Annotated in this window: 103 protein-coding genes and 3 tRNA genes (1 of these 106 running past the window's edge); 34 read left to right on the forward strand and 72 right to left on the reverse strand. The window is 59.0% G+C overall.

Features of this window, described 5'->3' with window-relative positions; all coding sequences use genetic code 11:
* Positions 1 to 630 precede the first annotated feature (630 nt).
* The 4 genes from KP703_RS03635 to spt are packed head-to-tail and all read left to right on the forward strand — an operon-like array spanning position 631 to position 5026.
* Positions 631 to 1761, forward strand: a complete 1131-nt coding sequence (locus tag KP703_RS03635; RefSeq protein ID WP_215753843.1) for a sensor domain-containing protein — start codon at positions 631 to 633, stop codon at positions 1759 to 1761.
* Positions 1761 to 3536, forward strand: a complete 1776-nt coding sequence (locus tag KP703_RS03640; RefSeq protein ID WP_062274485.1) for a fatty acyl-AMP ligase — start codon at positions 1761 to 1763, stop codon at positions 3534 to 3536. The genes KP703_RS03635 and KP703_RS03640 overlap by 1 nt, the downstream gene beginning before the upstream one ends.
* Positions 3537 to 3559: 23 nt before the next feature.
* Positions 3560 to 3811 carry an acyl carrier protein gene (locus KP703_RS03645; protein ID WP_025826965.1) on the forward strand — a complete coding sequence of 84 codons (252 nt, stop codon included), beginning with the start codon at positions 3560 to 3562 and terminating at the stop codon, positions 3809 to 3811.
* Positions 3812 to 3817: 6 nt separating this feature from the next.
* Positions 3818 to 5026: a serine palmitoyltransferase gene (spt, locus tag KP703_RS03650; protein ID WP_062141852.1), complete on the forward strand. Its 1209-nt coding sequence runs from the start codon at positions 3818 to 3820 to the stop codon at positions 5024 to 5026.
* Here spt and KP703_RS03655 read toward each other — a convergent pair.
* On the reverse strand, positions 5023 to 6009 hold the full coding sequence (locus KP703_RS03655) for a hypothetical protein (protein ID WP_252353818.1): 987 nt from the start codon (positions 6007 to 6009) through the stop codon (positions 5023 to 5025). The two genes, spt and KP703_RS03655, sit on opposite strands and share 4 nt — an antisense overlap.
* 1 nt (position 6010) lies before the next feature.
* Positions 6011 to 6988 (reverse strand): diacylglycerol kinase family protein, encoded by a 978-nt coding sequence (locus KP703_RS03660; protein ID WP_215753844.1) that lies wholly within the window; start codon positions 6986 to 6988, stop codon positions 6011 to 6013.
* Positions 6989 to 7117: 129 nt separating this feature from the next.
* Here KP703_RS03660 and KP703_RS03665 point away from each other — a divergent pair, with 129 nt between their 5' ends.
* From KP703_RS03665 to KP703_RS03690, 6 genes are read left to right on the forward strand one after another with little or no spacing between them, the layout of a single operon-like run.
* The gene (locus KP703_RS03665) at positions 7118 to 8017 is read left to right on the forward strand and encodes a metallophosphoesterase (protein ID WP_252353819.1); all 900 of its coding nucleotides are present in this window, start codon (positions 7118 to 7120) and stop codon (positions 8015 to 8017) included.
* On the forward strand, positions 8014 to 9231 hold the full coding sequence (locus KP703_RS03670; RefSeq protein WP_062141854.1) for an LptF/LptG family permease: 1218 nt from the start codon (positions 8014 to 8016) through the stop codon (positions 9229 to 9231). Before KP703_RS03665 ends, KP703_RS03670 begins: the two co-directional genes overlap by 4 nt.
* Positions 9228 to 10322: an LptF/LptG family permease gene (locus KP703_RS03675; protein WP_062141855.1), complete on the forward strand. Its 1095-nt coding sequence runs from the start codon at positions 9228 to 9230 to the stop codon at positions 10320 to 10322. Before KP703_RS03670 ends, KP703_RS03675 begins: the two co-directional genes overlap by 4 nt.
* Entirely contained in the window at positions 10319 to 11122 is an 804-nt protein-coding gene (locus KP703_RS03680) for a sterol desaturase family protein (protein WP_062141856.1), read from the forward strand. The genes KP703_RS03675 and KP703_RS03680 overlap by 4 nt, the downstream gene beginning before the upstream one ends.
* Positions 11119 to 11907, forward strand: a complete 789-nt coding sequence (locus tag KP703_RS03685) for a nucleotidyltransferase family protein (protein WP_215753845.1) — start codon at positions 11119 to 11121, stop codon at positions 11905 to 11907. Before KP703_RS03680 ends, KP703_RS03685 begins: the two co-directional genes overlap by 4 nt.
* Positions 11908 to 11914: 7 nt before the next feature.
* Positions 11915 to 13000: a glycosyltransferase gene (locus KP703_RS03690; RefSeq protein WP_215753928.1), complete on the forward strand. Its 1086-nt coding sequence runs from the start codon at positions 11915 to 11917 to the stop codon at positions 12998 to 13000.
* Positions 13001 to 13029: 29 nt separating this feature from the next.
* Here KP703_RS03690 and KP703_RS03695 read toward each other — a convergent pair whose 3' ends face one another.
* Positions 13030 to 13701, reverse strand: a complete 672-nt coding sequence (locus KP703_RS03695) for an HAD family hydrolase (protein ID WP_062141859.1) — start codon at positions 13699 to 13701, stop codon at positions 13030 to 13032.
* A gap of 110 nt (positions 13702 to 13811) precedes the next feature.
* Between KP703_RS03695 and glmU the strand changes: the two genes are divergently transcribed.
* Together glmU and glmS are read left to right on the forward strand one after the other, a co-directional pair.
* The gene (gene glmU / locus KP703_RS03700) at positions 13812 to 15158 is read left to right on the forward strand and encodes a bifunctional UDP-N-acetylglucosamine diphosphorylase/glucosamine-1-phosphate N-acetyltransferase GlmU (protein ID WP_215753846.1); all 1347 of its coding nucleotides are present in this window, start codon (positions 13812 to 13814) and stop codon (positions 15156 to 15158) included.
* On the forward strand, positions 15158 to 16981 hold the full coding sequence (gene glmS / locus KP703_RS03705; protein ID WP_062274472.1) for a glutamine--fructose-6-phosphate transaminase (isomerizing): 1824 nt from the start codon (positions 15158 to 15160) through the stop codon (positions 16979 to 16981). The genes glmU and glmS overlap by 1 nt, the downstream gene beginning before the upstream one ends.
* Positions 16982 to 17079: 98 nt before the next feature.
* On the opposite strand, the gene KP703_RS03710 is transcribed toward glmS, so the two are convergent.
* Together KP703_RS03710 and KP703_RS03715 are read right to left on the reverse strand one after the other, a co-directional pair.
* On the reverse strand, positions 17080 to 17916 hold the full coding sequence (locus tag KP703_RS03710) for a DUF3108 domain-containing protein (protein ID WP_215753847.1): 837 nt from the start codon (positions 17914 to 17916) through the stop codon (positions 17080 to 17082).
* A gap of 21 nt (positions 17917 to 17937) precedes the next feature.
* Positions 17938 to 18735 carry an IclR family transcriptional regulator gene (locus KP703_RS03715; protein WP_062141861.1) on the reverse strand — a complete coding sequence of 266 codons (798 nt, stop codon included), beginning with the start codon at positions 18733 to 18735 and terminating at the stop codon, positions 17938 to 17940.
* 278 nt (positions 18736 to 19013) lie between these two features.
* On the opposite strand from KP703_RS03715, the gene KP703_RS03720 reads away from it, so the two are divergent.
* Positions 19014 to 19499: a glutathione peroxidase gene (locus KP703_RS03720; protein WP_215753848.1), complete on the forward strand. Its 486-nt coding sequence runs from the start codon at positions 19014 to 19016 to the stop codon at positions 19497 to 19499.
* Between the two features lie 14 nt (positions 19500 to 19513).
* Here the strand turns inward: KP703_RS03720 and KP703_RS03725 are convergent, their stop codons facing one another.
* From KP703_RS03725 to KP703_RS03855, 27 genes are all read right to left on the reverse strand, one after another.
* Positions 19514 to 20197 carry an ABC transporter ATP-binding protein gene (locus KP703_RS03725; RefSeq protein WP_215753849.1) on the reverse strand — a complete coding sequence of 228 codons (684 nt, stop codon included), beginning with the start codon at positions 20195 to 20197 and terminating at the stop codon, positions 19514 to 19516.
* Positions 20190 to 21437: a lipoprotein-releasing ABC transporter permease subunit gene (locus KP703_RS03730; RefSeq protein WP_215753929.1), complete on the reverse strand. Its 1248-nt coding sequence runs from the start codon at positions 21435 to 21437 to the stop codon at positions 20190 to 20192. Before KP703_RS03730 ends, KP703_RS03725 begins: the two co-directional genes overlap by 8 nt.
* A gap of 2 nt (positions 21438 to 21439) precedes the next feature.
* A complete protein-coding gene (gene proS, locus KP703_RS03735) occupies positions 21440 to 22756 on the reverse strand; it encodes a proline--tRNA ligase (protein WP_062250743.1) in 1317 nt (438 codons plus the stop codon).
* 167 nt (positions 22757 to 22923) lie between these two features.
* Positions 22924 to 24570, reverse strand: a complete 1647-nt coding sequence (locus KP703_RS03740) for a ribonuclease J (RefSeq protein WP_215753850.1) — start codon at positions 24568 to 24570, stop codon at positions 22924 to 22926.
* A gap of 8 nt (positions 24571 to 24578) precedes the next feature.
* Positions 24579 to 25391, reverse strand: a complete 813-nt coding sequence (locus KP703_RS03745; RefSeq protein ID WP_062141866.1) for a type III pantothenate kinase — start codon at positions 25389 to 25391, stop codon at positions 24579 to 24581.
* A complete protein-coding gene (locus KP703_RS03750) occupies positions 25375 to 26139 on the reverse strand; it encodes a biotin--[acetyl-CoA-carboxylase] ligase (RefSeq protein ID WP_062250747.1) in 765 nt (254 codons plus the stop codon). The genes KP703_RS03745 and KP703_RS03750 overlap by 17 nt, the downstream gene beginning before the upstream one ends.
* On the reverse strand, positions 26136 to 27578 hold the full coding sequence (nuoN, locus tag KP703_RS03755; RefSeq protein WP_215753851.1) for an NADH-quinone oxidoreductase subunit NuoN: 1443 nt from the start codon (positions 27576 to 27578) through the stop codon (positions 26136 to 26138). Before nuoN ends, KP703_RS03750 begins: the two co-directional genes overlap by 4 nt.
* A 63-nt stretch (positions 27579 to 27641) precedes the next feature.
* A complete protein-coding gene (gene nuoL, locus KP703_RS03760) occupies positions 27642 to 29582 on the reverse strand; it encodes an NADH-quinone oxidoreductase subunit L (protein ID WP_215753852.1) in 1941 nt (646 codons plus the stop codon).
* 8 nt (positions 29583 to 29590) lie between these two features.
* Positions 29591 to 29914 (reverse strand): NADH-quinone oxidoreductase subunit NuoK, encoded by a 324-nt coding sequence (gene nuoK, locus KP703_RS03765; protein WP_043550666.1) that lies wholly within the window; start codon positions 29912 to 29914, stop codon positions 29591 to 29593.
* Positions 29911 to 30627, reverse strand: a complete 717-nt coding sequence (locus tag KP703_RS03770; protein ID WP_215753853.1) for an NADH-quinone oxidoreductase subunit J — start codon at positions 30625 to 30627, stop codon at positions 29911 to 29913. The genes nuoK and KP703_RS03770 overlap by 4 nt, the downstream gene beginning before the upstream one ends.
* A 36-nt stretch (positions 30628 to 30663) precedes the next feature.
* The gene (gene nuoI / locus KP703_RS03775) at positions 30664 to 31152 is read right to left on the reverse strand and encodes an NADH-quinone oxidoreductase subunit NuoI (RefSeq protein ID WP_043550664.1); all 489 of its coding nucleotides are present in this window, start codon (positions 31150 to 31152) and stop codon (positions 30664 to 30666) included.
* On the reverse strand, positions 31152 to 32180 hold the full coding sequence (gene nuoH / locus KP703_RS03780; protein ID WP_062141871.1) for an NADH-quinone oxidoreductase subunit NuoH: 1029 nt from the start codon (positions 32178 to 32180) through the stop codon (positions 31152 to 31154). Before nuoH ends, nuoI begins: the two co-directional genes overlap by 1 nt.
* 6 nt (positions 32181 to 32186) lie before the next feature.
* Positions 32187 to 34286 (reverse strand): NADH-quinone oxidoreductase subunit NuoG, encoded by a 2100-nt coding sequence (gene nuoG, locus KP703_RS03785; RefSeq protein WP_215753854.1) that lies wholly within the window; start codon positions 34284 to 34286, stop codon positions 32187 to 32189.
* 5 nt (positions 34287 to 34291) lie between these two features.
* Positions 34292 to 35620 carry an NADH-quinone oxidoreductase subunit NuoF gene (nuoF, locus tag KP703_RS03790; protein WP_215753855.1) on the reverse strand — a complete coding sequence of 443 codons (1329 nt, stop codon included), beginning with the start codon at positions 35618 to 35620 and terminating at the stop codon, positions 34292 to 34294.
* Between the two features lie 11 nt (positions 35621 to 35631).
* Positions 35632 to 36273: an NAD(P)H-dependent oxidoreductase subunit E gene (locus KP703_RS03795; RefSeq protein WP_062250757.1), complete on the reverse strand. Its 642-nt coding sequence runs from the start codon at positions 36271 to 36273 to the stop codon at positions 35632 to 35634.
* The gene (locus tag KP703_RS03800) at positions 36270 to 37553 is read right to left on the reverse strand and encodes an NADH-quinone oxidoreductase subunit D (protein ID WP_062141875.1); all 1284 of its coding nucleotides are present in this window, start codon (positions 37551 to 37553) and stop codon (positions 36270 to 36272) included. The genes KP703_RS03795 and KP703_RS03800 overlap by 4 nt, the downstream gene beginning before the upstream one ends.
* A complete protein-coding gene (locus KP703_RS03805; protein ID WP_373687433.1) occupies positions 37550 to 38215 on the reverse strand; it encodes an NADH-quinone oxidoreductase subunit C in 666 nt (221 codons plus the stop codon). Before KP703_RS03805 ends, KP703_RS03800 begins: the two co-directional genes overlap by 4 nt.
* Entirely contained in the window at positions 38208 to 38771 is a 564-nt protein-coding gene (locus tag KP703_RS03810; RefSeq protein ID WP_043550655.1) for an NADH-quinone oxidoreductase subunit B family protein, read from the reverse strand. Before KP703_RS03810 ends, KP703_RS03805 begins: the two co-directional genes overlap by 8 nt.
* Before the next feature lie 11 nt (positions 38772 to 38782).
* A complete protein-coding gene (locus KP703_RS03815; RefSeq protein ID WP_025827009.1) occupies positions 38783 to 39148 on the reverse strand; it encodes an NADH-quinone oxidoreductase subunit A in 366 nt (121 codons plus the stop codon).
* Positions 39149 to 39397: 249 nt separating this feature from the next.
* A tRNA-Val gene (locus KP703_RS03820) sits at positions 39398 to 39472 on the reverse strand.
* Positions 39473 to 39568: 96 nt separating this feature from the next.
* Positions 39569 to 39937, reverse strand: coding sequence for an HU family DNA-binding protein (locus KP703_RS03825; protein ID WP_256441373.1), 369 nt, complete (start codon positions 39935 to 39937; stop codon positions 39569 to 39571).
* 60 nt (positions 39938 to 39997) lie between these two features.
* On the reverse strand, positions 39998 to 42529 hold the full coding sequence (gene lon, locus KP703_RS03830) for an endopeptidase La (protein ID WP_215753856.1): 2532 nt from the start codon (positions 42527 to 42529) through the stop codon (positions 39998 to 40000).
* Between the two features lie 187 nt (positions 42530 to 42716).
* Entirely contained in the window at positions 42717 to 43985 is a 1269-nt protein-coding gene (clpX, locus tag KP703_RS03835; protein WP_062250763.1) for an ATP-dependent Clp protease ATP-binding subunit ClpX, read from the reverse strand.
* Between the two features lie 120 nt (positions 43986 to 44105).
* Positions 44106 to 44768, reverse strand: coding sequence for an ATP-dependent Clp protease proteolytic subunit (locus KP703_RS03840; protein ID WP_197463990.1), 663 nt, complete (start codon positions 44766 to 44768; stop codon positions 44106 to 44108).
* Between the two features lie 169 nt (positions 44769 to 44937).
* Positions 44938 to 46272 carry a trigger factor gene (gene tig / locus KP703_RS03845; protein ID WP_062141880.1) on the reverse strand — a complete coding sequence of 445 codons (1335 nt, stop codon included), beginning with the start codon at positions 46270 to 46272 and terminating at the stop codon, positions 44938 to 44940.
* Positions 46273 to 46363: 91 nt separating this feature from the next.
* A tRNA-Leu gene (locus KP703_RS03850) sits at positions 46364 to 46448 on the reverse strand.
* A gap of 31 nt (positions 46449 to 46479) precedes the next feature.
* A complete protein-coding gene (locus tag KP703_RS03855; RefSeq protein ID WP_215753857.1) occupies positions 46480 to 47961 on the reverse strand; it encodes an NAD(P)H-hydrate dehydratase in 1482 nt (493 codons plus the stop codon).
* A 163-nt stretch (positions 47962 to 48124) separates the two neighbouring features.
* On the opposite strand from KP703_RS03855, the gene KP703_RS03860 reads away from it, so the two are divergent.
* The 3 genes from KP703_RS03860 to KP703_RS03870 all read left to right on the forward strand — a co-directional run bounded on the left by KP703_RS03860 (position 48125) and on the right by KP703_RS03870 (position 52081).
* Positions 48125 to 48580, forward strand: a complete 456-nt coding sequence (locus KP703_RS03860; protein WP_062273370.1) for a hypothetical protein — start codon at positions 48125 to 48127, stop codon at positions 48578 to 48580.
* Between the two features lie 166 nt (positions 48581 to 48746).
* Complete coding sequence (locus tag KP703_RS03865) at positions 48747 to 50756, forward strand: DEAD/DEAH box helicase (RefSeq protein WP_215753858.1); 2010 nt, start codon at positions 48747 to 48749, stop codon at positions 50754 to 50756.
* The gene (locus tag KP703_RS03870) at positions 50753 to 52081 is read left to right on the forward strand and encodes a class I SAM-dependent RNA methyltransferase (protein WP_373687434.1); all 1329 of its coding nucleotides are present in this window, start codon (positions 50753 to 50755) and stop codon (positions 52079 to 52081) included. The genes KP703_RS03865 and KP703_RS03870 overlap by 4 nt, the downstream gene beginning before the upstream one ends.
* Here KP703_RS03870 and KP703_RS03875 read toward each other — a convergent pair.
* The 9 genes from KP703_RS03875 to KP703_RS03915 all read right to left on the reverse strand — a co-directional run bounded on the left by KP703_RS03875 (position 52029) and on the right by KP703_RS03915 (position 60119).
* The gene (locus KP703_RS03875) at positions 52029 to 52397 is read right to left on the reverse strand and encodes an iron-sulfur cluster assembly accessory protein (RefSeq protein ID WP_062273367.1); all 369 of its coding nucleotides are present in this window, start codon (positions 52395 to 52397) and stop codon (positions 52029 to 52031) included. The two genes, KP703_RS03870 and KP703_RS03875, sit on opposite strands and share 53 nt — an antisense overlap.
* 16 nt (positions 52398 to 52413) lie before the next feature.
* Entirely contained in the window at positions 52414 to 53001 is a 588-nt protein-coding gene (locus KP703_RS03880) for an SUF system Fe-S cluster assembly protein (protein WP_373687435.1), read from the reverse strand.
* Entirely contained in the window at positions 52988 to 53446 is a 459-nt protein-coding gene (sufU, locus tag KP703_RS03885; RefSeq protein WP_215753859.1) for a Fe-S cluster assembly sulfur transfer protein SufU, read from the reverse strand. Before sufU ends, KP703_RS03880 begins: the two co-directional genes overlap by 14 nt.
* Complete coding sequence (locus KP703_RS03890) at positions 53443 to 54690, reverse strand: aminotransferase class V-fold PLP-dependent enzyme (protein ID WP_156482838.1); 1248 nt, start codon at positions 54688 to 54690, stop codon at positions 53443 to 53445. The genes sufU and KP703_RS03890 overlap by 4 nt, the downstream gene beginning before the upstream one ends.
* A gap of 2 nt (positions 54691 to 54692) precedes the next feature.
* On the reverse strand, positions 54693 to 55970 hold the full coding sequence (sufD, locus tag KP703_RS03895) for a Fe-S cluster assembly protein SufD (RefSeq protein WP_215753860.1): 1278 nt from the start codon (positions 55968 to 55970) through the stop codon (positions 54693 to 54695).
* Entirely contained in the window at positions 55967 to 56743 is a 777-nt protein-coding gene (gene sufC / locus KP703_RS03900) for a Fe-S cluster assembly ATPase SufC (RefSeq protein ID WP_061502878.1), read from the reverse strand. Before sufC ends, sufD begins: the two co-directional genes overlap by 4 nt.
* A gap of 13 nt (positions 56744 to 56756) precedes the next feature.
* Positions 56757 to 58247 carry a Fe-S cluster assembly protein SufB gene (gene sufB, locus KP703_RS03905; protein WP_062141889.1) on the reverse strand — a complete coding sequence of 497 codons (1491 nt, stop codon included), beginning with the start codon at positions 58245 to 58247 and terminating at the stop codon, positions 56757 to 56759.
* A 3-nt stretch (positions 58248 to 58250) separates the two neighbouring features.
* A complete protein-coding gene (locus KP703_RS03910) occupies positions 58251 to 58715 on the reverse strand; it encodes an SUF system Fe-S cluster assembly regulator (protein WP_043550641.1) in 465 nt (154 codons plus the stop codon).
* A gap of 105 nt (positions 58716 to 58820) precedes the next feature.
* On the reverse strand, positions 58821 to 60119 hold the full coding sequence (locus tag KP703_RS03915) for a DUF445 domain-containing protein (RefSeq protein ID WP_215753861.1): 1299 nt from the start codon (positions 60117 to 60119) through the stop codon (positions 58821 to 58823).
* A 131-nt stretch (positions 60120 to 60250) separates the two neighbouring features.
* Here KP703_RS03915 and KP703_RS03920 point away from each other — a divergent pair, with 131 nt between their 5' ends.
* Positions 60251 to 63040, forward strand: a complete 2790-nt coding sequence (locus KP703_RS03920) for a phosphoenolpyruvate carboxylase (RefSeq protein ID WP_215753862.1) — start codon at positions 60251 to 60253, stop codon at positions 63038 to 63040.
* A 141-nt stretch (positions 63041 to 63181) separates the two neighbouring features.
* On the forward strand, positions 63182 to 65341 hold the full coding sequence (locus KP703_RS03925) for an AsmA family protein (protein WP_215753863.1): 2160 nt from the start codon (positions 63182 to 63184) through the stop codon (positions 65339 to 65341).
* 443 nt (positions 65342 to 65784) lie between these two features.
* Here the strand turns inward: KP703_RS03925 and fusA are convergent, their stop codons facing one another.
* The 4 genes from fusA to KP703_RS03945 form a co-directional block, all read right to left on the reverse strand.
* Positions 65785 to 67872, reverse strand: a complete 2088-nt coding sequence (fusA, locus tag KP703_RS03930; protein WP_062144650.1) for an elongation factor G — start codon at positions 67870 to 67872, stop codon at positions 65785 to 65787.
* Positions 67873 to 68087: 215 nt separating this feature from the next.
* Complete coding sequence (rpmB, locus tag KP703_RS03935; RefSeq protein WP_043550631.1) at positions 68088 to 68393, reverse strand: 50S ribosomal protein L28; 306 nt, start codon at positions 68391 to 68393, stop codon at positions 68088 to 68090.
* A gap of 114 nt (positions 68394 to 68507) precedes the next feature.
* Entirely contained in the window at positions 68508 to 68810 is a 303-nt protein-coding gene (locus KP703_RS03940) for a hypothetical protein (RefSeq protein ID WP_062144656.1), read from the reverse strand.
* Positions 68811 to 68902: 92 nt separating this feature from the next.
* Entirely contained in the window at positions 68903 to 70729 is a 1827-nt protein-coding gene (locus KP703_RS03945) for an ABC transporter ATP-binding protein/permease (protein WP_215753864.1), read from the reverse strand.
* A gap of 128 nt (positions 70730 to 70857) precedes the next feature.
* Between KP703_RS03945 and KP703_RS03950 the strand changes: the two genes are divergently transcribed.
* A complete protein-coding gene (locus KP703_RS03950) occupies positions 70858 to 71742 on the forward strand; it encodes an NUDIX hydrolase family protein (RefSeq protein WP_215753865.1) in 885 nt (294 codons plus the stop codon).
* Between the two features lie 27 nt (positions 71743 to 71769).
* On the opposite strand, the gene KP703_RS03955 is transcribed toward KP703_RS03950, so the two are convergent.
* From KP703_RS03955 to KP703_RS03965, 3 genes are read right to left on the reverse strand one after another with little or no spacing between them, the layout of a single operon-like run.
* Positions 71770 to 74730, reverse strand: coding sequence for a [protein-PII] uridylyltransferase (locus tag KP703_RS03955; RefSeq protein ID WP_215753866.1), 2961 nt, complete (start codon positions 74728 to 74730; stop codon positions 71770 to 71772).
* A 47-nt stretch (positions 74731 to 74777) separates the two neighbouring features.
* Entirely contained in the window at positions 74778 to 77426 is a 2649-nt protein-coding gene (mutS, locus tag KP703_RS03960) for a DNA mismatch repair protein MutS (protein WP_215753867.1), read from the reverse strand.
* 46 nt (positions 77427 to 77472) lie between these two features.
* Complete coding sequence (locus tag KP703_RS03965) at positions 77473 to 79416, reverse strand: tetratricopeptide repeat protein (RefSeq protein WP_215753868.1); 1944 nt, start codon at positions 79414 to 79416, stop codon at positions 77473 to 77475.
* 109 nt (positions 79417 to 79525) lie between these two features.
* Here KP703_RS03965 and KP703_RS03970 point away from each other — a divergent pair, with 109 nt between their 5' ends.
* From KP703_RS03970 to KP703_RS04000, 7 genes are all read left to right on the forward strand, one after another.
* Positions 79526 to 81031, forward strand: a complete 1506-nt coding sequence (locus KP703_RS03970; RefSeq protein ID WP_215753869.1) for a carboxypeptidase M32 — start codon at positions 79526 to 79528, stop codon at positions 81029 to 81031.
* Between the two features lie 134 nt (positions 81032 to 81165).
* A complete protein-coding gene (locus KP703_RS03975) occupies positions 81166 to 82320 on the forward strand; it encodes a major royal jelly family protein (RefSeq protein WP_252353820.1) in 1155 nt (384 codons plus the stop codon).
* A gap of 58 nt (positions 82321 to 82378) precedes the next feature.
* Positions 82379 to 83776 (forward strand): threonine synthase, encoded by a 1398-nt coding sequence (gene thrC / locus KP703_RS03980; RefSeq protein ID WP_215753870.1) that lies wholly within the window; start codon positions 82379 to 82381, stop codon positions 83774 to 83776.
* A gap of 59 nt (positions 83777 to 83835) precedes the next feature.
* Positions 83836 to 85101, forward strand: coding sequence for a pitrilysin family protein (locus KP703_RS03985; RefSeq protein ID WP_215753871.1), 1266 nt, complete (start codon positions 83836 to 83838; stop codon positions 85099 to 85101).
* Complete coding sequence (locus KP703_RS03990) at positions 85098 to 86438, forward strand: TldD/PmbA family protein (protein ID WP_215753872.1); 1341 nt, start codon at positions 85098 to 85100, stop codon at positions 86436 to 86438. Before KP703_RS03985 ends, KP703_RS03990 begins: the two co-directional genes overlap by 4 nt.
* A gap of 24 nt (positions 86439 to 86462) precedes the next feature.
* Positions 86463 to 87443: a TIM44-like domain-containing protein gene (locus KP703_RS03995; RefSeq protein WP_215753873.1), complete on the forward strand. Its 981-nt coding sequence runs from the start codon at positions 86463 to 86465 to the stop codon at positions 87441 to 87443.
* Positions 87444 to 87527: 84 nt separating this feature from the next.
* Complete coding sequence (locus KP703_RS04000) at positions 87528 to 87722, forward strand: hypothetical protein (RefSeq protein WP_215753874.1); 195 nt, start codon at positions 87528 to 87530, stop codon at positions 87720 to 87722.
* 35 nt (positions 87723 to 87757) lie between these two features.
* Here KP703_RS04000 and KP703_RS04005 read toward each other — a convergent pair whose 3' ends face one another.
* The 4 genes from KP703_RS04005 to KP703_RS04020 all read right to left on the reverse strand — a co-directional run bounded on the left by KP703_RS04005 (position 87758) and on the right by KP703_RS04020 (position 91011).
* Positions 87758 to 87895: a hypothetical protein gene (locus KP703_RS04005; protein WP_197464433.1), complete on the reverse strand. Its 138-nt coding sequence runs from the start codon at positions 87893 to 87895 to the stop codon at positions 87758 to 87760.
* Positions 87895 to 88854, reverse strand: coding sequence for a heme o synthase (locus KP703_RS04010; protein WP_215753875.1), 960 nt, complete (start codon positions 88852 to 88854; stop codon positions 87895 to 87897). The genes KP703_RS04005 and KP703_RS04010 overlap by 1 nt, the downstream gene beginning before the upstream one ends.
* Complete coding sequence (locus KP703_RS04015; RefSeq protein ID WP_215753876.1) at positions 88851 to 90110, reverse strand: cbb3-type cytochrome c oxidase subunit I; 1260 nt, start codon at positions 90108 to 90110, stop codon at positions 88851 to 88853. The genes KP703_RS04010 and KP703_RS04015 overlap by 4 nt, the downstream gene beginning before the upstream one ends.
* Positions 90111 to 90321: 211 nt before the next feature.
* Positions 90322 to 91011, reverse strand: coding sequence for a class I SAM-dependent methyltransferase (locus KP703_RS04020; protein ID WP_062274104.1), 690 nt, complete (start codon positions 91009 to 91011; stop codon positions 90322 to 90324).
* 153 nt (positions 91012 to 91164) lie between these two features.
* On the opposite strand from KP703_RS04020, the gene KP703_RS04025 reads away from it, so the two are divergent.
* The gene (locus KP703_RS04025; RefSeq protein ID WP_215753877.1) at positions 91165 to 91359 is read left to right on the forward strand and encodes a hypothetical protein; all 195 of its coding nucleotides are present in this window, start codon (positions 91165 to 91167) and stop codon (positions 91357 to 91359) included.
* Positions 91360 to 91361: 2 nt separating this feature from the next.
* On the opposite strand, the gene gshB is transcribed toward KP703_RS04025, so the two are convergent.
* From gshB to KP703_RS04045, 4 genes are all read right to left on the reverse strand, one after another.
* On the reverse strand, positions 91362 to 92363 hold the full coding sequence (gene gshB, locus KP703_RS04030) for a glutathione synthase (RefSeq protein WP_215753878.1): 1002 nt from the start codon (positions 92361 to 92363) through the stop codon (positions 91362 to 91364).
* 114 nt (positions 92364 to 92477) lie between these two features.
* Positions 92478 to 93881: a glycosyltransferase family 39 protein gene (locus KP703_RS04035; RefSeq protein WP_215753933.1), complete on the reverse strand. Its 1404-nt coding sequence runs from the start codon at positions 93879 to 93881 to the stop codon at positions 92478 to 92480.
* 74 nt (positions 93882 to 93955) lie between these two features.
* Entirely contained in the window at positions 93956 to 95074 is a 1119-nt protein-coding gene (locus KP703_RS04040) for a glycosyltransferase family 2 protein (protein ID WP_062274097.1), read from the reverse strand.
* Positions 95071 to 95556, reverse strand: coding sequence for an Lrp/AsnC family transcriptional regulator (locus tag KP703_RS04045; protein WP_197464004.1), 486 nt, complete (start codon positions 95554 to 95556; stop codon positions 95071 to 95073). Before KP703_RS04045 ends, KP703_RS04040 begins: the two co-directional genes overlap by 4 nt.
* Before the next feature lie 184 nt (positions 95557 to 95740).
* On the opposite strand from KP703_RS04045, the gene trxB reads away from it, so the two are divergent.
* Positions 95741 to 96694: a thioredoxin-disulfide reductase gene (trxB, locus tag KP703_RS04050; protein WP_062274108.1), complete on the forward strand. Its 954-nt coding sequence runs from the start codon at positions 95741 to 95743 to the stop codon at positions 96692 to 96694.
* Positions 96695 to 96795: 101 nt separating this feature from the next.
* Positions 96796 to 97677: a LysR family transcriptional regulator gene (locus KP703_RS04055; RefSeq protein ID WP_062274098.1), complete on the forward strand. Its 882-nt coding sequence runs from the start codon at positions 96796 to 96798 to the stop codon at positions 97675 to 97677.
* A gap of 117 nt (positions 97678 to 97794) precedes the next feature.
* Here the strand turns inward: KP703_RS04055 and KP703_RS04060 are convergent, their stop codons facing one another.
* Positions 97795 to 99207 carry a mannose-1-phosphate guanylyltransferase/mannose-6-phosphate isomerase gene (locus tag KP703_RS04060; RefSeq protein WP_215753879.1) on the reverse strand — a complete coding sequence of 471 codons (1413 nt, stop codon included), beginning with the start codon at positions 99205 to 99207 and terminating at the stop codon, positions 97795 to 97797.
* 399 nt (positions 99208 to 99606) lie between these two features.
* Here KP703_RS04060 and KP703_RS04065 point away from each other — a divergent pair, with 399 nt between their 5' ends.
* Together KP703_RS04065 and KP703_RS04070 are read left to right on the forward strand one after the other, a co-directional pair.
* The gene (locus tag KP703_RS04065) at positions 99607 to 100068 is read left to right on the forward strand and encodes a MucR family transcriptional regulator (protein ID WP_062141941.1); all 462 of its coding nucleotides are present in this window, start codon (positions 99607 to 99609) and stop codon (positions 100066 to 100068) included.
* A gap of 208 nt (positions 100069 to 100276) precedes the next feature.
* Entirely contained in the window at positions 100277 to 100567 is a 291-nt protein-coding gene (locus KP703_RS04070) for an integration host factor subunit beta (RefSeq protein WP_043550604.1), read from the forward strand.
* Positions 100568 to 100611: 44 nt separating this feature from the next.
* Here the strand turns inward: KP703_RS04070 and KP703_RS04075 are convergent, their stop codons facing one another.
* Both KP703_RS04075 and murJ read right to left on the reverse strand, forming a co-directional pair.
* On the reverse strand, positions 100612 to 101880 hold the full coding sequence (locus KP703_RS04075) for a UdgX family uracil-DNA binding protein (protein ID WP_215753880.1): 1269 nt from the start codon (positions 101878 to 101880) through the stop codon (positions 100612 to 100614).
* 81 nt (positions 101881 to 101961) lie between these two features.
* Complete coding sequence (murJ, locus tag KP703_RS04080; protein ID WP_215753881.1) at positions 101962 to 103512, reverse strand: murein biosynthesis integral membrane protein MurJ; 1551 nt, start codon at positions 103510 to 103512, stop codon at positions 101962 to 101964.
* A 183-nt stretch (positions 103513 to 103695) separates the two neighbouring features.
* On the opposite strand from murJ, the gene KP703_RS04085 reads away from it, so the two are divergent.
* Positions 103696 to 104817 carry an AI-2E family transporter gene (locus tag KP703_RS04085; RefSeq protein ID WP_062141938.1) on the forward strand — a complete coding sequence of 374 codons (1122 nt, stop codon included), beginning with the start codon at positions 103696 to 103698 and terminating at the stop codon, positions 104815 to 104817.
* Positions 104818 to 104894: 77 nt separating this feature from the next.
* On the opposite strand, the gene KP703_RS04090 is transcribed toward KP703_RS04085, so the two are convergent.
* From KP703_RS04090 to KP703_RS04120, 7 genes are all read right to left on the reverse strand, one after another.
* A tRNA-Pro gene (locus KP703_RS04090) sits at positions 104895 to 104968 on the reverse strand.
* 64 nt (positions 104969 to 105032) lie between these two features.
* The gene (locus tag KP703_RS15580; protein WP_252353822.1) at positions 105033 to 105791 is read right to left on the reverse strand and encodes a MerR family transcriptional regulator; all 759 of its coding nucleotides are present in this window, start codon (positions 105789 to 105791) and stop codon (positions 105033 to 105035) included.
* Positions 105778 to 106104: an integration host factor subunit alpha gene (locus KP703_RS04100; protein ID WP_264820944.1), complete on the reverse strand. Its 327-nt coding sequence runs from the start codon at positions 106102 to 106104 to the stop codon at positions 105778 to 105780. Before KP703_RS04100 ends, KP703_RS15580 begins: the two co-directional genes overlap by 14 nt.
* Positions 106105 to 106184: 80 nt before the next feature.
* Complete coding sequence (locus tag KP703_RS04105) at positions 106185 to 107150, reverse strand: beta-ketoacyl-ACP synthase III (RefSeq protein ID WP_043550742.1); 966 nt, start codon at positions 107148 to 107150, stop codon at positions 106185 to 106187.
* Between the two features lie 70 nt (positions 107151 to 107220).
* On the reverse strand, positions 107221 to 108327 hold the full coding sequence (plsX, locus tag KP703_RS04110; RefSeq protein ID WP_062141937.1) for a phosphate acyltransferase PlsX: 1107 nt from the start codon (positions 108325 to 108327) through the stop codon (positions 107221 to 107223).
* Between the two features lie 78 nt (positions 108328 to 108405).
* The gene (rpmF, locus tag KP703_RS04115; protein ID WP_025825885.1) at positions 108406 to 108609 is read right to left on the reverse strand and encodes a 50S ribosomal protein L32; all 204 of its coding nucleotides are present in this window, start codon (positions 108607 to 108609) and stop codon (positions 108406 to 108408) included.
* Positions 108610 to 108767: 158 nt separating this feature from the next.
* Positions 108768 to 109322 carry a DUF177 domain-containing protein gene (locus KP703_RS04120; RefSeq protein ID WP_061492047.1) on the reverse strand — a complete coding sequence of 185 codons (555 nt, stop codon included), beginning with the start codon at positions 109320 to 109322 and terminating at the stop codon, positions 108768 to 108770.
* 283 nt (positions 109323 to 109605) lie between these two features.
* Between KP703_RS04120 and KP703_RS04125 the strand changes: the two genes are divergently transcribed.
* Positions 109606 to 110142 carry an outer membrane protein assembly factor BamE gene (locus tag KP703_RS04125; protein ID WP_062141952.1) on the forward strand — a complete coding sequence of 179 codons (537 nt, stop codon included), beginning with the start codon at positions 109606 to 109608 and terminating at the stop codon, positions 110140 to 110142.
* A gap of 14 nt (positions 110143 to 110156) precedes the next feature.
* Here the strand turns inward: KP703_RS04125 and KP703_RS04130 are convergent, their stop codons facing one another.
* From KP703_RS04130 to def, 5 genes are read right to left on the reverse strand one after another with little or no spacing between them, the layout of a single operon-like run.
* A complete protein-coding gene (locus KP703_RS04130) occupies positions 110157 to 111536 on the reverse strand; it encodes an ATP-binding protein (protein WP_062141935.1) in 1380 nt (459 codons plus the stop codon).
* 24 nt (positions 111537 to 111560) lie between these two features.
* Positions 111561 to 112292 carry a response regulator gene (locus KP703_RS04135; protein ID WP_215753882.1) on the reverse strand — a complete coding sequence of 244 codons (732 nt, stop codon included), beginning with the start codon at positions 112290 to 112292 and terminating at the stop codon, positions 111561 to 111563.
* Positions 112282 to 112812 carry a MarR family winged helix-turn-helix transcriptional regulator gene (locus tag KP703_RS04140; protein ID WP_062141934.1) on the reverse strand — a complete coding sequence of 177 codons (531 nt, stop codon included), beginning with the start codon at positions 112810 to 112812 and terminating at the stop codon, positions 112282 to 112284. The genes KP703_RS04135 and KP703_RS04140 overlap by 11 nt, the downstream gene beginning before the upstream one ends.
* Positions 112813 to 112845: 33 nt before the next feature.
* Positions 112846 to 113511 (reverse strand): rpsU-divergently transcribed protein, encoded by a 666-nt coding sequence (locus tag KP703_RS04145; RefSeq protein WP_215753883.1) that lies wholly within the window; start codon positions 113509 to 113511, stop codon positions 112846 to 112848.
* Positions 113508 to 114038 carry a peptide deformylase gene (gene def / locus KP703_RS04150; protein ID WP_215753884.1) on the reverse strand — a complete coding sequence of 177 codons (531 nt, stop codon included), beginning with the start codon at positions 114036 to 114038 and terminating at the stop codon, positions 113508 to 113510. Before def ends, KP703_RS04145 begins: the two co-directional genes overlap by 4 nt.
* Positions 114039 to 114240: 202 nt before the next feature.
* Between def and rpsU the strand changes: the two genes are divergently transcribed.
* Positions 114241 to 114444, forward strand: coding sequence for a 30S ribosomal protein S21 (gene rpsU / locus KP703_RS04155; protein ID WP_006557524.1), 204 nt, complete (start codon positions 114241 to 114243; stop codon positions 114442 to 114444).
* A 168-nt stretch (positions 114445 to 114612) separates the two neighbouring features.
* Here rpsU and KP703_RS04160 read toward each other — a convergent pair whose 3' ends face one another.
* Positions 114613 to 115343: the final stretch of a prolyl oligopeptidase family protein gene (locus tag KP703_RS04160; protein ID WP_252353823.1), read on the reverse strand. It continues 1414 nt past the right edge of the window; only the last 731 of its 2145 coding nucleotides appear in the window; its start codon lies beyond the right edge, outside the window; its stop codon occupies positions 114613 to 114615.

Raw genomic sequence — 115343 nt, forward strand, 5'->3', positions numbered from 1 at the left:
AATTCAGTCAGATCCCCTTAACCTAACAACCAAAAAGGCCGTCAGATCAAAAAGATACGCCGTCAGCATATCCCTCTCTTCGTATTCTCTTGTCAAAGACCTAACCGAACCGAGCCAAGCAATCTAGCAGATCCAGAGGAAGCTGCCAACCGTGATCTCGTCCGGTGAAGCGGTTTCTAAGCGATCGACCCCTACCCGTCAACACCATCCAACATAAAAACTTCAAAAAAGTGCGTCTTAATTTTTAGACCACACCAAAACCCCAGTTTGCCGCCAGTTTTCAACGGGATAGCAGCAACATTAACGGCTTGGGGGCTCCCCAATCAGCTGAAACCCCACTTTTGGGCCCCAAGAAGGCTTAGGAATCATGGAAGCCAACAGGGCTCCGCTCTTCCTCTTATATAAGAGAGACCGTTCTATGCCGCGCCCCTCTCCGTGCTCACGACTGTTCACGAAAAACGCGCCGCCTCGTCCCTGCCCCGCTTGAGGCGACCTTGACTATATGGAGCGTGCCACGATTTGTGCATGTGTGCAGGTTACACTGCTGCACAGAAACAGGTTGATGAGGCACCCGATGACGCAAGCAGAAATGACGGATCATGCCTCAATACAAGAGGTGTTATTTCACTGATGCGCGTTCTTTTCCCTTATATCGCACAGCCGCACCAAACCTTGCATTCTCTGCCGATTGCAATGGAAATCGCTAGCAGACACCCTGAAACAGAAGTCCATATTGCCTGCGCCACGCAAGCCCATCTGGATTATGCGCAATCCCTTGCGTCCTATTATCCGGAATCGAGAGCGAGCTTCGAACTTTTGCACCTCCCGAACCTGATCCGCGAGCGTGTTGAACGCCATGGGCACACCGTTTTTTCCCGGTTTGCGAGCCTTTTCTTCAACAAGAAATATTTCTCTACGTTTCAGGGCATCGTCGTGCCCGAACGCACATCGCTCTATTTAAGGAAGCTTGGTGTGCGCCAGCCCCGCCTGATCTGGACCCGTCATGGGGCGGGTGATCGGGCCATTGGCTTTGCCCGAGACGTCAAGAACTTCGACTATGTTCTTATGGCTGGCAAAAAGGTCGAACAGCGGCTTCTTGCTCAGGGGGCCATCCGCCCCGGCCACTATCATACTGGCGTTTATGCCAAGTTTGACATGGTGCGCCGGATGCGTAGCACGAGCTCCCGCCTGTTTAACAACAACCGTCCGACCATTCTTTATAATCCGCACTTCAATGCGCGCCTGTCCTCCTGGCCCAAAATGGGACTGAACATTCTCAGCCATTTTGCCAATCAGGATCGTTACAACCTCATTTTTGCCCCGCATTATCGGCTGTTCGACAATCGCCGGGCAGAGGCAGCGCAGCTCAAGCGGGCTTTTGGCGGCCACTCTCATATGATTGTGGATACGGGCAGCACCCGCAGCATTGATATGACCTATACCTCTGCGGCTGACCTGTATCTGGGGGATGCCAGTTCCCAGATTGCCGAATTCCTTATCCATCCCCGCCCCTGCGTTTTCCTGAATGCGCACGACGTTGCCTGGCAGGGTGATGAGAACTACCGCTTCTGGACTCTTGGGCCCGTCCTGAACCAGCTGGAAACCTTCTCTGAGGACATTGAAGGCGCATTTTCTTCACATGATGCTTTCGTAAATCTCCAAAAAGACTATATACGCGACACGTTCGATCTCACGGGAGACGAACCAACCGCGCCGGTAGGGGCCGACGCTATTGTTGATTTTCTTCGAATGGCCAGCTGATGAACGTTATAAATCCTGCATCTTCACCTTCTAACGAAGAGGCCCTGCAGCCGGTTCCCACCGGTTCTGGTCAGCAGCGCCGTTATGGAGATTTTGCAACATTCCCCGAAGCGCTTGATTACGCTGCGCAGGGTGAAGCTGGCTTTAATATCTATTCCGGCCGAGGCGTTCTGCTGGAAGCTCTGCCGTATCGCAAACTGCGTGAGCAGGCGATTGAAACCGGCCTGCGCCTTTTGGGAATGGGCCTCCAGCCGGGTGACCGGGTTGCGATTGTCGCCGAAAGCGATGGCGATTTCGCCCGCATTTTCTTTGGCTGCCAGTATGCTGGTCTGGTGGCGGCTCCCCTCCCCCTGCCCGTCGCGTTTGCCGGGAAAGAAACCTATCTGACCACGCTGCGCGGTATGATTACCAGCGCCGGGGCCAGTGCGGTAATTATCCCGCAGATTATTGAAGGCTGGACCGACGATATCGTCAGCGGCATGGGACTGGCCTTTGCAGGCTCCCCCGCTGAACTGATGGAACGGCCTGTGCCGGACATGGCGCTGCCGAACATTCACCCGGAAGCCTTGTCTTATCTTCAGTTCTCCTCAGGCAGCACTCGCTCCCCCATGGGTGTGTGTGTCAGCCAGCGTTCCGGCATGGCCAATGTGGCCGCCATTGCGCATGATGGCCTGTGCGTAAGAGAAACAGGCGACCGCTGTGTGTCCTGGCTGCCGCTTTATCATGACATGGGATTGGTCGGCTTCTTCCTGACCCCCATGACATGCCAGCTGACGGTTGATCTGCTTCCGACGCGCGAATTTGCACGACGTCCGCATGTCTGGCTGGACCTGATTAGCCGCAACCGTGGGACCATCGCCTACAGCCCGTCTTTCGGTTACGAGCTCTGCGCGCGCCGTCCCGCCTCTGCTGAGCTGGATCTGTCCTGCTGGCGCGTTGCCGGGATTGGCGGCGATATGATCCGTCCGCACATTCTGAAAGAATTTGCCGAGCGGTTTGAAGCGGTTGGCTTCAACGCGAAAGCCTTTGTCGCCAGTTACGGTATGGCAGAAGCCACGCTTGCCATCAGCTTTGTGCCGCTGAATACCGGGATTGAGACCGATACGATTGATCTCCCGGCACTGGAAAATGACGGTATTGCCCGTGCGGCAACGGATCCTTCCACCCCGACCAGAACCTTTGTGGTCTGCGGCAAGGTTCTGCCCGGCCACGAGCTGGAAGTGCGGGACCCGGAAGGGCATGTGCTGGGTGACCGTCAGACCGGCACCATTTTTGTGCGTGGCCCGAGCCTGATGAACGGTTACTTCCGCAAGCCTGCCGACACAGCCCAAGTGCTGGATGAGGACGGCTGGCTGAATACGGGGGACCTTGGTTACATGCTGAACGGCCAGATTGTCGTGACCGGCCGCGCCAAGGATCTGATTATCATTAATGGCCGGAATATCTGGCCGCAGGATCTGGAATGGTCTGCTGAAAGCCATATCCCTGCCCTGCGCAGCCGCGATGTGGCCGTGTTCTCCATGGAAAAAGGAGAGCATGAGGAAATTGTGGCCCTCATCCAGTGCCGCGTGACCTCCCCGGAAGCGCGTGAAGCCCTGCGCGCAGAGGCTGCCAGCCTCTTCCGCCGCCTGCATGGCGTGGATGTGTCTGTGGTTCTGGTGCCGCCACATGCTCTGCCGCAGACGTCCTCCGGCAAACTGACACGCGCCAAAGCCCGCAAGATGTTCCAGACCGGCATGTTTGAACCGCAGCCTGAAGCAGCCTCTGCCTGCTGAGGCGGGAAAATAAGGATTTTAAAATGAGCGAAACCGTTGAAAGCGTGTCTGCGCTGATCATCCAGAAGCTTCTCGCCAATCCGAAAGTGCCGCGTGATATCGACGGCAACTGTAAGATCATGGACGATCTGGCCTTTGATTCTCTGGCAGTCATGAATTTTGTCATGGAAGTGGAAGACAGCATGGATGTCTCCGTTCCCCTCGACAAACTGGCTGATATCCGGACCATCAATGACCTTGCTGCCTGCGTTGTTGATCTGAAAAACAAAGGCTGAACACGCATGACGTCTATTTTTTCCAAATTTGACGGCATTGCAGGAGCTCTCGGCTCCCTGGTGGAAGCTGGCGGACGTAACCCGTTCTCTGTGGTGATCGAAAAGCCTGTTTCTTCCACGGTTGGTATCATTGAAGGCCGCGAGACGCTGCTTTTTGGCACCAACAACTATCTGGGCCTGAGCCAGTCCCCCCGCGCGATCAAAGCGGCTCAGGAAGCTGCGGCAACCTGCGGCGTCGGCACAACCGGCTCCCGCATTGCCAACGGCACGCAGTCTCTCCACCGGCAGCTTGAGCGCCGCATTGCCGATTATTTTGGTCGCCGCGACGCCATGGTGTTCTCCACCGGATATCAGGCCAATCTGGGCATGATTTCCACACTGGCGGGAAAAGACGATTATCTGATTCTGGATGCGGATAGCCATGCCAGCATTTATGATGGCAGCCGCCTGAGCCCTGCACAGGTGATCCGTTTCCGCCATAACGATGCGGATGACCTTTACAAGCGCCTGAAGCGTCTGGATGGCACCCCCGGAGCAAAGCTGATTGTTGTGGAAGGCATTTATTCCATGACCGGCAATGTTCCGCCGATTGCCGAGATGGTCGCCGTCAAGCGTGAAACCGGTGCCTATCTGCTGGTTGATGAAGCCCACTCCTTTGGTGTGATGGGCGAACATGGCCGCGGCATTGCTGAACAGGCTGGCGTGGAAGCGGATGTGGATTTTATTGTCGGCACCTTCTCCAAGAGCCTTGGTACGGTTGGTGGCTACTGTGTATCCGACCATCCGGAACTGGAACTGGTGCGGCTGAACTGCCGTCCTTACATGTTCACAGCGTCTCTGCCGCCGGAAGTCATTGCCGCCACCATGGCCGCTTTGGAAGACATGGCGGAACATCCGGAGCTGCGCACGCAGCTGATGGACAATGCTGCCCGTCTGCATGCCGGGTTCCATGGCCTTGGCCTGAATGCCAGCAAGCAGGTCAGCCCCGTGATTGCCGTCACTCTGGAAGAAATCGGGCAGGCCATTGTGATGTGGAACCGTCTGCTTGACCTCGGGGTTTACGTCAACCTCAGCTTGCCGCCCGCAACGCCGGACTCTCGTCCGCTGCTGCGTTGCTCTGTGATGGCGACACACACTGCTGAGCAGATCGACAAAGCGATTGCGATCTTCAAGCAGGCTGCTCTGGACGCTAACGCTCTGCCAGCAGCCGCCTAAGAGCGTTTGAAAGCCCCCTTGCGCCAGAGCCGCCAGAGTAACGGCGGTGCGGCCAGCAAGGGGTGCTTTTCAGCAAAAGGTGTCAGCGGCACCTTGATCCCGCTATGCCGTTCGATTTTCCACGCCGCGTAGCGTGCCCCTCCGGTAAATGTATAAGCTGCCTTCATCAGGCGCAGGATATTCAACGGACGCCCTATGCGGCGCCGGACCTGCCATGCCTGCTCTTCCCGGAATTTCTGGGTGGGTGAGATCAGCGGTCTGACCTCTTCTCCCACCACTTCGTAAGGCAGTCCCGCCACCTGCCAGCATGGCAGCAGCAGATCCCTGTAGCGGTCCTGATAGCTGGCGACGATCCCGGCCCCACGGCCTGCTTTTTCTACCCGAAGCTCTGTCTGGTAGGTCTGGCGATAGAGGGCATTCCAGAAATCGTTCCGGCTGCCTTTTTCCGGACCGAGGAAGGCTGTCCAGCGAGCCGCCGTCAGGGTGGCGCGCATCACGCAGCGGCGTAATGTCTGGGCTGCGGCAGCATCCCGCTGCCAGACAAGCCGCACGGGTTGAGAAAAACGCGCCCAGACCGTCGTATCCAACGCACTAAACCCGGTTAGCCTGCGGAACTGGGCAAGCGTCAGGATGGCGACTTTGGCACGCAGAGGCTGCCCCTCAACAGTCAACTCGTGATATTCAACATTGGGCGGCAGGAGCGCGTTGGCCAGACAGGCCAGCCGGCTGCGTGGCCAATCCGATTGCTTACGCACGATCACGTAAAAATCGAGCAGCGTGTCCGTCTGAATGCCACCCCGCAGACCAGAACCGTAGAACAGCACGCCCAGTGGTTCGGCTGTGCCGACCATCTGTTCCACAAAATCCAGCACCGCAGGGCTGACGCGTGTTGTCAGTTCCTGCCGGATCTGGTCATCCAGAAAACGGGCGGCTTTGACCTGTGTCGTGACGGTATGCAGTTCAGTTGGCTGCTGTTTTACCATGTCATGCCTGTAGGAAAGAAAGAATCGGTCCTGCGGAAATTTCCAGACCTTGCGCCGGTCCCGTTTCCAGAACCTCACCATCCAGCACGAATGACTGCTCCGTGTTGAGCAGAAGCTGCCGGGCAGAACCGCTTGAATAGGTTGGGTCCGCCCGTAGCCATGCGGGGCTACGCCCACGCAACAGGCTCCAGATGGCCCGCATCAGTTTTTTGGGATTTGCGGCCACATCCAGATAGCTGATGCCTTCGTCCGCTCCACCCTCACGCCAGAACGGCCAGATGCCATGCGGCAGACAATGCAGCCCCGTGCACAGGAACAGGAAACGGTTGTGGGCTTCCAGCTCGCCTCCGTTCAGACCAAGTCCGACCGGCGTCCCATCCAGCCAGCTTTGCCGCAGGCGCGGCGTGATAATCTGCCGCAGGGTTTCCGCCAGCGTAATCAGCACAGCAGTGTCATGCGCATAATTTTTCAGGATGGCGGGCGAATGGGCAATTTCGATTCCACGCGTAAACGCACCCAGACCACCGAAAAAGCCCAGAACAGGCGCACGGTCCTGCCCCGGCCAGGAGACAACCAGAGGCTGACGCTGCTTGACGTCTGACACCAGACGGTCTGAGCGGGCTCTGTCCTGAAGTCGTTGCAAGGCTTCCTCACCCCGCAGGCCAAACCCGACATCGGCGGCTATCAGATTCGTATTGCCAGATGGCAGAACGGCGATCATCGGCAGTCTGTCTTTAGGGTAAGAAGAGACATACAGCGCGCTCAGCACGTTACCGACTGTGCCGTCCCCTCCGTCCACTACCAGACACCGCACGTCCTGCCGTGCCATGTCTTCTATGACGTCATGCAGTTCGGTCTGGGAGTCTGGCGAGAAAAACAGCGGCCCCAGAGTGCGGCGCGCGCAGTCCAGATAACGACTATCCGCCTTGAGATTGCGTCGGCTGCGGGAATTGTGAATCAAGGCGAAACGATCGGGCACTCGGAAACTCTTGCTTTTGCAGATACGGTGCCAGCGCTTTTGCTCCGGCTTGTCGCGGTGGTATAATTAGAGTCCGCCCGCTTGTCACATACTGTCCTGTCAGGCCCCCTGCGCCGGAGACCTTCTTTTTTGCCTTCTTTTCAGATTGCGCACCTGTCCGACCCCCATCTTCCGCTGGCGGAATTCCCGGCTCTGGATGAAATTCGCTTCAAGCGTATCCTCAGCCTGCTGTCCTGGACATTAAAACGTCGCCATCTGCATAAAGCCGCCCCGCTGGCACGGGTGATGGACGATATCCGGCACTTTCAACCCAAATTGGTGGCGTTGACAGGCGATCTGACCAACCTTGGCCTCCGCTCGGAATTTCGCCGTGCCCGCCGCTGGCTGGAAGAGCAGGCTTTGCCGCCTACCCTGCTGGTGCCGGGGAATCATGATGCGCTGATCCGCCAGAATGCCACCGGGAAAGCGGCCCTGTGGGGAGAGTGGCTGAAAACGGATGCCTCTTTCCCGTCCCTGCTTGTGAAAGACCATATCGCCCTGATTGGGGTGAACACTGCCGTGCCAACGCGTCCATTTTTGGCCTCGGGCAAAATGGGAGCCGCGCAGGCTGAGCGCCTCCGTGCCGTCCTTCACAAAACCGGGCAAGAGGGACTGTGCCGGGTCGTGCTGATCCATCACCCGCCCGTGGCAAAGCTGGTCAGCCGCCGGAAGGGGCTGGATGATCTGGCACTGTTCCAGTCCATTCTGCGCGAGGCCGGGGCCGAGCTGGTGCTGCATGGCCACTCGCACCGCGCGACTCTCGCCTGCATTCCACACACGGATATTCCAGTTGTCGGCACGACGTCCGCCTCGCATAGTGCGGACAGCCCGGCCACCGCAGCCGGATGGAACGCCATTGCTGTCCATCCGCAGGCCGGACACTGGTCAATAACCGTTCTGCGGCGGGAACTTGGAACGGATGGCATCATGCGCGATGGTTTAACGCGAGTGTTCACGCCCCATCGCCTTTCCCCGTCAATCCGGCTATGACACCCCCCATGCCGAACCCGCCCCTGTTGCGCCGACTGCAAGCGTTCTTCACTCCAGGCACTCTGGATCGCTATCTGATTGCGCAGGTCATTCCGCCTTTTCTGGTCGCCCTCTCAGTCGTGATGGCCGCCCTGCTGCTTGAGCGGCTGCTGGTGCTGTTCAACCTGCTGGCCGCAGGCAACAACCATCTTGGCGTTTTTGTTGAGCTGCTGACCACTCTGCTGCCGCATTATCTGGGGCTGGCCATTCCGGCGGCACTCTGCGTAGGCGTGTTCTCCATTATCCGGCGCATGAGCCAGAATGAAGAAATTGACGCCATTACCAGCAGTGGCATTTCTCTGGTTCGCATTACGCGGCCCTATATTCTGATGGGGGCGTTACTGAGCTTTCTCGCCTTCCTGCTGTATGGTTTTGTGCAGCCGCATGCGCGGTATGACTTCCGGGCGACGTTCTACATGGCCAGCCACACCGGCTGGGCGCCCAGGCTGCAATCCAACATGTTTGCCAGCCCCTCGCCCACGCTGACCATCGTGGCGGATAACGTCACACAGGGTGGGTCCGATCTGCATGGCGTGTTTATCCGCGATACGTCTGACAATCAGGAACGCGATATTACCGCCCGGCACGGCCATATCCGGCTGGCATCAGACAGTTCCGCCGTAGAAATTGATCTGGAAGACGGCACAATCCTGACAGACAACCATAAGAGCGTGCCGACCCTTACGACCTTTGACCATGCCACACGCCTGCTGACCCGCGCGAACCATATCACCCCCTTCCGTGAACGCGGCGAGGATGAGCGCGAGCTGACCTCTCCCGAGCTTGTCAGCCGGCTGATCCATCAGGATCCGTCGATCTCGCGCCCGCATATGCGCTCGGAAGTGCATTTCCGGCTGGCGCGCAGCCTGACCATCCCGTTTATTCCGGCACTGGCGGCCGCCCTAGCCATCATGCGTAAGCGGCAGCGGAGCAGTGCCGGGTTGGTACTGGCCTTTATCATCATGGTGGGGTTCGACCATATGCTCCAGTTCGGGCACAGCATGGTTGCCACAAAAAAAGCCTCTCTGCTGATTATCTGGGGGCCAGCCCTTTTCTTTGTCGCGATGAGTTCTCTGCTGCTTCTGTATAAGTCCGGCACATTTCAGACTCTCAAAGCCCGGTGGACGAGCAAACGACGCGCTGGGGCGAAAAACAGCCAGAAGGCCCTGCCTTGAAAACGCAGTCTCCCGCTCCGACCCACGTTCTCCTACGCTACCTGTCTGGCGTCCTGTTCAGCCGTGTCATGTTCAGTTGCGCCATTCTGGTGGGGCTGATGGAAATTCTGGCTCTGCTGGAACAGACCACCCCCATTCTGCAGCGGCATCTGGGCGTTTCCGGTATTCTGACCTATGCGGGGATGCGGCTGCCGTTTCTAATGGCGGGAGCCCTCCCGCTTGGGGTGCTGATTGGTGCGCTGATCATGCTCACGCAGATGACCCTCGCCAGCGAGATGGCCATTCTGCAAGCCTCCGGGCTTTCCATGTGGGGCCTCTACAAGCGGCTCATTCCCGCCACGCTGATTATTGGCGTGATGGGCGTGGTGCTGGACGACCAGGTTACCCCCCGCTCCGAACAGGCTCTGGCCGCATGGTGGAACCGCACAGACCCTCACCCCGAAAATGGCCACGCCTTCTGGTTCCATGAAGGTGGGCGGATAGGCCGTGTGCACTATGTTGCGGATGGCGGCAACATGCTTTCCGGCCTTGATCTGTACACACGCACACCGAATGGCCTTCTGCATAAAGCCATGCATGCGGAACGTGCGGATTATACCCACGCGCATGGCTGGCAGCTGCATGCCATCACAGGCATTGAAGTCGATGGGAATAAAACGGCCAGACTGCCGGTCGAGGCCGACGCTGCCTGGCAGACAACCCTGCATCCGTGGGACTTTATCCGCCTTTCGGCTGAAAATCCGCCCCTGTCTTCGGGCACCATTATCGGCATGTTGCGGGGGCGGCTGCCCTCCGATTCCAGCCCCGGCTTCCTGCAGGCGGGCCTGCTGGAACGCTTTCTACGCCCGGCGGCCATGATGGTATTGTTGTTGCTTGCCATGCCGGTAATCTATATTCCACCCCGAACAGGCACACGCAGTTGGGTCCCGGTCTGGTGTCTGGGGGCCGGTCTGCTCTTTATTATCGCGCAAGGGCTGTTACGGGCCATGGGCAATGCCGGACTTCTGCCCCCCCCCGTTGCGACCATCCCCGGGTTGATCATTTTCACCCTGGGAGCGGCCACGGCGCTCCTGAGGAACGAGGCAAAATGAGCGGTACTCTGAATAATGCGACAATCCGCACAGGCCGGAGTTTTGATCTTGGCAAGATGAACCTCCGCCAGCTGTGGGTCGCCTATCTGACTTACCCGACCATCCTGCTGTATTTCGCACTGGTTATTGCCAGTGCTGCCCTGGCTACATGGTTTTTTGCCGGATGGGGCCCGACACTGATTTCCATTGTCGCGGTTATTCTGGTCTACCCGGTGGTGTGGTATCTGCTGCATCGCTACGTCCTGCATGGGCGCACGCTTTATAAGATGAAATGGACGGCCGCCCTGTGGAAGCGCATCCATTTTGACCACCATCAGGATCCGCATCTGCTGGACGTGCTGTTTGGCGCACCGGTCACCACGCTGCCGACCATTGGGGTGATCACCCTTCCCATCGGTTATCTGATTGGTGGATGGGGGGCTGCTGCCACCGCCTTCGGCACCGGTGTGGCCATTACCTGCATCTATGAATTCTTTCACTGCATCCAGCATCTGAACTACAAGCCGCGTGCCGCGTGGATCCAGCGGATGAAGGCGCGCCACGTGCTGCACCACTTCCATGATGAAGACGGCAATTTCGGCATCACCAGCTTTGTGGTCGACCGCGTCTTTGGCAGCTACTATCTGGACGCCAAGGCCCGCCCGCGTAGCCCCACGGTGTTCAATCTGGGCTACGACGTGAAGGAAGCGAAGCGCTTCCCATGGGTGATGGATCTGACCGGGTCTCCCCCGCGTGACCGGCCCGACGGTGCCCGTCCGGAAGCCAAACTGATGCGCGACAACACCCGACACGCTGCATGAACACGACTCATGGGGCGCTGTCCGCCCTTATTCTGGCGGGCACACGCCCCGGCGCGCCGGACCCCATGGCGCAGGCTTGTGGCGTTTCTCACAAAGCCATTTTGCCTGTAGCCGGCACCCCTATGGTGCTGCGTGTCATCCACGCCTTGCAAGCCACACCGGGCATTGGGCGGATTGCCGTTTGTATCGACAATCCGGCCGTGCTGGAGGGTTTGCTGCCCTCTGATATTGAGATTGTTCCTTCCAGCCCGAATGGCCCCAGTGCCAGTGTGCTGGCCGGGTTGACGCAGATGGGCACCCCCCTCCTCGTCACGACTGCGGACAATGCCTTGCTGCGTCCGGAATGGATTAGTGAATTTCTGGCTAAATGCAGCCCGCAAACGGATGTTGCCGCTGCTGTTGCACCGGAAGCCGTCGTGCTGCGCGATGTGCCCGGCACGCGACGCACCTTTATCCGGCTGGCTGATATGGCATTTTCCGGCTGCAACCTGTTCCTGTTCCGCACCCCGGCCTCCCTACAGGTGGCAGCACTTTGGCAGCGTGTTGAAAAAAACCGGAAGCATCCGCTGCGGATTGCCTGGCTGCTTGGCCCCGGCATTCTTCTGCGCGCAGTATGCAAGAAACTGACACGCGCCGCCCTGTGCAGGCGCATTGGCGCGTTGAGCGGCACGATGGCGGAACTGGTGCCGCTCTCAGATGGGCGAGCCGCCGTTGATGTCGATAAACCGGCTGATCTGGAGCTGACGGAAAAGCTGATTGCTGCCGACGCCGCAGCGAACGCCTGATCCTGCCATGCGGATTGCCTACATTATCAATTCCACAGAAGGTGGCGGCGCGGCCTTTCCTGTGCCTGCCATTACCAGCGTGTTTCGCAACGCCGGGCACGAGGTTGCTGTCTTTGCGCTGACGCGGCGTGATGGCCGGGCCATCAAACCCATGCAGGACGCGGGGCTGGATGTGCGGGTTCGGGACGGTGGCCGGAAAGATCATCTTGCCGCCCTGCTCTGGCTAAAACGCCAGATGGAGCTGTGGCAACCCACTCATCTATGGACGTCCCTGACCCGCGCGACTCTGCTCGGGCAGATTGTCGGCCAGATGCGGGGTATTCCCGTTGCCAGCTGGCAGCACTCCGCCCGGCTGCGCCCCCCAAACGGCACTTTGCTACGCCTGCGGCGGAATGCCTCCTGCCTGTGGGTGGGAGATTCGCAATACGTCACGGACATCACCCGGCAGCAACTCCATATCCCGGCGGACCGCCTGCTCTGCTGGCCGATTTTCCATGCGCGGGCCAATGCGCCGCAATCCCGGCCATGGCAGCATGGAGAGCCAGTGCGCCTTGGCTCTCTGGGGCGGCTGCATCCCGTTAAAGGGTTTGATACGCTTTGCCTCGCCCTTGCCCGGCTTCAGCAGGCCCAGCGCATTCCTCCTTTTCACCTGACACTCGCAGGAGAAGGAGAAGAGCGCCCGGCACTGGAAGCCCTCATTCAGGAAAACGGACTACAGGAGCATGTCTCCCTACCCGGCTTTTGTGAGAATACTGGCCAGTTTCTGGCCGACCAGCATCTCTATCTTCAGCCATCACATTGGGAAGGATTCTGCATGGCGGCGCATGAGGCCATGCAGGCTGGCCTGCCGGTGATTGCCTCCGCCGTTGGAGAGCTCACCCATTCCATCCGTAATGCTGAGACCGGCTGGACCGTGCCGCCTAAAGACCCCGACGCACTGGCCACAGCCCTCGCAACAGCCCTCACCCAGCCGGAACAACTGGCCGGTATGGGTCAGGCAGGACGTAACTATGTCCTGACCCACTTCAGTGAAGAGGCCTTTACCCATGCGGGTGAGGCAGCCCTGCATAAACTTGCAGCGCTGACGACCTGATAAGCCGGACGCTGCCAGAGCGCGACACGTTACCCCAGCAAGGCCGCAGCTTTTTCCGGAACATCCGCCATACGCGCAGCACTGCCGTTTGCCTCTTTGGCAAAAGCCGGATTTCCATACCCCCACGCCGCAAACAGGGATCGCGCGCTGGCGCCTTTTGCCGCCAGCAGATCCGGCATCATATCCCCAATCATCACAGTGGAGGCCGGGTGCCCTCCGGCCTGCTCAATCGTGCCCAGCAAGTGCGCCGGATTGGGCTTTCTGACAGGAAAGCTGTCCCCGCCCCCTATGCTGGCAAAGAGAGAGGTCAGTCCAAAATGATCGAGAATATGCCGTGCCGCGGCTTCGGGCTTGTTGGTACAGACCGCCAGCTGCCAGCCCTGCGCCCGTAACGTCTCTAACGCGTCCTCCGTGCCGGGAAACAGGCAGGACAGCCGCGTTGCCCGAGGCATATAAAGACCCAGAAACTGCTGAACGGTCTGATCCGGATTGATCCCGATCTGCCCGTGTGGATCCGCCGTGCGAATCAGGCTCTCCACCAGCGCCTGAACGCCATTGCCAATCATCCCGCGCACAACGGGATCCGAGACGGGCGGCAGACCATGCGAGGCCAGAATTTCCCGCACGCAATCGGCAATGTCCGGCAGGGAGTCCAGCAAGGTGCCGTCCATATCAAACACGGCCAGTCCTGACTGCGTCATACGCTGTTATCCTTCTGTAAATTTTGGAAAAGTTTTATGATACACATATAACGTCTTTCCCCGGCCAGACGTTTGACACTTCCTTGAGCTTGGCTTACCGCAAGTGGATCATGACGTCTTCTCCCGCATCCCGTCCCGCCACTGCCGTCCTGCTTGCTGCCGGGCTTGGCACCCGTATGAAATCCTCCCGCCCCAAGGCCATGCAGCGTCTGGCAGGCAGGCCCATGCTGGCCCATCTGATCGCCAGCGCGGCAGAAGTGTTTGACCGGCTGGTTGTCGTGATCGGCCCGGAAATGGGCGATGTGGCCGAGCTGGCTGCGCCCTACCCCGTCGTCATCCAGCATGAACGGCTGGGCACAGCGCACGCCGCGTTGCAGGCGGAAGCTTATTTTGGGGATGGCGATGTGGCCGTTCTCTATGCCGATAATCCACTGATTTCAGCAGACACGCTCAGCCGCCTGCTGGAAGCCCGGCATGCGCCGGATGTGGGACTGGCTCTTCTGGCCATGCGCCCTGCTGAACCGGGCCGCTATGGCCGCGTGATTGCGCAGGACGGGCTTGTGGAACGGATTGTGGAATGGGCCGATGCCACGCCGGAAGAGCGGGCTATTGACCTGTGCAATGCCGGCGTGCTGTGCGCGGATGCCGCCACCTTCCGCCGCTGGCTGCACAGCGTGAAGAATGACAACGCCAAAGGCGAATTCTACCTGACAGATGTGGTGGATTGTGCCGTGGCCGATGGGGTGCGCGTCCATGCTGTGGAAGCCGCAGAAGACGAACTGCGCGGCATCAATTCCCGTATGGAGCTGGCAGAAGCCGAAGCCGCCCTGCAAGATCGCCTCCGGCAGAAAGCCATGGAAAACGGTGTGACGCTGGTTGCTCCAGAGACGGTATTCTTCTGCGCCGACACCACACTGGCCCCGGATGTACTGGTAGAGCCGCATGTGGTGTTTGGCCCCGGAGTGACGGTTGAAAGCGGCGCTGAAATCCGGGCTTTCAGCCATCTGGAAGGCTGCACCGTGCAGGCAGATGCCATTATTGGCCCGTATGCACGCCTGCGCCCCGGCACCACCATCGGCACAGCGGCCTGCGTGGGCAATTTTGTGGAAGTGAAAAACACCACCCTGGGTGATGGCGCAAAAGCCAACCATCTGACCTATCTGGGGGATGCGTCCGTTGGCACCAGCTCGAATGTTGGGGCAGGCACGATTACCTGCAATTATGACGGCTTCTTCAAACACAAAACGACCATTGGGGACCGGGTTTTTGTCGGCTCCAATTCCATTCTGGTGGCTCCGGTCAGCATTGGCACCAATGCGCTGATTGCTGCGGGCAGTGTGATTACCAAAGACGTGCCGGAAGACGCCATGGCCTTTGGCCGCCCCCGGCAGGAAAACAAGCCCGAACTGGGCAAACGTTTTAAGGAAACTCTCAAAGCCCGAAAGGAAAACGGCTGATGTGTGGCATATGCGGCGTTGTCGGCCTGCGACACGCCACCCCGATTGTCTTTGAAGGTCTGCGCCGGCTGGAATATCGCGGTTATGACTCCGCAGGTATTGCAACGCTGGTTGATGGGCGGGTTGAACGCCGCCGGGCTGCGGGCAAGCTGGATAATCTCGGCCGCCTGCTGGAAGAAAGCCCACTGGGCGGCACCACAGGCATTGGTCACACCCGCTGGGCCACGCATGGTGCGCCCACCGCCTGCAATGCGCACCCGCATGGCACGGAACGCGTGGCGATTGTCCATAACGGCATTATTGAAAACTTTGAGACGCTGCGCCGGGAGTTGGAAGCCGTCGGACAGGTTTTCCAGACGGAAACGGACAGCGAAACCATCGCCCTGATGGTGGATTACTATCTGACGCAGGGGCTTGCCCCGAAAGAGGCCGCTCTTAAAACCCTGAACCGCCTTGAAGGCGCTTATGCCGTCGCCATGATCTTTGCTGGTCATGAAGGCCTGATGATCGGCGCCTGCCACAGCGCGCCTCTGGCTGTTGGCTATGGTGACGGGGAAATGTTCCTGGGGTCTGACTCCCTCGCCCTCGCCCCGCTGACCCGCCGCATTACCTACATGGAAGATGGCGACTGCGTGGTGATTACCCCCGCCGGGGCGGACTTCATGCGGTTTGATGGCACGCCTGTTACGCGCAAGGAGCAGACAACAGCTCTCGCCGCAGGCTCCATCGGCAAAGATGGCTACCGCCATTACATGGAAAAAGAGTTGCACGAGCATCCGCTGGTTATCGGGCAGACGCTGCAGCGCATGGTGGACCCGGCCAGCCGCCGCGTGATGCTGCCGGAGATGCCGTTTGATCTGGCTTCCGTGCCACGCGCCGTCATTACCGCCTGTGGCTCAGCCTTTTATGCCGGTATGATTGGTCGATACTGGCTGGAAGATATTGCCCGCCTGCCGGTGGATATCGATGTCGCCAGTGAGATGCGGTATCGCAATCCGCCCCTCACAGCCGGCTCTCTTGGTCTGCTCATTTCTCAGTCCGGTGAGACTGCCGATACGCTGGCCGCTCTGCGCAGCCTGCGGGAAAAAGCTGTTCATATCCTCTCCGTGCTCAATGTGGAGCACAGCACCATGGCGCGTGAAAGTGATGTTGTGCTGGGCACCGTGGCCGGTCCGGAAATTTCCGTGGCCTCCACCAAAGCCTTTACCGCGCAGCTAACGGTTCTGGCCTGCCTGACCATTGCTACCGCCCGCGCCCGTGGCACGCTGGATGCTCTGGGTGAGGAAGAACTGGTCTCCGCCCTGCTTGATCTGCCCAGCCGTGCGGCGGAAGTCTTCACGCAGGGTGAAGCTGTCCGCCGTATGGCGCAGGTCGTGGCGGAAGCGCGGGATGTGCTCTATCTGGGCCGGGGCAGCATGTTCCCCGTCGCCATGGAAGGCGCGCTGAAGCTCAAGGAAATCACTTACATCCACGCGGAAGCCTATGCCGCGGGCGAGATGAAACACGGGCCGATTTCCCTGATCGACCGGACTGTGCCGATTGTTGCCAGCGCGCCCTACACCCCGCTGTTTGATAAGACGCTCTCTAACCTGCAGGAAGCCAAGGCTCGTGGCGGTCGCCTGCTGGTCTTTACAGACACCAAGGGGGCTGAGCGCGTCTCCGCCATAGCGGAAGATATGGTTGTGCTGCCACATGTGCATGATTTTGTGGCCCCCATCCTGCAAACCATTCCGGTGCAGATGCTGGCCTATGAGGTTGCTGTGCTGAAAGGCACGGATGTGGACCAGCCGCGCAACCTCGCAAAGTCAGTAACGGTCGAATAAGCCGACGTTCACACAGTTTTAGACGAGTCTGACAAAACGTGCGGCGCACTGTGTCCTGAGAAAACTCTCAGACCTGGGCACCGCACGTTTTTGTTTTTTCAGGTCGCCTGCTTCGGCGTCCCGTCCAGAAGAATGGTAATGCGGCCAAGTTTGGGGTGATCGATCTCAACCCGCACCGCTACAAAACCGGCTTCTCCTATTTTTTCAAACCACGCCCGGCCCGGCTGCGGGTTCCGCAACTTGCTCTTCTCGCTGTTAAACTTGAAGCCTTCAGTCTGCTGCGCCACAAAATCACACCGCAGCGCATCTTCACCCCATTCCAGCGGACCGCCGGAAGGAAGGCGTTGTAAGCCAACCGGGTGCATGGAGAGTGTGCTCAAACGCATGCCATCAAAAACTTTGGCCTGCCCGCTACAGGTCTGGGTGGTGCGGACCTGATGCAGCAAATTCATCAACGCAGCGAGGGTATCGATGGCCCCCTTTTTGTCTGCGTCAGGCACAACTTCCCGATCCGTCTCGGCCGGGTCAAGCTGGGTGACCACAGGCATCTGATCCCGATAGGCCAGAGAGACATGGCGGTTCCGGCCACGAGACCAGCCCACGCTATCATACGCGGCAGGCTCTGCGGTCTGACCCGCAAACTGCCCCTGAGCACTGGTCTGCAAATTCGTTTTCATGAACAGGCCGAAAAACCCGCCTGTCCTGATATGGGCGGCAACCCCATATTGCGTCTCGCTCAGCCGATAGGATGCCTGAATATCCATGACGTTGAAGCCATGCGCATAAACACGATAGTTCACGACAGTCTGAGGCAACGCGGCATCAGCGCGCGCGACAGAGCCACACCCGCCCACCAGTAAAAGTCCGGCACACAGGCCCGGCACAAGAGACCTCAAAAGAGCGGCCCCACCGGACAGCAAACGTAAACGCGGCATAGCATTCCTTTTCAAACGGCCTCAGACAGACTCGGCCTGCACAGGACGATACCCCAACCGGCGGGAAAGCGCCTGCGCCAGAGCCCCAGCCATGCGCCCCAGCTGGCTGACATCATAACGGCCAAGCTCAGTTTGCGGCAGGCTCAGTCCTACCCCCGCCACCATGCGCCCGGAATGATCCTTCACCCCTGCGCCGAAGCACCACAGACCATCATGAATCTGTTCATCATCCACGGCGTAACCACGCTCTCTGATTTCCGCGATTTCCCGTACCAGAGTCGTAACTGAGCGGATACCGTTGGGCGTCAGCGGTTCCGGCCATGTTGAAGCTGGATGCAGGGTCAGCCATTCCCGGAAGGCGTTATCGTCCATCTCGGCCAGCATGGCATTGCCTGTGGCCGTAAATATGGCAGGCAGACGCATGCCGACGCGGAAGGACGCGCCCAGCACCGTGGCACTGTTCCGGCAGGCCATGTAGACCACTTCCGTATCTTCCAGCACCGTGAGTGTGACCGTGAAGGCCGCGAGGTCCGAGAAGCTTTCCAGAGTCTGGTAAAATTCCGTCACCAGATCCCGCCGTTCCGTCACCCCTCCGGCCCAGTCCAGCAGGCGCGCGCCCAGCCGATAGCCTTGTGTGACGGTTTTTTCCAGCAGCCCCAGTTCCACCATAACCGCCACCAGCCCGTGGACTGTGCTGCGGGGCAGTTCAAGCTGGCGGGCGATATCAGCCGCAAGCGGCGGGCGCTCTGTGCTTTTCACCAGATCAAGAATGCGCACAGCCCGGCGCAGGGCGGGCACAGAATCATGAGATTTGGACATGCCGTTTCTTATTTTCCTTGTTGACAAAGAGGGGCCTTACCCTCATTATTCCAAATACGGGATCGAGTTCAATATAATGAACAATAAAAATCAGAACTCGATCCTACCGCAGACTATTCTGGTGGAAGCCTGACAAGAACCCGGAACAGGGCAGCAGGCTTCCCCCCGGACTTTTCTGATCTGACACATCTCCCCCTCCACACTCGCTCCTTTGGTTCTCTTACGCTAAACAGGACAGACACAAGTCCCGTCAATGTCGTAAAGATGAGTGCCTGACCGTGACCACACTCTATGATTTTACCCTCCCCGCCCTTGAAGGTGGTGAGATCAATCTGGCTGATTACCGTGGCCGGCCCGTTCTGATTGTGAACACGGCCTCCAAATGCGGCTTCACCCCGCAATATGAAGGGCTTCAGGCCCTGTGGTACCAGTTCCGCAGCATGGGGCTGGTTGTTATCGGGATTCCCAGCAACGATTTTGGGGCGCAGGAGCCGGGAACGGCCTCCGATATTGCGTCTTTCTGCCACCGGAACTACGGCGTGAGCTTTCCTATGGCGGCTCGCTCCCCGGTAAAAGGCCCCCACACCATTCCGCTGTTCCGCTGGCTGGACAAGGAGTGCGGTTTTCTGGCCCGCCCCCGCTGGAACTTCTACAAATATCTGACCAACCGGAAGGGTAAACCTGTCGACTGGTTTTCCAGCATTACGTCCCCCACCTCCGCCCGTGTGACCAAAGCGGTGGAACGTGTGATCCTGAACCCCTGAGCCGGGTTTAGCGTTTAACGAGGAACGATCAGCCCATCCCGCAGCGTGACCACCCGGTCCATGCGGGTCAGGAGTTCTTCATTATGGGTGGCGACCAGAGCCGCCAGCCCCTGCCCACGCACAGCCGCCATCAGTTCCGAGAACACGGCGTCTGCTGTGCGCACATCCAGATTACCAGTCGGTTCATCCGCCAGCAGCAGCGCAGGGGTATTGGCCAGCGCACGGGCAATGGCCACACGCTGCTGCTCACCACCGGACAGCTTGCCCGGCAGGTGGCTCACGCGGTGCGCCAGACCAAACATGTCCAGAAGCTTTTCCGCTTTCTGACGTGCCTCGGCCTTGCGGACGCCAGCAATCATCTGCGGCAGCATGACGTTCTCACGCGCTGTGAACTCCGCCAGCAGGTGGTGGAACTGATAGACAAAGCCAATCTGGTCACGCCGCAACGCCGTGCGCCCCGCTTCGGGCAGGCCGTACGTCCGCTGCCCGCAGATCTCGATCTCGCCCTCATCCGGCGTATCCAGCAGGCCAGCCAGATGCAGCAGCGTGGATTTCCCGGTGCCCGAGGGAGCCACAAGCGCGACAATCTCACCTGCATGCAGGGTGAAGTCCACACCCTGCAAAACAGGCAGCGTGCCATCTTCCCCGCTTTTGTAGGTCTTCTTCACGCCACGCAGGCTGAGGGCGACATTACTCATGGCGCAATGCCTCCACAGGATCAGTTTTTGCCGCACGCCATGAGGGATACAGCGTGGCGAGCAGAGAGAGGGTCAGAGCCATGGCGATCACTTCGCCCACCTGCCCCCAGACCAGCTTAGCCGGAAGGTGTTCGAGGTAATAAACCTCCGGGTTAAACAGATTCGTGCCGGTCAGCTTCTGCAGCGCCTGACGAATCCGCTCGATATTCTCACAGAACACCACGCCCAGCAGCGTTCCGGCCACGGTGCCGGTGACACCAACAGAAGCCCCGCACATCAGGAAGATGCGCATAATGGCCCCTCGGCTGGCCCCAATGGTGCGCAGCACGGCAATATCGCCCGTCTTGTCCTTCACCATCATGATCAGGGAAGAAATGACGTTAAAGGCTGCGACCAGAATGATCAGCGTCAGGATCAGGAACATAACGTTCTGTTCCACCTGCACCGCGCCAAACAGAGCATTGTTGGCATTGGTCCAGTCCAGCACCCGCAGGCCGGGTTCTCCGATGGCATTCACAATCCGCATCGTCACCGGGCGAATGTTCTGCTCATCCTTCGCCATGACCTGAATCTGGGTCACCTTGTCAGGCATCTGGAAATAGACCTGCGCGGCGTGCATTGGCAGGAAGACGTAGCTGGAATTGTAGTCGTTCACGCCCGCATCAAAAATGGCCACCACATGATAGGCACGCACGCGAGGTACGGTGCCAAACGCCGTGGCCGCCCCATCGGGCGAAACCAGCGTGATGCGTGAGCCAATGGACAACCCCGCACGATCCGCCAGCGTCACGCCAATGGCGATGGAATCGTCACTGCCGAAATCATCCAGCGTGCCCGCCACCAGCGAGGAACTGACGCCTTTCAGGTCCAGCAAGCCCTGCCGGGTCATGCCATGCACCACCCCGCCGGAATTGTAAGACCCCGCACTAAGCAGCACCTGCCCTTCAATAAGCGGGGTTGCGCTGATAACGCCGGGCACTTTCCGCACCCGAGCCGCAACATTCTCATACTGAGAAATGGTGCGGCCTGCGCCGTAAATGCTCAGATCCCCATTCAGGCCGAGAATACGGCCCATCAGGTCCGCCTGAAAGCCATTCATCACCGCCATGACGATGATGAGCGTGGCGACCCCGAGGGCAATCCCCACGAGCGAGAAAATGGCAATGACGGAAACAAAGCGTTCCCCGCGCCGTGCCCGAAGGTAGCGGCCTGCCACGGCCCGCTCGAAGGGACCAAACATCATCAGTCTGCCAGCACCAGAGCGAGAGCGTCTTCCACACTGACTTCCTTGCGCTCGCCCGTTGCGCGGCGCTTGAGCTCCACGCGGCCTTCCTTGGCGCTACGCGGGCCGACGACGATCTGCCAGGGATGGCCCATCAGGTCCGCATCTGCGAATTTCGCACCGGCCCGGTCCGTCCGGTCGTCATACAGGAAGGCTTCGATATTGGTGTTGTAGATCTGCTCACACATGGCGTCACAGGTCTCATCACCAACCTTCAGGTTGATGATCACCGCACGGAAGGGTGCGACCGCATCCGGCCAGATAATGCCGGCATCATCATGGCTGGCTTCAATAATGGCCCCCGCCAGACGGGAGACGCCAATACCGTAAGACCCCATTTCCGGATAGACCGGCGTGCCTTCCGGCCCGCTGACCGTCACATCCATGGATTGGGTATATTTGGTACCAAAGTGGAAAATATGCCCCACTTCCACGCCACGCCCTTCCCGACGGCGGTCTTCCGGCACGGCATCCCATGCGGCGGTATCGTGCATTTCATCGGTGGCGGCATACGGCGTGGTGACGCGCTTGTAGAAAACTTCCAGCGCTTTGGGGTCTTCCACATTCACCGGCTCATCCAGCCAGTCCTGCTCTTCGAGAGCAGCATCATAAAACACGCCGCTTTCCCCTGTGGGGGCGAGGATCAGGAATTCGTGGCTCAGTTCACCACCAATCGGCCCGGTATCGGCACGCATCGGCACGGCCCGCACACCCAGACGCTGGAACGTGCGCAGGTAAGCCAACAGCATGCGGCGATAGGTGGCAACAGCAGAGTCGTAATCCAGATCAAAGCTGTAGGCATCTTTCATCAGGAATTCACGGCCACGCATCACGCCAAAACGCGGACGCACTTCATCGCGGAATTTCCACTGAATATGATACAGCATCTGCGGAAGATCCTTGTAGGACTTCACAGCCTGCCCGAACAGATCGGTGATCATTTCCTCATTGGTCGGCCCGTAAAGCAGCTCGCGTTTATGACGATCCTGAATGCGGAGCATTTCCGGGCCATACGCGTCATACCGACCGGAACGCTTCCACAGGTCAGCGGACTGAAGCGTGGGCATGAGCACTTCCTGCGCGCCAATCCGGTCCTGCTCTTCCCGCACGATCTGGCTGATATTGCGCAGAACCTTCAGGCCTGCGGGGAGCCAGGCATAAATGCCGGATGCCGTCTGCCGGATCAGACCAGCCCGCAGCATGAGCCGATGCGAGACGATCTGCGCCTCTGCCGGGTTTTCCTTAAGCGTGGGAAGAAAACTACGCGAAAGACGCATGGTGCACTCAGCCTTGTCTGGCAGGTGAGACCACAGGCGGTCTCACTCTGAAATTTTACTCTGTAATCTGCTCTAAAACAGTGCGGCGACAAAGAAAACCCGCCTGATGCAGGTCTTCTTTTAGTCGCCGTTTTTACCCTGCCCGACGCAGGGTATGGTTCTGCGCGTCAGACGCGCAGAACGTGAACATCCACCAGCGGACGCTTCTGAAGTTTGCGGCTAAGAGCGCGACGCAGCGCAGTTTTGGCAGCATCCCGGAAGGACTGGTCATCGCTCCGCAGTTCGTCAGGGATCACATCAATCGCGTTGGCGAATTCTTCGCGCACGCGCACGCTTTCCAGATCATCCGGGTCCAGCAGACCGGGGGCGCTGACTTTCGGCTCACCGATAACGAAGCCTTCGTCATCCACCGCAAAGCTGGCAATCACCACACCGTTGAACAGCATCTTGCGGCGAGCCGCCAGCACGCCACCGTTCATGGGCAGCAGACGCCCGGCATCCAGAGCCAGACGACCAGACGGTGCGGTATCGACCACTTCCACCTTGCCGGGGGCGAGACGCAGGATGTCACCATCTTCCAGCAGGATCGGCGCGATGTCCTTTTCCTGAGCCAGAGCGGCATGGGCCGTCAGATGGCGCCATTCGCCATGCACCGGCACGGCATATTTCGGCCGGACCAGATCATACATGGTGCGCACATCATCGCCCGTCGCGTGACCGGACACATGCACAAAGGCTTCCTTGTCCGTAATCACGCGCACACCGCGACGGGAAAGGTTATCCTGCACCGCCATGATGGCGCGCTCGTTGCCCGGAATCATACGGCTGGAATAAATCACCGTATCGCCCTCACCGAGGGACACATTCGGGTGCATATCCAGAGAAATGCGGGACAGAGCGGAGCGCGGCTCACCCTGACTGCCGGTGATGATCATGACGATCTGATCATCCGGCACGTCATTCACGTCCTGCTCCGTCAGGAACGGCAGCACACCGGACAGATAGCCGCACTCACGCGCCGCCACATCCAGATTGCGCAGAGACCGGCCAACCAGCACCACCGTGCGGCCAGCAGCCTGAGCGGCCATGGCGATGGTTTCCACACGCGCCACGTTGGAAGCAAAGCAGGTGACGGCAATGCGTCCCTTCAGCCCGCTGATGAGGTCCGTCATGCTGCGACGCACTTCGGATTCCGAACGGGAGGGGCCGGAACTCATCACGTTGGTGCTGTCACACACCAGCGCCAGAACGCCTTCATCCCCCACTTCCTTCAGACGCTTGACGTCTGTCGGCGGGCCAACCAGCGGATCGGGGTCCAGCTTCCAGTCACCCGTATGCACGATCACGCCATCGGGCGTGCGCAGCACAACAGCCTGTGCTTCCGGCACAGAGTGGGTAACGGGGATGAATTCCAGATCAAACGGGCCGACCTTGAACTCACCGCCACAGGGAATGACGTGAATAGGCACCTGCTGGAGCAGACGCGCTTCACCCAGCTTGCGGCGCAGCACGGCACCTGCAAACGGCGTCACGTACACCGGGCATTGCAGCAGCGGCCACACATGCGCGACGGCGCCAATGTGATCCTCATGCGCATGGGTGATGACCAGACCGGCCAGCTTATCCTTGCGCTCCGCAATAAAGGTGGGGTCCGGCACCAGAATTTCTGCTTCCGGGGTGTCATTCCCGCTAAAGCCGATGCCGCAATCTATCGCCAGCCAGGTTTCCCCAAGGCGATAGAGATTCAGATTCATGCCAATCTCACCCGTTCCGCCCAGGGGCAGAAAGACGAGATCGCCGTTCTGTTCTGTCATAAGTAGTACTACCCTTCTGTCAAAAAGTCTTTTTCGATTGTGAGACGCGGCAAGGGATTCCGCCCCGCCAATATCCGCAGCCCGTTAAGGGTCAGCATTGAATCCACGTGATCAAACACCGTTGTGCCTTCCGAGAAGAGCGGAGCCAGACCGCCAGTTGCGAGCACCTTCATGTTTTGCCCGACTTCCTGCCTGATCCTCTCGACGATCCCCTCGATCAAACCCACGTAACCCCAGAACACGCCTGACCGCATAGCGGCCACTGTATTACGCCCAATGACGGAATCCACCGCCGGGCGTCCAATTCCTATTCTCGGCAACCGTGCGGCTGCCTGATGCAGAGCCTCAACCGAAAGGTTGATGCCCGGTGCAATTACACCCCCGCAATAGCTGCCCTCTGCATCCACCACATCAAAGGTTGTGGCGGTGCCAAAATCAATCACCGTCAACGGACCACCGTACAGATGGTGTGCCGCAAGCCCGTTTAAAAGCCGGTCCACGCCAACTTCGTCCGGATTATCCATTTTGATGGAAAATCCCCAGTCCAGCCGGGCGGAGGCCAGCAGCGGCTCCACCGCAAACCATTGGCGGCACAAGGTGCGCAGATGGTAGAGCGCTGCGGGCACCACCGTGCCAATCACAGCGCCTTCAATATCATCCGCCGCAATCCCCTGCATCTTCAGCAGAGCCAGCAACCAGACCGCGTACTCATCAGACGTGCGCTGGGCCTGCATGGTAATGCGCCAGACACCCCGCCATTTTTCGCCATCATGCACGGCAAACACGACATTCGTGTTGCCAGCATCAATGACGAGAAGCAACGTCAGCCCCCTGTTCTGCCAGCAGGATATCCCCTGTTGCGATCGTTTTCATGCCCTGTTCCGTCTCAAGCAGAAGCCGTCCATCAGCGGCAAGCCCTGCAAACTGGCCCTTTTCATAAGTAGTCCCGCCGCTTACGACAAGAGGCGTGCCCACAGGATGTGCACGTTTCCGCCATTCCGCACACAAAACGGCAAAGCCATCCTGCTGCCAGACAGCACACCAGTGCGCCAACTGCGCGAGAATGGCGCGGGCCACATCAGCAGGCGGCGGTACCGGCCCACATTGCCCTAAAGAGGCCGCTCTCCGGCCAATCTGCGCTTCCTCCGGCGGCTGCACGAGGTTAGCCCCCATGCCGATGACCAGCATCGGCCCTTCCCGCTCGATCAGGATGCCACCGAGCTTCTGACCGTCCAGCAGAATATCATTCGGCCATTTGATCATCAGCCGGTCTCGCGCTGCGGGAACGCTCGTCGCCAGCCCTTCAAAAAACGCCAGCGACGCAACAAAGGGCCAGCCCCCCAAGGCGTCCAGCCCCGCCTGCCCCGCATCCAGCAGAACAGAAAAGGCAAGACTTTGCCCGGCATTGGCCCAGTTGCGCCCCCGGCTACCGCGCCCTTTTGTCTGCCGCAATGCCAGAAGCGCCAGCCCCGGTGCTTCTCCAGTGCGGGCGCGTTCCAGACAGACATCGGAGGTTGACGTCAGTTCCTCATAACATTCCAGCCGCCAGGCTGCCGTCGGCTCACTCATCCGCCAAGGGCCAGAGCAGCCTGTCGGGCCATAGCCATCAGCGGGCCAAGAGCGAGAATAAAGAATACTGTCGCCAGCCCCATGCTGCCCGAGACAAACAGGAGGCTGCCTGCTGGCCGGTCCAGCCCCTCCGCAGAGGCATCAAAATACATCACCTTCACCACCCGCAGATAGTAATACGCACCAATAACGCTCGAGACTGCCCCGATCGCCACCAGAACGTAAAGCCCGGATTGCCATGCTGCAGCAAAAACCATCAGTTTCCCGAAAAAACCCGCCAGTGGCGGCGCGCCGACCATGCTGAACATGAACACCGCCAGCGCAGCCGCCAGTCCGGGGTCTGTCCGACCCAGACCGGCCAGGTCAGAAATGGAGGTCACTTCATGCCCTCTGCGACGCATGGCCGTAATCACGGCGAATACCCCGGCATTCATGACCAGATAGGCCGCCAGATAAACCAGCGTGGCCCGCACGCCATTGGTGGAGGCCGCTGCCAGTCCCATGAGCGCGTAGCCCATATGGCCGATAGAGGAGTAGGCCATCAGCCGTTTGATGTTGGTCTGCGGAATGGCTGCAAACGCGCCATAGACCATTGAGAGGATAGACAGGGTTTCAATCAGGATCTGCCAGCGCGGAGCCATAGAGCCAAACGGGCCACTCATCACGCGCAGGAACAGCGCAAAGGCCGCAAATTTGGGAGCGCCTGCCATATAGGCGGTAATGGGCGTGGGCGCGCCCTGATACACATCCGGGGTCCACATGTGGAACGGCACGACCGAGAGCTTGAAGCTCAGCCCCACCACAAGGAACACAAGGCCGACCATCAGCCCGCTGGGCAGCGTTGCTGTTTGCTGAATGGCGGCAATCAGCCCGGTATAGGCCATGGTCCCGGCATACCCATAGATCAGAGACATGCCATACAGCAGCAGACCGGACGCCAGAGACCCGAGAACGAAATATTTCAGCCCGGCCTCGGAGGACGTGACATCATCCCGCTCCAGCGCGCACAGGATGTAAATGGAGAGCGAGGACAACTCCAGCCCGACAAACAGCGTCATCAGGTTGGCGGAGGACGCCATGATCAGCGCGCCGAGGGTTGAAAACAGGATCAGCACCCCGGTTTCAAACGGAAGCGGCGTGCGCTCTTCCGTACGGTAGCTGAGCGTCAGCACCAGCGCCACCAGGCCGCCAAGCAGAGCCAGCATTTTCATGAAGCGAGCAAAGCCGTCATTCACAAAGGTGCCAGCATACGCCATGCCGTCTGGAGAGAGAGCTACCAGCACACCACAGCCGACAAACGCTGCGACCGTCAGCAGGGTGCAGGAGACAATGCCCTTCCCTYCCCGCTGCAGCACGCCAAACACAAGAATAACCAGCCCCGCCAGTGCGAGCGCGATTTCCGGCAGAGCCAGCGTCCAGTTAACCGATGCAGCACTCATGGCTCGGCACTCCGTTCAGAGCAGGAGAAAACAGGAAAGACAGCGTGGGTCATTTCAGTCTCCTCACCCGCAGAGGGCTACGGTCAGCACCACGACCAGCCCCGCCAGCATGGTGAACGCATAGAACGCGATGGACCCGGTTTGCAGACGGATAGCATCAGACGCGCCGTTGGCCGTCGCCTGCACCAGATCACGCGGGAGGCCTTCAACCGCCCCTTCCTCGCCGTCTTTCCAGAGAATACGGGCGAGGGCGGTATAAGGCCGGACAAAAATGCGGTCATACAGCTCATCAAAATACCATTTGTTGAGCAGGAACCGATAAAGCGGGCCACAGGAGCGAGCCAGCGCTCCCGGCAGATCCGGTCTGGCAATATAGAACACATACGCCACAGCAATACCCGCCAGCCCGACCACAGAAGGCAGAAGCGCCACCAGTCCCGGCACATGCTCAAAGATTTCCATGATACTGTTATCCGGCGCATTGAAGATGCTGCCTTGCCAGAACGCGGCCTGCTGCGTGCCGATATAATACGGAGCCAGCGCAATCCCGCTCACCACAGACCCGATTGCCAGCAGCACCAGCGGAATAGTCATGGAAAGCGGGCTTTCATGCGCGGTATCCCGCATTTGTGCATCCGCTGGCGCACCGTGGAATACCAGAAAGATCAGACGCCAGCTGTAAAAGGCCGTTAGGAAAGCCGTAATGACGCCCAGCGTCCACGCATAATGGCTCATGCCGCTATCCGCCGCCCAAAGCGTGTTGAGGATGGCGTCTTTTGACCAGTAGCCGGCAAAGGGGAACACGCCGGCCAGCGCCAGACTACCAATCCACATCACTGCATACGTCAGTGGCAGTTTTTTCCACAGCCCGCCCATGCGGAACATGTTCTGTTCATCATGCATGGCATGGATCACGGAACCGGCTCCCAGGAACAGCAGCGCTTTGAAAAAGGCATGTGTTGTCAGGTGAAAAACGGACGCCTGATACGCTCCTACGCCGACAGCCGCGAACATATACCCCAGCTGGGAGCACGTGGAATAGGCAATGCTCCGTTTAATATCCGGCTGCACCATGCCGACCGTGGCGGCAAAAAAACAGGTGGTGGCACCAATAAATATCACGAACAGGCGCGTGTTCGGTGCAACCTCCAGCAAGGGCGACATCCGCGCCATCAGGAAGACGCCAGCCGTCACCATGGTGGCCGCGTGAATCAGCGCCGAGACAGGGGTTGGACCTTCCATGGCGTCCGGTAGCCATGTGTGCAGGAAAAGCTGTGCTGATTTCCCCATGGCTCCGACAAACAGCAGGAAGCTGATAATTTCCACCATCCGAAAGGACTGCCCGAACAGCGTGTAAGGTGCCCCGGCAACCTGCGGCACGGCGGCAAAAATATCTTCATACCGCACGGACTGGAACTGGACATAAATCAGGCCAATCCCGACGAGGAAAAACAAGTCTGCCACGCGGTTGACCACAAAGGCCTTGATGGCCGCAGCCGTGGCGGCCGGACGGTCATACCAATAGCCAATGAGCAGATAACTGGCGAGGCCAACCCCTTCCCATCCGAAAAACAGCTGAATGAGGTCCGAGGACGACACCAGCATGAGCATGGCGAAGGTAAACAGCGAGAGATACGCAAAAAACCGATAAACCGGCATGCTCTCATGGCTCATATAGCCAAGGCTGTAGCAGTGAACCAGCAGCGAGATGCAGAGCACCATGGCTGCCATGGTCACAGAAAGCGTATCGAACCGCAGGGTCCATGTGGCGTGAAAGCCGCCTGCATTGATCCAGTCCGCCAGCGGCACGGCAGAGGGGCCAAAGCCGGAGGTCCAGCCGCCATACAGCGCTCCCACCCCGCACAGGGAGGCAACACCCATGCACAGCAGCGTCACGATTTTGGCCATGGTGTCGCCCATCAGGCGACCACCAAGCCCTGCCACAACGGCACCCGCCAGAGGCAGAGTCACGGCTGCGGCAAACAGGTGAAGATCGGTCTGCATGAGTCCGCTCATCCCTTCATCATCGTGACGTCTTCGACCTGGATCGAGCCACGGTTACGGAAATACACCGTGACAATCGCCAGCCCGATGGCGGCTTCCGCTGCGGCAATGGTGAGCACAAACAGCACCATCACCTGCCCGGAGAGATCTCCATGCGCGGAGGAAAACGCCACAAAATTCAGATTGGCCGCCAGAAGAATGAGCTCCATGGACATCAGGATGATGATGATATTCTTCCGGTTAAGAAAAATACCCAGCACCCCCAGCACCAGCAGCGCCGCACTGACCACAAGATAAGGCCCAAGCCCGATAGGAGCGATTGCCGGTGTCATGCGCCAGTCTCCTCTTTTTCCGCCTCTTTGCGCTGCTCATTAGAACCGTAAGAGCCAGGAGCAGCAATTTCGTAATACGAGGTTCGGGGGCGCAGAAAACCACCCTGCTCCAACACGTTTTCGCCAAGTGGCAGTTGCACAAGCTCCAGCGTCTCTTCACGTGTGCGTGCATGCTGTTTTTCGATATTCTGCCGACGCCCGCTACCGGTTTGACGGAGGGTGAGCACAATGGCCCCGATCATGGCGACGAGAAGCACCAGCCCGCAGGCCTGAAACAGCAACACGTAGTGGGTATAGATCAGCGTGCCCAAAGCCGCCGTGTTGGTCAGGCCGGGAGCCGCCTGCACTCCCCCCCCCGCACTGGCCGGAGCCATGCTCCAGTTGCTCATAGCCATAACGAGCTCGGCAAACAGGATGCCCCCAACACACGCCCCAATAGGCGCGTTACGCTGTAAGCCTTCCCGCAGTTGCGTGAAATCAACATCCAGCATCATGACGACAAACAGGAACAGGACCGCCACCGCGCCGACATAGACAATGACCAGCAGCATCGCCAGGAACTCGGCTCCAGCGATGAGAAACAGTCCGGATGCATTGAAAAACGCCAGAATAAGAAACAGCACCGCATGCACCGGGTTGCGCACACTAATGACCATACAAGCAGACATCAGCAACACGGCGGCAAAAACGTAAAAAACAACCTGCGCCAACATCAGCCGGCCTCCTGCCCCAGCCGGGGCTGCACGGGGTTAACGATACGGGGCATCGTATTCCAGCCGACGGGCTAGCAAGGCTTCCCACCGGTCTCCATTTTCAAGGAGCTTATCCTTGTCGTAGAGCAACTCTTCCCGTGTTTCTGTAGCGAATTCGTAATTCGGCCCTTCGACAATGGCATCCACCGGGCAGGCTTCCTCGCACAGACCGCAATAGATGCATTTTGTCATGTCGATATCGTAACGCGTGGTGCGGCGGGAGCCATCATCGCGCTCTTCCGCCTCAATCGTAATAGCTTCCGCCGGGCACGTTGCTTCGCAAAGTTTACAGGCAATGCAGCGCTCTTCCCCATTCGGGTAACGCCGCAGGGCGTGTTCCCCGCGAAAGCGCGGCGAGAGCGGCCCTTTTTCATACGGGTAGTTCAGCGTCACCTTCGGCTGGAACATCATTTTGAATGTTGAAGCCATCCCACCGACAAGTTCTGTCAGCAGGAACGAGCGGAACGTGCGTGTTAAAGCGCCCATCAGTTTACGCCTCCTACCTGTGGCAACAGGCCTGTGGCCATCAGGAAACCAGCCGTTGCAATCATCCAGACCAGTGACAGCGGCAGGAAGACTTTCCAGCCAAGACGCATCAGCTGGTCATACCGGAAGCGCGGGAATGTTGCCCGGATCCAGATAAAGACAAACAGACAGAACAGAATTTTAAAAATCAGCCACAGCGGTCCGGGCACCCATGTAAAGGGCGCCAACCCTAGCGGTGGCAGCCAGCCTCCCAGAAACAGAATGCTAATCATGCCTGACATCAGGATCATGTTTGCATATTCACCAAGGAAAAAGAGACCGAAGGCCAGTGACGAATATTCCACAAAGAACCCGGCCACGAGTTCACTCTCGCCTTCCGGCAGGTCAAACGGCGCACGATTAGTTTCCGCGAGCGCCGAAATGAAGAAGACGATAAACATCGGGAACATGGGCACGCAGAACCAGATATGGCGCTGGGCCAGCACAATATCATTCAGGTTCAGGCTGCCAACGGCCAGCAGGACGGAGACAATGACCAGCCCGATGGACACTTCATACGAGACCATCTGCGCGGCAGACCGCAGTCCACCCAGAAAGGCATAGCGGGAATTGGACGCCCACCCGGCAATCAGAATGCCGTAAACCCCAAGCGAGGAAATGGCGAGCAGATACAAAATGCCAACATTGATATCCGCCACGGCCAGACCGTTTCCGGTTGGAATAACTGCCCAGGCCAGCATGGCGAGAGAAAAGGTGAGAAACGGTGCAAAGAGAAACAGCGCCCGGTTTGCCCCGGCGGGAATAACCGTTTCCTTCATGATCATCTTGATAGCATCGGCAAATGCCTGAAACATCCCGAACGGGCCGTTCACATTCGGCCCGCGCCGACGCTGCATGGCCGCCATCACCTTGCGTTCCATAAGCGTCAGATACGCCACGGCAATCAGCAACGGCACCAGAACGGCCAGTGTTTCCAGCAGCATCAGGATAATCTGGCCTGCGAGCGTATGATAAAAAAACTGCGCCATTCGCCCTTACTCCGCCGCTACTGCACGCACAGGCCCGTAAACACGGGAACAGTCCGCCATGGTGGGGCTGGCCCGGCTGATGGGGTTGGTCTGGTAGTAATCCTGCATCACCGGTCTGAAAGCGCTTGCAGCAAGCCCCTCCTCCTGCGCTGCGGAAACCGCCGGCACAGTCGGTGCGGATGCGCCCTGCCCTTCAATCTGCGTAATCGGCTGAGCAACAGCCCCGATCTGCCGGAAGACTGGATTGACCTCTGCCATCCGGTCCCGCAGAGCATCCAGTGTGTCATAGGGCAGTGTTTTGCCGATCACTTCAGAAAAAGCGCGAAGAATACGCCAGTCTTCCCGCGCCTCGCCGGGCGGGAAAACAGCCCGGAAGCCCCGCTGCACGCGGCCTTCCGTATTCACATACGTTCCCGGCTTTTCGGTGTAGGCCGCTCCCGGCAGGATAATATCGGCGCGAGCGGCGGCAGCATCGCCATGGTGGCCCTGATAGACCACGAACGTGTCAGCCCCGATTTTATCAATCGGGAATTCATCAGCGCCCAGAAGCCAGAGAACATCAACGCCACCACGCAGCATGCCGCTGGCGTTGCGCCCGCGCGTACCGGGCAGGAAGCCGAGATCCAGCGCCCCAACGCGTGAAGCCGCTATATGCAGGACGTTCAGCCCGTTCCAGCCCTCTGCGATTGCCCCCGTTTGAGCTGCCAGTTTTTTACAGGCGTCATAAATGGCTGATGCGTCAGGGCGGGTCAGCGCACCATGACCGATGATAATCATGGGCCGCTTTGCGGTTTTCAGAGTTTCGGCAAAAGGATGACTACCATCAAGAAGCTTTTCCAGAACTTCCGGCCCATCCCCAAGCAACTCAGCCGGATAGGTTGGGTCCGTCAGCGGGTGTCCGATCATGGCAATCGGGAAGCGGCCGCGCCCGGAATCCAGAAAGCGTTTACGAATACGGGCATTCAGCACCGGAGCCTCGTGCCGAGGATGTGTTCCCACCAGCAGAAGGGCATCGGCCTCCTCTATGCCGAGAATGCCGCTGTTAAACAGATAGCCTTCCCGCGCACTGAGGTCATACCAGGCGTTATCCTGACGGCAATCGAGATTGGGCGAGCCCAGAGACGTCATCAGGTCTTTCAGCGCACACAGGCTTTCCGCATCGCACAGATCCCCCACAATGGCACCGATCTGATAGCCAGAAACCCCATCCAGACGCCGCGCAAGAGATACAAAAGCCTCCTGCCAGGACGCCTGCATCAGCTTGCCATGCACCCGCACCCACGGGCGATCCAGCCGCCTGCGCTTAAGCCCGTCAACTGAAAAACGCCCTTTGTCAGACAGCCATTCTTCATTCACCTCATCATTCACGCGCGGCACAATCCGCATGACCTCACCGCCACGCGCCTGAATCTGGATGTTGGTGCCAACAGCATCCATCACATCAATACTGTCAGTCTTTTTGTATTCCCAGGAACGGGCATGAAAGGCGGAGGGCTTGGCCGTCAGCGCGCCCACCGGGCAGATATCAATCAGGTTGCCAGATAGTTCAGACGTCAGCGCTTTTTCCACGTAGGTGGTGATTTCCGCATTTTCGCCACGGGAGACCATCCCCAGTTCCGGCGTTCCGGCCACTTCCGTAGTGAAGCGCACGCACCGTGTACACTGGATGCAGCGCGTCATGACGGTTTTGACCAGCGGACCGAGGTCTTTATCCGTTACGGCCCGCTTGGGCTCATGATAGCGAGATACCCCGGTGCCATACCCGTATGCCTGATCCTGCAAATCACACTCACCACCCTGATCGCAGATCGGGCAATCTAACGGGTGATTGATCAACAGGAACTCCATGACCGCACGGCGGGCACGACGCACCATCTCAGTGTCCGTCAGAATTTCCATCCCCTCGGAAACCGGGAAGCCACAGGAGGCAACCGGCTTAGGCGCACGCACTACCTGCACAAGGCACATCCGGCAGTTACCGGCTACGGAAAGCCGTTCGTGATAGCAAAAGCGCGGAATTTCCTTGCCCGCAGCCTCACAGGCCTGCAAGGCGCTGAAACCGGCTGGCACATCAACAGGAGTGCCATCAACAATCACCCTCACCATAGCGTTTACTCCGCAGCCACTGGCACGCCGGATGCTGGCACCTGAACCAGCCCCGTGCCGCCATGTGCTGCCTTATACTGGCGGATGCGTTCTTCCATTTCCGGCCGGAAATGGCGGATAAGGCCCTGAATCGGCCATGCGGCGGCATCACCCAGCGCGCAAATGGTGTGGCCTTCTACCTGACGGGTCACCTGCTCCAGCAGGTCAATTTCATCCAGTTCCGCCCGGCCCTGAACCATCCGGTCCATCATGCGCATCATCCAGCCGGTTCCTTCCCGGCACGGGGTGCACTGCCCGCAGCTTTCATGTTTGAAAAAGCGTGAGAACCGGGCAATGGCTTCAATAATGTCGGTCGATTTGTCCATGACAATCATGCAGCCCGTGCCCAGACCGGAACGCTCGGCGCGCAGACTGTCATAATCCATCAGCACAGTTTCACACACGGATTTTGGCAAAACCGGCACCGAGCATCCGCCCGGGATGACGGCCAGAAGATTATCCCAGCCACCCCGAACGCCACCGCCATGTTTTTCGATAATTTCTTTCAGCGGCACCCCAAGTTCTTCTTCAAAAACACACGGCGTGTTCACATGGCCGGAAATAGCCATCAGCTTGCTGCCCGCATTGTTAGGCCGCCCCAGCCCAACGAACCATGCCGCCCCCCGCCGCAGAATGGTGGAGGTCACGGCAATGCTTTCCACATTATTCACAGTAGTCGGGCACCCATAAAGCCCTGCCCCGGCGGGGAATGGCGGCTTCATCCGTGGCTGGCCTTTTTTGCCTTCCAGACTTTCCAGCAGGGCCGTTTCTTCCCCACAGATATACGCCCCGGCACCGCGATGAATGAAGAAATCAAAATCCCAACCGGATCCAGAGGCATTTTTGCCAATCAGTCCGGCAGCATAGGCTTCCTCCACCGCAGTCTGAAGATGGGCGGCTTCATTAAAAAACTCGCCACGCACGTAGATATAGGCTGCATGCGCACCCATGGCGAAGGAGGCAATCAGAGCACTTTCAATCAGCTTATGCGGTTCATGCCTGAGAATTTCGCGATCTTTACAGGTTCCCGGCTCTGACTCATCGCCATTGATCACCAGGTAATGCGGCCTGCCATCGGACTTTTTGGGCATGAAGGACCATTTCAGCCCGGTCGGGAACCCGGCTCCGCCGCGACCGCGCAGGCCGGATGCCTTCATTTCCGCAACAATGGCATCCTGCCCTTTTGCCAGAATCTCCGCTGTATTCTGCCAGTCTCCCCGCTTACGCGCGCCCTCTAACCGCCAGTCATCCTGGCCGTAGAGATTTGTGAAGATCCGGTCCTTGTCCTGCAACATGCCCGTCTCTCCTACTTGTTTTCAGAAATCGAATGGACAGAATCCATCAGCGTCTTACGGCCGCCTTCCGGAGCAGAGCCGCAACGGTTGATTGTCGGGCCGGCAGGCGGACGTTCTCCTTTGCGCAGCGCGTCAATCAGCGCCACAGTGCGCGGGCCGTCCATGTCTTCATAAAAATCATCATCAACCTGCAGGATAGGCGCATTGGAACACGCGCCGAGACACTCCACCTGTGTCAGGGTGAACTGCCCGTCTGCGCTGGTCTCGCCAAAACCCGCAATGCCGGTCGCACGCTTGCAGGCTGCCACAACATCATCTGAACCCCGCAGCCAGCATGGCGTTGTGGTACAAACCTGCAAATGGTAGCGGCCCACAGGCTTTGTGTTGAACATGGTGTAGAAAGACGCCACCTCATAAACCCGGATGGCGGCCATTTCCAGCCGACGCGCAATTTCATCCATAGCTGCCACAGGCACCCATGCACTTCCGGTTTCCCGCCCCATTTGCCGCTGAGCAATATAGAGCAGCGGCATAACCGCACTGGCTTTGCGCTCTTCAGGATATTTGGCGAGCACAGTCACAATTTCTGCCTCGGACGCACTATCGAAAGCAAAGCTATCAGGCTGTTCCTGCGGTGTCCGGTGTGTATTCATCGGTCAACCTCCCCGAAAACCAGATCGAGCGAGCCAAGAACCGCCACCATATCGGCAAGCATGGAGCGGCGGGACAGTTCATCCAGAGCCTGCAAATGCGCAAAACCTGTCGGGCGGATTTTGCAGCGATATGGCTTGTTGCTGCCATCAGCCACCAGATACACCCCGAACTCACCTTTCGGGCTTTCCACGGCGGTATACGTGGCCCCCGGCGGCACATGATACCCTTCACTAAACAGCTTGAAGTGATGAATGAGTGCTTCCATGGAGCGCTTCATTTCCGCACGGGGTGGCGGACTGAATTTTGGGTCCTGCACTTTGACGTCCCCGGGGCGGATCTGATTCAGACATTGCTCAATAATGCTGACGCTCTCGCGCATTTCCGCAACACGAACGAGATAGCGATCATAGCAATCCCCATGTCGGGCCACCGGCACGTTGAATTCCACCTTATGGTAGTTGTCATATGGCTGCGTGCGGCGCAGGTCCCACGGCACGCCGGAGGCCCGCAGGCAGGGGCCACTAAATCCCCAGGCCAGTGCCTGCTCGGCTGTGAAAACGCCAATCCCGACCGTGCGCTGTTTCCAGATTCGGTTTTCCGTCAGCAGGCCTTCCAGCTGATCAATCCATGCCGGGAATTCTTTGGCCCATGCGCCAATTTTATCTTCCAGCCCCGCAGGAAGATCCTGTGCCACACCACCGGGGCGGAAATAATTGGCATGGAAGCGCGCGCCGGAAGCTGCCTCGTAAAACTCCAGCAGCTTTTCACGCTCTTCATACCCCCACAGAGCAGGCGTCACCGCGCCACAATCCAGACCAAGCGCTGTGATATTCAAAATGTGGTTTAGAACACGGGTGATTTCCGCAAACATCACCCGCAACCAGCGGGCACGCTCGGGAATTTCAATTCCCAGAAGCTTTTCCGTCGCCAGCGCAAACGCCTGCTCTTCACACATGGGAGAGACGTAATCCAGCCGGTCAAAATAGGGCAGCGCCTTCTGATAGGTTTTGTATTCTATCAGTTTCTCCGTGCCACGATGCAGAAGCCCGATATGCGGCACCGTGCGCGCCACAAGCTCACCTTCCATTTCCAGCACAAGACGCAACACGCCATGTGCGGAAGGATGCTGCGGCCCGAAATTTAGAGCATGGGAATCAATCTCCAGCGTCTTGCGTTCCCGCGCTTCCACCTGTTGCTCCGGCAGCAGGCTTTCCGGAATATCCGTCCGCAGAATAGCGTCTGCGTCATTCAGCAGGATGCCTTTGTCCGCGTCTGTCATCCGCGTGACCTCCTGATATGTTGCCGGACCTCGTGCGCTTTCTCATCCCCCGGCAAGGTCAGCATGCCTTCCCATGGGGAAACGAAATCAAAATTACGGAAATCCTGCGCAAGCGAGACAGGCTCCTTCACCACCTGTCGGCTTGCCACGTCGTAGCGCACTTCCTCATACCCGGTCAGCGGGAAATCCTTGCGCAGCGGGTAGCCTTCAAACCCGTCATCCGTCAGGATACGCCGCATGTCCGGGTTGCCGGAAAACTGCACGCCGAACAGATCGTAACATTCCCGCTCCCACCAGCAGGCACACGGCCAAAGGCCTGAAACGGATGCTACCGGCGCAACTTCATCCGTGGTGATAATCACACGGATGCGCTGGTTCAGCGTGACGGAGAGCAGGTTATAAACCACGTCAAACCGCTCAGCCCGGCTGGGATAGTCCACTCCGCACAAATCCATCATCTGCTCAAACCGGCACTGCGGATCATCCCGCAGGAAGGTCATGAGCGGCAAAAGCTGATCCCGGGTCGTGCGGACCACCAGTTCACCCTTCTCCAGAGCAGCGGATGAGACATCCGGCCAGGCTGTCGCGAAGATGAAGGCCAGAGTCCCGAGGCGCCCCTGAAGGCTAACCTGCTGCGGAGAAGAAAGACGCGCCTCAACCACGGAGAATGGTCCCGGTGCGGCGAATTTTCTTCTGAAGCAGCATGATGCCGTAAATCAGCGCTTCTGCCGTAGGCGGGCAGCCGGGCACATAGACGTCCACCGGCACAATCCGGTCACACCCACGCACCACGGAATAGGAGTAGTGGTAATACCCTCCCCCATTGGCGCAGGACCCCATGGAAATGACCCAACGTGGCTCTGCCATCTGCTCATAAAGACGGCGTAGAACCGGGGCCATCTTGTTGGTCAGCGTGCCCGCAACGATCATCACGTCCGACTGCCGGGGCGAACCGCGCGGGATAATGCCCATGCGGTCCAGATCGTACCGGGGCATATAGGCGTGGATCATCTCCACAGCGCAGCACGCCAACCCGAAGGACATGGGCCACAGGCTGCCTGTGCGCCCCCAGTTGACCAGCTTGTCCAGATTGGCAACCACAAAGCCCTTCTCGGCAATGGCGCCCGTAATGCCTCGCACCACGGCATCCTGCTCCGGACCGGGGGGAAGGGCTTCACGATTCCACAGAATGGTTTCGTCTTGCGGATTTGCAGACATCGGCGGCTCCCTCAATCCCAATCCAGCGCGCCTTTGCGCCATTCATACAGAAAGCCGATCCCCAGCACGCTCAGGAACCCCAGCATGGACAAGAAGCCAAACAGCCCTATGCGAGACAGGCTGACAGCCCAAGGGAACAGAAACGCGACCTCGAGGTCGAAAATAATGAAAAGGATCGCGACCAGATAAAACCGCACATCAAAACGACGGCGCGTATCATCAAAGGCCTCAAATCCGCACTCATAGGCCGTTACTTTTTCAGGATAAGGTTTTTGATGGCCGCATAGCAGCGCCATACCCAGCATTGCAGCCGCAATAACGACTGAAATAGCACCGAATACCAAAACAGGGGCGTAATCACCAAGAACAGACTGCATCTGTATTCCTTGCATGAGAGAGATCATGAAGATCAAACGTCATGCAGAGGATCCTAGACCTAAGTCTTTACAACAGCCATGCCCTGACAGCAGTAATAACGGGCACGTTCCCGTGACTACTTAGAGGGACCACGTGAAACCACCGTGAATATGGCGGAAAACTACAGATTTTGGGGGATATTCATAAAAACGAGAGCATCTCACATTTTGGTGCTCTGCGCGGAAACCATGATGCCTTGAGAGAAATCATGGTGGGCGATGACGGGGTCGAACCGCCGGCCCTCTCGGTGTAAACGAGACGCTCTACCTCTGAGCTAATCGCCCGCTGGATGCGTATGTGTCACAAACAGAAGCGGCCGGCAACCCTTCCTGTGGAAGTTTTACCGGCCGAAACCAAAAAACTATCAGTCTGAGAGACTTTTAGCTTACGGCATCCTTCAGAGCCTTACCCGGCTTAAAGCGCACGGACGTAGAGGCCGGAATATCAATTTCCTCACCTGTACGCGGGTTGCGCCCTTTAGCAGCCTTGCGTGAGGCTGTAACGAACGTGCCGAAACCAACCAGACGAACTTCCTGCTTTTTGGAAAGCGCCTTTTCGATTGCACCGAATACGGCGTCAACCACTTCTCCAGCCTTCGCCTTGGGCAGAGCAGCCTCGTCGGCCACTGCCGCTACGAGTTCCTGCTTGTTAAGCGGCTTCTCCATATTACGCCTCTCTCTGTGTTTATCGTGACTGGAGCGGCGGGCGGCTTTACGTCCGCCTCTCCGCTTCCCGCTCGCACTATGCAGCCGTTTTACGCCACGTCAACCGAGCAACGGTAAACTTCGGCCACATAGTAAATTTTTCCCTCAGTGCGGCAGCACGGGCGCCGCACCAGCTCCTTCCGGGGTCGGAACAGCTTCCGAAACCTCATCCCAATGGATGGCCTGAGGCTTACGGACCAGCGCCCGGGCAATCACTTCATCCACGTGGGATACGGGGATGATTTCGAGATTGTTCTTTACGGAGTCAGGAATTTCCGCGAGATCTTTCTCGTTCTCCTTAGGCAGGAATACCGTCTTGATGCCTGCGCGCAGAGCCGCCAGCAGCTTCTCTTTCAAACCACCAATCGGCAGCACGCGTCCCCGCAACGTGATCTCGCCAGTCATGGCAACATCACGCCGAACGGGGATGCCCGTCATGACGCTCACCAGCGCCGTTGCCATGGCAATACCGGCTGAAGGCCCGTCTTTAGGAGTCGCACCTTCGGGCACATGCACGTGGAAACTCCGCTTTTCAAACAGAGTCGGCAGGATCCCGAATGTGGTCGAACGGCTGCGCACGTAGGAATACGCCGCAGAGACGCTCTCCTTCATGACATCGCCCAGCTTGCCGGTTTCCACCACAGCGCCTTTACCGGGCACCATGACGCTCTCAATCGTGAGGATTTCGCCGCCGACTTCCGTCCAGGCCAGCCCGGTGACAATGCCAACCATGTCTTCCGCTTCGGTCTCGCCGTAACGGAAGCGCTTCACACCGGCCAGCTTTTCAAGATTGCGCACGGTGATGGTAACCTTCTTCGCCTTCCCCGTCACGAGTTCTTTCACCACTTTACGGGCCAGATTCGCAATTTCGCGCTCAAGGTTACGAACCCCGGCTTCACGCGTGTAATAGCGAATCAGATCCCGCAGAGCGTCATCACTGATCGACCACTCGCTCGGCTTGAGGTTATGAGCCTCGGCCTGCTTGGAGATCAGATGGCGACGGGCAATCTCAACCTTTTCGTCTTCCGTGTAGCCAGACAGACGGATGATTTCCATACGATCGAGCAGCGGCTGGGGCATGTTGAGGCTATTTGCCGTGGTGACGAACATGACGTCCGACAGATCATAATCCACTTCCAGATAATGATCAGCAAACGTGCTGTTCTGTTCCGGATCCAGCACTTCCAGCAGAGCTGAAGCCGGATCGCCCCGCCAGTCCGCACCCAGCTTGTCAATTTCATCCAGCAGGAAAAGCGGGTTCGAAACCTTCGCCTTCTTCATCCCCTGAATGATCTTGCCCGGCATGGAGCCGATATAGGTGCGGCGATGCCCACGGATTTCAGCTTCATCCCGCACGCCACCCAGAGACATGCGCACGTAATGGCGGCCGGTAGCCTTGGCGATGGAACGTGCCAGCGAGGTTTTACCCACACCCGGCGGCCCCACAAGGCAGAGAATCGGTCCCTTCAGCTTCTGGGAGCGGCTCTGAACAGCCAGATATTCCAGAATACGCTCTTTCACCTTTTCCAGAGCGTAGTGATCGGAATCCAGCACGGCTTCAGCGGCGTCCAGATCATTTTTGACCTTAGTGCGCTTCTTCCACGGGATACCGAGCAGCCAGTCCAGATAGTTCCGGACAACCGTTGATTCGGCAGACATGGCGCTCATACCACGCAGCTTCTTCAACTCGGCAACTGCCTTTTCCCGCGCTTCCTTGGAAAGCTTGGTTTTGGCAATCCGCTCTTCAATCTCGGTGGTTTCGTCCTTGCCGTCCTCGCCTTCACCCAGTTCTTTCTGAATGGCTTTCAACTGCTCATTCAGATAGTACTCGCGCTGGGTTTTCTCCATCTGCCGCTTCACGCGGTTGCGAATTTTCTTCTCAACCTGCAACACGCCGATTTCCGCTTCAATGTGCGCGAAAACCTTCTCCAGCTGCAATGTGACAGACGGCGCCTCCAGAATTTCCTGCTTTTCGGAAATTTTGAGATTCAGGTGGCTGGCAACAGTATCGACCAGCTTGGACAGATCGCTGATCTGGTTAAGAGAGACCAGAACTTCAGACGCAATCTTTTTATTGAGCTTAATATACTGCTCAAACTGAGAGACGATGGAACGGCCCAGCGCTTCGGCTTCCGCCCCTACCGCTGGCTCTTCAACCACATCCTCAATTTCTGCTTCAAAATGCCCGTCAATATCATGCAGGGCCTTCACCCGTGCGCGACGCACACCTTCCACCAGCACCTTAACGGTGCCGTCCGGCAGCTTGAGCAGCTGCAGGATGGTGGAGACGGTGCCAAAGCGGTACACATCATCCACACCCGGATCGTCCTGAGCCGCATCTTTCTGCGCAATCAGCAGGATCTGCCGGTCTTCCCGCGTAACGGACTCCAACGCCTTAACGGACTTTTCACGGCCAACAAACAGCGGGACAATCATGTGGGGAAACACGACAATATCGCGCAGGGGCAGAACGGCAATACGACCGTTACCCTGCTCTACCTTCTTGTCGGGGGCTGTGTTGTCCGCAGCGACGACGGCTGCATTTTCGGTCGGTGTGACCGTTGCTGGCGTTTTGGCCGGCGTTTTTGCGGGTGATTTACGCTTACGTTTTACTGCTGGTTTTTCATTATCAGCCATAACCATGACCTCCTTCAAGGACGATCCAGGCCGGGCACCCGTAATGTGGCGTACCCAGCCCGCGAGAACCTGCCAACAGGCTCCCACCATCTACCATGTCGTTACGAACGCCCCATTCTACAATGGGTTAACCAGAAAACCCGGCCAGCAGGGCATTTCTTCCCTGCTGGCAGTTGTTTTGCAGTTCTTAGGCTGACTGTTCCGCCGGAACCTTTTTCCCTTTGCCATAGACATAAACCGGGTTTGTTTTTTCCTCGGCTACGTCCCGGTTCACCACTACTTCTTCCACGTTATCAAGACCCGGAAGATCAAACATGGTGGACATCAGGATGCTTTCCATAATGGACCGCAGGCCACGTGCACCCGTTTTGCGGGTAATGGCACGGTCTGCAATCGCCTTCAGGGCATCATCCGTAAAGGAAAGCTGGACATCTTCCATCTGGAACAGGCGCTGATACTGCTTGACCAGAGCATTTTTCGGCTCGGTCAGAATGCGGATCAGAGCCGCCTCATCCAGATCCCCCAGCGTTGCCAGAACCGGCAGACGGCCAATAAATTCCGGGATCAGCCCGAATTTCATCAGATCTTCCGGTTCCACATCGTGGAGAATTTCACCGGTTTTCCGCTCATCGGGAGACCGGACATCAGCACCAAAGCCAATGCCTGTCCCCTTACCGCGGGCGGTGATGATTTTATCCAGCCCGGCAAAGGCCCCGCCGCAGATGAACAGCATGTTCGTGGTATCCACCTGCAGGAACTCCTGCTGCGGATGCTTACGCCCACCCTGCGGCGGCACAGAGGCGACGGTGCCTTCCATCAGCTTCAGCAGAGCCTGCTGCACGCCCTCACCACTCACATCACGCGTGATGGAGGGATTGTCAGACTTGCGGGAAATCTTGTCGATTTCATCGATATAGACAATGCCGCGCTGCGCACGTTCCACATTGTAATCAGACGCCTGCAACAGCTTGAGGATGATGTTTTCAACATCCTCACCCACGTAACCGGCTTCGGTCAGCGTGGTGGCATCTGCCATGGTGAACGGTACGTCCAGGATACGGGCAAGCGTCTGCGCAAGCAGAGTCTTACCCGACCCGGTGGGGCCAACCAGCAGGATGTTGGACTTTGCCAGTTCAACATCGTTATTGCCTTTGGTCGCCTGCGTCAGCCGTTTGTAATGGTTATGCACCGCAACAGAGAGGACCTTCTTGGCCTCAAACTGTCCGATCACATAATCATCCAGAACCTTACAGATTTCCTTGGGAGTCGGAACGCCTTCGCGTGACTTCACCAGTGTCGTCTTGTGCTCTTCACGGATGATATCCATGCAGAGTTCAACACACTCATCGCAGATAAACACGGTCGGGCCGGCAATGAGCTTGCGCACCTCGTGCTGCGACTTCCCGCAGAAAGAGCAATAGAGTGTGTTTTTGGAATCACCGGACTTTGCGTTCATCAGCCCACTCCCTTGAACGTCCCGGACCTCAGAAAACCAGGAACCGAGTTACCAACTCTATCTGCCTTACTGCGGGCAGACCACCCCTGACATTGAACAGGAGATTTAGCGTACACCAGATTAAGGATGGCTTTTATCCTTCTTTCCAGCTTCTGTAGCCTTATGATGGCTGATTACCTTGTCAACAATCCCGAAAGACTTTGCTTCCTCGGCTGACATATAGGTATCGCGCTCCAGCTTCTGCTCAATATCCTCAAGCGTCTGGCCGGTATGCTCACGATAGATCTCGTTCAGACGCTGCCGGATAATAAGGATTTCCTTGGCCTGAATCTCAATATCGCTCGCCTGCCCCTGCGCGCCGCCAGACGGCTGATGCACCATCACGCGGGCATTTGGCAGAGCGAAACGACGCCCGGCTTCACCACCCGCCAGCAGCAGAGAGCCCATGGAGGCTGCCTGACCGATACAGACGGTGCTGACCGGGCTGCGGATGTACTGCATCGTGTCGTAGATCGCGAGACCTGCGGACACAACGCCACCCGGGCTGTTAATGTAGAAAGAAATTTCTTTCGTCGGGTTCACGCTTTCCAGATAAAGGAGCTGTGCGGAGATCACAGACGCAACCTGGTCATACACCGGGCCGGTCAGAAAGATGATCCGTTCCTGAAGCAGGCGGGAATAGATATCAAATGCCCGCTCGCCCCGGGAGGTCTGCTCGACCACCATCGGCACCAAAGCGTTGCTGAAAACCTCAACGGGATCACGATCCCTCATGTCAGTCATTCCCGTAAAAAACCTGCACCATCCTTCCCCCATTTCCGTCCGAAGACGCAAACCGGTTCAGGCACTCTCAATCAAGATAGAGATAAAGTAGCAAGATGCTACCCCGGAAAAGAAAATCTGCCCTGAAAAAGAGTGTCCCGCCGGTTCACACCGGCGGGACACAATTTTCTCAGATATCAGCCGGAGGAATATCCGATAACTCTTCCGGAGTAACTTCCTTGTCCTCCACTTTCGCGAGTTCAATCAGATAATCGACAACTTTGTTCTCGAAGATCGGACCGCGAAGGGATTCAATGGCCTGCGGGTTGTTCTGGAAGAAAGTAAAGACTTCCTTCTCCTGCCCCGGATAACGCATGGCTTCTGCGCGCATGGCGCGACCCAGTTCGTCCTGCGTAACCGTAATGGCGTTCTTGCGGCCGATTTCAGCCAGAAGAAGACCGAGCTTCACGCGGCGTTCGGCAATCTTGCGATAGTCGGCGCGCAGCGTGTCTTCGTCTTTATCTTTGTCTTCGTCGTCAAGCTGACCAGCTTTGCGGTCGGCTTCAACACGCTGCCAGATCTGCTGGAATTCCGCATCAACCATTCCCTGAGGAGCCTGGAAGTCGGTTTTCGTAGCGAGAGCGTCCAACAGGTCGCGCTTGATGCGCAGACGGGACAGCTGATCATATTCGCCTTCAACCTGCTTGCGAACGAGGTCACGCAGCTGTTCCAGCGTTTCAAAGCCCAGCTGTTTAGCCAGCTCATCATCAATCGGCGCGTCCACCGGCTTCTTCAGCTCTTTGACGGTGATGTCAAAGGTTGCTTCCTTGCCAGCCAGTTCTTCGGCCCCGTAGTTTTCGGGGAACGTCACGGTGATCTGTTTTTCTTCACCGGGCTTCATGCCTTCAATCTGCTCGGCAAAGCCGGGGATGAAGCCTTCGCCACCGATTTCAACATTGACGTCCTGCGCCGTGCCACCGTCAAACGGCACACCATCGCGCTTGCCAACGAAATCAACAGAGACAACGTCACCCTTCACAGCCGGGCGAACTTCTTCGATCGTTTCGAAGGAACGCTGGCGCTTGGCAACGTCGGCCAGGATTTTGTCGACAGCTTCATCGCTGGCAACCGCCTTCAGGCGGGTCAGGGAGAGGTCGGACAGATCCGGCACGGTGATTTCTGGCAGGATTTCGGTTTCAACCTTGAATTCAAGGTCCTTGCCGTCATCTTCCTGACCGCTCACCAGCTCAACCTGCGGCTGACCAGCAGGGCGGAGGCCGCGTTCTTCAAGCGCGGAGCGCAGGGATTCGGACACTGCCTGCTCCAGCACTTCAGCACGCACGGCTTCGCCATGACGCTGGCGCGCCAGAGAAACAGGCACCTTACCCGGGCGGAAACCAGGAAGAGTCAGGTTGGCAGCAACTTCTTTCAGACGCGCATCGCGCTTTTCTGCAAGCTCTGCTGCCGGAATGGTAATGGTGAAACCACGCTTCAGCCCTTCATTGAGGGTGTCAGTAACCTGCATCGGCCAGGCCTTCCTTTCGGTACAAACTCAAATTTCCCGCTGCAATGTGCCGAAAGGCTGCCGCGGAACAGGACGGGAGCACCATGAAAAATGGTACGGGCGGAGGGACTTGAACCCCCACGACTTGCGCCACCAGAACCTAAATCTGGCGTGTCTACCAATTCCACCACGCCCGCACGGTAAAACCCCGTCGCAAGTTGCGAGGACTTAGCCCAGAGCGTGGCTCCCGGCAAGAGACCCTCTGCACATCTCTCCATATTCATGCTGCATTCGGGTCGCTTTTTCACGCGCAGGGCCCAGATAACGGTCCAGATCCTCCGCAATTGGCCATGCACCAGCCTGAATCCCGGCCTCGCCATGCAGCCATACGCCCGCACAGGCGGCATCCCACGCAGGCATACCTGCCGCCAGCAACGCCGCAATCACACCGGACAGCGTATCGCCAGAGCCGGCAGTACCCAGAGCGGGACTCGCATGATCATTGATCGCCAGTCGTCCATTCGGGGCTGCGATCAGCGTAGATGCCCCCTTGAGCACCACAACAGCATTGATCTGCGCCGCCGCCTTCCGCACGGAGTCTGGCGGGTTTGCGCCCGGTGCCCCAAACAATTTGGTGAACTCCCCAATATGAGGCGTGATGACAGCCGCACCGCGCAGTTTTTCCAGATGCCCCGCAGCAGCAGAAAGAGCGCCTGCATCGGCAAGCACGCATTTTTGCGCCTCCAGCAACGCCGGGAGCGTTTGCGTCACCTCATCTTCTGTCAGGCCCGGGCCGCACACCCATACGGCACGCCGTTTATCAGCGAGCAAACTGTCCAGCGGGCCTTCATCAATCACCAGCCCCGGCGCCCCCAGCCTGTAAGCGGGAGCATCTTTTCCGGCTGCAATCCGCACCAGCCCTGCCCCGGCGGCCCGCGCCCCGCCAGCGCACAGGCGCGCAGCCCCCGGCATGGACTGCCCGGCACACAGGCTGACGACGCCCCGCGTATATTTATGACTCTCAGGCCCTGGCTCGGGTAGACGCCACAAGCCCGGAGCATTTTGCCAGACCTGCGGCGGAACCTGTTCCAGTGCCACCTGCGGCATTCCGATATCCGCCAGCACCAGCCGCCCCATGAAACTCCGCCCCGGATAGAGCAGATGCCCCGGCTTGAAGCGACAAAATGTGACCGTCATGGCTGCGTGGGGCGCGCCGCCGCGCACCTGCCCTGTCCCACCATCAATCCCGGACGGGATATCAATCGCCACAACCTTGCGGGCTGCCTGCAACAGATCAGCGGGCAGGCCCGTTACAGCCCGGCTCAGCCCTGCACCGAACACGGCATCAATCACCAGATCGGCACGCTCCACTTCTGCCAGAGCAAATGGCACGCGGACGCCTTCAAAACGCGCCGAGGCTTCTGCTGCGGCCGACCCAGCACACGGTGAAGCCATTTCCGCCACAGCAACCGGCCAGCCAGCCTCCGCCAGATAACGTGCCGCGACAAATCCATCGCCGCCATTATTCCCCGGCCCGCAGAGCACCAGAACCCGGCAGGGGCGCATGTAACGGCGCACCGCACGGGCAACGGCGCGCCCGGCGTTATCCATGAGTGTGGAAACCGGCACCGAGGCCGAGGCAAGTTGATCCACACGCCCCATGTCTTCTGGTGTATAAAGACTGAGGTCTGAAAGTGGGGAGACGGGCATGGAAATCCTCCTGATACGGGGAACCGGAACAGTGCCTGAAGAATACTGACTTGCACCCGGGGCGTCCCCTTGGCAATCAGACACCCTGTATCGCGCGGAGTGGCGACCTCCCGCCGCTGGCGTGCCAGTTTTTGAATTCAGTTTTTTTACGAGCGGAGTCTGCATGCCTCATTCCATTCTCTGGAGCGTCATCCTCGCTCTCCATCTCATCAGCATCATGTTCTGGCTGGGCGGTACCGCCTATGCCGCCATCATCATGCGCCAGAGCCTCTCCCTGCTGGACCCGACGCAGCGCAATTCCGTGCAACTGCAATCGCTGGGCCGCTTTTTCCGGGTACTGATGCATGTCATCCCCACAGCGCTGATTACCGGCTGGCTGATGATTCTCCATGAAGGCGGCTTTGCGCAGGCGCCGTGGACCACCAACCTTATGCAGCTGGTCGGTATCGTCATGGCTGTCCTGTATGTACGTGTGCTCACAGGACCGTTTCAGAAGGCTCGCCGGGCCCTGCGCCCGCAACCAGCCCTGTTCGACTCGATCCGTAACCAGATTCTGGTGATCATGGCGCTCGGTCTGATTGCTGTTCTGGCCGCCTCGCTGGGCCATCCGTTCCTGTAAAATAGACCGCAAGGATGGGGAAAGCTTGATTCTGGCGGGAAATGCCTTTATCGCAGCAAGCGCCTGACCGGCTTCAGCTTCTCTCCCTCCTCCGACCTTCGGGGCATGGAAAATTCAGGGCCTGTCGGTCCATGCTTATAACGACTGAAGTATCTCCGAGAGCATATTGATAGCCAAAACGCCCACCCGTCCCCGCAAGACCACGACGCGCAGCCGCACAAAAACGGCTGCCACGGCTGTAGACGCAGCCGCAACGGAAAAGGGTGCGGAAGCGCTTGAGGCTGCCCCTGCCGAAAAGGCAGAGGCGCCCAAAAAACCTGTACGGCGCCGACGGAAAGCCGCTGAACCGGCTGCTGTGGCTCCCGAAGCTACGGAACAGCCCGCGGCCCAGCCTGTGGAAGAGGCACCGGTTGCTGAAGAAGCAGCTAAGCCCAAACGCCCCCGGCGCCGTGCGACCCCTGCAAAAAAAGCCACGACGAAAGCTGCCGCTGAGTCTGCCCCTGAGCAGCCTGCGACTGAAGACTCCGTAAGCATTCCGGTTCCGACTGCAGACGCAGCCGCCCCCGAGAAAGCGCCTGAGCCTGAAAAAATTGTGGCGGCACCGGCTGCAGAAGCTCCCGCTGAGCCCGTGACAGCAGAGAGCCCTGAAGCAAAAGCGGAACCTGAAAAGGCCGCCGAGCCCAAGACAACGTTTGCCGATCTGGAACTGTCTGCACCCATTCTCCGCGCTGTAACGGAAATGGGCTACACCCACCCCACTCCCATTCAGGAACAGGCTATTCCGGCCATTCTGATGGCGAAGGATGTGCTGGGCGTGGCGCAGACCGGGACCGGGAAAACAGCATCCTTTACGCTGCCCATGCTGGAAATTCTGTCCGGCTCACGGGCCAGAGCGCGCATGCCGCGCTCCCTGATTCTGGAACCCACGCGGGAACTGGCACTTCAGGTTGCAGAAAACTTTGTGAATTACGGCAAGCACCTCAAGCTGACCCATGCGCTGCTGATTGGCGGCGAGAGCATGGCCGACCAGAAAGAAGTGCTGAACCGCGGCGTGGACGTGCTGATTGCCACACCGGGCCGTCTGCTGGACCTGTTTGAACGCGGTGGTCTGCTGCTCAACCAGACACGTATTCTGGTGATTGATGAAGCCGACCGTATGCTGGATATGGGCTTCATCCCTGACATTGAGAAAATTGTCAGCTTGTTGCCTGCCAACCGTCAGACGCTGTTCTTCTCTGCCACCATGGCTCCGGCCATCCGGCAGCTGGCGGATGCGTTCCTGCAGTCCCCCAAGGAAATCACGGTTAGCCGTGCCTCTTCCGTCGCCACCACCATTACCGCTGGTCTGGTGATTGTGGATGAGCACAACAAGCGCGACACGCTGCGCAAGTTGCTGCGCGACCCCACGATGCAGAACGCCATTGTGTTCTGTAACCGCAAGCGCGACGTGGACGTGCTGATGCAGTCCCTGCAGAAACACGGTTTTTCCGTGGGTGCCCTGCATGGTGACCTGCCGCAGTCAGTCCGATTTTCCACCCTTGAAAAATTCAAGAATGGTGAGCTGAAAATTCTGGTCTGTTCTGATGTGGCAGCCCGTGGGATTGATATTGGCGGACTCTCGCACGTCTTTAACTTCGACCTGCCGTTCCATGCCGAAGATTATGTCCACCGGATTGGCCGCACAGGCCGCGCCGGGAAGGAAGGCCACGCCTACAGCCTGGCCACGCCGTATGACAAAAATCTGGCCGAAGCCATTGAGACCCTGACCGGCAACAAAATTCCGCGTCTGACGATTGATGGTATTGAGCAGCTGGAGTGGTCGGATGAAAAACGTCCGCCGCAGGGTCGCCGCAGAGAAAAACCCGCCTCTAAAAACCAAAACGGGACTCGGGGCGAAAAAACGACCAACGCTCCGCAGCAGCATAAGGCCGCAACGCCGAAACCTGCCCCCGCAGCAGCCACCCCGCAGCCCGCGCAGGAAAGCCGCCGGTCCACTGGCCGCCTGCCCCGCCGGGATGAAGCGCCACCGATGCCTGCAGGTGATGTGGTTGGTTTTGGCCACACCATTCCAGCCTTTATGCAACTGCCGCGCCGTACGACTATTCTGGCAGACCTCCCTGCCCCGACTGCAGACGTTTCTGTATCTGAAGAAGAGGCCGCAAAGCACTCAAGGTGACAGCTCACACACCGGAGCAACACGCTTCAGACATTCGCGACGTAACCATTACCTATCTTGGCGCACAGGGTGACGGTGCCGCAGTTCTGGCTGACGGCCAGACCCTGCATGTGCCCTACACCCTGCCGGGTGAGCAGGTGCGGATAGAACGCACCGCATCCGACAAATGGGCTGCCACGGAAATTCTTGTTCCCTCTCCGGAGAGAACCGAGCCGCCCTGCCCTCTGTTTGGCGAATGCGGCGGCTGCACGCTCCAGCACATGGACCGTGCCGCACTGCTGGTCTGGAAAACGGACCGTGTGATGGCAGCCCTCAAAAAAGCTGGTTTTTCTGATCTGCCTGAGCCGAAGGCGTTTCAGGTGCAGCCCCATAGTCGCCGCCGGGCAGATCTGGCCGTACGCAGAGAGGGCAAAGAGGTTCTGCTTGGTCTGCATACCCGTGGCAGCACGGACGTGATTGACCTGACAACCTGCGCCGTTCTCCATCCTGCCATTATGGACTGCCTGCCGGCCCTCCGTCAGACGCTCAGAAGTCTGGAAGGGCTGTATCGGGCTGGGGATGTGCGGATTAATCTGCTCGAGTCGGGACTGGATATTCTTCTGGTCACTGATGGCCCCCTTTCCACCGTGGACCGCACCCGACTCGCCACCTTATCGGCTGAACAGGGCATTCCGCGCATCTGCTGGCAGCGGCAGGGCGATCAGGGTCTGCCGGAAACAGCCGCTCAAACGCGCCCGGTGCAGCATACGCTGGCGGGTTCCACCGTCAGTCCGCCGACCGGGGCCTTTTTTCAGGCTACAGCAGAAAGTGAGACGCTGATCCAGCAGGCCGTGCTGGACGCTCTGCCCAAGCTGAATAAGCGTGATGTGGTGATTGAACTGTATGCGGGCTGTGGCACGCTCAGCTTCCCGCTGGCCAGCCGTGCCCGTGTGCAGGCGTATGAGGGCTACCCGCCTGCCGCAACAGCCCTGAAGAACGCTGCCGGCGGCACGCGGCTGGAAGTGGCCTGTCGGGATTTAAACCGCCAGCCCATTATGGCCAAGGAACTGGCCCAGGCAGGCTGTGTGGTGCTGGACCCGCCGCATGCCGGGGCCAAGCTGCAAATGAAGCAGATGGTTATAGGCAAGCCCCGCAGCCTGATTTACGTCAGCTGTAATCCTGCCGCCCTGACCAACGATGCCGCAGCCCTGCACGCTGCAGGCTATCGCCTGACCAGCGTGACAGTCATTGACCAGTTCCTGTGGTCAGCCGAGGTTGAAGCCGTTTGCGGCTTCAAACATGAAAGCTCTCGCCGCAGCCGCACCGGCCTTTCTCATTCGGGTTGATGAAGACAAATCCTTCCTCAAGTTCCGTCTGATGGTAGTCCATCTGCGTTCCGATCAGGAACAGGGTGGCCTTGCGGTCTACCAGCAGGGTCAGGCCTTTGTCTGACACCACCTCATCCCCTTCTGTCGGGGTTTCTACAAACTGCATGTCATAGGCTTTGCCGGAGCAGCCTTTGGTGGTGACGCTGATACGCAGCAACTGCCCGGCATGGGCCGTTTTATACAAATGCCGGAGGCGTTCCGCCGCTGCGTCAGACAGACGCATTAACGGCGGCAGGGCTCTTTTGACGGGCGGCGCAACACTGGTCTGAGACATCGGTCCGTCCTTTCGATTAAAACATATTCAGGGCAAGGCGGGCTTCATCGCTCATGCGGGACATATCCCACGGCGGATCCCACACCACCTCGACCTGAGCAGAAGCAACGCCCGGCACTTTCTCCACAGCGTCCTTCACCTGCACCGGCAGTTCCTGCGCACTCGGGCAGTTGGGGGCCGTGAGAGTCATTTCGATTTTCACGCGGCCATCATCATACAGATCAATCGCGTAAATCAGCCCCAGTTCGTAAATATTGACCGGAATTTCCGGGTCATGAACCGTGGCAATGGCTTCAATCACTGCGTCTTCAGAGGCCGGGCCGGTCGCCTCTCCAGCACCCTCTGGGGCAGGACTGTTGGCCGCCGTCTCCCCATCTGCAGGAACTGCTTCAACTCCCTCCGCCGAAGCACTGGCACTGGCACTGGCACTGGCACTGGCACTGGCAGGCGCAGCATCGGCATTATCAGGCGTCCAGCTTTCGACCCGTGCTGTCTTTGCACCAGCCTCCGGCGCATCAGCGTGCAGAACGTCCGTGGTAGCAGTCTGCGTCATTGTGTCCTGCTCCTGCAGTTCAGGAGCATGCACCTTTTCAGACATCGACATGAGAAAGCGCCTCCTTCAAAGCAACCCAGGGCAATTCTGCACAGCGGATTCTCGCCCGGTGTGCGCGCAGCGGGGCAAATGCTTCCAGAGGCCCCAATGCAGTTGTATCCGTATTCACATCCGGCGTGCTGGCCGGTTCATTCACCAGCATGGCGGAAAAGCGTCGGCTGAGATCCTGCGCCTGCGGGACAGTCAAACCGGTCACGCGTTCAGCCATCAAATCCGCTGCGGCAAGGCAAATAGCACAGCCGCGCGTCTGATGTCTGATCTGACTGATATGGGTATCAGCCATCTGAACGTCCACCCGGGTCTTGTCCCCGCAGAGCGGGTTTTTCCCCTCTCCCTGCGCATCAGCCTGTTCCAGCCGCCCTGCATGAAGAGGAGTGCGAGCACGATCGACAATCAGCCGATCATACAACGCACCGCTATCCGTCAGGCTGTTCACACAAAGAAATTCCGAATGCGCACCAGCGTATCCGCCAGTGTGTCGATTTCTTCCGGCAGGGTGTAAATGCCAAAGCTGGCGCGGGCTGTTGCCGTAAGGCCAAGGCGACGCATGAGCGGCTCCGCACAATGGTGTCCGGCCCGCACGGCAATGCCGTTCCGGTCCAGCAGAGTCGCAATATCGTGCGGGTGGACATCGTCCATGGTGAAGGAAATCACCCCACCACGCTCTTTAGGCTGGCCCACCACTTTCAAGCCCGGCACATCCGCCAGACGGGTCAGTGCATGTGCTGTCAAAGCGGCCTCATGCGCCCCAATAGCCTCAAACCCGATAGCCTCCACCCAGGAGATGGCCGCACCAAGACCAATGGTCTCAATAATGGCCGGGGTGCCTGCCTCGAATTTATGCGGGACATTGGCCCATGTGGATTTTTCAAAGGTCACGGTGGAGATCATGTCTCCCCCACCCATGAAGGGCGGCATGGCCTCCAGCAGTTCTTTGCGCGCCCACAGCACGCCAATCCCTGTGGGACCATAAAGCTTGTGGCCGGTGAAGGTGTAGAAATCCGCACCCAGAGCCTGCACATCTGTCTTGCGATGCACCACGGACTGGCTGCCATCAAACAGTACCTGCGCACCGGCGGCATGCGCCATATCCGCAATAGTCTTGGCCGGCGTCACAGTACCGAGCACGTTAGACATATGGGTCATGGCAACCAGCGCCACCTTCCCATCTGCCAGCAGGCCTTGCAGCGCATCGAGGTCGATATCCCCGGCGTCCGTAATGGGGGCAACACGCAGCTCAATCCCGGCGCGGTCCCGCAGCATCTGCCAGGGGATCAGGTTGGCGTGGTGTTCCATTTCGGAAATAACCACCGCCTGCCCCGGCTTGAGCAGAGCTCCGAACGAATGGGCCACCAGATTGATGGCTTCCGTGCTGTTGCGCGTGAACACAATTTCTTCACGGGAGTGCGCGTTTAGAAAGCGCGCAACCTGATCGCGCACGGCTTCATACGCTTCCGTGGTGCGCTCACTCATCCAGTAGAGGCCACGATGAATATTGGCATACTGGCAGCGCATGGTGTGCGCCATCGCCTCAATCACCGCTTCCGGCTTTTGAGCGGAGGCCGCGCTATCCAGAAAGACCAGTGGGCGGTCATGCACTTTTTGCGACAGGATGGGGAATTGCTGGCGGATTGCCGCCACGTCCAGATCCTGCCGGACTTTGTCCTGTGTGGATGCCATGCTCATGCACTTTCTCCTGCAACTGGGAAAGACCGGGCCAGCATCTGCGTGCAGAGTGTGCGGGCCGTGTCGTCTTCAATCAGACCCAGTGCTTCATCCATAAACGCATGGATAAGGATCTGCCGCGCTTCCGCATCCGGCACGCCACGGCTGCGCAGATAGAAAAGCTGATCGTCATCCAGCGCGCCAACCGTAGCACCATGGCTGCACTTCACATCATCCGCGTAGATTTCAAGCTCAGGCTTGGCATCAATTTCCGCGTTTTCAGACAGCAGCAGCGCCTGATTCATCTGGTAGCCGTCCGTCTTCTGGGCCACCCGATCCACAAACACCTTACCCTGAAACACGCCGCGCGCATGGCCGTCCAGTACGTTCCGCACGGTCTGGCGGGAAATGCAATCGGGTGCAGCGTGCGTGATGACACTGGTGACATCGCCAATCTGCTTACCACCCAGCATCTGCGCCCCGTTCACATGAACAGTCGCAAACGGGGCCGCCAGACGGGCGTGAATTTCCTGACGGGACAAGGCTGCGCCCAGACCCAGAACGAAGCTGTCATACGTGCCGCGCTCTGCAACCTGTGCGTAGGTCGTAGCCAGACACGCCGCATCCTGCCCTTCGGTCTGAAGGGTGACATGCTTGAGGTTGGCTTCCGCCGCCACGCTGATTTCCAGCACCGGGTTATGCAGATAACGCCCCTGCCCTGCCTGAATGCTGATCAGGGTGAGCTGTGCGCCCTCGTCCAGCGTGACAGAATGCCGCGGATGGAAAGACACCGGCGTATCCGTCTGGCCCAGAGAGACCAGCAGCACGTCGCCGCCGTTCTTGCCAGCCGGCACATGCAGCTGTGCACCGTCAGACGCCAGAGCAGCGTTCAGAGCTGTTAGCGGGTCACGATCCGGAGCAGACAGCGCACCGAAGGTCTGGGTCTTGGCGAAGAAAGAGACATCAACCTCAGCAGGCAACACGGAAAACGGCTCGGCATAGCGCCCGTTGACGAACACCAGACGCGGCAGTTCCGCCAGCGGGCCATTGCTCAGCCCGAGGTTTTCAAGCTGCGCCTGAACCTGCCCGGCGTCATACACCTCAGCCGGAGCCGCCAGCGGCGTTTCTGTCAGAAAACGGAGGCTGGTATAGCGCCATTCTTCAACACGGCGGTCAGGCAGCCCACTTCTGTGCAAAGCGCCTATCGCTGCCTTGCGCACCGGGTCTGTCACCCCGTCCAGACGTGTGCCGAACGGGGCCAGCGTGTCTGACCGATCTTTTGTGATTGCGTTCACGCCGCCTCAGCCTCCGCCAGGAACCGGGTGTAGCCTTCACGGTCGATCTGCTGCGCCAGTTCCGGCCCACCAGAATGGATAATCCGGCCTTTGGCCATCACATGGATGCGGTCCGGCACCAGATAGTCCAGCAGGCGCTGATGATGGGTAATGACCAGCGCGGAGAAGCTGGGGGAGCGCAGACGATTAACGCCCTCCGCCACAATACGCAGAGCATCCACATCCAGCCCGCTATCCGTTTCATCCAGAATAGCGAAGGACGGCTGAAGGAGTGTCATCTGCAGCACTTCGTTGCGCTTCTTCTCACCCCCGGAGAAGCCGACATTCACGTTCCGCTTCAGCATGTCCGGCGCCATGGAAAGTTCCTTGGCGGCAGCACGGGCTGTTTTCAGGAAGGTGACGGCATCCAGTTCGTCTTTCCCACGGGCACGACGCACTGCGTTCACAGCCGTGCGCAGGAAGTTGGCGTTGTTCACGCCCGGCAGCTCGATGGGGGACTGGAACGCCAGAAAGAGGCCCGCCGCAGCGCGCTCTTCCGGTTCCATCTCCAGTAGGTCCTTGCCCTGAAAGTTTACGGTGCCTGCCGTCACTTCATAATCTTCACGCCCGGCCAGCACGTAGGACAGGGTGGATTTCCCTGACCCGTTCGGCCCCATGATGGCGTGAACCTCACCCGGCGGGATGCTCAGATCCACACCTTTGAGGATTTCCTTTTCCTGCCCGTCAGCATCAATCCGGGCGCACAGACCGGAAATATCCAAAAACTGGGTCATGTCATGCACTCCCTTACCCTACGCTGCCTTCGAGGCTGATCTGCAACAATTTCTGAGCTTCCACGGCAAACTCCATGGGCAGCTCTTTCAAAACGTCACGGCAGAAGCCGTTGACGATAAGCCCCACCGCATCCTCTTCGGAAAGCCCGCGCTGACGGCAGTAGAACAGCTGGTCTTCCGAAATTTTGGAGGTGGTCGCTTCATGTTCAATGCGTGCGCCCATATTGCGATTTTCAATATAGGGCACGGTATGCGCGCCACACTGATCACCGATCAGCAGGCTATCGCACTGTGTAAAGTTTCGCGCGCCGGAGGCCTTGGGCAGCACACGCACCAGACCGCGATATGTGCTGTCTGAATGCCCGGCACTGATGGTCTTGGCAATGATGGTCGAGCGGGTATTCCGCCCGATATGGATCATCTTGGTACCGGTATCGGCCTGCTGGTGATTGTTGGTCACCGCCACGGAATAGAATTCCCCCACGGAGCCTTCACCCTGCAGAATGCAGGACGGGTATTTCCATGTAATGGCGGAGCCGGTTTCCACCTGCGTCCAGGAGATCTTGGAGCGTGCGCCACGGCATGCGCCGCGCTTGGTCACGAAGTTATAGATCCCGCCCCGGCCATTTTCATCACCCGGATACCAGTTCTGCACCGTGGAATATTTGATGGAGGCATCTTCCATCGCCACCAGTTCCACCACGGCCGCATGCAGCTGGTTTTCGTCCCGCATGGGGGCCGTGCAGCCTTCAAGGTAAGAGACGGAAGCACCGTCTTCCACCACAATCAGCGTCCGCTCAAACTGCCCGGTATTTTTGGCATTGATACGGAAATAGGTGGAGAGCTCCATCGGGCAGCGCACGCCTTTGGGCACGAACACAAAGGAGCCATCGGTAAACACAGCGGAGTTGAGCGCGGCGTAAAAGTTATCGCCTGCCGGCACCACACTGCCCAGATACTTGCGGACCAGATCCGGATAATCCCGCACCGCTTCAGAAATCGGGCAGAAGATCACGCCCGCTTCTTCCAGCGTCTTGCGGAAGGTGGTGACAACGGAAACACTGTCAAACACGGCATCAACGGCCACGGGCGGACGGGCGGTCTCGCCTTCCGGCAGCTCCACACCGGCCAGCATCGCCTGCTCATGCAGTGGAATGCCCAGCTTTTCGTAGGTGCGCAGCAGTTCGGGGTCCACTTCTTCAAGGGACTTCGGGCCGGGCTTTTTCCTGGGTGCTGCGTAGTAATGCAGGTCCTGATAATCAATCGGCGGGTAGGACACCTTGGCCCATTCGGGCTCTTCGGTCTTAAGCCAGGCGCGATAGGCCGCCAGCCGCCATTCCAGAAGCCATTCCGGCTCCTCTTTTCTGGCGGAAATCAGGCGAATGGTATCTTCGTTCAGCCCCTTGGGCGCGACGTCCATATCAATGTCCGTCTCGAAGCCCCATTTGTAGGAAGACTGACCGAGTTTTTCGACTGCTTCACGCGTTTCGGTGACTGCTGGCATTGTTCAAGCCCCTTCGCGTCTCGTGCTGGCGCTCATCAGCGCGTTTCTCTTCGTCATGACTGCACCGCATGCGCTCTTCTGGCGCATGATCTCCAGAGAAATACCTTCCAACGTGTCCCGAATGGCTTTGTTGATGGTATCCCAGCTGCCGCACATGCCGCAGGACACGCCGGTATCACACTCTCCACCATCCACACAGGCTGTCAGCGCAATCTTGCCATCCACTGCCGTAATAACGCTGGCCACAGAGATATCAGCCAGCGGGCGGGCCAGCCGGTAGCCGCCTTTGGCACCCCGCTGGGACAGCACAAACTTGTGAGCGGACAAAACCTTGAGGATTTTCGCGACAGTCGGTTCCGGCACACCGGTCTCGGCAGCAAGGGCGGGTGATGTCACCACGCCATCCTGCTCGCCAAGATTGACAAGTATGACAACCGCATAGTCCGCCAGACGGGAAAGTTTCAGCATTATCCTGCCATCAGGTGATTGGAGACCAGTCAGGTCCTGTTTCAGACACATGGGGCGAAGCGGGCCAAAGGTCAACCCAAAAGCAGCATAGCTGCCCCGGCGGTCTTACTGGGCGTTCAACCCAAACAGCAGCCGCAGGACGGCAAACAGCAACGCCCCTACGCCAAAGCCAACCAGTGTACCGTTGAAGCGGACATATTGCAGGTCCTTCCCCACGCGCAGTTCCAGCTTTTCCGCAATCTGCACTGCGTCCCATCCCGCCACCACGCGGGCGATGAAATCCGCCATCCGCTCCCGCACAAACGGCAGGGCCTTGACGGTGGCCTTGTCTACGCTGGCCATAATCCGCTGCCGCATAACCGGGTCTTCCCGCAACTGCGCGGTAATATGCGTCAGCCCCTCCTGCACCAGAGAGGCAATGCGACCATCCGGGTCTTCCACATCCGCTTCCACCAGACGCCGGAAGCGCTGCCAGATATCGGCCCACCAGCTCACGACACTTTCATGTGAGAGCACGCCCATAATGGCCTGAGAGATATCGCTGCCGCGTTCGGGGTCCGTCTCAATGCGGTCAATCTGGGACCGCACCCAGGTTGTAAAGCCTTCACGCAGAGTGGAATTCTGCGGGTCCACCCGCTCCAGTTCCTTGCTGGCCGCCAGCAGCMCCCGCGTTGCAATCGAACCGCCTATAGCCCAGCCGAGTAAACGACCGCCCTGCTCACGCACGCGCTCCTCAATCATGGTGCGCAGCGCGCCTTCTCTGGCCTGCAAACCATCCTTGATCTGGCTGAGCAGAAAGGACAGCACTTCCTGATGGCGGTCATCATCCACAAGGCTGCGCAGAGCGCGCGCCACAATGGGAGCCAGATTGCTGTTGCCCAGCAGACGGGGGAAAATCTTGCCAATGGCCCCGCTGGCCCGCCCGTCTTCCAGCCGGTCCAGCATTTTGGGCATGGAAGCAAGGACGGAGCGCGTCAGCGTCTCCCGCGTTGCCGGGTCATCCAGCATGTTGGCCAGAAAGGTGGGGATATCTACCTGCTCCAGCACGCGGGCAATTTCTTTTTCCGTAAAGACCTGCCCGGACACAAAACGCCCCAGCGCGCGGCCCAGCCGTTCCTTCTGGGCTGGCAGAATAGCCGTGTGGGGAATCGGCAAACCCATGGGGTGGCGGAACAGGGCAACCACGGCAAACCAGTCCGCCAGACCGCCCACAACGCCAGCGCGCGCCCCGGCCCGCAGCATTTCCAGCCAGAAGCCATCCTTCACCCATCCGGCAGCGGGGGCCGCGTAGCCCGCAACAGTCAGCCCTCCCATGCCCACCAGCAGGCCGGTGGCAGCGCGCTGGTAGCGTTTGAGGGTCTTCCGGGCGGCGAGATCGCCGTCACTTTCAGGGTATGACGTCATAGTATCTGAATAGCACTCCCACTCTCGCCCCCCAAGTGTGCGTGAGTGTGTTGCAGCGAAAGAGCAGACATGAAACTGTAACGCCTCCCCCTTCCCCCCGCCGTACTGCGAACCCTGAGCGAGGTGCAATAATGGATTTTTCTACTCTTCCGCCCAAACTTCAGACCATTTTTGCACCGATCCTGCAGGACAAAGACGCCCTGCTGCCGGTGGAAGGGGTGAATCCGGTTCTCTGTACCGCCCGCCAGCTGGAAGATGCGCTGGAAGACGGCGATCTGTCCCTTTCAGATGTGACCGCTCTGGTGCAGACCCTTCGGGATTCCGCCTTTCTGCGTCGCGCCAGACGCCTGCATCGTTACGTAGGAGGCGCGGAGACCACCACCACCGCCAAACGGCTGTCTGCCGTGGCTCAGCGGGTCATAGCATCCCTGCCCGTCCCCACGCCCGAGGCTTTCCAAGCCGCCGTCAGTCCCGTGCGTTTTGCCGCTGTTTTTACAGCGCACCCTACATTTGCCCTCAGCAACCCAGTCTATGCGGCGCTAGCCGACTGTGCCTCCGAGGATGTTTTACCGGACGAGGCTCCGTTTTTTGAAACGCATCGGCGGGACGGACCGCCTACGCTGGAAGAAGAATTTACCCTCGCCACACAGGCCATCATCCGGGCGCGAGACGCCATGGATCAGCTGAATGGCGCACTTTTAGAGACCGCCCGACAACACTGGCCAGAGTCATGGGCCTCCATCATCCCCCGCCCGGTCATCGCTACAAGCTGGGTGGGGTATGATACGGATGGACGCACGGATATTGGCTGGTGGGACACGCTGCGTCTCCGTCTGCGCATGAAGCTGTTTCAGCTGGAACGCCTTGATCAGCAGATAAGCGCGACTGGTGTTTCTGCCCCAGCTCTGACGGACCGGCTGCACAAGGCCATTGCCTGCGTCAAAACGCAGATCAGCGCCACACCGACCGGCCCGGATGCCGAAGCCGTCGCCAAATTTGCAGACGCGCTGGTGAACGAACACGCGACAGCCCTGCTCAATGTGGATGATCTGGCAGAAGAGCTGGACGCTGCTGTGAAAGCTGCGCCGCCTGCTGCGCAGCTCCCGCTGGCCGTGGCGCGTGCGGGCTTCATGGCGCACGGTCTGGCACTGGCCCACACACATGTGCGGCTGAACGCCACACAAATTCATAATTTTGTTCGCCAGAAGCTCGATATTCCGGATGACCCGGCCAATCCGGCCCACCGGCGCGCGCTCCTCAACCGCCTGAATGAAGCTCTGGAAAGCGTGCAGCCTGTGCCGGTTGATTTCGGCGCGCTGATGAGTGACCCATCTACGGCAGGCCGCCTGATGATGACGGTCGCCCAGATAACCAAACACATTGATAACCAAACGCCCGTCCGTTTTCTGATTGCTGAAACGGAAACGGGTTACACCCTGTTGGCAGCGCTTTGGGCGGCGCTGCATTTCGGTGTGGCGGACAAGGTGGAAATTTCCCCCCTGTTTGAAACAGAAGACGCGCTGAGCAATGGCGACCGTATTGTGGAAGAAGCCCTCCGCTCCCCCACATGGCGGGCCTATGTGCAGCGCACCGGGCGTATCAGCTTCCAGTTCGGCTATTCCGATTCCGGCCGTTATGTCGGCCAGCTGGCTGCCACCTATCTTATTGAGCGCCTGCGCCTGAAAATTCATGACCTGCTGGTCCGCTGGAACCTGCAGAACGTGACGGTCATTTTCTTTGATACGCATGGCGAGAGCATTGGACGCGGCGCGCATCCTTTCCGGATGGCCGGGCGGCTGAGCTATCTCTCCCCTACCCATGTGCGGACCGAATTTGCCAAAACCGGCATTGCCTGCCGGGAGGAAACGGCCTTTCAGGGCGGGGATGGGTATCTGCTGTTCGGCACCCCGCATCTGGCGGGCGCGACACTCGCGACCATTGCGGAAAACCTGTTCAATCCGCTGCATCAGGAAGGCGACCCGGTTTATGAACAGCCGGTCTTTTCGGCTGATTTCTTCTCCAGCATTTCCGAAGGCATGCAGGCTCTGGTGGAAGACCCCGGTTACGCCGCCCTGCTGGGGGCATTTGGCCCGGCGCTGATTGACCGCACCGGCTCGCGTCCCCCGGCCCGCCAGAGTGCGGAAGCCGCCACCAGCACCCGCCTGACGCATCCGGGCCAGCTTCGCGCCATTCCCAACAATGCGATTCTCCAGCAGCTCGGCTGGTGCGCCAACACGCTGCAAGGACTGGGAGCCGCCGCGCGCCGTCACCCGGAAACATTTGAAAGCTTCAACACCTCCAGCCCGCGCTTCCATCGCGCTCTGGACTTTGCCCGGCATGCCTTAACCAGTTCGGATGACAGGGTTCTGCAATCCGTCATCAATCTGCTGGACCCCAGCTACTGGCTGGACCGCGCCACGGCAGAACCCAAAGCCCCACGCCGGGCCGCTTTTCTCACCGTGATGCAGGATCTGGAAAAACTGAACCTTTCAGCAGACCTGCGCACCATGTTCCGCCGCATTCAGGCAGACCATCTGGCCCTGCGGGAAGCGTGGGAGGATGCCCCGCATGGCGCGCCGCTCAACCGCGCGTTGCATGCCATTCGGGTGGCGTTGATTGAGCGCATCTGGATTCTGGCCTGCCGCATTCCCTTCTTCATGCCGCGCGGGGGCTTTAACCGCGATGTCATGATGCAGCAGATCCTGCGTCTGGAAATTCCTGCTGTGCTTAAGGAAATGGTGCATATTTTCCCATCCGGCACCGTCGCCTCCAACCTTGATTTCTATGAACCCCGCGGCCCGCGGGAGCAGGGCATCTATGAACGCGAGCATCGGGAAATTTTTCTGCCCATGCAGCAGATGTTCGCCCTGCTCCGTGAGATCAGCGTGGGCGTCATGCATGACATTGGCGCATTTGGCTAAACAGGGGCACAACCCCACCATGAATGCTTAGCCCGGAACCAAACTCTTCGGGCTGACGTTCAGGCTTGCAGGACTGACACAGGCTGCGAAGCGTTTTATGCCCAGATTTTTACTGAACCCAGAACAACGGAGTGTGTCCTCATGACCACCACGCCCCCGGACACACAACGAGCCAGGCATCCCGTCCTGAAAATTCTCGGGGGCATCGCGCTCGCACTCCTGCTTCTGATTCTCTTCTGGTCATGGGACTGGTTTGTGCCTCTGGTCAATTCCAAAGCCACAACCCTGTTGCATCGTAAAACCACGATTGCGCATCTGCATGTGCATCTTGGCCGTGTCACCACAATCAAGGTGGATGACCTGCGGATTGAACAGCCAAAAACCTTTGAAAAAGAAAAAGACCAGTTTGCGCAGGCCAAAAGCGTGACGGTTTCGGTCGATGTCTGGTCCTACCTCTGGCACCGTACGCTGCACCTGCCGCTTATTGCACTAGAGCAGCCAACGGCAGACATTATCGCGCTGAAAAACAGCCTGAACAATTACACTTTTACCGAGGATGGTAAGCCGGCGAAGACACCCACAAAGCAGGATGCTTCCTCCTCAACCAGCCTGCCGGACATCGGGGAGCTGCGGATTACCGATGGCAACCTGCATGTAAAGTATGACCCGCTGCAGGCCGATATGCAGGTCGCTGTGCAGACCACGCCACCTCAGGGGAATGATCGCGGCACTCTGCATCTGCAAGCCAAGGGGCGTTACGCGCAGCAGCCTATTACTGCCCGCTTTATTGGCGGAGCCCTGCTGTCCTTTGTTGCCGACAAAGAGCCTTACCCTGTTGACCTCACCGTGCAGAACGGCCCCACCACTGCCACCCTGAAAGGCGATGTGGTTCACCCGATGAGCTTTGCAGGGGCGCATCTGAAGCTGCATTTTGCCGGGCCGGATATGTCCCTGCTCTACCCGCTGACCGGCGTGCCCATTCCGCGCACCCCGGCCTACACCATTACCGGCAATCTGGATTACAGCCAGAGCCACATCCTCTTTAAAGAGTTTGAGGGCAAAATGGGCACCAGCGACATTGGTGGAACCATTGAGCTGGACCCGCATCAGAAGCCCATGAACGTTCAGGCCGACCTCCATTCCCGTCAGGTTAATCTGGTGGATCTGGGGGGCTTTATTGGTGCCAAGCCAACCGAGACAGCGGCTGAGAAAAAGCAGGATGCCAAAAGCAAGACTGTCCTGCCGGATACGCCCATCAATATTCCGCGCCTGAACGCCATCAACGCCCACGTCACGTATCATGGGGCCCATATCGAAAATAAGCAGCTACCGCTTGATAATATCGACACCGAGTTCTTCATCACCAATGGTGAAATTGATCTCAAACGCCTGAACTTTGCCGTTGGCCACGGCACGCTGGCCAGTTCCGCAACGCTCAAGCCGGATGGCTCCCTGTTTGATACAACCGCCCGGATTGATTTTGCCCGGATTGATCTGGCTCGCGTCATGCAGGCGACAACCAATTCCAAAGCCCGCGGCATTATTGGCGGCCATATGACACTGAAAGCCAAAGGGAATTCCATTGCCAGCCTGATGGCTGCAGGGAATGGTGGCCTTACGCTGGTACTGGATCAGGGCGGTGATATTACCGCCATCCTGCCGGATATTCTGGGCCTGCAACTCGGCAATGCCATCCTGACGGCCCTCGGGCTGCCCGCCCATACCGACATCAAGTGCTTTATTGCCGATATGCCGCTGAGAAACGGCATTGTTTCCACCAATACGCTCCTGCTGGAAACCGGCGAGGCCCGTACGCTGGGGCGCGGCACAATCAACTTCAAGACCAATACGCTGGATTACTCTCTGACCACCCGTTCCCAGAACCCGACCATTGCGTCTCTGCCGGGGGCCTTCAACATTACCGGGGCGATCAAATCTCCTACGGTGCTGCCGGGTGCTGAAATTCTCGGGCGTGCCGCTGCCGCCGCGGGCCTGGGGTTTGTCTTCCCACCGCTAGCGCTTCTGCCCACCATTCAGCTGGGTGTTGGGGATAATTCCCGATGCTCCCGCGCCGTGCAGGCTGTGAATGACAACCCGGCTGCGGGCATTGCGCCGGGCTCCCTTTCCCACGCCGTCGGCACCAAAGGCAGCGTTGCTCCGGCCAACCCGCATCACGCCAACGGCAACCACAAAAAAACGTCCGGCAAAGCACCTGCGACCAAACTGCACGAAGGCCGCATGACACCCGCTGAAGTCCGGGCAGCGTGGAATGCCAAACTGAAAAAACAGGGCAAGAACTAACAGCATCAGGCAATCGGGCACTCACGCCCGGTTGCCTGAGCCTGCTCTCCAGCCGCCTCTCAATGCGGCTTATATTTTCCCATTACAGAAATGATGTTCCGCAGGCGCTCAGGTTGTTTTGACACCCTGAGCGCTTAGCCTTTCTTGTGAGCCTTAGCTTTCCCCACAGTCTGGTGCTGACCGAACACGCCGTCTTATTCTGGGCAGGCCTCCGCCCCCCTCCCGCTTCTGCGGTCAGATGTCAGTGCTCAGTGGCACACAACCCATTCCATATTCCACATGCCAGTGCCAGTGCCAGTGCCAGTGCCAGTGCCAGTGCCAGTGCCAGTGCCAGTGCCAGTGCCAGATCGGGCCACGCCTCATCTGCCCTGTAAACACAAAAAAAAGCCGCCTCGTGATGAGGCGGCTTTTCTGTATCCGAAGATAATCCCGGAGAGGATGGCTTATTTGGACTGAGCCATGATCTCTTCTGCCACGTTGCGCGGCACGGGGTCGTAGTGATGGAACTGCATGGTGAAGGACGCACGGCCCTTCGTCATGGAACGCAGGTGAGAAATGTAACCGAACATTTCTTTCAGCGGCACATGAGAGCGAACCATAACCGTGGAACCAGAGGTTTCCTGGCTCTGGATCATACCACGACGACGGTTGATATCACCCACAACGTCACCAACATGATCGTTCGGGGTGGTCACTTCCACGTCCATGATCGGTTCCAGAATAACCGGACCAGCCTGTTTCATACCTTCACGGAAGCAAGCCTTAGCCGCGATTTCGAACGCCAGAGCGGACGAGTCAACGTCATGGTACTTACCGTCAAGCAGCGTGAACTTGAAGTCGACGGTCGGGAAGCCTGCCAGCACGCCGGTAGAGGCCTGCATACGGATGCCTTTTTCGACCGCAGGAATGTATTCCTTCGGCACGGTGCCGCCAACGACCTTGTTCTCGAAGTGAATGTCTTCGTTCCGCTCAAGCGGCTCGAAAGCAATTTTCACTTCTGCGAACTGACCGGAACCACCAGACTGCTTTTTATGCGTGTAGGTTTCGGTGTGCGGCTTGGAGATGGTTTCACGATAGGCCACCTGCGGTGCACCGACGTTTGCATCCACACCATATTCACGACGCAGACGGTCGATGATGATGTCGAGGTGCAGTTCGCCCATGCCGGACAAAATGGTCTGACCCGTTTCCTGATCCGTCTTCAGCTGCAGGGAAGGATCTTCACTGGCCAGCTTCTGCAGCGCCAGCGTCATCTTTTCCACGCCGTCTTTGGTTTTCGGCTCGACGGAGATGTCGATAACCGGGATCGGGAAGCTCATACGTTCCAGAACAACCGGATCAGCCGGATCAGCCAGCGTATCACCCGTCTGAGAGTCTTTCAGACCCACGAACGCAGCAATATCACCAGCATGAACTTCCGTCAGTTCTTCACGCTTGTCAGCATGCATCTGGTAGATACGGCCGATACGTTCCTTGTGGCCCTTCGTGGTGTTCAGAACGGTATCACCGGTCTTCAGCACACCACGATAGACGCGCACGAAGGTCAGCGTGCCGTATTTGTCGTTGATGATCTTAAAGGCCAGACCAGCGAACTTGCCATCCGGGTCAACCGGGATGATGGGCTGAGCGGCTTCGTCTTCTTCTTCACCTTCCGGCGGAGCGCAACGGATGCCTTCAACGTCGTCAGGAGCCGGCAGGAAGTCGATCACGGCGTCGAGCAGCGGCTGAACGCCTTTGTTTTTGAAGGCCGTGCCACACAGAACCGGGCGGAACTCACCAGAGATGGTGCCCTTCTTGATGCAGCGCTTCAGCGTCTCGATGGAGACTTCGCCCTTTTCGAAGTATTCTTCCATTGCTGCGTCATCAACAGCCAGAGCTGTATCGAGCAGGTTCTGGCGGGCTTCAGCAGCCTTTTCCTTCAGGTCGGCCGGAATTTCCTCATCGTGGAACTTCGCACCCAGCTCACCACCTTCCCAGATGATGGCTTTCATCTCGATCAGATCGACAACGCCAACAAACTGGTCTTCAGCGCCAATCGGCAGCTGCAGCGGGATCGCAACGATGTCCAGCTTTTCCTTCAGCGTGTCGAATGCACGGTAGAAGTTCGCGCCGGTACGGTCGAGCTTGTTGATGAAGATGATGCGCGGAACCTTGTAGCGGTCAGCCAGACGCCAGTTGGTTTCGGACTGCGGCTGAACACCGGCCACACCTTCGATGATGAACACGGCGCCATCGAGCACGCGCAGGGAGCGGTTCACTTCGATGTTGAAGTCGATGTGTCCGGGGGTGTCGATGATGTTGATGCGGTGGTCGTTCCACACGCAGGTCACAGCAGCGGAGGTAATGGTAATACCACGCTCACGTTCCTGCGCCATGTAGTCGGTCGTGGTGTTACCGTCGTGCACTTCACCAATTTTGTGAGAGACGCCGGTATAGTACAGGATACGCTCGGTCGTGGTTGTCTTGCCCGCGTCAATATGCGCGGTGATCCCGATATTACGGATCTTCGAAAGTTCGGATTTGGCGGACACGAAAACCTCCAGAAAACAGGTCAGGCGCGACAGGAAACCCTTCGCGCCTGTGGCTACCGAACACCGTGCTGATCCTACTTGAATTCAGGAAGCCCGGCTGCCGGAAACCGGCCGATAGACGAAAGTGCCTGACACCCTGCCAGACACCTGCACAGCAAATCCGGACCGTCAGTTAATGACAGGCCCGGATCCACCGCAGTTAGGAAACCCCTGAATCAGGCGCCAGCGGCAGCCTGTTTTTTAGCCTGAGCGCGCAGAACGCGACGCTTCACGACCTGAGCTTCTTCCGGCAGCTTGCGGTTAGGCGTGCTGATCAGGAAGGCATCGAGGCCACCATTGTGTTCAATGGTGCGCAGGCCACGAGTGCTGACGCGCATATGCACGGGAGCGCCCAGGATGTCGGACATCAGGGATGCTTCCTGCAGGTTGGGCAGGAAACGGCGACGGCTTTTGTTGTTGGCGTGACTGACGTTGTTTCCGGTCAGAACGCCTTTGCCGGTAATCTGGCAGCGACGGGACATTGTCTCATCCTTGTCTTAGGTATCAAACAGAGGGCCGAGACAATTTGCCCGGCGACCACATTCAGGATTGGCGCGGCTTATGGCTGAGCAAGCGCCTTCCGTCAAGGGTTGACCTCAGGCTTTCTCACTTTCCGGGTCTGTCTGTGCCTGCGTTGCAGCATGAATCTCACCCGTACGCACGCTGTTCGCTGCGGAGTCGAGAATATGCAGGATGGTCTCCTTATCCATGCTGCGGGCCAGCAGACCCAGAGAACCGCCCAGCAGCGCTGAGGCAATAGCCAGCGGCGGGTGATTCTCCTTGAGCAGATGCTCCATAGCGCTTTCAATCACCATGGCGCAGCGGGCCAGATCTTCCGGCACGCCCGGCATATCTTCAGATGTCGTTTCTGCGGGCGTATTTCCAGCTTTATCCGTCATGCGTTTCATCTTCCTTCAGTTTCTCAGGCGCCGGCTGAAAAGCCGATGCCGCCTCCGATTCGCCAGACCAGCCTGACGGGCGGGTTGCTCCCCTACCCGGCAATCCGTTCTGCAATTCCTTCCGCCCCCTGGGCTGCCCACATAGCGGCATACTGGCCGCCAGACGCCAGCAGAGCCTCATGCGTGCCGCGTTCCAGCACACGCCCCTGACCCATCACCAGAATTTCGTCCGCATCCACAATCGTGGACAGGCGGTGCGCAATCACCAGCGTCGTGCGGGAGGCAGAGACGGCTTTCAAAGCCGCCTGAATCTCTTGTTCCGTATGTGTGTCCAACGCACTCGTAGCCTCGTCAAGCACAAGAACGCGAGGGTCTTTTAAAAGTGTTCGGGCAATCGCAACACGCTGCTTTTCCCCGCCCGACAACTTCAGGCCACGCTCCCCCACCTGCGTCTGGTATCCGTCTGGCAGAGACATGATGAAATCATGAATCTGCGCCAACCGCGCCGCCTGCTCCACATCGGCCAGAGAGGCTCCCAGACGCCCGTAGGCGATGTTGTAGCCAATCGTCTCGTTAAACAGCACGGTATCCTGCGGGACCACGCCAATAGCGGCCCGCAGGTCCTCCTGCCGGTAGTCCCGCACGTTATGCCCATCCACCAGCACTGCGCCGGACCAGACATCATAAAACCGGAACAGCAGCCGGCTGATGGTGGACTTCCCTGCCCCGGTGGACCCGACAATAGCAACCTTCTTACCGGGAGCCGCCACAAAGCTGACCCCGTGCAGAATTTCACGCTCAGGCCCGTATCCAAACCGGACATCCCGGAACTCAACCTGAGCCGGAGCGGAGTCCGCAAGGCGGGTGGCAATCGGTAGCGGGTTTTCAGGGTCCGCCACTTCCACGTTCTCTTCAATCAGGCTGAACATCTGCTCCAGGTCCACCATGGCCGTCCGGATGGCGGAATAGACAGAGCCCAGAAAGTTCAGCGGCCCGTAAAGCTGGAGCAGATAGGTGTTGATCATGACGAACTGACCAACGCTGATGCGTCCGGCTTCAACATCCCGCCCGGCAAGCAGCATGATCAGCGTGAGTGCCACCGCGATAATGGCGGCCTGCCCGAAGTTGAGCAGCCCAAGAGAATACTGAGTTTTCCGGGCGGCCTGCTCATAACGGGCCTGGGCATTGTCATAGCGTTCGGCCTCATGGGCCTCGTTACCGAAATATTTGACGGTCTCGTAATTCAGCAGGCTATCCAGCGCCTTGCCGCTTGCCTCGGTATTGGTATCATTCATCCGCCGCCGGATGCCCAGCCGCCATGAGGTAAACATCACGGTAAAGCCGATATAGGCGGCGATCATCAGCACCATCAGGCTGACATACCGCCAGTCAAACACCCGCCAGATAACCACAACCACCAGCAGAGCCTGCAGAATGGTGGGGGAGATGGACATGCCCATCCGCAGCAGGGTTTCAACCCCCTCCGTGCCGCGTTCTATGGCCCGCGTGACGCCCCCTGTGCGCCGATCCAGATGGAACCGCAGAGAGAGCTTGTGCATGTGCTGAAAACTGCGGAACGCCGCCTGCCGTGCCACCCGGAACCTGACCGGGGCAAACAGAGAATCCCTCAGGTTGGTCAGGGCAGCGGAGATCAGCCTGATCAGCCCGTACCCCAGGATAAGGGCAACCGGAGCCATAGCCAGACTGCCGGGGTGCGAGAGCCGATCCACCACCCGGCTGTAGGCCATCGGCACAGCCAGTGTTGCGAGCTCTCCCCCCACCAGCACCAGAAGCACCAGCACGACGCGCCACCTCAGCCCGCTGTTTTCACGCGGCCAGAGATACGGGAGAAGACGGGAAAGCGTGACCGAAGCCGGCTGTTTCAGCGGCCCGGACGGAGAACGATTACGTGGAGACATACCGTCGCATGTGACACGCCTCCACAATTTTGCAACCCCGAGGCACCTTGCCTCTCCCCTGCATACGCCGGATAAACACATACGCCTTGTGCGTTTATGGTCTCATTCAAGCACGACTGGATTTTCCGATGCCTTCGGACGATACGCCTTTCCTTCGTCATCTCAGGCAATGCAACACCGCCGTCGTGCCCGGTGCGCGCTTTCCGTTTTCTCTGGGCGGTAAGGCCGCAGGGTGGATTGCCCCAGGCCTGACCGACACGCTGGAGCAGCGTGGCCTTGGCTCCCGCGTGCAGGGCTTTGCCCTGCCTAACCCGGCGGATCTGGAACCGTTGGGAGAAGAGCTGGCACGGGAGGGGGTTTATCGCTCCCACCATGAACTGTTTGATGTGATGGCCGATGTGGACCAGCCCGTGCTGGCCCGCATTGACCGTGGCGCCCTGCCCCTGTTCGGGCTGGTAGCGGCTGGCGTGCATCTGAATGGCTTAGTGCGGAAGGCAGACGGTCTTTACCTGTGGACAGGCCGCAGAGCCGCCAACAAACGGCTGGACCCGAGCAAGCTGGACCATCTGGTTGCTGGTGGCGTTCCTGCTGGGCATACGCCGTGGGAAGCGTTGCTGAAGGAAGCTGCGGAAGAAGCCAGTATTCAGGAAGATCTTGCCTCACAGGCGCAGCAGGTCGGTCGTATTGTCTATGCGCTGGACCGGCCAGAAGGGCTCCGGCGCGACATTCTCTATTGCTACGACCTGTTCCTGCCCGAAAGCTTCTCACCCGTTGCAGCAGACGGTGAAGTGGAATCTTTCCACCTGATGCCGCTGGCCGAAGTTTACAAACTGGTGCGGGATACGGACGAGTTCAAATTCAACGTTAATCTTGTGCTGATCGACCTGTTCCTGCGCAACGGCCTGATTGACCCGCAATCAGCCGAAGGCCGCCAGTTGCGGGATGGGCTGACACACGGGCTCTCGCCCGCCAGCCCGGGCCGTAAAGCCGCTCTGGCACCTGCCGCCCCCTGAGGGCACGGCAGGCCCCGCATTCCGGCCTCAGGCTGAAATGCGGGCGTCCAGCAGGGCTTTGGCTTCAGCCTCGGCTTCCTTCATGCCGGTCAGCAGGCGTTCCCGGATTTCTTCCAGACGCTTCTTGTCGGTAATTTTCAGGCCGAAGAGATCCTTCACGTAGAACACGTCCACCGCCCGCACCCCGTAGGTGGTAATGTGGGCAGAGGCGATCTGAAGGTTTTCCTCGCTCATGGCCGCCGTCACGTCATGCAGCAGGCCGGGCCGGTCACGCCCGTTGATTTCAATGACCGTGTAGGTATTGGACGCGCCGTTATCAATCACCACACGCGGCGGCACATGAATGGCCCGCATCCGCATGGGCATATGCCCGAACCCGGCCTGCGCAATTTCCGCTCCGATATCAATCTGGCCGCTCAGCGACTGCTCAATCAGCGAACACAGCCGCGCCAGACGATGCGTTTCTTCATAGGCACTCCCTGCGGTATCCTGAATCCAGAACGTATCCAGCGCCATGCCGTGCATCATGGTGTGAATCCGGGCATCGACAATGGAGGCCCCGGCCAGCGCCAGTGCCCCGGCGATTTTGGAGAACAGGCCCGGCACGTCCACCGTATAAACGGTGACTTCCGTCACCCCACGCGCCGGCAGAGGCAGAACCTCCACTGTCAGCGGAGCATCCCGCCCGTCTGCATCCCGGATCAGGCGAGCATGGCGTTTGTGGGTCTCATGGTCAAAGGAAAGCCAGTAGCCCGCATAACCCAGCCCCAGAAAGCGGTCGATATCCTGCGGGGCCACGCCATCTTCGGCCAGAATTTCGGCGGTAATTTCCTTCGCATGGCGCACACGAACGTCCCGTTCTGTCGTGGCGAGACCACCGGCCAGCACTTCGGCAACCCGCACATACAGCTCACGTAGCAGCGTAGCCTTCCACGCGTTCCACACGCGGGAGCTGACGGCGCGCATATCCACAATGGTCAGCAACAGCAGCAGACGCAGACGTTCCGGAGACTGAACGATGTCCGCCACGTCCAGAATAGTTTTGGGGTCATCAATATCGCGCTGGAAGGCCGTATGGCTCAGCAGTAGATGATGCAGCACCAGCCAGGAAACGGTTTCCGTCTCCTCGCCTGACATCCCCAGTCTGGGGCACAGGTCGGCGGCAATTTCAGACCCGATTTCCGAGTGATCGCCCCCGCGCCCCTTGGCGATATCGTGCAGCAGCACGGCCATATAGAGCGCCCGGCGGGAATGCAGGCCTTTAACAAGTTCATAGGCTACCGGAATTTCATCCGCCATACGGCCAGATGCGACCTCATCCATGATGCGGATGGCTTCTATCGTATGCTCATCGACCGTGAACACATGATAGGTATCAAACTGCATCTGGCCAACAATCCGCGCCCAGTCCGGGATCAGCCGCCCGAAAATACCCGTCTCGTTCAGAATATGCAGCCAGTGCGCATGGCCGGGAGGGGTCTGCTGCTCATAGGCCGCATCCCGCAGAAGAGGCGCTCCCGCCTCTTCCCCAGCCACGTGGCTCTCACGGCGGCGACGCGGTGGCAGGTCCTGCGGTTCTGTTTCCCCACAGAGCAGATCCAGAAAAATACGGGCGGCTTCCGGGTTATCACGCAGGGCCATGGCCCTGCGTTCCCACCGAATGAGCTGATGCCGGCCCAGCGGATGCAATGGCCGGCGACGCATCCGCGCCCAGTCCAGAAACTGCATCATCTTGATGGGTTCCTGATCGAACGAAATCCCGCGTTCCGGCAGGATCTGCCCGTCAACCAGCGTAAAGCCAGCTTCCCGCATGGCTTCGTCCGGCTTGGCGGCGGTTGCCACCGGCCCCTGCGCCTGCCGCAGCACTGCGGGTTCCAGCACATGGGTCAGACGCATGACCTCACGCGCCGTCAGGAAGTAGTGGCGCATGAAGCGTTCCACACCGTTCTGGCGGCCATGCCGGGTGTAGCCCATGCGCGCGCCAATAACGGGCTGCATATCGAACGTCAGCCGTTCTTCCGCGCGCCCTGCGACGTAATGCAGATGCAGACGCACCGTCCACAGGAAGTCCCATGAGCGGCGGGCACGCGCCGCTTCCTGCTCTGTCAGCAAACCCATCCAGATAAATTCAGGCGCCAGCAGGTCCATGACGTGACGGGTGCCGAAGGTGTTGCGGCACATCCAGTAAAGCGTCTGCAAATCCCGCAGGCCGCCGCGCCCTTCCTTGATGTTCGGCTCCACCAGATAGGGGCTGTCCCCAAACCGGCGATGCCGCTCCAGACGTTCCCGCCGCTTGTCCTGAATAAAGCCAGCAGCTCCCGCTTCCACGCAGGCCACAATGTAGCGGGCCTCGAACATGGCAAACAGGGCGGCATCCCCGGCCAGCAGGCGGGCATCCAGCAGGGCCGTGCGGACAGTCGTGTCCTTCCCCGCTTCCTCAATACATTCGTTGATCGTGCGGGTCGCGTGGCCGACTTTCAGGCCAAGATCCCACAGGAAATAGAGCACATACTCCACCAGACGGTGGGCGCTCTGAACGTTTTCTTCCTCAGTCAGAAACAGCAGATCAATATCGCTGAACGGGGCCAGCAGACCGCGCCCGTAACCGCCCGTTGCCGCCACAACCAGCCGCCCGGCAACTGGAGCGCCTTCCCCGATCTGTCCGACACCCTCTGCAGTGCCCGTTGCACGCAAAGCGAGATCGACAATGCCGCGCAGCATAACATCCGTGAACGCCGCAATCTGCTTGGCCGCCTTGGCGCCCTTGAGCACATGCGTTTCAAACCGACTGCGGATATCCGCCTGATACCGGCCAAGATGGCGACGGAAAATGGCCACAGCCTCGTCCCGCTCCGGGATGGAGGCGTCTGCCGGCGTGGCGTCCCTCAGTTCCCGCGCAAGGCAGGCGGCAAGCCCCTCCGGGGTGAGAGACGCAAGGGCGGAAACATCGGGCTGCCCGGAGGCAGCATGTGCGGGGGAAATCGACATTGCGGTCGGAATCTGCTCCTGAGGGTCGTCTGATAAAAAACCCGGTTTCAACTCTGGGCCGGACATCCGTCTTCCCGCACTGCTTCCTTGTGAAGCTCATACAGAATGTCCAGCGCGGCACGCGGTGTCAGGGCATCCGGATCTACCTCTAACAGTCGCTTTCTTAACGTATTTTCGTCTTCTTGCGGTAATATCTTCTGCGTGTCGAACAGCGGCAGAGGCTTGGGACCCGTCGCATGGTCACGCTCCAGTTCACGCAACAAACGCCCCGCCCGATCCACCACTGAGGGAGGCACACCCGCTAGCTTAGCAACATGCACACCCCAGCTTTTCTTGGCGGAACCGGCCAGTACTTCATGCAAAAAGACAATCTGGCCCCGCCATTCCCGCACCGCCATGGTGTGCGGAGAAAGGCGCGGCAGGGTATCTACCAGTCCAGCCAGTTCATGGAAATGTGTTGCAAAAATTGCACGGCAGCGGACCGTTGAATGCAATGCCTCCAGCACAGCCCAAGCGATGGCCAGACCATCCAGCGTTGCCGTGCCACGCCCGATTTCATCCACCACCACCAGAGAGCGCGGACCGGCCTGATTAAGAATAGCAGCCGTTTCCGTCATTTCCACCATGAAGGTAGAACGACCGCGCGCCAGATCATCCGACGCGCCGACGCGGGAAAACAGCTGATCCACAATCCCGATATGCGCTTTATCCGCTGAGACAGGAAAACCACCCTGCGCCAGCAACACCGCCAGCGCCGTCTGCCGCAGGAAGGTGGATTTACCGGCCATGTTCGGCCCGGTGAGCAGCATCACCCGCCGATTGGCTGAAAGGTCACATCCGTTTGGCGTAAAGCGTGTGCCTTTGGGGAGAGCGGCTTCCACCACCGGGTGGCGACAGCCTTCCAGCACAAAAGCAGCATCATCCGTCACCACAGGGCGGCACCAGCTCCCGCCAGCGGCCAGCAGAGCGCAAGACTGTAACACGTCCAGAACCGCCAGAGCCCGTGCCAGAACAGGCAGGGTTTCTTCCGCCAGAATCCGGTCAACCAGTGCGTTAAACACCGCTTTTTCACGCGCAGCGGCACGTTCCGCCGCTTCAGCAATCCGGGCGTCCAGTGAGGAAAGTTCTTCCGTCGAGAACCGGGCATTGCTGGCCGTGCCCTGCCGGAACATCAGGTCATCCCGGTCTTTGATGCGGGCACTGGCGGCAACCGGAACTTCAATCACGTAACCAAGCTGGGCGTGGTGTTTGATCTTCAGGCTCGCCACACCGAATCGGCTAGCATACTCGGTCTGCAATCCGGCCACAATACGCCGGGAATTGTCGCGCAGACCGCGATAGCCATCCAGCTCACCATCATAACCAGCAGCAATCACGCCGCCATCATCCAGACGTGCGGGCAGATCGTCCGCCACAGCTCGTACCAGTTCGGCTTCCAGCTCCGGCGCAGCGCCAAGGCTGGCAGCCGCACGCGCCAGATAGGGCGGCAAGGCTGTGTGGTCATCCCCCAAAGCAGCCGCAGCGGCACGCGCGGCATGCAGGCCATCGCGCACGGCGGCCAGATCGCGCGGCTGACCGCGCCCCAGAGAAAGACGCCCCAGCGCACGGGCGATATCCGGTGCGCGCTTCAACGCATCGCGCAGAGCGGCACTGCAACTCGGCGATTCGCGCAGCCAGCACCAGCCATCCTGTCGGGCGGCAATGCGCGCGGGGTCCGTCAGCGGTGCGGCCAGCCATTCGGCCACCATGCGCGCCCCGGCGGAGGTCACGGTCTGGTTCATGGCGGAGAACAGGGTGTGTTCCGTCCCGCCATCCCGCGCGCGCAAAATGTCCAGACTGGCGCGGGTGGCGGGGTCAATCCCCAGAATACCGCCTTCCATCTGCGGGCTGGGATGCGCCAGACGCGGCAGCTTTCCGGCCTGACTGCGCTGCACGTAGTCTACCGCAACAGACGCCGCGACGGCTTCTTCATCCGTAAAGGTGCCGAACGCATCCACACTGGCAACGTCAAACGCGGCAGCCAGACGCTGCCGCGCCGTCTCTGTATTCGGAAACAGCACCTCCGGCGCACGTGCGGCTTCATGTTCACCCAACGCCATCTCTGCAGGAGCCAGAATTTCCGCAGGGTCCAGACGCCCGAGCAGCGCAGCCAGCGCGGCCCGTGTGACACGGGCTGTTTCAAACAGGCCGGTGGAGACATCAATCCACGCCGCCCCGATCATGCTCGCGGCTTCTGCCTGCTTGCTTTTCCGGCCACGGCCCCCAGCTGCTTCTTCTGCCAAAGCGAGCAGCAAATTGGAGCGCCCCGGCTCCAGCAGTTCATCTTCTGTCAGGGTTCCCGGTGTCACCACCCGCACCACGGCACGCGCCAGAGGGCCTTTAGCTGCCCCTTTCCCTTTACGAGGTGCTTCCGTCTGCTCTGCGACTGCTACCCGAAACCCGCGACGGATCAGCCGGGCCAGATAAGCCGAGGCTGCCCCCACCGGCACGCCGCACATGGGGATAGGGTCACCCGCGTGGCTGCCTCGCGCCGTCAGCGCAATATCCAGCGCTGCGGCGGCGGCCGTGGCATCGTCAAAAAACAGCTCGTAAAAATCGCCCATGCGGAAAAACAGCAGGGCTTCAGGATTTTCGGCCTTCAGCGCAAACCATTGCGCCATGGCGGGGGTGGCACCCTCAGGAGAATAACGCGTCATTTCCTTATCATACGGGCGTCATCCGGCGGGGCAACAGGCGTTGCGGTTACATCTTAACAAGTTTGTGCAAAGCCTCAGCCACAGCCTTCACAGGTTTTTCCCACGGGGCATTGCCCTCACCGGGGGCAGCCTGAGAAAACAGGCGGAGACTCGGATACCACAGGTTCTCCGCCCTTCCGTCCGGCAAAGCCCGCGTTGAGCCTTCCGCCCAGCGCCAGTCTCCCCCAAAGCGGTTAAGCAGCCACACCGGTTTCCCCAACACGCCCGCCAGATGCGCAATGACCGTATCGACCGTAATCACCACATCCAGTCCGGCAACCAGACGGGCTGTGCTGAGCATGTCCCCGTCCGGTAACGGGGTCACAGAAAAGGGCAGCCCCTCACCCGCATGGTCGCGCTGAAGCGACTGAAACACCACCCCCGGCACCTCCGCCAGCGGCGCAAGGCAGGCAGGTGCCATGGAGCGACGACGGTCAAACCGATAACTCGGGTTCCCCGCCCAGCAGAGACCGACCCGAAGTGGCTTTGCAGCTGATTGAAGCGCAACACCGTCACCCGGCCCACGTAGCGGAACGCGGGCCTGCCCCTCTGAAAGGCCACCTGCTTCCGCTTCCTGAAATACCTGCGTCCATCGATACGGCGCATCCAACCCGAGCCGGGCAGGCAGACTGAGCAGAGAACAACACGCCACAGCTCCCGCAGAACGGGCCGTCTGTCCTTTTGCCAGAAGCGTGACACGCCCGGCCTGCACGCTCTCCATCTGCGCCACCAAAGAGCGCAGCCCTTCCGGCACAGACAGAAGGATGGGCGCACGCTCCAGCGCCGGTTCCACATACCGCAGAAACTGGAGTGTATCGCCCAGCCCCTGCTCAGCATACAGCAGAACCGGAGCGCCACCGGCGTCCGCCCCATCCCATTGCGGCAATTCTTCCGTGTGCCGCGCAGGCAGCAAACTCTGGCGAGCCTCGAAGGCCTGCCAGCCTTCATGAAAACGCCCCTCCGCCAGCAAGACCGTGCCCAGATTGAACCGGGCACGCGCCCGGTCCTGCTCTGAAGCCTCCCAGTTTTCCACCTGCCGGAAGAGCGCTTTTGCCTCCTGCCGCCGCCCAAGGTCAGACAGCACGGTGCCGTAATTCACCGCCAGCCGGGCATCGTGTTTGCGGAGGGCAAGGGCTGCGCCCAGTTCCTGCTCGGCCTCATCAAGCGCCCCCAGCGCCATCTGCACCAGCCCCAGATTGGTGCGGGTTTCCGGTGCGTCTGGCGCACGACGCACCGAGTCCTGCAACAGGCTTCGAGCTTCTTCAAAGTCCCCTTTGGCAAACAGAGCCGCACCATAATTGGCGAGGGCGACGGCATCCTGCGGAAAAGCCGTGGCCACGACTGCAAAGAACGGCTCAGCCTCCCGCATCCGCCCCGCCCGCTCCAGCAACACGGCGTGCTGGTTGTGTGCAAAAACGTTCTCAGGAGCCAGACGCAGCGCTTTTTCTGATGTCTGCACGGCCTCGGCCACCCGCCCATGCCGCGCGAGAAATGCTGCGAGACTGAGATGTTTTTCACAGTCCAAAGGACGCAAACGCAACGCGGTGCGCAACGCCACCTCAGCCTCCTGCACGCGGTTTTCCGCTTCCAGAATAGCGGCCATGGCCTCATGCGCCCGCGGGTCACGCGGCGTTGTCATCACCGCCACATTGGCCGCGGCTCGTGCCGGCTCCGCATGGCCCTGCTCAAGCAACGCATGCGCCAGTGTAATGTGAAAATGCCCTTCAGGCCGCAGGCCAATCGCCCGCCCGGCCAGAGCAATGGCGGACTGCGCGTCGCCCCCGGCGCGGGCCACACAGGCCATGGCATGCCAGGCCTCGGCGTCCGATGCATCCTCACGCAACAGGGCACGCAACAGGGTTGCCGCCCGCTCTGCATCCCCGACAGAAAGAACGGCCAGCGCCTGTTCAACCGATGGCTCCTGTGTCGCCATCCCGTTTTTCTGGGGCATGTGCTTTCCTTCGTTCTGTCAAACCGCCTGCGCAGAGAGTTCCGTCCCGCGAAGGGATGCTCTACCCTACAGGCCAGCCTTGCCACCCTACAGGATCAGATCTCAGCTGATGAATAAAGCCTACCAGAGCCTTGAGCGCCATTTTGCCCGTCTGTCCTCCCTGAATGATGCCATCGGCATTCTGTGCTGGGACAAGGAAGTGATCATGCCCCACGGCGCGGCAGAGCGCCGGGCGGAAAATCTGGCCATGCTGGAAGGACTACGGCACGAAATTCTGACAGCCCCGGAAATGACGGACCTGCTGGCCACGGCAGACGCGGGGGATGATCTCTGGCGTCGCGCCAACCTTGCAGAAATGCGGCGCCTGCATACGCACGCCACCGCGCTGCCGGGGGATCTGGTGGAAGCCAGTGCACAGGCTACCGCCCGCAGTGAGATGGTGTGGCGTGAAGCCCGCCAGAACAGCGATTTCAAAACCTTTCTGCCCTACCAGCAGGAAGTGCTGAACCTCACGCAGCAGATTGCCAAAGCCAAAGGCGAAGCGCTGGGGCTGTCTCCGTATGATGCGCTGCTGGACTCGTTTGATCCCGGCACGCGCCAGACAGATATTGATCCGATTTTCAGCCGCCTGAGCACTGAACTGCCCGGCCTGATTGCCGCCGTGCTGGAAAAGCAGAACAGCCTCCCTGCCCCCACGCCACTGCAAGGCCCGTTTCTGGTGCCACAGCAGGAAGCGCTGGGCCGCAAACTGATGCAGCAGCTTGGTTTTGACATGACGCGCGGCCGGCTGGACGTGAGCCTGCACCCCTTCTGCGGCGGGGCCACGCATGATGTGCGTCTGACCACCCGCTATGAAGAAGCAGACTTCCTCCCCGCCATGATGGGCGTGCTGCATGAAACCGGCCACGCGCTGTATGACATGGGGCTGCCGGCAGACTGGCTCTCTCAGCCCGTCGGGCAGGCTGGCGGCATGACGCTGCACGAAAGTCAGTCTCTGACGATGGAAATGCAGGTTTGCCGCTCCCGCGCCTTTGTGGAGTGGGTCACGCCGCACCTGCGGACAGAATTCCACATCCCGGAGGGCACCCCCGGCTGGCAGGCGGACAATCTGCATCGTCTGGTAACGCATGTGGCCCCCGGCTTTATCCGCGTGGATGCGGATGAGGTGACCTACCCCGCCCATATTCTCGTCCGGTATGAGCTGGAAACGGCGATGATCAACGGGGATCTCGCCCTCAAAGACCTGCCCGCCGCGTTTAATGACCGACTCCACGCCCTGCTCGGCCTGACGGTGCCCGATGACCGACACGGTTGTTTGCAGGACATCCACTGGCCGGAAGGGTTGTTCGGGTATTTCCCCTGCTATGCCTTGGGGGCGCTGGCGGCGGCTCAGATTCGCACAGCCGCCTTCCAGCAGGACAGTCAGATTGCTCCGGCGCTGGCGCAGGGGAATTTTGCCCCACTGCTGAAATGGCTGCGCACCAACATCCACAGCCGCGCCAGGAGCGCCTCCATGCCCGACATTATTAAAGATGCCACCGGCGCACCTCTGGCGGCCGATGCCTGGCAGGCCCATATCCGCAGTCGTTATCTGGACCGCGCGCCAGACGCCTGAGACTTTCACACGTCCGCCTCTTCGCAGGGTTCTGGCGGGCCATGCGAAGAATGCGGTTGTCGGGGTGGGGCAAAACGGGGGAGACTGGCCGCATGTTTTCGCCGCACACGCATAGCAAGGCTGCCAGAAATTTCATGATGATCAGACGCACCCGGCCTTTTTCGGGGTTCCGCCGCGCCCTCGCTTTGACAACTCTGACAGCAAGCCTTGCCGTCGCCCTGCCCACGCCCTCCGCATGGGCGGTTCATATGCCAAAGGTGCCAGAACTTTCAGCCGCGGCCCTCACGCCCTTTACCCAGTCTGACAAACAGGTCTGGGATGCCGTAGTGCCGTTGCCCGATGGCCGGATGTTGTTTGAGGCCCCGGCATGGATCGGCAACCCTGGCCCGCAGCTTTCCGTCCGCAACACGGATGGCAGCTTTGCCCCTTACCCGGATGCAGACTGGAACGCCGCAGACGGTGATGCCGCAAAGCGGATTGTCGGTGCTGCGGGTTTGACACTTCTGCCCGATGGCACGCTGTGGGTGCTGGATAGTGGCGTGCCCAACCGCAAGGCCCCGGCTGTTGCTCAGCCCAAGCTGATCCATATCGACACCCAGAAAAATACCGTGCTGGGCACCGTCCCAATCGAGAAAACAGCCCTCCACCCGGACAGCATTCTCTCCGGCGTGGCCGTGCATGAGAACACGGCGTATGTGACGGATTCCGGCGTGGCCGGGGTGCTGGTGGTCGATATTCCCTCTGCCTCCACCCGCCGTTTTCTGGACCGTCACCCGTCTCTGACAGCCACGCGCCCCATTCAGATTCCGGGCGGCACGCTCAACTGGGGGGATGGTCGTGCCGCGGCCATTGATTCCAGCATGATCGCCGTCAGCCCGGATGGCCGCTGGATTGTCATGCAAGCCCCCGGCAACTACCTCTCCCGCGTGGAAACCAGCACCTTTTCCGACCCGGACATTACCCCGGCGGCCATGGAAGAAATTGTCACCCAATGGTATAAAACGCCCTCACTGGGCGGCATGACCATTGGCCCGGATGGCACGCTCTACTGGTCGGATGTCAGCACCAACAGCATCCTCAGCTACAGCACGGGCCGTATCCCGCGCAGGCTGATTACGGACCCGCGCCTGAACTTCCCCGGAACGCCGGGGCTGGATGCGCACGGACACCTGTTTGTGCCTGCCATGCAGCTTGACCACGCCGCCGCGTTCCAGAACGGTAAAGCGACTGTGACATGGCCTGTTACGGTCTATCAGCTCACGCTGCCCACCACCCCGCCTCCAACCTAAACATACGGATGCAGAAGGCTACTTCGCGCCGTCTCGCATTCAGGGTATAAGTCTGGCCATGCGCTATATCTCGACCCGGGGGAAGGCTCCCGCTCTCTCGTTCTCTGATGTCCTGCTGACAGGCCTTGCCGAAGATGGCGGCCTGTATCTGCCGGAAACATGGCCCAGCTTTTCACTCTCCGAGTGGCAAGCCATGCGGGGTCTGCCGTATCCGGAGCTTGCCGCCCGGATTATGCGGCCGTTTGTCGGGGAGGATATTGACCCCGGCACGCTGCGCAGCCTGTGCGAGAAAGCCTATGCCGGCTTTGACCACCCGGCCATTGTCCCGCTGACACAGGTGGAAGATGGCCTGTTTGTGCAGGAACTGTTCCACGGCCCGACGCTGGCCTTCAAGGACATGGCCATGCAGTTGCTTGGCCAGCTGTTTGAGCATGTGCTGACCGAGCGCGACAGCCATGTAACCATTGTGGGGGCAACCTCTGGCGACACCGGGTCTGCCGCCATTGAAGCCTGCCGCGGGCGGGACCGCCTCTCCGTTGTCATTCTGCACCCCAAGGATCGCACGTCCGAAGTGCAGCGCCGCCAGATGACGACGGTGCTGGAAGCCAACGTGACCAATCTGGCCATTGAGGGCACGTTTGACGACTGTCAGGATCTGGTCAAAGCCCTGTTTGCGGATATGCCCTTCCGCAAGGACATGCATCTCTCTGCCGTCAATTCCATCAACTGGGCCCGTATTGCCGCGCAGATTCCTTACTACGTCTATGCCGCGCTCAACTTTGGTGCGCCGGAACAGGAAGTCTCCTTCGCGGTGCCGACGGGCAACTTCGGTAACATTCTGGCCGCGTGGGCTGCCCGTAAAATGGGTCTGCCCATCCGCCATCTGTGCGTTGGTTCCAACCGCAACGATATTCTGACCCGCTTCCTGAACGCGAATGACATGACGATGAAGTCCGTCATGCCCAGCCTTTCACCGTCCATGGATATTCAGGTCTCTTCCAACTTCGAGCGCCTGCTGTTTGAACTGCTGGGGCGTGATGCCGAGGCCTGCGCCCGCATCATGACCAGTTTCCGCGCGACCGGGCATATGGATGTTCCGGCAGAAGCGTGGGAGACGGCTCGCAGCCTCTTCTCCGGTCTGGCGCTGGACGATGCGGCGACGGAAGCGGAAATCAAAGGCCTGCATGACCGCTCCGGTTATCTGGCTGACCCGCACAGCGCCATTGGCATTGCCGCAGGCCGCCGCTTCCGGGAAGCCGGTGTGCCCATGGTCGCCATGGCAACGGCCCATCCGGCCAAATTCCCGGATGCCATGGTGGCAGCAACCGGCATTCGCCCGGCCCTGCCTGTGCATCTGGCAGACCTCTATTCGCGTGAAGAGCGCTACCGCACCGTTCCGGCCACGGCTGACGCCGTGAAAGATGCCGTGCGTGCGGCGGTACTTTCCAACGCCTGAGACGTTTTAACCTTCCTTCTCTTCAGGCCGCGCTTGCGGCCTTTCTTTTCAGGACAAGAATGACCGATCCGATCCAGCTGACCCGTCTGCCCTCGGGCCTGATTGTTGTGACAGAACGTATGGAGCGCGTCGAAACCGTGTCCTTCGGAGCCTATGTCTCCACCGGCACACGGGATGAAACCGCAGAAGAAAACGGTGTTTCTCACTTCCTTGAGCACATGGCCTTCAAAGGCACGGAGCGCCGCTCTGCCCTGCAGATTGCTGAGGAAATTGAAAATGTGGGCGGGCATATCAATGCCTATACCGCGCGGGAACAGACCGCTTATTACGTCAAGCTGCTAAAGGAAAATCTGGATCTGGGCATTGATATCATTGGCGATATCCTCACCCATTCCACGTTTGACCCGACGGAAATTGAACGCGAACGCGGCGTGATCCTGCAGGAAATCGGGCAGGCCAATGATACGCCGGATGATGTGGTGTTCGACCATTTTCAGGCCACGGCTTACCCGAACCAGCCCATGGGCCGCCCCACGCTCGGCACGGAAGACCTTATCCGCACCATGAGCCGTGAGACGCTGATGCGTTACATGAGCGCGCATTACACCACCGGCAACATGGTTGTGGCGGCTGCAGGCAACCTGCACCATGAGGACGTCGTGCGGCAGGTTGAACGGCACTTTGCCGACCTCGGCACCACCCCGCTCATCCCCGGCACGCCCTCCATTTATGGTGGCGGTGAATTCCGGCAGGAGAAGGATCTGGATCAGGCCCATGTGGTTCTGGGCTTCCCCTCCGTGGGATATAATGACCCGGACTATTACGCGGCTCTGATGCTGTCCCTGCTGCTGGGTGGCGGCATGTCTTCCCGCCTGTTCCAGGAAATCCGGGAAAAGCGCGGTCTGGTTTATTCCGTCTATTCTTTCAACGCGCCGTTCCTCGATGGCGGTGTGTTCGGCATTTATGCCGGGACAGGCGAGAAAGAATGTGCGGAACTGGTGCCCGTCACGCTGGAAGAACTGAAAAAGGTTCAGAAAAGCGTGAGCAAAGATGAACTGGCCCGCGCCTGTGCACAGCTCAAGGCCTCCCTGCTGATGTCTCTGGAAAGCACCGGCAGCCGGTGTGAGCAGATTGCCCGCCAGCTCCAGCTGTTTGGTCGTCTGATCCCTGTGGCGGAAACAGTAGCGCGCGTGGAAGCCGTCACGCCGGATGATATCTGCCGCGTTGCAACCCGCATTTTCACCCAGAAGCCCACGCTGGCAGCACTGGGGCCTGTTAAACACGTCCTGTCTCTGGACACGATTACGGAGAACCTCGCGGCATGAGCGAACAAACCCTCGAAAAGATCTCTGATCTTGTCCGCCGCGCGCGCAACGCCGGAGCGGATGCCGCAGACGCGGTTTTTGTCTCCAGCACCGCACTGGGCGCGGGGGTTCGTAACGGTGTGACTGAAGAGCTGGAACGCTCGGAAACCACAGACCTTGGCCTGCGGGTGTTTGCAGGCCAGAAAACCGCCATTGTCTCCACTACCACGCTGGACCCGGCCCGTTTCGACGGGCTGATTGATCAGGCGCTGGCCATGGCCCGCATCCTGCCGGATGACAAATATGCCGGTCTGGCCCCGCAGGCTCTGACCGGCACTCTTACCCAGAATGCGCTGGACCTGACGGATACCGCAGAGCCAGACGCCAACGCCCTTCTGGCCCGCGCCCGTGAGGGTGAAGAAGCCGCTCTGGCGATTGAGGGTGTGACCAACAGTGCAGGCAGCAGTGCCTCCTTTGGCCGCACAGAGGTCATTCTCGTCACCTCACAGGATTTTGCCGGCACCTATGCCCGCACCCGCCACTCCACCTCTGTCTGCGTTCTGGCGGGCAAAGGTGACCGTATGCAGCGCGATTATGACTATCACGGCACGGTCCATCTGGCGGATCTGGATGATGCCGCAACACTGGGCCGCAGCGCAGGCCGCAATGCTGTAGCCCGCCTGAACCCCACTCGTCCGCGCACCGGCAAATATCCGGTTGTGTTCCACCCCCGCGTGGCGAACAGCTTTCTTGGGCATCTGGTGGGGGCCATCAGCGGCTCTTCTATTGCGCGCGGCACGTCTTTTTTGAAGGACAAGCTCGGCCAGCAGATTTTTGCCAAAGAGATCACCATCACGGATGACCCGACGCGCCTGCGCGGCCTGCGCTCCCGCCCGTTTGATGGCGAGGCTGTGCAGGGCAAACCGCTGACCCTGGTTGAAAACGGCGTTCTGCAAAGCTGGATTCTGGATACACGCAGCGCCCGCCATCTCGGCCTGACGAGCAATGGCCGTGCAGCACGTGGTGCTTCCAGCCAGCCCGCGCCCTCCCCCAGCAATCTGGCCTTCCAGCCCGGCAGCGTCACCCCTGCCGCTCTGATGGCGGACATCAAGGAAGGCGTGTTCATCACCGAGATGATGGGCTCGTCCATTAATGGCCTGACGGGCGATTACAGCCGTGGCGCATCCGGTTTCATGATCCGTGATGGCCAGATTGCCGAGGCCGCAGAAGAATTCACACTGGCAGGCAACCTGCTGGAAATTTTCGCGTCGATGACATTAGCGGACGATTTGCAGTTCCGTTTTGGGAGTGATGCCCCCACATTAAGAGTAGATGCCCTGAGCCTTGCCGGGGCCTAACATCGTCCGGAGAGACCAGACACCGTGAAAAAGCGTTTTCTTACGCCTGTTTTAACCGCTTTTCTGACCATCAGCATGCTTGGTGGCCCGCTGGCCCAGCATGCCGATGCCCGCCCCGGTCAGGGCAGCTCCATGGGCAGCCGTGGCAGCCGGACATGGAGCGCGCCGCCGTCCACCAACACCACGCCTTACGGCGCGGCTCCCATGGACCGCTCCATTACACCGCGTTCCCCGGCTCCGGGTTATAATGGCTACCCCGGCCAGAGTAATTACGGCGCGCCATTTAACCGGGGCATGGGCACAGCATCCCGCCATCCGTTCCTGACAGGCTTTGCCGGGGGCATGCTCGGAGCCGGACTGTTCGGCTTGCTGAGCGGACATGGCTTTATGGGCGGCGTCCATGGTCTGTTCAGCTTTATCGGGCTGATGATCCAGATCGGGCTGATCGTCATGGTCGTGATGTGGCTGGTCCGTCGCTTTAGCGGCAATGGCTCTTCCCGCGGCGGCAATTCCGGCTTCCCGCTGAATCAGGGAGGGTCCGGACCGTCTCCGTCCACCACACCCGCAGGCTTCCCGGCTAGCGGGAGTTCCTCTCTGGCTATCACGAGTGCGGACTATCAGGCCTTCCAGCAGACCCTGCTGGATATCCAGACAGCGTGGAACCAGCAGAACATTCCGGCGCTCCAGCAGATGGCCACGCCGGAAATGGTCTCCTACTTCAACCAGCAGCTTGCCACTCTGGCGAGCCAGGGTGCCCGCAATGTGGTGTCTGATGTGCACTTCATTCAGGGTGATTTGGCTGAATCCTGGCAGGAAGCTGGTATGGATTACGCCACAGTCGCCATGCGTTACAGCCTGATTGACCTGACAACCAATGCCACCGGGCAGGTGATTGAAGGCAGCTCGACAGAGCCTGTGACGGTTACAGAACTCTGGACCTTCACCCGGCCTTCCCGCGGGGGCCGCTGGTTGCTCTCCGCCATTCAGCAGGGGCGTGGCGCGTAACGCCTCGCCTTTCCATCAGGCCTGCACGGCTCCCCCAAGAGCGTGCAGGCTTTTTTTTAAGCATTTTATCGCGGGATTAAAGACATGCTGTTTCTGGAAATTGCCGTCGTGGCGCTGGCTGTCTCGGCTTCAGCTTTTGGGATCTTCCTGCACTTCTGGAGCAAGCGCAAAATTGCTGATCTGGAAGCTGATATCCTCAAGCTTCAGGAAAAAGGCGTGGACGTGCAGATGGATAGCCTGCTGCAAACAGCACGCACACCCGGACAGAAAGAAGCCTGAGCGGGCAGGATAAGCCCCTGCCCAAACGTTATCTTTTAGAAGTGCGTAAACGTCAGGCCGTACATGACACCGGCCATCAGCACCATGAAGGCCAGCATGGCACGCAGACGCTCTTTTTGGCGCCGCTGCTTTTCCGCAACTTCCTGCGGGTTCAGAACGCTTAGATTTTCCATCAGCCTATCCACCCCATCAGCATATGGTCGGCCAGCAGTCCGCAGAACAGCAGGAACAGGTAGGCCAGAGAAAAGCGGAACGACAGACGCGCCGCTTTATCGCCCTTCAGACTGATACCGGTCTCATCCTGCGGTTCGCGCAGCACACGCACTGCGCAGGCTATAAAGCCCAGCCCCAGTACCAGAGCCGTGCCCGTATAGAGCCAACCGCACAGATGCAGGAAGAACGGCACCAGAGAAACCGCCAACAGCACCAGCGTATAGACAAAGATGTTCCACCGTGTATGCCGCGCACCTTTGACAACCGGCAGCATTGGAATGCCCGCCCGGCCATAATCCTTGCAGGCATACAGGGAGAGCGACCAGAAGTGCGGCGGCGTCCAGAAGAACACAATGCCAAACATCACCACCGGCAGCACGGCCATATGGCCCGTTGCGGCGGCCCAACCGATCATGGGCGGGAAAGCCCCGGCAGCTCCGCCAATTACGATATTCTGTGGCGTGGAGCGCTTGAGCCACATCGTATAAATGACGGAATAGAAGAAAATCGAGAATGCCAGAATACCGGCGGCCAGCGCATTAGTAGCCATCCACATCAGGCAGACGGACAAGCAGGATAGTCCAACGCCATAGGCCAGTGCTTCCTGCGGCGGAATACGGCCACCCGGAATAGGCCGGGTAATGGTGCGCTGCATCACGGCATCAATATCGCGGTCGTACCACATATTAATGGCCCCGGCGGCACCAGAAGCCAGACAGATGCAGAGAATAGCCACGGCCGCTACAAACGGATTCAGGTGCCCCGGCGCCATAATCATCCCGGCAGCGCCCGTAAACACGACCAGTGAAATCACGCGAGGCTTGAGAAGCTGCACCCAGTCTTTAGCGGTCGTGCCAACCCGGTCCGCCTTAAAGCGAATACGTCCCGCCGGAACGTCCGTTGCTACCGTATCGCTCATGACTGCACCGTTCCTTCAGAAGAGGCCCCAAGCACGGGCTGAGCGGAAGCCTCGCTGCCTTCCGCCACTTTCCGGTTCTGCATGAAGCTCATGCCCATGGTCGCCACAAAGCACAGAAGCGATGCGCCGAGCAGACCCCCGCTCCAGATCTGCGCAGCGGCAGAGAGCGGCGAAAAGGACAAGCCGGTCGCGGCAGCCACCAGGACAAACTGTAAAACGGCCAGAGAACGGGGATACCAGTATCCACCATTTTCTCCGCGCCACAGATAGAGGCCACAGAAGGCGGCATACACAGCACCAAGCTGAAGCGCTGAATGCAGCCCATCACCCTGAATTAACTGCGCCACCCAACCTGTGGAGACAACCGCCAGAAAACCGAGCCCCCACAGCATGGGAACACGCAGGGAAAGACGGCTGCGCCATGTGCCTGCCATCCACAGGCCTGCCAGCAGGACGGAGGCCAGCGTGGATGCAAACAGCACAGCATTTTCAGGAGAGGCCAGAGTGCCGGGCTGCTCCACACTGGCAGCCAGTCCGTGCGCGAAAACGCCGCGCGTCCAGATAATGACAGAGGCGGCAGCCGTTGCTGTCATGATGGCGATCACGGGTTTTTCAGAAAAACGGCTGGCGCGCGCCCCGGTCTCGAACACAAGACCAAAACCAGCAAGCAGCGTGACGAGGGTTACGGGCTCGGCAAAACCATCCAGAATCGGCAGAATATCGGTCTGAGCGCCGGAGAGCAGCTGGTGCGTCATCACGGCAGCCAGGACTGGCACCGTCAGGAGCAGCACGGCAGAGGCCAGCATTTCACCCCAGACAAACGGAGAAAACGGCAACTTCTGTTCTGTATCAGCACGGCTATCAAAAATGGTCGCCAGCACGGTCATGACGGCACAGAGCAGCCCAACGCACCAGAGCAGAATAGCCGGAGCCTGCGCCCCATTGACGACAGCCAGAACGCCGGACACGCCAACCAGCCCAAGGCCAGCACCGTTTAGTGCGGGCAAAACCATGCCTGCACGCCCCAAAGCGCGAGGAAGCCAGAGATTACTGAAGCCGCATACCAGCGCTGGGATTACAACAAACAGAAGCATGAGCGGTGCATGGATATGTTCCAGAACAGGCCAGACGCCCTGGTCAGGCATCAGGCCCGCCTGACGCAGCACAGAAGCTCCGCCACCAAGCAGCCCCGCCACCGCAGCGACAAGCAGATATCCTGCTCCCACACCTGTACCCGATGCAGCCTGCTTGTTCATGCTTTTCTTCCCGTTCCGGCTTTTTGCCCGGCAAAGGCCATTTTCCGTAACCTGTACCTTATTCAGACCCCATAGCGCCATGCGCTCTGCGGACTCTGTAAAAAAGGCATAATAACGGTTTTTCGACAGACCGACGACCCGTTAAGTCCCGCGCCGGCGTCTGCCCTGCCTTGTTCAGAAAGAGAGACAAAAGCGGCGGGAGCAGGGAATTTTACGTCCGGTCGAGTGTCACTAGGGTAAACAGACCCAGCGGGGGCACCGGCTGAATCCGTGCACGGGCCAGGTCATCCGGCGGCAGCAGGGATTCCATAGCAAAATCCGGATGCCAGCCCAGAGAGCGGGACGCCCGCGCCATGCCACGTTCTACCGCACCACGAACACCATTGGGTGCCAGAAAGTGGTTTACGAAGAGAATATGACCACCGGGGCGCACAACGCGCTTGAGTTCACACAGCAATTTGCGCGGATGCGGCACCACAGAAGCCACGAACATGGCCACAGCGATATCGAAAGAAGCATCAGCAAAGCTGGTCTCTTCTGCATCCATTTCCAGCAGACCTTCAACGTTGGTCAGATGCTCTCTCTGCACGCGTTCCCGCGCACGGGCGAGCATGTCACCAGACAGGTCAATACCAGTAATCTGCTTGTCCTGAGTGTAACAGGGCAAGGCAAGCCCCGTCCCCACGCCGACTTCCAGCACCCTGGTGCCCGAAAGCGCGTTGACAGCTTCAACCGCACGCCTGCGGCCAACGCCTGAAATACCGCCAAAGACAGTATCATAGCAGGCGGCCCACCGACGGTAAGCAACTTTTACAGCCTCTGCATCCAGCGCCGAGCGTGAAGGAGGAGGCACCGGATCTTCACCCTGACCGGGCGGGCATTCGTGGAGAACGTCACTCATGTTCTCTCTCTGCCCGCTTGCTGTAATTTCTTCAAGAGCCACAACGCATCTTCCCTGTATTAAATAACGCCCGCCATAAAAGCGCCCTTGTCTTCGGCCCCATTGTGCCCTTACCTTCCGCTCCGAAAGAACGGGTTGAAAAGAAAAACTGCCATGCTGAATCTGGTTATTGCCATCCTTTCGCTAATCATCTGGTCGTCCGTCGTGATTTACTACTTTCGCACGCCCCTGATGCGCTGGTTTGACAATCGTTTTGGGAAAGACCCCGTTCTTCCCGATCTCGACAGTGAGGAAGAGCAGTCAGCATCTGCGGCGTCCGCGCCCCCTCCGACCGATAAAGCGTCCTGAAATCAGGACGCCTTCCCCGCCAGCTTTGCTTCAATACAGTCCCAGATCAGCCCTGCTGCGTTAATCCCGTCAAAGCGTTCCAGTTCCTGAAGCCCCGTCGGGGATGTTACGTTGATTTCCGTCAGGTAATCCCCGATCACATCAATCCCGACAAAAATCAGGCCATGTTCTTTCAGGAACGGCCCGATCGCAGCACAGATTTCCTCGTCCCGCGCGGTCAGCCCGACTTTGCGGGCCACACCACCCACATGCATGTTCGAGCGATGATCTTCACCGGACGGCACCCGATTGATCGCCCCCACCGGCTTGCCATCCACCAGAATAATGCGCTTGTCGCCGGACTTCACGGCTGGCTCATAGCGCTGGATCATCAGCGGCTCGCGGGAGCGGGCAAAGTGCATTTCCAGCAGCGCGTTCAGATTCTGGTCATCCTCCCGAATACGGAAGATGCCGCTGCCACCGTTCCCGAAGAGCGGCTTGACGATAATATCGCGCCACTGACGACGGAACGCGCGGATTTCTTCCACATCCCATGTCACCAACGTTGGCGGCATCAGGCCGGGGAAGTGAGTAACCAGAAGCTTTTCCGGGGAATCCCGCACCCAACGCGGGTCATTCACCACCAGCGCCTTGCCCGGACCAATGCCATGCACATGGTCCAGCAGATGCGTTGCCGTAATATAGGCCATGTCGAAAGGCGGGTCCTGACGCATCAGCACCACGTCCATCTCCCCCAGCGAGCGCCGGGTCACCGGGCCAAAGCTGGCATGCCGCCCCTGTTCGCGCTGCACGGTCACGGGGCGAACTGCGGCACTCACGCGCGCTCTGACCGCCCCACCGGGTTCGGTCACGCCTTCACCCAGCGCCATGGAGCCGACTTCATACACAAACAGCGCATGCCCCCGAGCCTGCGCTTCCAGCATCATGGCGAATGTGGAATCACCATCAATATTGATGTGCTCCAGAGGATCCATCTGGACGGCCACATTCAGTGGAGATGACATACGCCCCCGCTTTCCTTTTTCATTACTCTTATACCACCGTAATCCTGTTCCGGCCCTCTGTCCAAACGGACGAAGGATTCATCAGGACTGAACGCTCTCTTTTGAGACCTTTTTTCAAGGCAGCATGACGGCATTCAGACTATGCCCTGCGGCATCACACCGCATCCGCACATGAAAAACTGAATACGTATCAGCTACAGCCCCTTGCCGCTGACGCACCTCCGGCTCCTCCTCACCCAGCACGATAAAGTGAGCCGCATCCGGCTGATCATGGCGTCTGTGGCTGCGAATCAGATACCCTTCCCCGCATGCGGCACGCGGCAAATCAAACAGTATCCAGCGTGGCTCAACCGCCATCACCTTCCGGTCTTTGGGGGCGTAAAACGACAGTTCAGCCGCCAGACCATATTCATCTGCAATCAACACGGCAGAGGCAGGCGTGCGAGCAGCAATGGTCTGCGCAAAACTCTGCCAGCCGCCCATCATCCGCAACGTCATGTCAAAATGCGGGGAAAGTCTCACAGGCGAGAAAACAGCCTGCACCACAATCACGCCGACCAATGCCATGCCCAGCAGGCTGGACGCCTTCCATCCGCGCCAGACGGGCAGGACTGCCGCAACAGCAAGAGCCGGATACAACACCACGGGCCAGTTAGCCTGCACGCGTGCGCCAAACGCATGCTGCACAAACACGGCGGCTGGCAGCAGGATCATCAACAGCAAAAGGCGGGAAAAGCTGTCTTTCTGCCGCCACAGCAGCCAGAAACCACCTAGAAAAAACACGAAGACACCCGGCGAGGCCAGCCCGACCTGACCGCCCAGTAATTCGCCAAAATAGGTGAATATTTTTGCCGGATGCCAGTCGCCCGTCCGGCCACCCTGCTTGAGAAAGCTCACCCAGCCATGCGTCGCATTCCACCAGATCACCGGCCCGGCACACAGCACTGCAACAGTACCGCCAGCCCACAGCCAGAGCGTTTTCAACCAGCTGCGCCCGGCGCGTGTCAGGAAGAGCCAGACCACAACCCCGAAAACAGGCAAGACAGCAGTATATTTACTTTCAAACCCTAGTCCGGCCGCCAGCCCGACCAGAAGCCAGCCAGCCCCCTGCCCGGCCAGACAGACACGCCCGAGGCTCCAGACAAGCAACGCCATAAAAAACAGGAGCGGCGTATCGGGCGTCATGATCAGTGTGCCGACACCCAGCGCCACTGTTCCGTTCAGCAGCAGGCCGGTTCGCACCATCCCCGCATCAGGCATCAAGGACATGCCAGACTGCGCCGTCGCTTCCCGTGCCCGCAGCCAGTCACGTGCGGTCAGAGCAAGAAAAACCGTACCAGCCAGTGCGGAAATCGGCCCCATGGCCCGCACACCCAAAGCGTTATCGCCAAAAAGCGCCATCCCGGCCCGGATCCAGACGGCCACCAGTGGCGGATGGTCCAGATATCCAGCGGCAGGCGCTAAAGCCCAAATACGATAATAGGCTTCATCAGGCGTAAGGGGCACCCATGCTGCCATAAGCAGACGGAAGAGCGTCAGCACTACAAGCGCGACGCCCCACCTCCAGAGTCCGGCGCGTGGCGCGCGAAAGGTCACGGCCGCCAGATAATAGTGGCGGACATGGCGTAGTTCCACACAACCGCAATCAGAGCGCCGGCTACACTGGCCTCATTAAACTCGCGGTTCTGATTATAAACCATGTCTGCCACCCCGACGTTGGCCAGTGCGCCAACAGAGCAAACCAGCATGAACAGCAGCAGCCCCCAGAGACAGCGCACGCCACGCAGGCGCCTGTCACGATAGGTGAAATTATTATCCAGCTGGAAATTGACGATCATGGCGACAACCGTGCCAATCCCCTGCGCCATGGAAAAATCGGCCCCGAGCGCCTTAACTGCCTGCATGACCAGCAGATTGGTGCCAATCCCGATCAGCCCGACAAGCGCAAACGCCACAAAACGCAGGGGCAACCAGCCACGACAAACTTTGTCCAGCAGCAAGGCGACAAACTGGAGCATAACCACCGCGTCCAGCTTGCTTTCACCGGCCAGCCGCTCCCGGAACCCACATGCAATTTCCTGCACACGCAAAGGCTGAGGAGATGACAGCAACAGATCGACCAGAATTTTAAAACCCGTGCCAGACAGATGCGGTGCAATCCTCGCAAACGTGTCCTGCCGCAGGGCAAAAAACCCGCTCATCGGGTCACCCAGTCTAACGGGCAGGATCAGCTGCGCGAGCTTAATGCCGCCATCAGACAAGGCATGCCGCCAGGCATTGGCCAGACCGGAATTATCGCCGCCTTCAACATGACGGCTCCCCACAGCAACATCACACGCACCACTCTGCACGGCATCCACCAGTGCGCCGAGGCGGCTTTCATCATGCTGCATGTCGCCATCCATGACGGCGACAACCTGTGCGGAAGAAGACAAAGCGCCCTCGATTACCGCAGAGGACAATCCGCGACGACCGATGCGGCACAGACCGCGCACGCGGGAATCCCTCTGCGCAATGGCGCGAACCGCAGCGGTTGTGCCATCCGGGGAATTGTCATCCACAAAAATGACTTCCCAGCGCCGCCCTGCCAGCGCGCGCTCCAGCGCAGCGACCAGCGGGCCGACATTCCCGACCTCATTATAGCAGGGAACAATAACGCTGATCTCGGGGCCAGCCTGCACGTCTGCGGTAATCACCGCCGCCTCAGTCACGCGACACCGCCCTCGCTAAGCGGAAAAATCGGCACACCGGTACGGTCCAGACTTGTGCGGATTGTCTGCAACGTCTGCACACGGATCACATGAGGACCCTCCGTCAGACGGCGGGTCAGAGAATTTTCATGCGCTGCATCACGGGCGATCAGACGAACAAGGAAGTCTCCTCCCCCGCGAATCATGTGGCACTCGCGCACTTCCGGCCAGCGGGCCAGTTCTTCCTCAAATTCGGACAGAACAGCTTCTTTCTGACTATCCAGCCCGATCAGCGCAAAAAAGGTGATCGGCCAGCCCAGCGCCCCGGCATCCGGGTCTGCATGATAGCCATGGATCACGCCCAGCTCTTCCAGCCGCCGCACGCGCCGCAGGCAGGGCGGGGCAGAAATTCCAACGCGGCGGGCCAGCTCGACGTTGGTCATGCGCCCGTCTTCCTGAAGTTCCGCCACAATACGAAGGTCAACAGCGTCCAGTTCCGTCACCTTGCCTGATCCATTTCTCGCCGTAGCCTTTTTCAAAACAATCTGCGGTGTATATGCCACGCACACGCATACGCCGCAAACGGGTTCCGCTCTTGCTCTCCATGCATCCACCCGCCATATCGCAAGGCAAGAGAGTGCGTCTCAACGCATCATGGCTCCCAGCACGCAAAGGTCTGCCTTCCTCATGAGTGAAACCATCACCACCGATCTGCTTGTTATTGGCGCGGGCCCCGCGGGCTATACCGCCGCCATTTATGCCGCACGCGCCAATCTGGCCCCCGTGCTGGTAGCGGGTCTGCAGCCCGGCGGTCAGTTGACCATCACCACTGATGTCGAAAACTATCCCGGCTTTGCCGAAGCCGTCCAGGGCCCCTGGCTGATGGAACAGATGGCGGCACAGGCCCAGAATGTCGGCACGCGGATTGAATACGACATCATCACCTCCGTGAATTTCAAATCCGGCTCCCCCTTCCGCCTGATGGGTGATTCCGGCACGGAATATGTCGCAAAGTCCGTCATCATCGCCACCGGCGCTCAGGCCAAATGGCTCGGCCTGCCCAGCGAGAAAACCTTGCAGGGTGCCGGTGTTTCCGCCTGCGCGACGTGCGATGGCTTCTTTTATCGCGGTAAGAACGTGGTTGTGGTGGGCGGCGGCAATACTGCTGTGGAAGAAGCTCTGTATCTGACACATCACGCAGCCCACGTCACACTGGTGCATCGGCGTGACACGTTGCGCGCTGAGAAAATCCTGCAGGATCGTTTTTTCAAGAACCCGAAAACCTCCATCCTGTGGAACACGACAGTAGAAGACATTCTTGCCACCGGCACACCGCCGACGGTCAGTGCCATTCGTGTGCGCAACACGCTGGACAACACAACGCAGGACCTGCCGGCGGATGGCATCTTCATCGCCATTGGCCACGCGCCCACCACTGAAATTTTCAAGGGGCAGGTCACGCTGGATGCAGAGGGCTATATTGAGACAACCCCCGGCACCACCCGTACCTCCGTCCCCGGTGTGTTTGCCGCCGGTGATGTGCAGGACAAGATTTACCGTCAGGCCGTGACCGCTGCCGGCACAGGCTGCATGGCCGCTCTGGATGCTGAACGCTATCTGGCTGAACTGGGGGCTGAATAACAGGTCATCCCTTGACCCATCCCGGCAATTACTGCACGTAATGAAACTCGAAGCATGATAATTATGCTCTGATAACTTCATTCAATTTGCAGGAGGCGTGCGTGGACTGGGACAAACTCCGGGTATTCCATGCTGTGGCGGAAGCCGGTTCCTTTACCCACGCGGGAGATGTGCTTAACCTAAGCCAATCTGCTGTTTCACGGCAGATTTCCGCGCTGGAGGACGTCCTTCAGGTTCCTCTTTTTCATCGCCACGCCCGAGGACTGATCCTCACTGAACAGGGCGAGACGCTGCACAAGACGGTGCGCGAGGTCTTTTCAAAACTTGAAATGACCCAGACGCTTTTGACCGAAAGTAAGGAAAAAGCTGCAGGACGTCTGCGGGTTACGACAACCACAGGCTTTGGCAACTGCTGGCTTATGCCGCGGCTGCACAAGTTTATGGCTGCCAATCCAGACATTGATATCTGTCTTATTCTGGAAGACAGCGACCTTGATCTGGGGATGAGAGAAGCTGACGTTGCCGTGCGTATGCATGCGCCCCGGCAGCCTGACCTTATCCAGCGGCATCTGGCAGACTTCCATCTGCCGATTTTTGCGGCTCCGCTCTACATCGAAAAATACGGGATGCCGCGAAGCATTGAGGAAATCTCATCGCATCAGCTCGTGTTATTCGGAGAGCATCATCCGCCGGTTGCCCACATCAACTGGCTGGCTGAAAGCACACGGCACGGCACAACCAGACAGAATGCCCGTCTGGAAGTGAACAGCATGGCCGCCATGGCATCCGCCATTGCCGCCGGGCTGGGCATCGGGTCCATTCCGACCTATGCGGCCGCGCAGTTCCCTGATCTTATTCAGATTCTGCCTGACCTGACGACCCCGACAGTCGATGCCTATTTTGTCTATCCGGAAGAGCTGCGCAGCTCCAAACGCGTTGCTGTTTTCCGGGATTTCCTGATGAGCGAGCTCGGCATTCGCTGAACTCAGGCTTTTCAGACTCGGTTGCCTGCCGGCACGTGAGAACGAGTCGGGCGGATGACATAAAAAAAGCTCCCCTTTCCGGGAGCTTTTTTTATGCCTTTACTCAGTCTTTATTTATCAATTTCTATTATAACTGTCTTCCAGTCTTATAATGTCGTCTTCCCCCAGATAGGCCCCCGACTGAACTTCAATCAGCGTTAACGGAATTTTTCCGGGGTTTTCCAACCGGTGCACACAGCCCTGCGGCAGATAGACGCTCTCATTTTCACGCACCAGCAACTCCTCGTCGCCCTTCGTAACCAGCGCCACGCCTTCGACAACAACCCAATGCTCTGCACGATGAAAATGCTTCTGGAGAGACAGCTTGCCGCCCGGATTGACCACAATCCGTTTTACCTGAAACCGCTCATTGCGGATCAGGCCTTCATAGAACCCCCACGGACGATAATTCCTCTGGTGCGCCGAGGCCTCTGAGCGCCCGTCTTTCTTGAGGCGGTCCACCACTTTCTTAACGTCCTGCGCGCGATCTTTATGGGTCACCAGCACCGCATCACTGGTCACCACAACAACCACATCATCCAGCCCGGTCACAGCCGTCAGCGGCCCCTCGGACCGCACGTAACAACCATGCGCATCTTCCGCTAAAACATCGCCCAGCAGCACGTTACCTTCCGCCGTCTTCGGACTGATATCCCACAGCGCGTCCCAGCTCCCGACATCCGACCACCCGAGATCTGCGGGGATCACGGCTGAAACCTGTGTATGCTCAGCTACGGCGTAATCGATGGAAATATCCGGGGCCTGCGCAAATGCTTCTTTATCGAGCCGGATAAAATCAAGATCCGTCTTACGTTTTTCAAAAGCATCCTGGACGCATTGCAAAACCTCCGGTGCGTAACGGCGCATTTCATCCAGCAACACATCCGCCCGAAAGACAAACATGCCGGAATTCCAGAAGTAGTTACCGTCTTTTACGAAGTCTTCCGCAACGGCCTGCACAGGCTTTTCCCGGAAAGAACGGATTGTAAAAGCCCCATCCACACCCGGCAGCGGGTCGCCTTTTTCAATATAGCCATATCCGGTTTCCGGGCGGGTCGGGGTCATCCCGAATGTCACCACCCGTCCCTGCTCCGCTGCCTGCACGGCTTTTTCCATCGCCTGCGTCAACGCGTCCGACTTTTTGATGTCAGCATCTGCCGCCATCATCCACAACACAGCGTCCGGATGTGTCTGCGCCACCAGCAGGGCCGCCGCCGTGATAGCCGGCGCGGAATTCCGCCCAACCGGCTCCAGCATAATGCGGGGGTCTGCCACCGAGACTTCCCGCAATTGCTCGGCAATCAAAAAACGGTGCTCTTCGTTACAAACAATAACAGGCGGCGCAAAACCCGCGACCTTCCCGCGCAGCACGGTTTCCTGAAGCATGCTGCGCTCACTCACGAGCGACCAGAGCTGTTTAGGGAAACTGGCACGAGACATGGGCCATAGCCGACTCCCCGTTCCACCAGACAGCACAACCGGCACGATCATTTTGAACAGTCCTTATTCCGGGATCTTACAAATATTAAAGAGTTATAGCAGCCAATCGGTGCCTATTAAGAGGACTGTCTGCACGCAGCACAGTCGTTTTGGATAGTAGGCCAAACCGTAAAGTCAATTATGCCATTTGCAAATACCAGTGTCTCAAAAACAAACTCCGGCGATTACCCACCGTGGCTGCGCAGACAGAGCGAACAAGACAAATCATCCTTAAAATAGATTACCAAATGTTTATTTTACTTGCATACATCTCCTCTTTCACTCTCTCCCAGAGATGTTTTTCCTGACACATTCAATTTTATTCAATCACATTGCTATATTCTGTATTCACAAACAAGAACTGGAATAGTATGGGTGACTCATTCAGCCCAACAAATAAACGGAATTATCATGACAGAGAACCAGAGCTATCCCAACATTCTTGATCTGGCGGCAGAAATCGTTTCGGCACACGTTTCCAACAACCAGACCGATCCTGCTCTGATCCCCACCCTGATCCGTGATGTGTATCAGGCTCTGAAAACGGCTGATCAGCCGCAGAACGAACCGGAAAAGCTGCAGCCCGCCGTTCCGGTCAAACGCTCTGTGTTCCCTGACTACATCGTCTGCCTGGAAGACGGTAAGAAACTGAAAATGCTCAAGCGCCACCTGCAGAGCGCCTATGGCATTACGCCGGAACAGTATCGTGAGCGTTGGGGCCTGCCGGCTGACTACCCCATGGTTGCTCCGAACTATGCAGAACGCCGCTCCACTCTGGCGCGTGAGATTGGTCTGGGCCGCAAAATCCATGCAACGCCGGAAGGTGAAGACGCTGGCGCACGTGGCCGCCGCGGCAAAAAAACGACAGCCTGATCTTTCAAAGTCTGACAGTATTCCTCTGGTTCGTGCTGTCAGACCATTTATGTATTGACGGATCACTCCGGCTTAGTGAATTTTGAAGTGCGCACCGGCCTTATGGCGGGTAGCGCACTTTTTTATTTGGCGTCCCTTTTTGTCACGCAGATCCGCTGGCCCCCTGATTGTCCGGCAGGTTGATATTCCAGAATTTGGAAGGTGGACCATGACCAAGTCTGAGCTTATTGCCGCACTCATGCAGAAACATCCGCATCTGCAGCTCAAGGACATCAATCTGATCGTCAATACTGTCTTCGACTCTATTTCCAGCAGTCTGGCAGACAATAATCGCGTAGAGCTACGGGGCTTCGGGGCTTTTTCCATCAAGGAACGAGACCCGCGCATTGGTCGCAATCCGAAAACAGGCGAGCAGGTTCAGGTCTCTAAAAAATACATCCCGTTCTTTAAAACAGGGAAAGACCTGCACGCCCGCATCAATAAAGCGCGTAAAGCCTGATATCCCTATCAGGCGCATTTTAGCGCCTGTCCTGATCTAAGGCATCAGGTCAGACTATCCATAAATGCGTTCACGCGCCGCAGATCTTCTACAAAACGGGCATACTCCCGTTGCTTGTCGGCCTCACTGGGCAGGCGGAGCAAATAGGAAGGGTGAACTGTCACCAGTCCCTGGCTCCCTTCTCCAAACGGAAAAATGCGAGATCGCTCACGAGAAATCGTGACCGGGCGATGCAGCAGACTCTGCGCGGCCGTCACCCCCATCATGACAATCAAGGCAGGCTGAATCAGCCGTCGTTCTGCATCCAGCCACATCTGGCAGGCCTGCACAGACTCCTGCTCCGGCTTTTGATGCAAGCGGCGACCATTCCGCCAGGTAAAGCGGAAATGTTTAACCGCATTGGTCACGTAGACCGTGTTGCGGCTCAGCCCGGCCTCTTCAAGCGCCCGCTCCAGCACCTGACCAGCTGGCCCCACAAACGGACGCCCAGCCTGATCCTCCTGATCCCCCGGCTGCTCACCCACCAGCATCACACGTGCGGTAGGAGACCCTTCCCCAAATACTGTGCGAGAGGCCGGACGCCAGAGCGCGCAGGACCGGCAATCCATCGCCTCTGTGGCCAGAGCATCCAGCGATGTTGTGGTTTCGACTTCCGCACTGTCCGGCACCAGAACTGTACGGGGCCAGTCCTGCCACATCCCTTGCCCAGCCTGCTGCCAGCCTCCCTGAGGCTCAACTGTAGAGTCTGCACCGCCCGCGCCAAACCACAGGACTCTGCCATCCCACTTCATGCTCCGGTAGGCAGTGCGGATTTCCCATGGCCGTGCATAGCGCGCCATACAATAAGCCGCGTTGCCTTCCACCACATAAGCGGTTGGCGTGGCTGACCAGACGGTCTGGGTGGAGTCTGCAAAAACACGAGCAAATTCGAGCCGGAACTGCTCCGTTTCGGCTTTAACGGCCTCCACAAGCGCCACCACCCTGCTTACATCCGGATCATCAGGTGCCGTCGTCAGATCCAGATGATCCTGCACGACGCGAAAAACCAGACGATAGAGCGCATCAAACCGCTCGGGCGACGACGCCTGAAGCCCCAGAAGAATCCACTCCACGAGCCGACGCGGCAGGTGAAGCACAGCATTAGGATCGGTTTGCTCGGCGGAGGCGACCTGAAAAACCTGCTGAGCCTCCTCAGCCGACTGCGCCACCCGCCAGGACAAGGCCTCAGGCGGCGTGCCTGCCAAAGCATAGTGCCGCGCAGCCTGTCGCCATGTTTTCAGATCAACCTGATGCGCCAGAACAATTTCTGTCACGGTTTTCCCCTCTTCCCTTTAGCGACAAAGCGCGATGCTTAAGGCTCGTCCTCAGAACGCAGAGGTGCCTGCCTCAACACCTCACGCACGACGTTTGCGCAAACGCTGCTGAAAGCGCGCCAGAATATCTGCAGCATTCATAATGCCGAACACGTGCAGCAGCGCACCATACAGAACGGCCCCAAGACCAACCATGCTGCCAAGCCACAGAATCCGGACACTCAACCCGGACGGGAACGCCAGAAGAGCCTGCGCCCCGAGCAACAGCCCTCCCATAAGAAGCGCCGCACAGGCCGTCTTGAACATTCTGAACTGCTCGATCCCGGAAACCTGCAACGCCTTACGCCGCATAAGCAGGATCGCCAGACACGCCACATTGGCGCAGGCGGCCAGACTACTGGCCAGCGGCGGCCCCATATGGGCCAGCGGCTTCATGAACAGCAGGTTCAGCAGAAAGTTCAGAACCAGAATGCCAATCCCGACATAAACGGGCGTGCGTGTGTCCCCACGAGCAAAGAAGGCCGGGGAGAAGACTTTCACCAGCACAAAAGCCGGAAGCCCGATGGCGTAGGCGCGCAGAGCCTGAGCAGACAGAAACGCGTCATGCTCGGTAAAGGAGCCATGCCCGAACAGAACAATCATGATCGGGCCAGCCAGCGCCAGCAACCCGGCCACAGCGGGAAGCGTGAGGATCAGCACGTAACTCATGGCGCGATTCTGGGCGGAATGGGCTGCATCATGCTCACCGGCAGCCAGATGGCGCGTCAGCACCGGCAGCAAGGTCGTCCCGGCCGCAGCGCCCAGAACACCGAGCGGCAGCTGATTGATACGATCCGCAAAATACATCAGCGAGACACTGCCTGAAGGCAGCAGGGTTCCGATGATCGTATCAACGGTAAGGTTGATCTGCCCCACGCCACTCCCCACCAGCCCCGGCACCATGCGGCGGACCAGCAGACGGATGCGAGGTGTTAAAGCAGGCCAGAGCGGCATCAGCCCAAACTGCGCCCGATGCGCCGCCCAAAGCAGCAAGCCAAGCTGTGCCACGCCGGAGGCTGTCACACCCCACGCCGCCGCATACGCCACATTCGGCAAAAACGGCGAGGCGAACAGGATGGCGGCAATCCCCACCACGTTGAATGCCAGATAGGCGGCTGCGGCCATACCAAAGCGATGCAACCCGTTGAGAACGCCCGCCACCAAAGCTGCTGCACAGATCAACACCAGATACGGAAACGTAATGCGGCTGAGGCTGACACCCAGCGCATAGCGTTCGCCCGTCTGCAAAAATCCGGGGGCAATCAGCCGCACCACCTGCGGCATGAAGATTTCCCCCAGCACGCACAGGAACAGCAGCCAGAGCAGCATGACGCCCAGCGCCCGCCGCGCAAATGTCCGGGCTTCTTCTTCCCCTTCCTTAGTCAGGACAGAAGAAAACAGCGGGACAAAGGCTGCGTTGAATGCTCCCTCGCCAAACAGCCGCCGAAACATGTTCGGCAACCGGAACGCCACCTGATAGGCATCCTGCAAAGCACCTGCGCCCATGAAGGCCGCCAGAAGCTGATCCCGCACCAGACCAAGGATACGGCTGAGCATGGTCCAGCCGCCAACAGTAAGAAAATTTTTGAGCATGACAGACTGCTTATACGGGCAGCCTTCCCTTTAGAGATAGGGGGATAAGCTTTCAAAGCTCAAATAAAAGCCGCCCCTGTGCAGAGCCCCACCTCCTCTATATTTTGCTCGACCGAAAGCGTGGGAACGCGCAAACTTGTCAATAATGATATTTTTTACTGGGTAAGAGGAGAGACGCCCCATATGCCAGACACCACAAGCCAGCCCACAGGTTCCGGGCATCCACGCTGTATTCTGGTCAAACCGAGCCAGCGCTCCAGAAAAGGGCAGGAAACAGCGCGTAACGTTCTGGCATTTTTTATCTTCGCCGTTGCTCTTTACACGATCCATGGATTTTTGCCGGCGCTGGTATGGGGCGGGGTGTTCGCCATTGCCACATGGCCGCTCTATACGCGCGCTCAGGCAGCCTGGCCTAAAGCCGCCAATGGGACCATTTTACCGCTTCTCTTTACGGCAGCCATGGCGCTGATTTTTGTCATTCCGCTAATGCTCATCACGCTGGAAGCCGTCGGCGAAGCCCAGAGTGCGCTCAGCTGGCTGGAACATGCCCGGCAAAACGGTGTGCCAGTGCCTGACGCCCTTGGCCGCCTGCCTTTTGGCAGCCAGACCCTTACGCACTGGTGGCAGGCTCACCTCTCCAACCCGGAAGACGTTTCCAACCTGACGGGGGCGCTGGACAGCAAGGGCATGGCGATTACCAAGGCTCTTGGGTCGCAGATTGCGCATCGTGGCACGCTGTTCTGCTTCTCCATCATCACCCTGTTTTTTCTTTATAAAGACGGCACCTCTGTCATTCGCCAGTGTCGCATTGCCTCCCGGCGCGCCTTTGGCAAACGCGGAGAAACCATTGCCCGCCAGATTGTCGCCTCTGTCCACGGCACAGTGCTGGGTCTGGTGCTGGTTGGCATTGGGGAAGGGCTGCTGATGGGCATTGTCTATACCATTGCTGGGGCACCGCACCCTGCCCTGTTCGGTGTCATCACGGCCGTCGCCGCTATGATCCCCTTCTGCGCCATGATTGCCGTGGGCCTTGTGTCATTACTGATCCTGATGAAGGGCGCATCCCTCGCTGGCATCGTGACGTTCTGCATCGGCGCTGTGGTGATTTTTGTGGCTGACCACTTTATCCGCCCGGTTCTTATTGGCGGCAGCACGCAGCTCCCCTTCCTGTGGGTTCTGCTGGGTATTCTGGGTGGTGCGGAAACATGGGGCCTGCTGGGCCTGTTTGTTGGCCCTGCGGCCATGGCGGCCCTCAATCTGCTGTGGCGCCGCTGGACTGCGGGCAACAACGCTGTAGAAGCCTGAACAGCAAAAAGGGTGTTCAAGTTCTGAACACCCACTCAACCGCTCTGAAATTTTTCAGAAAACCAAATAAACAAATATCGGGCAGGCGGGATTCGAACCCACGACCCCCAGTCCCCCAGACTGATGCGCTACCAGACTGCGCTACTGCCCGTCCATTTGGTGAAAGGGTGTTTAGCAGGCCCCTTCACAACGCACAAGCCACCTTACGGATTTTTTCATGCCGTGAGGCGATTACGGAATGCTTCCAGCTCCACCAGAATATCAGCCAGATCGTTTTTCAACTGCCCATTCTGCTTTTCCAGCCGACGCATCAATTCACCAGACACAGCGTCCGCCGCCGGTGTTGAAGATGCAGGCGCAGGTGCAGGTGCAGGTGCAGCCTCGGGAACATTTTCAGGCTGAACAGCAATCTCCTGAGGCTGCTCCTCCGCGTTTTGCGGCTCCTGAAGGTCTGAGGTCTGCGTAACAGCCGGACTCTCAGCCGGCTCTTCATGCTCTTCCGAATTCGTAGCTAAAACTGGCTCAGCGACGGGAGGAGTGCCTGCGTCCGAAGCCACAGACTCCGTTGATCCCTGCGTCTCTTCAGACAAAGCGGCCGTCGGTTCTGGAACAGCTTCTGTTACTGCAGGACTCTGCTGAACCGCTTCGGCGTCCCCTTCACGCAGGAGACGCTGCACACCTTTTACGGTGTAGCCTTTGGCATACAGAAGATCAGAAATATGGCGGAGCAGTTCGACATCTGCCGGACGATAATACCGGCGACCGCCGCCTCTTTTCAGCGGGCGAACCTGCTCGAAACGCGTTTCCCAGAATCGCAGCACATGCTGAGGCACATGCAACTCATCAGCCACTTCACTGATGGTGCGAAACGCAAGCGGCCCTTTTTCTGTACGGGCCAGCGCACCAGTTTCCTCGTCCGGCAGGCCGAAAGGATCTGTGATGGAAGAAGGATGGTCGGTGTCACTCATCGTCATACGCCTCGCCACCCTCAAGCGGCTCGTGATTAATGGCTGCACGCAGCAGCTGACTCGGGCGGAAAACCAGCACGGAACGCGGGAGAATCGGGACTTCCTCACCCGTTTTCGGGTTACGTCCGCAGCGCTGGCCTTTTTGCCTTACGGAAAAAGTCCCAAAACCACTGATCTTGACGCTTTCACCGCGTTCAAGCGCAAGCATGACTGTTTCCAGAATATCTTCCAGAAGCACAGCCGATTCTTTACGGGACAGCCCAACCTGCTGATAAATCTGCTCGACCAGAGAGGCACGCGTGACAGTTTCCATACTGATGAAAGTAACACGTTGGGCGACCTCGTCAATTCTCTCGTAAGGTCGCCCGTCGTGATGCCATCAGAATTTTGGAAATGCCGTTAGAAACGGGCGAGCGCGGAGCCCCAGGTCAGGCCGCCGCCCAGTGCTTCCATCAGCACCAGATCACCTTTCTGGATACGGCCATCCCGCACAGCTTCATCCAGCGCCAGCGGAATCGAGGCCGCTGAGGTATTGGCGTGTCGATCCACCGTTATCACCACCTGCTCGGCAGGCAGGTTCAGCTTTTTGGCCACGCCTTCAATAATGCGGATATTCGCCTGATGCGGCACCAGCCAGGCGACGTCTGAATATTCCAGACCTTCAGCCTTCAGGGCCTCATCTACGGAAGAGGACAGCTTGGCGACGGCATGCCGGAACACATCGCGCCCGCTCATTTTCAGGAAACCGCTTTTATCGCGGCGCCCTACAGCGCCATCAACATAGAGCAGATCACCCGCTGTGCCATCGGAATGCAGGTGGGTAGACAGCAGCCCCTGTTCGCCCGGTGCATCTGAGCCGGAAAGTACAACCGCCCCTGCCCCATCCCCAAACAGCACGCAGGTACCACGGTCAGACCAGTCGACAATACGGGAATAGACTTCACTACCAATGACCAGAATATTCCGCGCCTGCCCGGCCCGAATAAAAGCATCTGCTGTGGAGAGGCCATAAATAAACCCGGAGCACGCCGCAGCCAGATCGAATCCAAAACCCTGCTTCATCCCCAGTTCAGCCTGAATCCGCACAGCAGTCGCCGGGAAAGCCTGATCGGGGGTGGATGTCGCAACAATCACGGCATCAATGTCATCCGCACTCAGGCCCGCATAGTCCAGCGCCTTGCGCGCTGCGGCGGCTCCCATGCTGGTCGCCGTATCATGCTCACCTGCGATGTGACGCTGGGTGATGCCGGTACGGGTTTTTATCCATTCATCGGAGGTTTCAAGCCGGGCTGCCAGTTCATCGTTAGACACGACCCGATCCGGCAGGAACCCGCCAAACCCTACCAGAAGCGAACGTCTCGCCATTACCGTTCTTTCATTATCAAACACCGGCATTCAGGACTGCCTGACGGCCAGTGCCCCGAACCTTGTCTGATCAGGAAGCCGTCGCCTCAGGCTCACGCTCCAGCGAGGCCTGCTGACGGGAAAGAAGCGCCCCCATATGGGTCAGACGCTCACGAATACCATCATTAAATCCATGCGTGACCATATCCATGGCCACATCCACTGCCGCAGCAAATCCTTCGGCATCAGTCCCGCCGTGAGACTTCACCACTACGCCATTCAGGCCGACAAAAACCGCGCCGTTACGACGGCGAGGATCAAGCCATTCCTTCATGCGCTCAAGGCCGGGGCGAACGAGCAGATAGCCAATTTTGGAAATAATGCCGCGATTGAAGACCTGCCGCAGCAGAGAGGTGGCCATTTTCAGCACACCTTCACCCGTCTTGAGGGCCACGTTCCCGGTAAAGCCGTCCGTCACCACTACGTCGGTTGTACCCGCCGTAATGTCATGACCTTCGATAAACCCGTGGAACTGGTCCGCAAGCGGGCTTTCACGCAGGGCTTCATACGCAACCCGCAGCTTTTCATCACCCTTCAGCTCTTCCGAGCCGATGTTGAGAAGCCCGATACGCGGTGCGGGAAGCCCCAGCACTGCCTTGGCGAAGGCCTCGCCCATCACGGCAAATTCAACCAGATTGCGCCAGTCACACGCCACGTTGGCCCCAAGGTCCAGCATGACCACATCGCCCTTGATGGTGGGGCTGATGGCTGCCATGGCGGGCCGGGAAATACCGGGCATGGTTTTGACGACAATTTTGGCCAGAGCCAGCATGGCACCACTATTGCCAGCGGACACAACGCCCTTGGCGCGGCCACTTGCAACGGCATCCATCCCCAGACGCATGGAAGACCGACGCACGCGCAGGGCGGCGGTGGGCTTCATGTCCATGGGGACTGAGGCATCTGTGTGCCAGATGGTGCAGATTGCTTCCGCCTTGGGATGCTGCGCCAGAAGCGGGCGCAGACGGGCTTCGTCACCCGTCAGAAGCACACGCATCCCGGGATGGCGATCAGCTGCAATGGCAAGCCCGGCAACGACCACGTCGGGAGCTCCGTCCCCCCCCATTCCATCAACCGCAAGGCTGAAAACCTCACTCTGTTCAGTGGGGGAATTCTCGGAAATCTCTCTATCGCTCATGCCTGCTTCTCTGCCATGCCGCAGATGCCTTACTCCCGTACAACCACATTACCTCATGGCAATGTGAGCCGCCTGCCCTCAGGCGCGAACAGCGACTTTCAGTGCCTTACCAGCTGCAATCACTTCCCGACCATCGTAGTGGCCGCAGTGGCTGCAGATGTTGTGCGGGCGCTTCAGCTCACCACAGTTGGAGCATTCAGCATGAGCCTCCACACGCAGAGCCTGATGGCTGCGACGCATGCCACGACGTGAAGGCGAAGTTTTTCTTTTGGGTACAGCCATGGGACCGAGCCCCTCCAAACAGATCTAAAGACTACCGGCACCGTGGACAATCCACACCGCCGAAAGACAAAACAGGTTAATCACCAGATTGAGGGCGGCCTCTAGCAGAGAGCCGCCACTTTCGCAAGCAAGAGCGCAATAAAACCTACTGCCACACGTCAGCTATCTTTGCGACGCAACCGTGCGAGATCGGCAAACGGATTAACTTTTTTCTCCGCTGCGTCCTTCTCAGCCAGCTTTTCCGCCTCTTCCTCGCTTATCACAAGCCCTTCGGGCAGGCTGGCGTCCGGAGCATGTGGATAAGGCTCCAGATCCAGAGCAAACTGCTCAACAGCGGCTTCCCCAAGGTCTATCGATTCCCCTTCATAGGGAATCTCATCCACGGCTTCCAGATCCGGGGCCGCACTTTCCTCAAAATGTTCTGCGGGCACAAACTGCACCGCAAAAGAGCCTGCAAGCATATCCTCAAACGGCTCCAGCGTGCGAACACATGTCTGTTTAAAGCGCACGGCCAGAGCCCCGTGGGCGGACACAAGATCCCGCCGGCCCAGAGTGAGTGTATATTTGCAGCGAAACATGCTGATTTCAGGCAGACCAAGCCGTCTGGCAATCTGTCCGCACTCCGCAGGCGTTGCCTCGACCGTGAGATCCAGTCCGGACGCGCCGATTCGACGCACGGCAACGGGACGGGAAAATTCCGGCTTATGGGGCATGGAAACCTCCTGAAACTCTAGCTTCTTAAAAAACAGACAGGCTTCCCGCTGCGGATTTGCAGGAACGCCTTTTTGCAGCCCTAACATAAAGCGCCCCAAGCGCAATGATCAGCCTGAAAACCCACCCCCTACGCAATTCAGGAATTGACGCACAGAGCCCGTTGGGGCATCCGACAGAGTAGGTCTTCCTGCATGCCGCAGCCTGAAAGATCATACCTTCTTCAGAGTGACCGCACAGATTTGGGGACGCCTTACCGCCATGACACCGCACCGCAAGAAAAGTATGACGCGCTTCAGCACCGCCTGTGGTGCCCTTGCTGCTGTGTTTGTCATTTCCGGCTGTTCCGTGTTTGCCCCCACGCCCATTCCCCGTGGCTCGCTGATTGAAGCGGATGACTACAATCAGTTGACCCCGGGCACCAGCACGCGCGCTGATGCGGTGGATCTTCTGGGCTCCCCCACCACCAAGGGGGCCTTTGACGATAATACGTGGATCTACATTTCCATGACCACCTACATGAAGCCGCTGGATTTTCCGGGGATCGACAAGCAGCAGGTGGTTGTTCTGAAGTTTGACGGAGCCGGCATGCTGCAAAGCCTGCGCACCCTGAACCGTAAAGACAGCCGCTCCGTAGCCATGATCAGCAAGGTCACCCCCACACCGGGCACCAGCATCAACATCCTGCAGCAGATTCTGGGGAATGTGGGCCGCTACAACCCGATGCAGAACATGATGAACTCCAGCGGTGGCGGAACGGGCACCGGCATGATGGGCGGCAACAGCGGCCCGGGTCACTTCGGCGCAGGCAACTCGCTCTAAGCTCCCCCCTGCCCTCAGGGCAGGATCAGTTTGACGCGTAGCCCTCCGGCGGGCGAGGCATCCAGTTCCATGTCTCCCCCATGGGCCCGCACAATATCGCGCGAGATTGTCAGGCCCAGACCTGTCCCCCCACCGCGGCCACTCTCAAACGCCCGAAAAACGGATTCGCGCCGCTCAGGACGGATTCCCGGCCCGTCATCATCCACCAGAACACACACGCCTTCCTGCATAGCGTAAGCCGTTATGGCAATTGCACCGCCATGCCTGCGGGCATTGTCCAGCAGGTTCGTCAGGGCGCGCTTCATGGCATCAGGCCGCATGTGAACAGAGAGACCGGGCTGCACCGTGACAGACTCAACCCGTGCCCCGGCCCGGCGCGCAGCCGTCACGACGTCCTCAATAAAAGGCACCATCTCAACCTGTTCCGGCGTTTCGGCCCCCTCGCCGCGGGCAAACGCCAGATAGCTGCCGATCATGTGTTCCATCTCGACAACATCCCCGATCATGTCATCGACGTCTGGACTTAGCTCTTCCCCTTTAATCGTTCCGGTGCGCGGCATCATGGCCAGAGAAAGACGCAAGCGGGTCAGAGGCGTCCGCAGATCATGCGAGACACCGGCCAGAACGCCGGTACGTTGCGAGACAAAACGATAGATCCGGTCCTGCATGCGGTTAAACGCCACAGCAGCCTTCCGCACTTCCTGCGCACCCTCCGGCTTGATAGGCCCGATATCCCGCCCCAGCCCGAACTGCTCAGCAGCCCGCGCCAGACGGCGGATGGCCCGCACCTGATTGCGCATGAACAGGCTGGCCACCACAAAGAGCAGAATGGAGCTGCTAAGCGCCCAGCCCACAAAGAGCCAGATCTGCCCCATATCCAGCCGTTTACGCGGCGCATCCACATCCAGCACGCCATCAGGCAACTGAATGGCAATTTTCACGGTATGCGGATCGCTCTTCCAGTTCACAAAGAACGGATAATCAATGGCGCTATCCAGCGCATGCGCCAGATCATCATCCATCGGGCCGGTGATGTGATTAAATCCGAAGCGACGCAGGCGGGCACCAGGGTGCCATGTTTCCACCAGCTGCAAATGGTCCCGCGCCTGCGCGACGAACCAGTCCTTGTCGCTCCGCTTTTGCAAATGCTCCAGCGCATTGAGGGACAGAACAATATCCGCCGTCACACTGTCCGACAGGCGGCGGGACACAACCTTGAGGAAGTTCCCGTAAAACAGTTCCAGTGAGATGGCCTGCGTGACCAGCAGCGGGATCAGCACGATCAGCAGAGAGCGCCCCAGCAGAGAGCGAGGCAGCACCCGCCGCACAGATTTTTCCATACTGCGGGATTTCAACACCCCCGAGGGGAACAGCTTGAGGGGTCGTCTTTTCATGCCCGCAACACTAACGACGCTCCCTTACTGCACACCGGGCTTGAGCACATAGCCGCGCCCCCGGATGGTGTGCAGAAAACGCGGTTCACGCGGGTCCGGCTCAATCCTACGCCGCAGCCGTGTGACCTGCACATCCACCGCGCGCTCTCCAATTTCTGCCATATCCAGCGCGCGAGCAATCTCCTCGCGAGAGAAGACCTCATTCGGACGCCGCGCCAGCACGGAGAGAAGCGCGGCCTCACCGCCAGTCAGATGCACATTCCCCTCCGGGCCGGAGAGCAGCGCCCGCACGGGGTCAAACTCCTTCTCGCCCAGGCGAATAATTCGCAAATTGTCCGAGGCAGGCACCGGGGCCAGTCGCCGCAGATGCGCCTTAAGTCGCAGCAGCAGTTCCCGTGGCTCAAACGGCTTGCCCAGGTAATCATCCGCACCAGCTTCCAGACCGGAAATCCGATCGGCAGGTTCGCCCCGTGCCGTCAGCAGCACAATCGGCAGGTCCTGTCCGGCATCACGCAGGGCACGGGTGAGTTCCAGCCCGTTTTCCCCCGGCATGGTCACGTCCAGCACCATGGCGTCGGGCTGGATTCCCTGCAACGTCTGCCGGGCCTCCGCCGCGTTGGCCGCTACACTGATCCGAAACCCCTGCTCCGACAGATACCGTTGCAGCAGACGCCGCAGACGCGGGTCATCATCCACCACAATAACATGCGGTGCCATCCCTTCTTCCGGCACAATATCGCGGTGGCTAAGTTCCATTGCGTCCCTTTCTTCGTCCTGCGGCATCATCTGCCATCATGGCGCGACTGCTTTCGGAGAGCATCCCGTGCATCACGCGGCGGAATCCTTCCACGGCCGCGCCGCCTGCTTCCCGATAGGCTGCACTCAGGCGCTGGCGCACAACAGCAAACAGTCGGGCTTCCACAGCCTGCCCTTCTTTGCTGAGTCGCAACAGCCGTTGTCGCCGATCCCTCAGACTGGTCTCACTGTCCAGATAGCCGCGCTCCTGCAACTCGCCCAGCGTCCGCCCGAGGCTCTGCTTGGTCACACCCAGCGTATCCTGCAGACGGCTGACCGGAATACCCGGGCTGAAGGCCAGCACCTGCAACACCCGGTAATGCGCGCTCCCCAGTTTTTCTTCCGTCAGAATCGGTTCCAGCGCTGCGGCCATATCGCGCCCCGCCAGAAACATCATGGCCTGCGCCAGCCGGAGCTGCTCTTCCCGCAGGAACAGCAGGCCCGCCCCGGCTTCATCATGCGGGCGATATCCGGTTGTCATCAGCGCCTGCCCTTTTGCCGCATGGCGTGGCGCTCAAACTGTAGCCGGACGCGCGACCGGACGCCGGCCACTCAGCCGGGCTCGCAGCTTGCCCAGACGCAGCACCCCGGCCAGACGACGATCAATAAACGACGCCAAAGCGGCTTCATTCTGCCCGCGCGCCAGCCAGTAGAGCAGAGTCGTGCCGTAGACTGCGCCCAGCGTCAGACGTTTGGTGACGTAGGTCATGCCCGACGAGTCATCCTGCGCCGCCTGCCAGATCGCGTTGATGGTCCGCATCAGTGACCGCCGCAACGCGCCGCGCGCACAGGGCGTGGCCAGCGTTGCAAATCCGGTTCTGGCCCCGGCCCGCATGGCCTGATCCACCGGCAGACGCAGCAGAAGGGCCTGCCGCACGCGCTGGCTCAGGCGCGGTTCGGTTGTCTCAAGCATGGCGACCACCATTTCGCGGTCACACAGGTCAGACCAGGCCTCCACCATCTCCACTGCCCCACCTGGGAACAGCAGGTCCGCTTCCGGCCCGGCTACATCCCGCAGCACAGGCACGCTCCAGCCGCGCTCCCCGGCAACCGCCGCCAGCTTACGCAGCGCATCATCCCGTACGGCATCCCGTTCTATGGGCGCGGGCATACTGCCTGTGGCCAGCCCTGCCACGGCAAGAGAAATTGCCTGCTCGACCTTGCCCCATCCTGTGGTCATGTCCGCACTCCGTATCGCGTTATCTCGGTATCAAATCCGAGCTTTCCCAGATCATCCATTCGCATGGGATAGAGAATCCCGTCCAGATGATCCATTTCATGCTGCATGACATTGGCCCGGAACCCCGAGGCTACGCCTTCCACGGGTTTGCCCATGTGATCATATCCCGCATAGCGGACCCGTTTGTAACGCGGCACTTCCCCGCGCAGGCCCGGAATAGAGAGGCATCCTTCCAGACGCGGCACCAGGTCATCCCCCACCGGCTCCAGAACCGGGTTAATGAGAACCTGCACCCCGCACGGCGGATCATCCTCGCCCTCGCTCCGGCTTTCCGGCACGGAATACAGAAAAAGCCTTTTTAAAACATAGACTTGCGGCGCAGCCAGCCCAACGCCTCCGGCATCTGCCAGCGTTTCCATCATGTCCTGAATCAGAAGCCCGATGTCCGGCGCGTTCACGTCCGCCACATCTTCCGCCCGTTTGAGCAAAACCGGGTGCCCCATCCGCGCAATTTTCAAGATAGCCATACCCGCCTCCTTATAGCTCTGTTAAATAGTCACAAGAGTTTGTTGCTGAGAGGCAAGAACGAATTGTGTCTTTCCGCAAGCCCGTGCTATAGACGCCGCCAATAGAGGAATCGGTAGCACGCAGGTGCTTTACCGAGTCTTTTTCCATATCACGTCAAAACCGGGATTATCCGGGTTTTCTGAAACAGGGGTTAGTGGCCAAGTGCACGTTCTCGTCCGTGACAACAATGTCGATCAGGCTCTCAAAGCGCTCAAGAAAAAAATGCAGCGTGAAGGCATCTTCCGTGAAATGAAGCTGCGTCGTCATTTCGAAAAGCCTTCCGAGCGTAAAGCGCGTGAGTCTGCGGAGGCCGTGCGCCGCGCCCGTAAAATGGAACGCAAGCGTCTCGAGCGCGAAGGCTTCTAAAGCTTCCGCACTCCATGCGCTAAAAAGGGCGGGACACAGCACGTGTCCCGCCCTTTTTTTGTTTTGCGCCTGAATGGTCAACGCGGCAGAACAGGATAGAACCGGAAACAGGCCACCCTGCCCCCGGCTCTCCCATCATCAGGCAACGAAGCGGCCTGACACAATTCCTCAGTCCGCATCCATTAGACGATGAGACAGATAGATGGCTTCCAGCGCCCGCTCATGCGCCACTTCCGGTGCGTTGACCGTGCCGGAATGACCACCTTCAATATCTTCATAGTAGAAGAACGGTTTGCCTAGCGCTTCCAGCCGTGCCGCAAAGCGACGGGCATGCACCGGGCCAACGCGGTCATCACTGGTCGCTGTAAAAATGAACGGCTCCGGGTAGGACACGTCTGCTTTCAGATGCTGCACCGGAGAAATGGAACGCAGGAAATCCGCCTCTGCCGGAACAGACATGGAGCCATATTCCGCAGCCCATGAAGCCCCGGCGGACATGGTTTCAAAATGCTCCATATCCAGCAGCGGCACGCCGATAATCACCGCATTCCACAAATCCGGATGCTGCGTCATCTGCACGCCAGACAAAAGGCCACCATTGGAACGACCACGAATACCCAGATGGCGCGGGGATGTAATCTTGCGGCTTATCAGGTCCCGCCCAACAGATGCAAAGTCATCATAGACTTTCTGCCGCCCGGACTTCCGCCCTGCCTCATGCCAGGCCGGACCAAACTCACCACCGCCCCGGATATTGGCCACCACATACACGCCGCCACGGTCCAGCCAGAGCTGACCAATTTCCGGCGCATAAAGAGGGGTGTAGGAGACCTGAAAGCCACCATAAGCCGTCAGCAGCGTCGGGTTTGCACCGTTCAGCTTCATGTCGCGCCGATGCA

It is taken from the genome of Acetobacter sp. P5B1, assembly GCF_018811985.1.
Classification (GTDB): domain Bacteria; phylum Pseudomonadota; class Alphaproteobacteria; order Acetobacterales; family Acetobacteraceae; genus Acetobacter; species Acetobacter cerevisiae.

Bases quoted from the DNA above. Each gene is read 5' to 3' on its own strand.
- KP703_RS04005 (WP_197464433.1), bottom strand. From the start codon at position 87,895: ATGGAAAATCTAAGCGTTCTGAACCCGCAGGAAGTTGCGGAAAAGCAG.
- KP703_RS03690 (WP_215753928.1), top strand. From the start codon at position 11,915: ATGCGGATTGCCTACATTATCAATTCCACAGAAGGTGGCGGCGCGGCC.
- KP703_RS03695 (WP_062141859.1), bottom strand. From the start codon at position 13,701: ATGACGCAGTCAGGACTGGCCGTGTTTGATATGGACGGCACCTTGCTG.
- nuoF (WP_215753855.1), bottom strand. From the start codon at position 35,620: ATGTTGCAGGACAAGGACCGGATCTTCACAAATCTCTACGGCCAGGAT.
- nuoH (WP_062141871.1), bottom strand. From the start codon at position 32,180: ATGGCGCAGTTTTTTTATCATACGCTCGCAGGCCAGATTATCCTGATG.
- KP703_RS04125 (WP_062141952.1), top strand. From the start codon at position 109,606: ATGACGCGCTTCAGCACCGCCTGTGGTGCCCTTGCTGCTGTGTTTGTC.
- KP703_RS03970 (WP_215753869.1), top strand. From the start codon at position 79,526: ATGAATAAAGCCTACCAGAGCCTTGAGCGCCATTTTGCCCGTCTGTCC.
- KP703_RS03860 (WP_062273370.1), top strand. From the start codon at position 48,125: ATGCCTCATTCCATTCTCTGGAGCGTCATCCTCGCTCTCCATCTCATC.
- KP703_RS03965 (WP_215753868.1), bottom strand. From the start codon at position 79,416: ATGCCCCAGAAAAACGGGATGGCGACACAGGAGCCATCGGTTGAACAG.
- KP703_RS03890 (WP_156482838.1), bottom strand. From the start codon at position 54,690: ATGGCATCCACACAGGACAAAGTCCGGCAGGATCTGGACGTGGCGGCA.
- KP703_RS03685 (WP_215753845.1), top strand. From the start codon at position 11,119: ATGAACACGACTCATGGGGCGCTGTCCGCCCTTATTCTGGCGGGCACA.
- thrC (WP_215753870.1), top strand. From the start codon at position 82,379: ATGCGCTATATCTCGACCCGGGGGAAGGCTCCCGCTCTCTCGTTCTCT.
- KP703_RS03800 (WP_062141875.1), bottom strand. From the start codon at position 37,553: ATGACAGACGCGGACAAAGGCATCCTGCTGAATGACGCAGACGCTATT.
- KP703_RS04140 (WP_062141934.1), bottom strand. From the start codon at position 112,812: ATGACAACCGGATATCGCCCGCATGATGAAGCCGGGGCGGGCCTGCTG.
- KP703_RS03945 (WP_215753864.1), bottom strand. From the start codon at position 70,729: ATGTCTCCACGTAATCGTTCTCCGTCCGGGCCGCTGAAACAGCCGGCT.
- sufB (WP_062141889.1), bottom strand. From the start codon at position 58,247: ATGCCAGCAGTCACCGAAACGCGTGAAGCAGTCGAAAAACTCGGTCAG.
- KP703_RS03730 (WP_215753929.1), bottom strand. From the start codon at position 21,437: ATGTTTGGTCCCTTCGAGCGGGCCGTGGCAGGCCGCTACCTTCGGGCA.
- murJ (WP_215753881.1), bottom strand. From the start codon at position 103,512: ATGCTCAAAAATTTTCTTACTGTTGGCGGCTGGACCATGCTCAGCCGT.
- proS (WP_062250743.1), bottom strand. From the start codon at position 22,756: ATGCGTCTTTCGCGTAGTTTTCTTCCCACGCTTAAGGAAAACCCGGCA.
- KP703_RS03875 (WP_062273367.1), bottom strand. From the start codon at position 52,397: ATGTCTCAGACCAGTGTTGCGCCGCCCGTCAAAAGAGCCCTGCCGCCG.
- KP703_RS04120 (WP_061492047.1), bottom strand. From the start codon at position 109,322: ATGCCCCATAAGCCGGAATTTTCCCGTCCCGTTGCCGTGCGTCGAATC.
- nuoI (WP_043550664.1), bottom strand. From the start codon at position 31,152: ATGGGCGCTTTAACACGCACGTTCCGCTCGTTCCTGCTGACAGAACTT.
- KP703_RS04025 (WP_215753877.1), top strand. From the start codon at position 91,165: ATGCTGAATCTGGTTATTGCCATCCTTTCGCTAATCATCTGGTCGTCC.
- KP703_RS04020 (WP_062274104.1), bottom strand. From the start codon at position 91,011: ATGAGTGACGTTCTCCACGAATGCCCGCCCGGTCAGGGTGAAGATCCG.
- KP703_RS04065 (WP_062141941.1), top strand. From the start codon at position 99,607: ATGACAGAGAACCAGAGCTATCCCAACATTCTTGATCTGGCGGCAGAA.
- KP703_RS03810 (WP_043550655.1), bottom strand. From the start codon at position 38,771: ATGTCTGCAAATCCGCAAGACGAAACCATTCTGTGGAATCGTGAAGCC.
- KP703_RS03645 (WP_025826965.1), top strand. From the start codon at position 3,560: ATGAGCGAAACCGTTGAAAGCGTGTCTGCGCTGATCATCCAGAAGCTT.
- KP703_RS04060 (WP_215753879.1), bottom strand. From the start codon at position 99,207: ATGATCGTGCCGGTTGTGCTGTCTGGTGGAACGGGGAGTCGGCTATGG.
- KP703_RS03880 (WP_373687435.1), bottom strand. From the start codon at position 53,001: ATGTCGATGTCTGAAAAGGTGCATGCTCCTGAACTGCAGGAGCAGGAC.
- KP703_RS03795 (WP_062250757.1), bottom strand. From the start codon at position 36,273: ATGAATACACACCGGACACCGCAGGAACAGCCTGATAGCTTTGCTTTC.
- KP703_RS03680 (WP_062141856.1), top strand. From the start codon at position 10,319: ATGAGCGGTACTCTGAATAATGCGACAATCCGCACAGGCCGGAGTTTT.
- KP703_RS03670 (WP_062141854.1), top strand. From the start codon at position 8,014: ATGACACCCCCCATGCCGAACCCGCCCCTGTTGCGCCGACTGCAAGCG.
- KP703_RS03940 (WP_062144656.1), bottom strand. From the start codon at position 68,810: ATGACGGATAAAGCTGGAAATACGCCCGCAGAAACGACATCTGAAGAT.
- KP703_RS03725 (WP_215753849.1), bottom strand. From the start codon at position 20,197: ATGAGTAATGTCGCCCTCAGCCTGCGTGGCGTGAAGAAGACCTACAAA.
- clpX (WP_062250763.1), bottom strand. From the start codon at position 43,985: ATGAACGCAAAGTCCGGTGATTCCAAAAACACACTCTATTGCTCTTTC.
- tig (WP_062141880.1), bottom strand. From the start codon at position 46,272: ATGCAGGTTACTGACACCCTCAATGAAGGGCTGAAGCGTGGTTTCACC.
- KP703_RS03710 (WP_215753847.1), bottom strand. From the start codon at position 17,916: ATGCCGCGTTTACGTTTGCTGTCCGGTGGGGCCGCTCTTTTGAGGTCT.
- KP703_RS04010 (WP_215753875.1), bottom strand. From the start codon at position 88,854: ATGAGCGATACGGTAGCAACGGACGTTCCGGCGGGACGTATTCGCTTT.
- trxB (WP_062274108.1), top strand. From the start codon at position 95,741: ATGAGTGAAACCATCACCACCGATCTGCTTGTTATTGGCGCGGGCCCC.
- KP703_RS03855 (WP_215753857.1), bottom strand. From the start codon at position 47,961: ATGCCCGTCTCCCCACTTTCAGACCTCAGTCTTTATACACCAGAAGAC.
- glmS (WP_062274472.1), top strand. From the start codon at position 15,158: ATGTGTGGCATATGCGGCGTTGTCGGCCTGCGACACGCCACCCCGATT.
- KP703_RS04015 (WP_215753876.1), bottom strand. From the start codon at position 90,110: ATGAACAAGCAGGCTGCATCGGGTACAGGTGTGGGAGCAGGATATCTG.
- KP703_RS04135 (WP_215753882.1), bottom strand. From the start codon at position 112,292: ATGGAACTTAGCCACCGCGATATTGTGCCGGAAGAAGGGATGGCACCG.
- KP703_RS03815 (WP_025827009.1), bottom strand. From the start codon at position 39,148: ATGCAGTCTGTTCTTGGTGATTACGCCCCTGTTTTGGTATTCGGTGCT.
- KP703_RS03770 (WP_215753853.1), bottom strand. From the start codon at position 30,627: ATGTTGGCGCAGGTTGTTTTTTACGTTTTTGCCGCCGTGTTGCTGATG.
- KP703_RS03925 (WP_215753863.1), top strand. From the start codon at position 63,182: ATGACCACCACGCCCCCGGACACACAACGAGCCAGGCATCCCGTCCTG.
- KP703_RS04145 (WP_215753883.1), bottom strand. From the start codon at position 113,511: ATGACCACAGGATGGGGCAAGGTCGAGCAGGCAATTTCTCTTGCCGTG.
- KP703_RS04085 (WP_062141938.1), top strand. From the start codon at position 103,696: ATGCCAGACACCACAAGCCAGCCCACAGGTTCCGGGCATCCACGCTGT.
- rpmB (WP_043550631.1), bottom strand. From the start codon at position 68,393: ATGTCCCGTCGCTGCCAGATTACCGGCAAAGGCGTTCTGACCGGAAAC.
- KP703_RS03740 (WP_215753850.1), bottom strand. From the start codon at position 24,570: ATGACAGAACAGAACGGCGATCTCGTCTTTCTGCCCCTGGGCGGAACG.
- glmU (WP_215753846.1), top strand. From the start codon at position 13,812: ATGACGTCTTCTCCCGCATCCCGTCCCGCCACTGCCGTCCTGCTTGCT.
- KP703_RS04130 (WP_062141935.1), bottom strand. From the start codon at position 111,536: ATGAAAAGACGACCCCTCAAGCTGTTCCCCTCGGGGGTGTTGAAATCC.
- def (WP_215753884.1), bottom strand. From the start codon at position 114,038: ATGGCTATCTTGAAAATTGCGCGGATGGGGCACCCGGTTTTGCTCAAA.
- KP703_RS04070 (WP_043550604.1), top strand. From the start codon at position 100,277: ATGACCAAGTCTGAGCTTATTGCCGCACTCATGCAGAAACATCCGCAT.
- KP703_RS03655 (WP_252353818.1), bottom strand. From the start codon at position 6,009: ATGGTAAAACAGCAGCCAACTGAACTGCATACCGTCACGACACAGGTC.
- KP703_RS03985 (WP_215753871.1), top strand. From the start codon at position 83,836: ATGACCGATCCGATCCAGCTGACCCGTCTGCCCTCGGGCCTGATTGTT.
- spt (WP_062141852.1), top strand. From the start codon at position 3,818: ATGACGTCTATTTTTTCCAAATTTGACGGCATTGCAGGAGCTCTCGGC.
- KP703_RS04000 (WP_215753874.1), top strand. From the start codon at position 87,528: ATGCTGTTTCTGGAAATTGCCGTCGTGGCGCTGGCTGTCTCGGCTTCA.
- KP703_RS03955 (WP_215753866.1), bottom strand. From the start codon at position 74,730: ATGTCGATTTCCCCCGCACATGCTGCCTCCGGGCAGCCCGATGTTTCC.
- KP703_RS03715 (WP_062141861.1), bottom strand. From the start codon at position 18,735: ATGTCCAAATCTCATGATTCTGTGCCCGCCCTGCGCCGGGCTGTGCGC.
- sufC (WP_061502878.1), bottom strand. From the start codon at position 56,743: ATGACCCAGTTTTTGGATATTTCCGGTCTGTGCGCCCGGATTGATGCT.
- mutS (WP_215753867.1), bottom strand. From the start codon at position 77,426: ATGACGCGTTATTCTCCTGAGGGTGCCACCCCCGCCATGGCGCAATGG.
- KP703_RS15580 (WP_252353822.1), bottom strand. From the start codon at position 105,791: ATGACGATGAGTGACACCGACCATCCTTCTTCCATCACAGATCCTTTC.
- KP703_RS03635 (WP_215753843.1), top strand. From the start codon at position 631: ATGCGCGTTCTTTTCCCTTATATCGCACAGCCGCACCAAACCTTGCAT.
- nuoK (WP_043550666.1), bottom strand. From the start codon at position 29,914: ATGACACCGGCAATCGCTCCTATCGGGCTTGGGCCTTATCTTGTGGTC.
- KP703_RS03910 (WP_043550641.1), bottom strand. From the start codon at position 58,715: ATGCTGAAACTTTCCCGTCTGGCGGACTATGCGGTTGTCATACTTGTC.
- gshB (WP_215753878.1), bottom strand. From the start codon at position 92,363: ATGTCATCTCCACTGAATGTGGCCGTCCAGATGGATCCTCTGGAGCAC.
- KP703_RS03975 (WP_252353820.1), top strand. From the start codon at position 81,166: ATGATGATCAGACGCACCCGGCCTTTTTCGGGGTTCCGCCGCGCCCTC.
- lon (WP_215753856.1), bottom strand. From the start codon at position 42,529: ATGGCTGATAATGAAAAACCAGCAGTAAAACGTAAGCGTAAATCACCC.
- KP703_RS04105 (WP_043550742.1), bottom strand. From the start codon at position 107,150: ATGGCGAGACGTTCGCTTCTGGTAGGGTTTGGCGGGTTCCTGCCGGAT.
- rpmF (WP_025825885.1), bottom strand. From the start codon at position 108,609: ATGGCTGTACCCAAAAGAAAAACTTCGCCTTCACGTCGTGGCATGCGT.
- KP703_RS04035 (WP_215753933.1), bottom strand. From the start codon at position 93,881: ATGGCAGCATGGGTGCCCCTTACGCCTGATGAAGCCTATTATCGTATT.
- nuoL (WP_215753852.1), bottom strand. From the start codon at position 29,582: ATGCAGACCGATCTTCACCTGTTTGCCGCAGCCGTGACTCTGCCTCTG.
- KP703_RS03920 (WP_215753862.1), top strand. From the start codon at position 60,251: ATGGATTTTTCTACTCTTCCGCCCAAACTTCAGACCATTTTTGCACCG.
- KP703_RS03750 (WP_062250747.1), bottom strand. From the start codon at position 26,139: ATGAGTGAGCCGACGGCAGCCTGGCGGCTGGAATGTTATGAGGAACTG.
- KP703_RS03990 (WP_215753872.1), top strand. From the start codon at position 85,098: ATGAGCGAACAAACCCTCGAAAAGATCTCTGATCTTGTCCGCCGCGCG.
- KP703_RS03840 (WP_197463990.1), bottom strand. From the start codon at position 44,768: ATGACTGACATGAGGGATCGTGATCCCGTTGAGGTTTTCAGCAACGCT.
- plsX (WP_062141937.1), bottom strand. From the start codon at position 108,327: ATGAGCGATAGAGAGATTTCCGAGAATTCCCCCACTGAACAGAGTGAG.
- KP703_RS03640 (WP_062274485.1), top strand. From the start codon at position 1,761: ATGAACGTTATAAATCCTGCATCTTCACCTTCTAACGAAGAGGCCCTG.
- nuoG (WP_215753854.1), bottom strand. From the start codon at position 34,286: ATGGTGAGGGTGATTGTTGATGGCACTCCTGTTGATGTGCCAGCCGGT.
- KP703_RS03950 (WP_215753865.1), top strand. From the start codon at position 70,858: ATGCCTTCGGACGATACGCCTTTCCTTCGTCATCTCAGGCAATGCAAC.